Origin of the sequence: Streptomyces sp. NPDC060027, from assembly GCF_042737005.1 — a bacterium.
Lineage (GTDB): Bacteria > Actinomycetota > Actinomycetes > Streptomycetales > Streptomycetaceae > Streptomyces.
Map to the genome: position 1 here is coordinate 1 of NZ_JBHWVI010000004.1, position 115343 is coordinate 115343.

Below are 115343 nucleotides of genomic sequence, written 5' to 3' on the forward strand. Positions count from 1 at the left end.
GGACCGAAGTCCCGGGGCAGCCCCTTTTCAGGCGGACCCGGAGGTCACGCCTCCTTGCTCAGGTTGGGACCGGCACCGCCGGCGGCCTGCTCGATCGGCGGGACGTCGGGCAGCGCCGACTTCTCCTCACCGCGGAAGGTGAAGGCCTTGGTCTCGCCCTCGCCCTCCGTGTCGACGACCACGATGTGGCCGGGACGGAGCTCGCCGAAGAGGATCTTCTCGGAGAGGATGTCCTCGATCTCGCGCTGGATGGTCCGGCGCAGCGGCCGGGCGCCCAGGACGGGGTCGTAGCCCTTCTTCGCGAGGAGGGACTTGGCGCTCGGGCTCAGTTCGATGCCCATGTCCCGGTCCTTCAAACGCTCGTCCACCTTCGCGACCATGAGGTCGACGATCTGGATGATGTCTTCCTCGGTCAGCTGGTGGAAGACCACCGTGTCGTCGACACGGTTCAGGAACTCGGGGCGGAAGTGCTGCTTCAGCTCCTCGTTGACCTTGGCCTTCATCCGGTCGTAGTTGGACTTGACGTCGCCCACGGCCGCGAAGCCGAGGTTGAAGCCCTTGGAGATGTCCCGGGTGCCGAGGTTGGTCGTCATGATGATGACCGTGTTCTTGAAGTCCACGACCCGGCCCTGGGAGTCGGTCAGGCGACCGTCCTCCAGGATCTGCAGCAGCGAGTTGAAGATGTCCGGGTGGGCCTTCTCGACCTCGTCGAAGAGGACGACGGAGAACGGCTTGCGGCGGACCTTCTCGGTCAGCTGACCGCCCTCTTCGTAGCCCACGTAGCCGGGGGGCGAACCGAAGAGACGCGAGACCGTGTGCTTCTCGCTGAACTCCGACATGTCGAGGGAGATCAGCGCGTCCTCGTCACCGAAGAGGAACTCCGCGAGGGTCTTCGACAGCTCCGTCTTACCGACACCCGAGGGGCCGGCGAAGATGAAGGAACCACCGGGACGCTTCGGGTCCTTCAGACCCGCTCGCGTACGGCGGATCGCCTGCGAGAGCGCCTTGATGGCGTCCTTCTGGCCGATGACCCGCTTGTGGAGCTCGTCCTCCATGCGCAGCAGACGCGAGGACTCCTCCTCGGTCAGCTTGAAGACCGGGATGCCGGTGGCGGTGGCCAGGACCTCGGCGATGAGCTCGCCGTCGACCTCGGCCACGACGTCCATGTCGCCGGCCTTCCACTCCTTCTCGCGCTTGGCCTTCGCCGCCAGCAGCTGCTTCTCCTTGTCGCGGAGAGAGGCCGCCTTCTCGAAGTCCTGGGAGTCGATGGCCGACTCCTTGTCGCGGCGCACGCCCGCGATCTTCTCGTCGAACTCGCGGAGGTCCGGCGGTGCGGTCATCCGACGGATGCGCATCCGGGAGCCCGCCTCGTCGATCAGGTCGATCGCCTTGTCGGGGAGGAAGCGGTCCGAGATGTACCGGTCGGCGAGCGTCGCCGCCTGCACCAGGGCCTCGTCCGTGATGGAGACACGGTGGTGGGCCTCGTACCGGTCGCGCAGACCCTTGAGGATCTCGATCGTGTGGGGGAGGGAAGGCTCCGCCACCTGGATCGGCTGGAAGCGGCGCTCGAGGGCCGCGTCCTTCTCGAGGTGCTTGCGGTACTCGTCCAGCGTGGTGGCACCGATGGTCTGCAGCTCACCGCGGGCCAGCATCGGCTTCAGGATCGAAGCGGCGTCGATGGCGCCCTCGGCGGCACCCGCACCGACGAGCGTGTGGAGCTCGTCGATGAACAGGATGATGTCGCCGCGGGTGCGGATCTCCTTGAGGACCTTCTTCAGGCGCTCCTCGAAGTCACCGCGGTAGCGGGAGCCGGCGACCAGCGCGCCGAGGTCGAGGGTGTAGAGGTGCTTGTCCTTGAGGGTCTCGGGCACCTCGCCCTTGACGATGGCCTGGGCGAGGCCCTCGACGACGGCGGTCTTGCCGACGCCGGGCTCACCGATCAGCACCGGGTTGTTCTTCGTGCGGCGGGACAGCACCTGCATGACCCGCTCGATCTCCTTCTCGCGCCCGATGACCGGGTCGAGCTTGGACTCACGAGCGGCCTGGGTGAGGTTCCGGCCGAACTGGTCGAGGACCAGGGACGTGGAGGGAGTGCCCTCGGCAGGACCGCCACTGGCGCCGGCGGTCTCCTTGCCCTGGTAGCCGGAGAGCAGCTGGATCACCTGCTGCCGCACCCGGTTGAGGTCTGCGCCCAGCTTGACCAGGACCTGGGCGGCGACGCCCTCGCCCTCACGGATCAGGCCGAGCAGGATGTGCTCCGTGCCGATGTAGTTGTGGCCCAGCTGAAGGGCCTCGCGGAGCGACAGCTCCAGGACCTTCTTGGCACGGGGGGTGAAGGGGATGTGGCCGGACGGGGCCTGCTGGCCCTGACCGATGATCTCCTCCACCTGCTGGCGGACCGCCTCGAGCGAAATCCCGAGGCTCTCCAGGGCCTTAGCGGCGACACCCTCACCCTCGTGGATCAGGCCCAGGAGGATGTGCTCGGTGCCGATGTAGTTGTGGTTGAGCATCCGGGCTTCTTCCTGAGCCAGGACGACAACCCGCCGCGCGCGGTCGGTGAACCTCTCGAACATCGTTAATCGCTCCTCAGAGCGGTCAGGCAGTAAGGGGACGCTCCCCTCCCTGTCCTTCCGCAGCTTAGTCCCGCAAGCGGGGACCGCTCATTCCAACTGCCGACACCGTCCTTGGCCTCCAGACCCCGAACGCCGACATCTGCTCCAACCTGATGGTGCGAGACGATGTTCCCGCAGGCCAGGCAGATACCCTCTCCCGCTGTACGCCGATGGCGAACGTGAGATGCCCGAGCCGTGCGTGTCGCCCCTCCCACTAGGGATGTCTTACCCGTACGCACCGACAGTCCATGCCGCGCGCACCGGTTCCCTCCGCTACGGGCGAACACTCTTGCCCGGCCGAAGGCCCTCGCACGCCCATTTTCCAGGAACTCTGTGCGTTCACGGAAACGCCCAGCGTAACTCCGGGGCTCTTCCGGCGGTTGCTCCTTGCATGGTTCCCGCCCTCCCTCTCCCCCGCCGGCCGTTCGATCCGGGAGATCCGGTCGATCCGGTGCATCAGTGGTACGAGAACGAACTGGGCTGGGCGGCAGTGCCCGGGTCGCCGGTACGGCTCGTCACGGGGCTGCGCTTCGACGTCCTGGAGGCGCCGGCGGAGGCCGGATACGCGGCGCTGCGGCATCTGGGACCCGCGTCTCCGGTGGCGTTGCACGGGGAGCGGATGCTGTTGCTGGTGGCCGCGGGGAGCGCGGAGGAGCTGCCGGGGCTGCTCGACTGGCTGGAATGGGGCGCTCTCGCGCTGGATCTCACGGCGATCGGCGCGGGCGGAAGCATCGAGGCTCCCCCGCCGCCGGATCCCGGCGTCCCGGGCTTCGGGGCTCCGATGTCACCGGATCCCCGCGCTCCGCTGCCGACCGGACCGGAGGCCGGGACAGAGGCCGGGACAGAGGCCGGGACAGAGGCCGGGACAGAGGACCACCCGCAAGCCCGTCCCGGGGACCGGCCGGCGGCCGGTCCGGAAACACAGAGGGGCCCGCGAGGGGCCGCCCGCTGGCTGCGGCCCCCGGAGCCCGGCTGCGCGGTGGAGCCGGCATTGCCGACGCTGTCGGCGCTGGGCGGCGGGGCCGTCGGCGGGGGCGGTGGGGGCGCCCCCGATCTCGTACGACTCGTGCAGACGATGGCGACGCAGTGCCATCGGGTAAGGCTGCGGCGCGCCTGCGCTCAGCCGTTGGCCTTCTCGTAAGCCTCACGAATGGACGCGGGAACTCGGCCGCGGTCGTTGACCTCGTAGCCGTTCTCCTTCGCCCAGGCACGGATCTGCGCGGTGTCCTGGCTGCCGCCGGAAGCGACACGGGCCTTTCCGCGTCCGCCCGAAGCACGGCCTCCGGTACGACGACCACCCTTCACGTAGGGCTCGAGAAGGCCACGGAGCTTGTCCGCATTGGCGGTCGTGAGATCGATTTCGTACGTCTTGCCGTCCAACGCGAACGTCACGGTCTCGTCCGCCTCGCCACCGTCGAGGTCGTCGACAAGAAGGACCTGAACCTTCTGTGCCACCGGATTTCCTTTCATCGATAACTTCAGGGCAAGGAGGGCCCGCGGCGTCCGCCGTTTCGCCGTCCCTTGTTATATGCAGTACTGCAGTACGTCGGAAAGCAAACCGCTTTTGCTGGAAAAACACAAACCCCTGGCAGAGACTCAGTGACCACTGCCCGCCCGGAAACGTGCGCGTTTCGGACATAGGGAACGTGGGCAGCGCACTCCGACGGAATAGCCGGTGGCGATCACAGATGCAGAAGCATCCGGCTGTTGCCCAAGGTGTTCGGTTTCACTCGTTCGAGACCGAGGAACTCCGCCACGCCCTCGTCATAGGAACGCAGGAGCTCGGCGTAGACATCGGTGTCGACGGGTGTCTCGCCGATCTCCACGAAGCCGTGCTTCGCGAAGAAGCCGACTTCGAAGGTCAGACAGAAAACCCGCCGAACGCCGAGCCAGCGAGCGGTCTGCAGCAACTTCTCCAGCAACTGATGACCGACGCCGAGGCCCTTGACCACGGGGTTCACCGCGAGAGTGCGGACTTCCGCGAGGTCTTCCCACATCACGTGGAGCGCACCGCAGCCGACCACCTCGGCGTTGTCGTCGCGTTCCGCGACCCAGAACTCCTGGATGTCCTCGTAAAGGGTGACCGTGGCTTTGTCGAGCAGGATACGGCGGCGCACGTTCGCGTCGAGGAGTCCGCGTACGGCCGCGACATCGCTGGTCCTGGCCCGCCGGACGGTGATGGCTTTTGCGGTGACTTCGGGATGCTGTGCCGGAAGCTCTGCTGGAACCTCTGCGGGATGCTCTGCTGGCATGAGCGGACGCTATCGCTCTGAGCCGTCCCCGTCCCCGGCGGGGTTCTCCTCGGAGCGCTGGGGCTCCGGTGGCCTTTCGACGGGTTCGGAAGCCTGTGGTTCGGGCCCTTGCACCATGCGCACGGCATCCCTGAGCGCGACCCGCTGTTCCTCGCTCATCATCCCGAAGAAGGCGACGAGAGCGGCTGCCGGGTTGTCGCTCTGCGACCAGGCGTCGTTCATCAGCGCCGCCGAGTAGGCGGCACGAGTGGAGACCGCCTCATATCGATAGGCCCGGCCTTCCGCCTCGCGACGGACCCAGCCCTTCTGATGGAGATTGTCCAAAACGGTCATCACCGTGGTGTACGCGATGGACCGTTCCTGTTGAAGGTCTTCCAGGACTTCCCGAACGGTCACCGGGCGGTTCCACTTCCACACCCGCGTCATGACCGCGTCTTCGAGTTCTCCCAATGGGCGAGGCACAGCTCAGAACAATAGTGGGAGATGACCAACAAAAAGGGCGTACGACTCGAAGAACGTATGAAACGCATGAAACGTGTGAGTCGTACGCCGGTGGGAGCGCGGTCGGGCCGGGGCGACCGTACGCCCGAGAGTTCGGGGCGGCCGTACGCCGAAGGGGGCGCGGTCGGGACTCCGCGCGGGGCCGCCCTGGGCTCAGGCCCCGGCGTCCTTGGGGCCCGAGGCCTGGTGGGCGCCTTCCACGCGCGCGAGGGCGGCGTCGACGACCGCGTCCTCCTTGGCCTTGTTGGCGCCGCCCTGGCTCTTCACGATCGTCACGATGAGCCCGATGAAGAACACGGCCATCACGACGGGGGGCACGAGCGCGGAGACATAGTCCATGCCCCCAGGGTAGCTAGCCCGCCGCGAGCTGCTGCGGGGGGTTCGCCGGAGGCGGCCCGGGCTTGCGCCTCGGCGGGAAGACCTCGCCCGGGGTGGGGATGGGCCGGTCCGGGTGGGGCGGCTGGGACTGCGGCTTCGGCTCGGACTTCTTCTCGGGTTCGTCGGCGGCCCGGCCCCCGGGCAGGGCCAGCAGCCGGGTGCGGGACGACGGCACCAAGGGGGCCGAGGGGACCGAGCGTCCCGCGAGACGGGCGCGCACGTCCTGCTCGGCGAGGACCCGGCAGCGGTCCAGGAGGGCCGCCGCGGTGGGGTTGCCGCGCAGCGCGCGGAGCGCGGCGAGGTCGTCGGGGTTCGGCCGGTAGCCGGCCGCGAGGACCTCCTCCAGGAGGACGAGGTAGCCGGCAGCGGTGCCCGGCAGCGCGGCCCGGTAGCGGGCCAGGTCGGCCACCAGGAAGGCCCGGAGCCTGGCTCCCTCGCGGGCCGCGTCGTCGACGGACTCGGCGAGGCGGAGGCAGTCCTGGACGTCCTCGGCCGAGGCGGGACTGGGGTGCAGGGCGAGGGCGAGGGCACGGCGGAGCACACGCAGCTCCTCCGCACCGAACGCCATACCGCCGTGGGATCCGTAGGGCGTGGGCATGCGGCGACGATACGCGCTAATCAGACAAAATCCGCATAGCGGTCAAAATGTGGCGCGTCATGTTCTCGCGGACGCCGGAGCAGTTCGGAAGCGGATCGCGGAAGCGGAACCCGGGAGCGGATCCCGGAAGCGGATCGAGGCTCTCCCCGCCGGAGTCGGCGCGAAGAGCCTCGCGAACGTGCCGCTCACGACACGGGAAGCGCACCGGGCGAAGCGCTTCGGCCCCGGAAAGCGCACAGGGGCGAGACGCTTCGGCCCCGGTGCGCGGAACGCGTGTGGGTGCCGCACAGCGGGCGCACGGTCCGAGGGACGCGATACCGCGCCGCCCGTCGGGAAGCCGCGTGACGCCCGCCCGTCGGGAAGCGCTCACGCACCGCCCGTCGGCGCGCACTCCGAGGGGCGCGGACGGCGCCGGTCCTCGGGGTGCGCTCCGGGAGCTCACATCCGCGAGACGTTCCGCTCGTACACCAGGCGCAGCCCGATCAGCGTCAGCCACGGCTCGTGCTCGTCGATCACCGAGGACTCGCCGAGGACCATGGGAGCCAGCCCGCCCGTGGCGATCACGGTGACGTCCTCGGGGTCGTCGGCGAGCTCACGCGCCATACGGGTCACGACTCCGTCGACCTGGCCGGCGAACCCGTAGATGATGCCGGACTGCATCGCCTCGACGGTGTTCTTGCCGATCACCGCGCGCGGCCGGGCCACCTCGATCTTCCGCAGCTGCGCGCCCTTGACGCCGAGCGCCTCGACGGAGATCTCGATGCCGGGAGCGATGACACCGCCGACGTACTCGCCCCGCGCGCTGACCGCGTCGAAGGTGGTCGCGGTGCCGAAGTCGACGACGATCGCCGGTCCCCCGTAGAGCTCGACGGCCGCCACGGCGTTGATGATCCGGTCGGCGCCGACCTCCTTGGGGTTGTCCGTGAGGATCGGCACGCCCGTCTTGACGCCGGGCTCGACGAGGACGGCGGGGACATCGCCGTAGTAGCGCCGCGTCACCTCGCGCAGCTCGTGCAGCACGGACGGTACGGTCGCGCAGATCGCGATGCCGTCGATGCCGTCGCCGAGCTCCTCGCCGAGCAGCGGGTGCATGCCCATGAGTCCCTGGAGGAGCACGGCGAGCTCGTCGGCGGTGCGGCGCGCGTCGGTGGAGATGCGCCAGTGCTCGACGATCTCCTCCCCGTCGAAGAGGCCGAGGACCGTGTGGGTGTTGCCTACGTCGATGGTCAGCAGCATGGCCGGGGTTACTCCGCCGCTCGCAGGTCGAGGCCGATGTCCAGGATCGGTGCGGAGTGCGTGAGCGCGCCCACGGCCAGGAAGTCGACGCCCGTCCGCGCGTACGCCGCGGCGTTGTCGAGGACGAGCCGCCCGGACGCCTCCAGAAGGGCCCGGCCCTCGACGACGGCCACCGCCTCCTCGCACTCGACGGGCGTGAAGTTGTCCAGAAGGATCAGGTCGGCGCCCGCGTCGACGACCTCGCGCAGCTGGTGCAGGGTGTCGACCTCGACCTCGACCGGGACCTCCGGGAACATCTCCCGTACGGCCTTGAAGGCCTGTGCCACGCCGCCGGCGGCGACGACGTGGTTGTCCTTGACCAGCGCGGCGTCGGAGAGCGACATGCGGTGGTTGACGCCGCCGCCGCAGCGCACCGCGAACTTCTCCAGCGAGCGCAGGCCCGGCGTCGTCTTGCGGGTGTCCCGGACACGGGCCTCGGTGCCCTCCAGGGCGTCCGCCCACGCGCGCGTGGCCGTCGCGATGCCGGACAGCCGGCACAGGAGGTTCAGCGCGCTGCGCTCGGCGGTCAGCAGGTCGCGGGTGCGCGTGGTGACGCTCAGCAGCTTCTGGCCGGCCTCGACGCGGTCGCCGTCCTCCACGTGCCGCTCGACCTCGAACTCGTCGGTGCAGACCACGGAGAGGACGGCCTCGGCGACCCGCAGACCCGCGACGACGCCCGCGTCCCGGGCGGTGAAGTCGGCGGTGGAGACGGCGTCCTCGGGGATGGTCGCGACCGTCGTCACGTCCACACCGTGGTCGAGGTCCTCCTGGATCGCCACGTTCGCGATGTCCTCGACCTCGAGGGGGTCGAGACCGGCGTCGGCGAGGAGCTGGGCGAGAGCGGGATCGAGACCGCACTCCATGTACGCCTCGTCCGTGTCGGCGCCGCAGCCGCAGCCGTCGCCGCAGCCGCCGCTCTGGACGAGGGGAAGGTCGTGGGTGCTCACTTCGGTCACTGCTCCTGGGGACGGGACTGGGGCGCCGGGAGGGGCTGCCCGGACGTCGGGGGGAAGTCTGCGGTATCGGTGGTGCGCACGGCGAGGGTCCGGTCGGGATTCAGCCGTACGACGATGTGGCGGCGCCACTGCGCGTCGTCCCGGTCGGCGTGGTCCTCGCGCCAGTGGCAGCCCCGGGTCTCCTCGCGGAGGCGGGCGGCGGCGACCAGGACGCGGGCCACGCACAGCAGGTTGGTCGCCTCCCAGGTGTCGACGCCGGGTTCGGAGGTCTTGCCGTTCTCGTCCAGGGCGTCACGCGCGTCGGTGTGCAGCCGCTGGAGCTGGTCGGCGGCGGTCGCGAGGGACTCGGCGGAGCGCAGCACACCGGCGCCCGCGGTCATGATCCGCTGGATCGCGAAGCGGGCCTCGGGGGCGAGCAGCGGGTGCGCGGGCTTCTCGGGGTGCGGCACGGGTTCGGGCACGCGCGCGTGGAGACCGTCCTCGGCGTGGCTCGCCGCGATGTCGGCGGCGATGCGCTCGGCGTAGACCAGGCCCTCCAGCAGGGAGTTGGAGGCGAGCCGGTTGGCGCCGTGGACGCCGGTGCAGGCGACCTCGCCGCACGCGTACAGGCCGGGGACCGTGGTGCGGCCCCGCGCGTCGGTCCGTACGCCTCCGGAGGCGTAGTGCGCGGCCGGCGCGACCGGGACGGGCTCGGTCACCGGGTCGATGCCGTGGGCGCGGCAGGCGGCGAGGATCGTCGGGAAGCGGTGCTCCCACATGGCGGCGCCGAAGTGCCGGGCGTCGAGGAACATGTGCTCGGCGTCCTGCTCCTGCATGCGGCGCATGATGCCCTTGGCGACGATGTCCCGGGGCGCCAGCTCGGCCAGCTCGTGCTGGCCCACCATGAAGCGCACGCCGTCACCGTCGACCAGGTGGGCGCCCTCGCCGCGTACCGCCTCGGAGACCAGCGGCTGCTGGCCCTCCGCGTCCGGCCCGAGGAAGAGCACGGTCGGGTGGAACTGGACGAATTCGAGGTCGGAGACCTCGGCGCCCGCGCGCAGGGCGAGGGCCACGCCGTCGCCGGTGGAGACGGACGGGTTGGTGGTCGCGGAGTAGACCTGGCCCATGCCGCCGGTCGCGAGGACCACGGCGGGGGCGTGCACGGCGCCCACTCCGTCGTGCTGGCCCTCTCCCATGACGTGCAGGGTCACGCCCGCGGTGCGGCCGTCGGCGTCGGTGAGGAGGTCGAGGACGAGGGCGTTCTCGACCGTGCGCAGGCCACGCGCGCGGACCGCCTCGACGAGGGCCCGGGAGATCTCGGCGCCCGTCGCGTCGCCGCCCGCGTGCGCGATGCGGCGGCGGTGGTGGCCGCCCTCGCGGGTGAGTTCGAGCCGGCCCTCGGCGGACTCGTCGAAGTGCGCGCCGGTCGCGATGAGCCGGCGGACGGCGTCGGGGCCCTCGGTGACGAGGATGCGCACGGCCTCCTCGTCGCACAGGCCCGCGCCCGCGACCAGGGTGTCGTCCAGGTGCTGCTCGGGGGTGTCGCCCTCGCCGAGGGCCGCGGCGATGCCGCCCTGCGCCCAGCGGGTCGAGCCGTCGTCCAGGCGGGCCTTGGTGACGACGACGGTCCTCAGCCCGGCGGCCTCGCAGCGCAGGGCCGCGGTGAGTCCGGCGACGCCGGAGCCGACGACCACGACGTCCGCGGTGAGGGCCCAGCCGGGGGCGGGGGCGTGCAGTCGTATGCCGGTGCGAGTGGCAGTACCTGGACCTGTGCCTTTGCCGGTCACGAGGCGGCTCCGAAGGTGAGGGGGATGTTGTCGATCAGCCGGGTCGTCCCGACCCGGGCGGCGACGGCGAGGACCGCCTCGCCGGTGAAGTCGTCCGGGATCTCCGTGAAGTCGTCAGGGTCGACGAGGGCCAGATAGTCCAGGACCAGCGGCGGTCGCATGCGGGCCGCCTCGTCGAGGACCAGCCGCGCGGCCGCGCGGACCCCGGCGGGACCGCCGGGGACGGCCTTGGCGACGGCGTGCGCGTCGGCGGCGGCCCGGGACTCGCCTATGGCGCTGAGGGCTTCGGCACGCGCGCGTGTGGCGGGCACCTCACGGGCCCGCGCGCGCAGCGCCTCCTGTGCGGCGTGCCGGTCGCGGCCCGCGAACAGGGCCTGCGAGAGGGCGAGCGCGGTGTGCCGCTCCTCGGCCGAGAGGTAGCGGTTGCGGCTGGAGAGGGCGAGCCCGTCCTCCTCGCGCACGGTGGGGACCCCGGCGATCTCCACCCCGAAGTTCAGGTCGCGCGCCATGCGCCGGATCAGGGCCAGCTGCTGGGCGTCCTTCTGGCCGAAGAGCGCCACGTCGGGCCGGGTGAGGTGCAGCAGCTTGCCGACGACGGTGAGCATGCCGTCGAAGTGGCCGGGCCGCACGGAGCCTTCCAGGCGCCCGCCCATCGGTCCCGCGGAGATCCGGACCTGGGGCTCGCCGCCGGGGTAGACCTCGTCGACCGAGGGCGCGAACACGACGTCCGCTCCCGCCAGTTCGGCGATCTTCAGGTCGGCGTCGAGGGTGCGCGGGTAGCGGTCGAGGTCCTCGCCCTGGCCGAACTGGAGGGGGTTCACGAAGACGGTCACGACCACTTCGCCCCCGTCGCCCGCGATCTCGCGGGCGGTGCGGATCAAGGTGGCGTGGCCCTCGTGCAGGGCGCCCATGGTCATCACGACGGCGCGGCGGCCCGCGCGGGCCCGCGTGTGCAGTTCGTCGGCGGTGCGCAGCAGGGCGGTGGTCATCGGGTGTCTCCCTCGGTCCCCTGGGTCCCGTCCGTCCCGTTGGCGAGTACCCCCAGGAGGTCCTCGGCGAGTTCCGGCTTGAGCAGTCCGTGGGCGAGCGCGCGGTCGGCGGTCGCGCGGGCCATGGCCAGATAGCCGGCGACGGTCCCCGGGGCGTGCTCGCGCAGCTCGGCGATGTGCGCGGCGACCGTGCCCGCGTCCCCGCGCGCGACCGGTCCGGTCAGGGCCGCGTCGCCCGACCTGAGCGCGTTGTCCAGAGCGGCGCCGAGCAGCGGGCCCAGCATCCGGTCCGGGGCTTCCACGCCGGCGGTGCGCAGCAGCTCCATCGACTCGGCGACCAGGGTCACCAGGTGGTTGGCGCCGAGCGCGAGGGCCGCGTGGTAGAGCGGCCGGGACTCCTCGGCGATCCACTCGGGCTCGCCGCCCATCTCGATCACCAGGGCCTCGGCGGCCAGCCGCAGCTGTTCGGGCGCGGTGACCCCGAAGGAGCATCCGGCGAGCCGCTGGACGTCCACGGGGGTGCCCGTGAACGTCATCGCGGGGTGCAGGGCGAGCGGCAGCGCGCCGGCTCTGAGCGCCGGGTCGAGCACGCGCGTGCCGTACCGCCCGGAGGTGTGCACCAGCAGCTGGCCGGGCCGGACGGACCCCGTGTCGGCGAGCCCCTCGACGAGCCCGGGCAGGGCGTCGTCCGGGACGGTCAGCAGCACGAGGTCGGCGCGCTCCAGGACCTGTGCCGGGGACACCAGCGGCACATCGGGCAGGAGCTGCGCGGCACGCCGCCTGGAGGCGTCGGAGACGCCGGAGACGGCCACCGGGCGGTGTCCGGCGAGCTGGAGGGCCGCCGCGAGGGCGGGACCGACGCGGCCCGCGCCGACAACGCCGACGCTGAGGCGCGCGGGGCGGTCCTTCGGGTCCGGCTGTTGGAATGTACTCACTCGACGAGGGCCTTCCCGTTCCAGTCCGCGCGGGGTACCGGACGATTTCTCGTCATGTTAACGCGATTGGAGTCGAGGGCGTTTCGGGGAGGCCGGATCGTCGTTCAGGGTGAGGTGGTGAGAGCCCGGATCGTGGGGGTCCGGTAGAGGTCGCGCAGCGGCAGGGAGGGCAGGCCGCGGGCGCGCAGGGTGGCGCTGATGCGGACGGCGAACAGGGAGTTCCCGCCGAGTTCGAAGAAGTCGTCGTCGAGGCCCACCGGGGTGCCGAGGACCGTCTCCCAGATCTCCAGGAGGGCCGCGGTGAGACCGGTGTCGCCCCCGCCGTCCCCGCCCTCCCCGCCGTCCTTGCCGCCCGGTCCGGAGGACCCGGAAGACCCGGAAGGTCCCGGTCCGGACCGTACGGGTGCCGTCGAACGGAGCGGGGCGGGCAGCCGTGCGGCATCGAGTTTGCCGTTGGTGGTCAGCGGGAGGACGTCGAGGACCGTGACCGTGGCCGGGACCATGTGCTCGGGCAGGATGCCGGCGGCGCGCTTGCGGATGCCCTGCGGGTCGGCGGCGGAGATGCCGTCGGCCGGTACCACGTAGGCGTCGAGCCGGGCCGCGGCCGGGTCGACGGGGTCGTCGCGGCGCACCACGACGGCCGCCGCGGCGACGGCCGGGTCCTCCAGGAGCACGGAGCGGATCTCGTCGAGCTCGATGCGGAAGCCCCGGATCTTGACCTGGCTGTCGATCCTGCCGAGGTGTTCCAGTCTCCCGTCGGGGCGCAGCCGGCCGAGGTCGCCACTGCGGTACATCCGGGCCGAGGGGTCCTGGACGTACGGGTCCGGCACGAAGCGCTGGGCTGTCAGTTCGGGCCGGTTGAGGTAACCGGCGGCGACGCCGGCGCCACCCACGCAGATCTCGCCGGTGACGCCCGGGGGCACGAGACGGCCCTGGGCGTCGGTGACGTACAGATGCCAGCCCGGCAGGGCGGGACCTACGGAGCGGGAGCCGCCGAGGGCGAGTTCGCGGGTCACGGTCTGGGCGGTGACGTGCACGGTCGTCTCGGTGATGCCGAACATGTTGACCATGCGGCAGGCGCTCTCGGGGTGCCGGTCGAACCAGGGCAGCAGCATGCGGCTGTCCAGCGGCTCGCCGCCGAACACCACGAGCCGGACCGGCAGCGCCGCGTGGTCGATCTGGAGGAGCTGGGAGAACGCGGACGGGGTCTGGCTGAGCACGGTGACGTGCTCGGCGAGGAGCAGGTCCCGGAAGTCGTCCGGGTCGCGGGCGACGAAGTACGGCACGACGACGAGCCGTCCGCCGGTCAGCAGGCAGCCCCAGATCTCCCACACCGAGAAGTCGAAGGCGGCCGAGTGGAAGAGGGTCCAGGTGTCGTCGGCGCCGAGCCGGTACTCGCCGCGGGTGGCGGCGATCAGGGAGACGACGTTGCGGTGCGGTACGAGCACGCCCTTGGGGCGGCCCGTGGAACCGGAGGTGTAGATGACATAGGCCGGGTCGTCGGGAGCCGCGCCGGGAAGCTCGCCCGCGTCGGCGGAGGCGGCGGAGGCGGAGGCGGAGGCGGCGAGTTCGTCGGGGGTCAGCAGCGCGACCCTGCCCTCGCGCGGGAACTCGCCGAGCCGGGTCACCACGACGCGCAGCCCCGCGTCCGACACGGTGTGGGCGAGACGGTCGGCGGGGTAGGCCGGGTCGGTCGGGACGTACGCGGCTCCCGCCCTGACCACGGCGAGCAGGGTGACGACCAGTTCCGCGGTCCGCTCCAGGCAGACGCCCACGCGGTCACCGCGGCGCACTCCGCGGTCCCGCAGCCCCGCCGCGACGCGGGCGGAGCGCTCGTCCAACTCCCGGTAGGTGAGCTGCACTTCGCCCTCGCAGAGAGCCACGGCGTCGGGATGGGCGGCCGCCACCCGGCTGAACGCCTCAGGCAGGGTGTCCGGTTCGGACGCGAGGGCGGGGCCGGGCCGCCCGAGCCGGGCCACCCGGCCCCGCTCCTCGGCGTCCAGCAGCTCCACGTCCGCGACGGCGGTCCCCGGCGCGAGCGCCGACCGCCGGTACACCCGGCCGAGATGCCGGGTGAAGCCCTCGGCCACCGCCGACGAGACATGGCTGACCCGGAAGAAGCAGGAGAGGCGGGTACCGCCGTCGGGGAGGGGCGAGAAGGCGAAGGTGAGGGGGAAGGGCGGGGCGAGGCAGGGCAGCCATTCACGCGGCCCGACGTCGCCGGTGGCGGGCACGGGGCCCTCCGGCGGCGGTCCCGGCACGCCCTCCGTCTCCTCGAGTACGCCCGCGACCACGGCCCGTGTCACCTGTGCCGGATCCGCGGTGCTCAGGTCCAGCAGGGTGATCGACGGGGGCACCACGTACTCCAGCGCTCCCGCGCGGTCGGTCGCGGCCGTCGCCGAGGCGGTCGCGCCGTGACCGTCGTAACGGGAGAGGGTCACGGCCAGAGCGGGCAGGCGGAGGGACGGCGGTGTGGTGGCGTAGGGGAGAGGCAGGTCGAGGTGATACGCGCCCTGGGCCGTGGAGGACGGATCGCCGTGGCCCCACTCCGGCGCGGCGGCCACAGGCGGCAGGTCGGCGCGGAGCGCGACGGGTCGCGGGCAGGGCGAAGGCGGGCACTCCCCTGTCAGCACCTCCGTCAGATGGCGCAGGCCGGGCCCGTCCAGACGGGTCCGGTGTGCCACGACGACCAGGTCCGCCGTGCCGTCGGCATAGTTCAGCAGGACGCATCGCACACCCCCGGTCACCGCACGCCGCAGTTCGGCCTCGCGGCGGCGTACGGCGAGCGGCTGGGCCGGCTCGGCCGGAACGTCCTCCGACCACAGCCGCCAAGGGCCGGCGGCGGCCAGCCGGTCCTCCAGTTGCCGCGCGTCGAACCCGGTCACCCGGACGCGGACCGCATGGCACTGTGCACCCAGCACGGGTGTCCTCCCCTTTTCTAGTCCTGCCTGGTCCTGCCTGGTCCCGCCCGGTCGGCTTGCGTTCGCGTGCGCTTTCGCGTTCGCGTTCGCGGCAGTGCTCAGCGGGCCGTGAAGCCGCCGTCCACCGTCAGCGTCGATCCCGTCACCTGCCGGGCGTCGTCCGACAGCAGGTAGACCACCGCCGCCGCCACGTCCTCCGGCTCGATCAGGGCGTTCATCGGCTGCGCCGCGACGAACGTCTCCTCGTGCTCGCTCACCGGCACGTCGAGGGCCCGCGCGATCTCGGCGAGCATGCGGCCCTCGGCGGTCGGGGAGTCGCGGACCGAGCCGGGGCAGACGGCGTTGACCCGCACCTTCCTGGGGGCGTAGTCGAGCGCCGCCGCCTTGGTGAGTCCGATCAGGCCGTGCTTCGCGGCGACGTACCCGGCGAAGTGCCGGTAGCCGACCAGGCCCGCCGTGGAGGCGATGTTGACGATGCTGCCCGAGCGGCGGGCACTCATCGCCTTGCCGACGGTACGGATCATCCGCCACGCCCCGGAGAGGTCGACGTCGATCATCAGCGCCCACTCCTCCTCGCCGATCTCGTGCGCGGGCCGGCCCGAGGGTGCCGCGATCCCCGCGTTGTTGACCACACCGTCGAGCGGGCCGAACCGGTCCTCGGCGAGCGCGACGGCCTCTTCGACGGAACGCAGGTCGCGCACGTCGCAGCGGGCTGTGAGCACTGCCGCCCCGGATGTGCGGCACAGCGCCGCGGTGTGCTCCAACTGGCTCGTGGTGCCCAGTGGATACGGAACACCGGGCAGGTCTTCGCAGAGGTCGAACAGCGCCAGGTCGGCGCCCTCGGCCGCGCACGCCACCGCCGTGGCCCGGCCCAGACCGCGGGACGCCCCGGTGACGACGACGGTCTTCCCCGTCAAACGCATGACTCGCTCCCCTCTCCGGCTCGTTCCCGGCTCAACCGAGGCCGAGATCGACGCGGACGACGTCGAGCAGCGCCCCCGCGGACTCGGTCAGGTACATGTGGCCGCCGATCAGTTCGACGGAGCGGAAGTCACCGCCCGCGACCTTCGCCCAGGCCGCCGCCTCGTCGCGGCCGACGAGTTCGTCGTGGCTGCCGCGCAGCACGGTGAGCGGTACGGGCAGCGCCAGGTCGGTGGCGGGCACATAGCTCTCGTGCATCTCCACGTCGGCGCGCAACGTCGGCAGGATCAGCTCGCGCATCTCCGGGTCGTCGAGTGCCTCGTGCGTGTACCCGGCGAACTCGTTGACCTGGGCGAGGAACGCGTCGTCGGGCAGGCCCGTGGCGCGGCGGCTCCGCTGTTCGGCGGGGTGCGGGGAGCCGCTGACGAAGAGGCGTACGAGTTCGGTCTCGCCCGGCGCCCCGGCCAGGCGGTGCGCCAGTTCGTAGGCGAGGACGGCGCCCAGGCTGTGGCCGAACAGGGCGATCCTGCGCGGCAGTCGAGGATCGTCGGCGAGCGCGGTGAGCAGGTCGTCGAGCAGGCCGTCGGTCGCTGTGCGGGCGTCGGTGTACGGATCCTCGTCGATCCGGCGCTCGCGGCCGGGAAGCTGGAGCGGCAGGATCGTGAGGCGCTCGCCCGCCGCGCGCTGCCAGGGGCGGAAGAAGGAGGCGCCCGCGCCCGCGAAGGGCAGGCAGACCAGCGTCGTGGCGGTGGTGGTGGTCGTCACCTCGGTGCTCCCGTCCTGTGCGGTGGTCGTCGTCACCTCGGTGCTCCCGTCCTGTGCGGTGGTCGTCGTCATCTCAGCGCGCCTCCTCCGTGTCGGCGGCGAGCCGTGCCGCGTACCGCACCGGCAGCTTTTTCAGGCCCCGGCTGGTGGAGTTGTCGAAGACCCATTCCAACTGGTCGTGCGGGATGGCGAGTTCGAGTCCGCTCAGTCGGCGCAGCAGCGTCGGGAAGGCGACCTGGCCCTCGACGCGGGAGAGCGGAGCGCCGACGCAGAAGTGCGCGCCCTGGCCGAAGGCGAGGTGGCGGTTGGCGTTGCGGGTGATGTCGAGGCGGTCGGGGTTCTCGAATGCCTCCGGATCGCGGTTGGCGGAGTCCATGAGGATGTGGACGAAGCTCTCGCGGGGTATGGGGCAGCCGCCCAGCTCCATGTCCTCGGTGGCCACCCGGAGGGTGCCGCGGTAGACGGGCGGCTCGAAGCGCAGGAACTCCTCGATCGCCGACTCCGCCAACTCCGGCTTGGACGACAGGAGTTCGAGTTGGTCGGGGTGGCTGAACAGAGCCTGCAGGCCGTTGCCGATGAGGTTCGCGGTGGTCTTGTGACCGGCGATGATCAGCAGGACGAGGGTGGAGACCAGCTCGTCGTTGGTGAAGACGTCCTCCTCGTCGGCGGCCCGCAGCAGGATGGAGACCAGGTCGTCGCCGAGCCCTTCGGCCCGGCGCCGGTCGAGCAGCCCGACGAGGTAGTGCTCGATGCTGTCGCTGGCCTCCTTCAACCTGCGGTTCGACTCCTCGTCCGCGAAGGGCGCACCACTCAGCCAGTAGCCCCAGGCGTGGAGGTCGGGACGGTCCTCGATCGGAACGCCGAGGAATTCGCAGATGACCCGCATGGGCAGGGTGAAGGCGAACTCCATCAGATCGATCTCGCCCGACTCGGGGAGCGCGTCGATGAGTTCGTCGGTGATCTCCTGGATGCGGGGGCGCAGCACGGCCATCCGGCGCGGTACGAAGGCGCGGCTGACCAGGCGGCGCAGCCGGGTGTGGTCGGGCGCGTCCGCGGTGATCATGTTGCGGATGAGGACCGGGCTGCTGTCCTTGAGCAGGTCGCGGAACCAGGCGGGCGCGTTGTCGACGGACTTGGACAGCCGTGGGTCCGCGAACCCCTTGAGCGCGGTCTCGTAGTCGGAGACCACGTAGGCCTCGCCGCCGGGCGGGTAGTTGATGGGGTGTACGGGACAACCAGTCGCGCGCAGCTCGGCGTTGGCGGCGTGGGTGGCGCCGGCCGCCGGGTCGGGATCGGTGAAGAACTGCGGCGGCAACCGGTCGCCGTCCCCCGTCGCGGCGGCCAGGGCCGTGACGGCGGGAGCGGTCGCGGCGGCGGGGCGGGCTGTCGCGGAAGTCTGCCGTGTGGCGTCGGCGGCCATCACGTCTCCTTGGAGGTCGGGTCCCCGGACGGGTCCGCCGTGGTGACGGCGTACTCCTCCGGCGGGGCGAGCTTGCGGATGCGGGGGCTGAGGGTGGGCAGGGCGGCCAGGCCCGAGGCGATGGCCATGGCCGTGAACACCCAGGTGGACCCGGCCAGATCGAAGAGGGCGCCGACGCCGAACACGCCGATCGGGGCGGCGATCATCGACATGAACATCACGGCGCCGAGCACCCGGCCCTGCACCTTGTCCGGCGCCATGGCCGCCAGGTACGCGAGGAACAAGGCACTGGTGATCGGCCCGCGCAGAAAGACGCAGGCGACGATGATGCCGAGCGGGACGAGGCCGGAGACGTTCGCAAGCAGCACGGCGGCGACCGGGCCGATCCAGGCGGCGGTCAGGAACAGCACCGGCGGCTTCACCCGTTTGATGATCGGGCTCGCGAGGAGCGAGCCGACCACGCCGCCGACCCCGGCGATCGACAGGAGCAGGCCGGTGAAGGCGGGCGAGGCGCCCCGGCTCTCGGCGGTGGCGATCAGCGCGAGGAAGACGCCGGAATGGGTGAACGCCATGTTCGAGCCCATGATCCAGATGATCAGGAGCCGCAGCACGGGCTGCCGGGCCAGGAAGCGGAAACCCTCGGCGGCGTTGCGCTTCTCGCCGGGCGTCGCGTTCTCCACCTTCAGCGGCTTGCGGATGAACAGCAGCAGCGCGGTGGAGATCAGGAAGGCGATGGCCGAGCTCAGGAACGGGAAGGCGCGCGCGACGGCGAACAGCGAACCGCCGGCGGGCGGTCCACCCATCGTGGCCGCGAAGTAGCGGACCTGGTTCTGCGCGGTGGCCTGGGTCAGCTGCGAGGGCGGCACCAGCTGCTTGATGACCGCGAGGCCGGTCGGGTTGGAGATACCGAGACAGGCGGCCGAGCCGACGGCGACGGTGAAGATGACGGCGGGGTCGGTGTGCCCGGTGGAGATGAGCAGCGCGAACAGGCCGAGCAGGACGACGCGCACCATGTTGCAGACGATGAGCAGCAGCCGCCGGTCGACCCGGTCGGCGAGGGTGCCGCCGGGTATCGACATCAGGCTGGCGGTGACCAGTTGCGCGGAGCCGACGGCACCGGCGTAGAACGCGCTGCCGTGGGTGGCGAGGATCAGCAGCGGATACGCGACCTCGGCGGTCTCCTTGGCGAGCGCGGCGAACGCCTCACTGGTCCACAGTGCCTGGAAGTCGCCGTTGCGCAGAAGGGGTTTGGGCTCCTGCGCCGGTGGCGGCTGCGCCGCGTCGGGGGCCGTGGCGACCGCGTCGCTCACCAGAGCGGCGCCCGGCTCCGCCACCAGATCCGTGTCGGGTGGATTCTCCGCCATGGTCATTCCTTTCCTTGTCGAACAGCGCGGCGGTCGTCCCGGGTGGGGGACGCGTTCCCCGCGTCCAGCGCGCCGAGGATCCTGCTCGCGAGTGGTCGCGCGTGGGGGGAGGCGAGCATCGACCAGTGGTCGCCGGGGACCGGCTCGACCCGCAGCCCGCCCCCGTACAGGCCGGTCAGGCGGGCGCGCAGCCGGTCCGTGCCGTCCGGCCCGCCGGGAGCCGCCGGTTCACCGGACGCCTTGAACAGGACCGCGGGGCAGGGCAGCGGCGACGGCCGGTAGCGCAACAGCCCCGCCTGGCGGGCCGCGAACCGCCGCCGCAGTGCCGCGTCCCGGCGCAGCCGTCGCGCGAGCGGGCCGACGCCGAGGGCCGCCTCGGCCTGGGCCCGCAGACCCGCGCGCAGGAACTCCGGGGCGAAGCCGACGGGCAGTCCACCGGTGTCGGGCACGAAGCCGTCCAGGCACACGAGCAGATCGACGCGCTCGCCGCGCCCGGTCAGCAGCCGGGCCAGCTCATGGGCGACGACCGCGCCGTAGGACCAGCCGCCGATCGTGTAAGGGCCTTCGGGCTGCGCCAGCAGCAGGGTCGCGAGGTGTGCCGCGGCCACGGCACCGACCGTGCGCGGCGTGCCCCTGGCATCGTCGGTGTCCTCCAGTCCGAGCACCGGCCTGCCGCCGGCGGCGCCCAGTTCGTCGGCGAGTTCCCGGTAGGGCAGCGCGGTGCCGACGGCGTCGCTGACGAGGAACAGCGGCCGCTCCCCCGGCCGTCCATCGGCGAGGGTGGCCACGCCGGGGACCGGCGCCGGAGCACCGCCGGATTCCGGCAGCCGGCTCGTCACGGCTTCCACCAGGTCCCCGAAGGTGGGACGCCGTGAGAAGTCGGTGACGGACAGCGCGCACCCGGTGCGCTCCCTGACCCGGGACGTCAGGGTGACGGCCATGAGGGACTCGCCGCCTAGGGCGAAGAAGTCGTCGTCGTCGCGGGCGGCGGCCACACCGAGCGTGCGGCACCACAGCTCTTCGAGCACGGTCCGGACGCCCTCGCGCGCGGGGATGCCGCGGGGCGCGGTGCGTGCCGGTGCGGGCGGGCGGGTCCGTTCGCCGCGCGGGTCCTCGCCCAGGAACCGGTAGCCGGGCAGGGAGCAGCGCACCGTCCCCTCCTCGGCGGGCTCCAGTACGTCGGTGACGGCGCGGTCGGCGCCGAGTTCCCACAGGGTGCCGAGCGCCGAAAGGAGGGCGTCGTCGGCAGGCTCCCCGGGCCGTCCGGTCAGCCGTACGGCGGTGAACGCGGCGTCCCAGCCGGGGCTGCGGCGCAGTCCGCCGAGCATCGAACTGCCCGGGCCCAGTTCGACGTAGGTCGTGCAGCCCGAGGCGAGCAGCGTCTCCATGGCCCGGGCGAGCAGGACGGGGCTGCGCAACTGGGCGGCCCAGTAGTCGGGGCGGGCCACCTGCCGCGGGTCGGCCCAGTCGCCGGTGGCGTTGGAGACGAGCGGCAGCCGAGGCGGGCGGGCGGGCACCGACGACAGGGACGCGCGCACCGCCTCGGCTGCCCGTTCCATGGCCTTCGAGTGGAAGGCTCGCCGGGTGTGCACCGGCGTGATCGGCAGGCCCGCGAGCGCGTCGCCCGCCAGGAGGTCCGCGACGGCCGCCTCGGGGCCGGACAGGACGACCGAGCCCGCGCCCTCGACAGCGACGCCGACCTCGCCGTCCGCGGGCAGCCGGGCCGCGACCTCGCGGATGTCGGCGGCGACGCTCACCATGCGGCCGGGTTCGGTGTCCCACATGGCGCGGGCCCGGCGGCACACCAGGTCGGCGGCGTCCTGGGGCGACCAGACCCCGGCGAGGGCGGCGGCCACGTACTCGCCGACGCTGTTGCCGAGCAGCGCGGCGGGCCGTACGCGCCACTCCCGGAGCTGGCTGCCGAAGGCGTATCCGAGGGCGAACAGGGCGAGTTGCTGGTGCACGGTGTCGGCGAACCAGTCCTCGGACGTGCCGTCTCCCTCGGCGACGACGGGCGTCAGGTCGATTCCGTGGCCGTCGAGGACGGTCTTGCGTATCGCGTCGAACGCCGCCCTGAATCCGGGGAGCCGGCGGTGGGCCGCGGCGCCGGCGGCGTGCCGCAGGGTGCCCTGCCCCGGGAACACGAACGCGACCTTGCCGAGCTTGCGCGGCTTGGCGGGGGCCTCCCCGGCACCCTCCCGCTGGGCGATCCCGCGCAGCAACCGGGCGGCCTGCTCCGTGTCGTGCGCCACGACGGCCGCCCGGTGCCGGTGGACACGCCGCCCGGCGAGCGTGCGGGAGACCTCGGCGAGCGACGGCGCGGCCTGCTCCACGGTGAGGCGGTCGGCGAGCGCCTCGGCCATCCGGCCGAGCGCGTCGGGCGCGGCGGCGGACACCAGCAGCGGCCGTGGCCCGCCGCGGCCCGGGAGCGGGGCGCGGCGGGGCGCGGACTCCAGGACCACGTGGGCGTTGGTGCCGCCCACTCCGAAGGAGCTGACGGCGGCGACCCGGGCTCCGTCGCCCCGGCGGGGCTCCCACGGCTCGCACCGCTCGACGATCCGGAACGGCGAACTGTCCAGCTCCAGGAGGCTGTTGGGCCTGGTGAAGTGCGCCGTGGGCACGAGCAGGCCGCGCTCCAGCATCAGCGCGGTCTTGATCAGCCCGGCGACTCCGGAGGCGACACCGGTGTGCCCGATGTTCCCCTTCACAGCGCCGAGCGCGCAGCGGTCCCGGGCCGCGGCGGCGCCCCCGAAGACGTCGGCGAGGGCCTGCACCTCCACCGGGTCGCCGAGCCGGGTCGCGGTGCCGTGCGCCTCGACGTAGTCGACGTCGGCCGGGTCCACTCCGGCGACACCCTGCGCGGCGCGGATCACCTCGCTCTGCCCGGTCGGGGACGGAGCGGTGTACGCCATCTTGTCGGAGCCGTCGTTGTTGACGGCGGTGCCGGTGATCACGGCGGCGATCCGGTCGCCGTCGCGCAGCGCGTCCGCGAGCCGCTTGAGTACGACGACGGCGACGCCCTCGCTGGGCACGGTACCCGCCGCGTCCTCGTCGAAGGGCCGGCAGCGGCCGTCGGGCGACAGGATGCCGCCGGGCTCGTAGAGGTAGCCCCACTCTCCGTCGGGCATGACGGTGACGCCTCCGGCGAGGGCGGCGTCGCACTCGCCGCCGACGAGGGCGCGGACGGCGAGATGCGTGGCGGTCAGCGAGGTGGAGCAGGCGGTCTGGACGGTGAGCGCGGGGCCGCGCAGCCCCAGCTTGTAGGCCGCGCGGGTGGCGAGGAAGTCCTTCTCCTGCCCGATGTAGCGGGCGAGTTCACCCAGTTCGGCCTGTTCGGGATCGGAGCGGTCGCCGACCCGGTCGGCGCCCGCGTACACCCCGATCCGGCCCCGGAAGCGGGTCGGGTCGAGTCCCGCGTCGTCGAACGCGGTGACCGCGCACTCCAGGAACACCCGTTGCTGCGGGTCCATCGCCGCGGCCTCGGCCCGGCTGTAGGCGAAGTACGCCCGGTCGAAGCGGCGGGATCCGGTGATGACGCCCATGGCCGGGACGAAGTTCTCCCGGTGCACGTAGTCCGGGTCGGCACCCCGGGCGACGAGCTGCCCGGGGTCGAAGCGGCTGATGCCGTCCTTGCCGGCCGTCAGCGCCGCCCAGTACTGGTCCACGTCGTCGGCTCCGGGCAGCCGGCATGCCATGCCCACGACGGCCACGGCACCACCCCGGCGGTTCTCCGTGCTCGGCACGTCACACCCCCAGGTCGACGTAGAGGTGGTCGAGGCCCACGTACGAGAGGTTGGGGCCCCACACCGCGGCCTCGGCGGCGAGCCGGGCGTCCGGGAAGCGCGCGGCGAACCGGCGCAGCAGTACGGCCGCTTCCAGCCGGGCGAGCGGTGCGCCGACGCAGTAGTGCGGCCCGAACCCGAAGACGAGGTGCTGCTCGGACGCGCCGTCGTCGCCCGCCGCGCCGGTGACCGGGCAGCCCGGGGCCGGGCCGGCCGGTGCGGTGGCGTCGGCGAGCAGACTCTCGCCGGTGAGGCTGACGAGGACGAGGTCGCCCTGTCCCATCCGTTCCCCTGCGAGCTCTTGGTCATGGGCGACGACCCGCCCCAGGTGCCGCAGCGGCGGCCGGCGTTGCAGCACCTTCTCCACGAACTCCTCGGCGGCCCCGGGCTGTTGATCGCGCACGGCGTCCCACACCGGCGGCTCGCCCAGGACTTCGAGGACGGTCGAGGCGAGCAGCGACGAGGTCGTCTCCAGGCCCCCGAAGAGGTTCATCGCCCAGGTCGCGGTGGTGCGCGCCCGATCCTCGGGGGTCTCCTGAGGGAAGCTCTTCGGGGCGGTGGCCCGGGACAGCGCCTCGGTCATCTCCACCATCGTGCGGTGGGCCTGCTCGGCGTAGTCCCGGCGATACATCGCACCGATGAACAGCGACAGGGTGCGCGCCCAGCGGTGCAGCACCTCGGGCGGTTCGGCGACGCCGACGACGTGCGCCATCACCTTGCCGGAGATCCCGTCGGCGACGGCGGGCACGATGTCGTACGGCGCGGAGGCGGCCAGCGCGTCGAGGCACTCGTCGGTGAACTCCTCGACGCGCGGCGCGAGGGAGCGTACGTACGAGGCGGACATCATGCGCTGCACCGGGCGGCGCAGTGCCGTGTGTTCGGGGGCGTCGGCCTGCACGAACCACAGCCGCAGGAACGCGGTGAGCTCCTGGTACTCCTCACGGGCGGTCTCGGTCATGTAGAGCTGGAAGGAGCGCTCGAAGGTCCCGGATGTGAAGCCGGGGTGGTTGAGGACCTGCCGGGCAAGCCGCGGATCAGCGACGACCCAGCATTCGAGGCCCTCGTCCCACGCGAGCGGGGGCGAACCGTTCACGCGCCGCCGGCCTTCTCGACGAGAGCCGCGAGGCCCGCCGGGGTCGGGGAGAGCAGGAAGTCGCGCAGCCGCACGCTCACGCCGAGCTGCTCCTTCAGCTTGCGCATGAGGCGTACCGCGCCGAGGGAGTTGCCGCCCACCATGAAGAAGTCGGTGTCGGCGTCGATCGGGGTCTCCCGCGCCGTGCCCTCGGCGATCTCGGCGAACAGCTCGATGATGCGGGCGGCCGGATCGGCGCCGCCGGTCTGCACGGCCGGGGCCGGTGCGGCCGGGGCCGCCCGCTTCGCCTGCCCGGCGGGTACGGCGGCGGCCGCGAGGGCACGCCGATCGACCTTGCCGTTGGCGGTGACCGGGATGCGGTCCACGATCGTCCACAGGGTGGGGACCATGTAGGCGGGCAGCTTCTGCTGGAGCAGGGTGCGCAGTTCCGTGGCCGCGAGGGCGGCGCCCGGCGCCGGGACCACCGCGGCGATCAGCCGCTTGTCGGCGCTGTCTCCCTCGGTGACCTGCACGACGGCGCCCTGCACGGCCGGGTGGCCGGTCAGCACGTCGCCGATGGCGCTGAGTTCGACCCGGTAGCCGCGCAGTTTGACCTGGTCGTCGGCGCGGCCGAGGAAGCACAGCCGGCCGCGGGAGTCGATGCGCACGACGTCGCCGGTGCGGTAGAGCCGCTCGGGCACGTCGGGCGAGAACGCGCCGAAGGAGCGAGCCGTCTCGGCGGCGTTCCCGAGGTACCCGTCGGCGAGGCCGGCGCCCGCCGCGTACAGCTCACCGACCGCGCCGGGCGGCAGCAGCCTGCGCCGCGCGTCGAGGACGTACACCCGCGTGCCGGGTACGGGCCGGCCGATGGGCAGCGGGCCGTCGACCTCGTCGGGCGAGGAGACCGAGTGGGTGGTGGTGAACGTGGTGTTCTCGGTGGGGCCGTAGCCGTTGGTGATGACGATGCCGGGGTGGCGTGCCAGCACCCGGGCGGTGTGCTCGTGCGGCACCACGTCACCACCGGTCAGCAACTGCCGTACACCGGCCAGCGATTCCGGCGCGAACTCCTCCACGAGCCGGAACAGGCCCGCGGTGAGCCATGCGACGGTGATCTCGCGCTCGCGCAGGAACGCGCCGAGCTCGGTGGGCGAGGCGAGGCCCGCCGGGTGCACCTCCAGGGCCGCCCCGGTGAGCAGGGCGCCCCACACCTCCAGGGTCGAGGCGTCGAATGCCAGGGGGGACAGACGCAGCATCCGCTCGTCGGGCCCCAGACGCACGAACCCGGCCTCGTGCACGAGGCGGATCACGGCGCGGTGCGGCACGGCGACACCCTTGGGTTCGCCGGTGGAGCCGGAGGTGAAGGCGACGTAGGCGAGACGGGCGGGATCCTCGGGCGCGAGGTCGTCGCCTTCGGCGGCCGGAGCGGGCTGCCAGGTGGGCTCCCACACCGCGACCGGTTCGGTTCCCAGGGCGCGGAAGCGGCGTGCGGCGTCCCCGGCGAGGGGTCCGACGAGTGCGGCCGACGGCTCGGCGCGGGCCACGATCCCCGCCAACTGGGCATCCGTGGCGCTCTGCTCGACGCCCACGTACGCGGCGCCCGCCCACTGCACACCGAGGACGGCGACGGCCTCGGCGACCGAGCGTTCGACGCCGACCAGCACCCGGTCGCCGGGACCGACCCCGGCCGCGCGCAGCAGCCGCGCCTGTTCGCGTGCCGCGTCCGCCAGTTGCGCGTACGTGAGCCGCGCGGACTCGTCGCGTACGGCGACGGCGTCCGGGGTGCGGGCCGCTGCCGCGCGAAACAGCGCGTCGAGGGACGTGTCGGGGAACTCGCTTCGTGTGTCGTTGAGTTCGGCGAGCCGGGCGCGGCCGTCGGCGGATATGCAGCGCACGTCCTCAAGGCGCTCCGCCGCACCGGTGGCCAGTTCCCCTATGCCGGCCAGGAAGTCGCCGACGAAGGAGCGCGCCTCGGCCTCGGTCCACACGCTGGTGGCGTACTCGACATGGCCCGCGTAGGCCGGTTCGGCGTGCCCGATGAGCATGGTCAGGTCGAACTGCGAGCCGCCGCCGTGTCCCTCCTCGACCCGCAGCCGTGCGGTGCCCGCGTCGAGGAACTGCGGCACCAGCTGGTCGTGCATGCCGAAGCAGACCTGGACGAGCGGGTGGCAGCCGAGGCTGCGCTCGACGCCGAGCCTGGAGACCAGCTCCTCGAAGGGCAGGTCGCCCGCGTCGATGCTCTGCGCGAGCGAGGCGTGCACGGAGCGCAGGTAGTCGGCGGGGCTCGCCTCGTCGTCGATGTCGACGCGGACCGGGACGAGGTTGCCCGCGACGGCGATCAGCCGCTCCAGGTCGCCGCTGCCGCGCCCGAGCAGCGGAACCCCGACGAGCAGGGCCCGGGCCCCGGTGCGGCGGCCGACGGCCAGGCCGAAGGCGCCGAGCAGGAAGGCGTACGGGGTGATGCCGAGCGCACGGGCCCGCTCGGTGACGGCGGCCGACACGGCGGGCCCGAGGTCGAGGCCGGTGCGCTCGCCAGCGGCGTCCTGCAGGGCGGGGCGCTGCCGGTCGGCGGGGAGTTCCAGGGCCGAGGGCACCCCGTCGAGGTGGCCCTTCCAGAACTCGGCCTGGGCGTCCCACTCGCCGCGTGCGCGCAGCGCTTCCTGCCGGTCGCCGAGCGCGCGTGCCGGGACGCCCGGCTCGTCGCCCGGTGCGGGTCCGGTGCCGGTGAGCGCGGCGTGCCGGGCGAACAGCTCGCGCAGCAGCAGCCCGACCGCCCAGCCGTCGAGCACCATGTGGTGCGCGGCCAGGACGACGGCGTCGCGGCCCCGCGGGTGCGAGAAGTGCAGCAGGCGCCAGGCGGGCGCGTCCGACAGGTCGAAGGGGCGGCGGCCCTGCTCGGCGCCCTCGCGGCGCACGTACGCGTCGAAGTCCTCGACGGGCCCCTCGTGCACGATCTCCGTCAACTGCGGTGTGTGGGCGGGCAGTACCTCCCGTACGACCTCGTCCTCGGCGTCGCCCGAACTCTCACGGAAGACGGTGCGCAGCGTCTCGTGGCGGGCGGTGGTCTCGGCGAGCGCCTTGACGAGGGCGCCGCGGTCGATACGGCCGTCCTCGGCGTGGCAGGTGAAGACGAGGTTGTACGGGGATCCGCCGGCCACCCGCTCGATGAGCCACATGCCGCGCTGGGCGGGCGAAAGGGCCGTGTCGTCGGGGGAGCCGGCGTCGGCGGTCACCGTGGGAGTCGGCTCGGCCCGCGCGGCGGCGAGGACCTCGGAGAGCGGCCGGCCGCCGAGCAGTTCCTTCACGGGGACGCGCAGACCGAGCCGCTCCTGGGCGAGGGCGGTCAGGCGCATGGCCCGCAGCGAGTCACCGCCGAGGGCGAGGAACGTCTCCGTGGCGAAATCCGCCGGGTCCACCGCGTCGCCGAGGACGGAGGCGGCCAGTGCTTCGCGGGTCGGCGGCATCAGACGGACTCGGCGGGGCTCGCGAGCAGTTCGGCCTGGCCGCTGACGGTGGTGGAGCGGAACAGGTCGACGGTGCGCAGGGTGCGCCCGGAGGCCTGGCTGAGGCGCTCCACCAGGACCACGAGGAGCAGCGAGTCGCCGCCCGACTCGAAGAAGCTGACGTCGTCGTCGAGGTCGTCGTCGGTGCCGAGGACCTCGCGCCAGAGGGACCGTACGAGGTCGAGCCGCTCCTCGGGGTCGTCCAGGTCGATCGTCTCGACGGGCTGTTCGAGCACGGGTTCCTCCGGTGAAGTGGCAAGGTCCGCGGCACTGTGCCGCAGATCCGTCAGGAGTGCGGAGACGGCGGAGTGGTCGGTGACGTCCGTCGGGTAGTCGAGGGACAGCTCCAGTTGCGGTCCTTCGGCGGCGTCGGCGATCCGGACGAACACCGCGAGGTCGTACTTGACGTAGAGCGGGTCGAGCGGGCGCAGCCGACCGGTGATGCCGGGGGCGAGTTCGGGGGTGTGCGGCGCGTCGTCGAGGTTGAGCAGGACCGGGGTGAGGGGCGGCCAGAGCCGGGTCCGGTCGGGGTTGAGCTCGGCGGCGAGCGCGTCCAGCGGCACGTCGGCGTCCATGAACGCCTCCATGCTGCCGACCCGGGCATCGCGCAGCAGTTCCCGCCAGCTGGTGTCCGTCTCCAGGGAGACGCGCAGCACCACGGTGGTGATGAACATGCCGATGACGTCGGCGGCGTCCGGATGGTCGCGGCCCGGCCAGGCGAAGGCGATGAGGAAGTCCCGCTGTCCGCTGCGGCGGGCCAGCGTGCCGGCGAGCAGGGCGACGCCGAGCATGAACGTCGTACAGCCCTCCTCGGAGGCGACCGCCAGGGCCTTCGCGGTGTGCTCCGCGTCGAGCCGGCTGGTGACGGTGGCGCCCAGCCGGGCGGCCTCCAGGTCGTCACTGGCGCCGCGCTCGAAGGGCAGGTGTACGTCGACGGGGGCGCCGCGCAGGCGCTCGACGACCTCGGTGACCTGGGCGGTCACCTCTTCGGGCGAGCGGTCGGCGACGACCGAGGCGGGATGTGCCGGACTGCTCAGCTCCGGCCTCGTACCGGCGAGCCGGGCCCGGTAGACGGTGAACATCTCCTCCAGGAGCATCGTGCGCGACAGGCCGTCGACCACGATGTGGTGCGAGACGAGAACCAGCAGGGTGCGCCGGGCGTCGAGCCGGATGACGACGGCCCGCGCGGGCGCGTCGACGGCCAGGTCGAACGGGGTGCTGCATAAGTCCCGCACGAGCGCGTCGACCTCGGGCTCCCCCAGCCCCTCGGCCTCGGCGTCCCGCAGCACGGCCGCGCCGGGCTCGCCGTGGGTGGCGTACTCGACCCGGCGGCGCTTGGCGTTGAACCGGAAGCGGGCCCGGAGCGAGGGGTGCCTGGCGATGGTCAGGCCGGCGGCCTCGACGAGCCGCTCATGGTTCACCTCGCCGGTGAACTCGACGACGGACGGGACGAGTTGGGTGGGTCTCTGCAGTTCGTCACGGTCGAGGACCCACAGGCCCTGCTGCATCCGAGTGGCCGGGTACCAGAGAGGCTCTTCCAACGACGAATCGGACAACACGAGAGAATCCCCCGAATCTCACTTAAACAATGGAACCGCGAAAGATGAACGGCAGAACCGAGAAAACAAACTCCCCGCGCCGCGCATTCGCCGCAGCGCACAGGAGGGGTCGACAATCGGGGCCGGACGGTCACTATCGACAATGGCTGGATGACCCTAGGTCGCCGTCGATCAAGATGTCAAGGGTCGCTGGAGACCTGCTAAATTCACCTCCTGACCTGCGGATCGAACCCTGTGCATTGGTTTTGGCCATATGGCTCAAATCAATTCAGGCCAACGGAACATGTCCAATTCATTGCGTACTCGTGGTGGCGCGTCGGCGCATGGTCTAATCATTCGGATTCAGGCAGCATCGATCCTGTACGTTGTCTCGCGGTCTCCCCCGTCCCACCGAAATCGGGAGGACAGACCCCGCTCCCGGACGAAAGGACAACCGCCTTGAAAGTCCATGACGCCGCGACACCCGGCGCTGCGATTTCCGGATGCCCCGTGCACCAGGGAACGACGGCCGATCTCGTCGATCCCTGGCTCTACAGCGGCGGTGACGCACACGCCGTATGGCGGCAGATGCGGGAACAGGAGACCCTGACGCGCCAGGAGGTGGACGAGAAGCGCGGCTTCTGGAACATCGTCGGCTTCGACGACGCCGAACACGTCCTGCGCGACACCGAGACCTTCACCTCGGAACGCGGCACCATGCTCGACCTCCTCGGCACCGACGACCCGGCGGGCGGCAAGCAGCTCGCCGTCACCGACCCGCCGCGCCACACCGAGATGCAGACGCGCCTGAAGAAGGCCCTCGCGGTGAAGGCCGTCGAGCGGCAGAAGGACATGATCAGGCCACTGGTGCTCGACCTGATCGCACCGCTCGGCGACGGCGGCACCTTCGACTTCGCCGAGGCCATGCTGGCGATGCCGATGTCCGTGACCGGCACCATGATGGGCCTGCCCGCCGCCGACTGGCCCTGGCTCAGCCGCCTGACGACCATCTGCATCGCCGCGGACGACCCGGAGTACCAGGACCCGGGTGGCAAGGCCGCCACCCTGGAACGCGCCCACCGCGACCTGTTCGCCTACTTCCAGGACCTGATGCGCTTCCGCCGCCAGAACCTCGGCGACGACCTGCTGAGCGTGCTGATCTCCACGGAGTTCGAGGGCCGCCACATGGATCCCGGCGAGATCGTGGCGAACTGCTACAGCCTGCTGCTCGGCGCGAACGTCACCACCCCGCACTCACCCAACTACGTGATGGCGGAGTTCATCGACAAGGGCGTGCTGGAGGACTGGGCCGCGCACCCGGAGGTCAACACCACGGCCACCGAGGAGGCGCTGCGCTGGGCCTCGCCCGTCAACCACTTCCTGCGCTACGCGACCCGTGACGTGGAGGTCAGGAACACCAAGGTCAGCGCGGGTGACGCGGTGGTCGTCTGGCTCGGTTCGGCCAACCGCGACGAGGCCGCCTTCTCCGACGCGCAGACCTTCGACATCCGCCGCAAGCCCAACAAGCACGTGGCTTTCGGCATCGGCCCGCACTACTGCATCGGCCACAGCGTCGCCCGGATCACCCTGCGCATCCTCTTCGAGGAACTCCTCACCCGCTTCGAGGACTTCAGGCCGGCCGGCAAGCCCGAGCGCCTCGCCTCGAACTTCGTCTCCGGCTGGAAGCACGTACCCATCACGGCCCGGCCGCGTGCCGGCGCCCCCAAGGCCGGGTGACGGGGCGGTGCCCGCGAACGCGCCGTCCACCCCGTGGCTGCGCCGCTTCCACACCGCGGGGCCCGGCGCGGTCCGGCTGTTCTGCTTCCCGCACGCCGGCGGCAACGCCTCCTTCTTCCACCCGTTCTCGGCGCGGCTGACGCCGCGGGCCGAGGTGCTGGCCGTGCAGTACCCGGGGCGTCAGGAGCGGTTCGACGAACCCCGCGTCGAGGACCTGCACGAGCTGGCCGACATCCTCGCCGCCGAGCTCGCCGAGTGGGCCCAGGAGCCGTTCGCCCTGTTCGGACACAGCATGGGGGCCACGCTCGCCTTCGAGGTGGGCAGTCGGCTGCGCGCCTCCGGGGCCCGCCCGAGCGCCCTGTTCGTCTCCGGACGGCGCGCCCCCTCGGTGCCCGCGCCCGGCTCGGTGCACCTGGCGAGCGACGAGAAGCTGATCGCCGACATGAAGCTCCTGGGCGGCACGGACACGCGGATGCTGGACAACCCCGAACTGCTGGCGGTGATCCTGCCGGCGGTGCGCAGCGACTACGTCGCCACGGAGACCTACCGCTACCGGGGCGCGCCCCGGCTCGACTGCCCCGTCACCGCGTTCATCGGAGACGCCGATCCGCGCGTGGACGCGCCCATGGCCCGGGCCTGGGCCGCGCACACCACGGAAGGGTTCCTCCTGCACGTATTCGACGGGGGCCACTTCTTTCTTGTTCCGCATCTCGATGCCATTGTGGACACCTTGGCCGCGACCCTCAACGCGACAGAGGACCGGCAGACGTTCACCCGGAATTAATGATTCCGGCCTCAGCCATGCAGTTCCGAAGCCCTGAAGAGGACTCTCCATGAAATACCGCGTCATCGGCAGCGACCCGGCCACCCGCCGCGAGGTGAGTGTCCTGAGCCTTGGTTCGATGCTCTTCGGGTCGGTGACCGACGAAGCGACGTCCTTCGCCATTCTCGACCGTTTCGTCGAGGCGGGCGGAACCTTCATCGACTCGTCCAACAATTATGCGTTCTGGGTCAACGGGACACAGGGCGGAGAAAGCGAAGAACTGCTCGGCCGCTGGATCCGCAGCCGGGGCATCGGCGACGAGATCACCATCGCCACCAAACTCGGCGCCCGCCCGAACGCCCCGGCCACGGGATTCAGCCGCGACGTAGAGGGACTTTCGGCCAAGACGATCCGGGAATCCGCCGAGCGCAGCAGGGAAAGGCTCGGCATCGAGCGCATCCATCTCCTGTACGCGCACATCATGGACGACAAGACTCCCCTGGAGGAGACCGTCACCGGCTTCGCCGACGTCGTGGCCGACGGCGTCGCGGGCCTGCTCGGCGCGAGCAACCACTGGGCCTGGCGGGTGGAGGCCGCCCGCAACCTCGCCAAGACCGCCGGGCTGCCCGGCTACGAGGTCCTCCAGCACCACCACAGCTACCTGCGCCAGCGCACCGACATCCCGAGCCTGCGCTCGCCCGACGGCAACCAGGGTCTGGTCAGCGCCGACCTGCTCAGCTACGTACGGGCCAACCCGTCCCTCACCCAGGTCGCCTACTCCCCCCTGCTGTCCGGGGCGTACGTGCGCGACGACAAGCCGCTCGGCCCGGGCTTCGACCACGCGGCCACGCCCGCGCGCCTCCAGGCCGCGCGCGAAGTGGCCGGGGAGACCGGCGCGAGCGTCAACCAGGTCGTCCTGTCCTGGCTGATGGGCGGCGACATCCCGATCCTGCCGCTGGTCGGGGCGTCCTCGGTCGAGCAGCTCGACGACAGCCTGGCCGCCGTCGACCTCGTGCTGACCCAGGAGCAGCGCGCCAAGCTCGACGGCGTGAACTGAGCCCCGTCCCGGCGACGGCTCACCGGGCTGCGTCGCGCCGTCCGCGCCGCAGCCCGTGGGCCAGGAGGCCCCGGATCCGGCCGCGGGCCGGCCGCCCGGCCAGGACGGCCCGGAACCGCCGGTAGTCGCGCAGCTCCCGCGCGGTCTCCCAGTCGTGGCTGCCGGGTGCCGGAGGTGCCGCTTCCCCGTGCTGCGAGGCCCGGTAGGTGTCCAGGAGGTACTGCTGGGTGATGCTCATGACCGATCGCCTCTCGGGACGAGGGATGGGACCGAAGGACCCGCACGGAATACCTCGAATGTCCCAGAGTGCCCCTGATCGCCGCGACTGTCGCCTCGATTGACGGCCGCCGTCAATCGACGGCGGCCGTTGTCGGTGGCGAGGTGCACCATGGGGGCATGAGCGTGCACATCGACATCAGCGGGCTGCGGCCGGAGCGGATCGCCGTCGTGCCGTCGCCGCTGGCCGAGCTGGGGATGGCGCTGCACGCGCTGGCGGAGCCGGGGCACCACCCCGGGCTCCAGGGCTGGGTGACGGGGGTGACCGCCCGGCTCGATCCCCATCTCGCGGACCGGATGTGCGAGGCGGACTTCCTGTGGCGTACGACGTTCTCGGACCTGTTCCTGCCCTGCGCGGGCATCCCGGGCGGGGCCGCGCTGCCGGGGGCGACGCTCGCCGAGGACCTGGATCTGCTGGACAAGCTCACGGACGAGCAGTTCGTGGACGCGGCCCTGGAGTTCACCTGCGCGCTGGCCTACGGCTCCGAGGGGCCGCACGCTCTCTCCGACCCCGAGGTGCAGCGGCGTGCCGTGGATCTGGCCGCCTCGCGCGGGCCGCAGCAGACACGGTTCACGGAGCGGCTGCTGGTGGACCCGCCGGGCGTGCGGGCCTGGCTGAGGCAGTTCCTGGAGGACTGTGACGAGGCCTTCTTCGCCGAGACCTGGTCCCGGCTGCGTCACCCGCTCGCAGCGGAGGCCCGCCACAAGACGGATCTGCTCCGGCACAAGGGCCTCCCCGAGGCGCTGGCCTCCGTCTCCTCCGCCCTGTCCCTGGACGAGACGGCGCGGCGCATCACCGTCGACAAGCTGACCGAGGGGCTCACGGTCACGGCGGACGGCGGCCTGCTCCTCGTCCCCACCAGCCTCGGCCGCCCGCACCTGATGGTGCTGCACCGGTACCGGTGGCAGCCCGTGCTGCAGTACCCCGTCAGCTCCCCCGAGCTCGCCACCCCGCCCTCGGTCGAGCAGCTCACCCTGCGGATGGCGGCCCTGTCCCACCCGGTCCGGATGCGCATCTGCCGCCATCTGGCCAGGAGCGCGTACACCACCGGCGAGCTGGCCCAGGTGCACGGCATGACCGCGCCGGAGATATCCCGGCACCTGAGCGTGCTCAAGAAGGCGGGCCTGATCACCACACGGCGCCGCGGCCGATATGTGCTGCACCAGCTCGACGTCAGCGTGGTGGCCCGGCTGGGCAGCGATTTCCTCGAGGGCATCCTGCGCTAGGGCGTCTTGTGCTGGATCGGCTTGCGCTGGAGCGGCTTGCGCTAGGGGCGGCTTGCGCTGGAGCGGCTCGGCGAGTGCCGTGGTGGATGGCGCGGACCTGCGTGGTCCGGACGGCACCAGCCGGTTCAGTCGAAGCGGATGTGGCGCGCGCTCGTCCACGCCCGCCGCAGACGTCCGCGTACGGCCCCGTCGCGGTTCGGCGTGAGGGTCAACCCCGCGAGGACGGCGATGCGGTCGGCGGTCTTGGCGACCGTCGTGTGGTCGGTCCATAGATGCTCGGCGAACTCCGGCTCACGCAGCCGCTCCAGACAGTGGTCGAGCTGCCCCACGGCCCAGCTCTCGCGCCGCAACGGGGCGTCCTTTCCGGCGACGTACCGCAGGAGCCGCCCGAAGCCGCGCTCACGGAGCCGCCCCAGTACGGTCTCCCGCTGGGCCAGCAGCGTGAAGTGCCTTACGTCGTGGCCCAGTTCGCCCAGCCGGCCGACCGTCTCCACGAAGTACCGGGGGTCCGTGACCGTCATGGGAGCGATGACCACACCCCCGTGCTTGGCCAGCGCGAGGTCGAGCACCTCGACCACGCCCTGCCGCCAGGACACCAAGTCCTGGAAGTCGCCGCGGAGTTCGGGCGGCAACATGCGGCGCAGGCCGAAGCCGGCGTGTTCCGGATCGCAGATGACGCTGCCGGGCAGCCGTCGCTGGATCTCGTGTGCGGTCTGTGTCTTGCCGCCCCCGAAGGGGCCGTTGATCCACAGGAGCATGGGCAGACCCTAGTGGGCGCCGGTCACGCCCCGGTCACGCCCGGTCGGTCGGCCGCGCCGCGGAACGCGTCAGCCGTGGCCGCCCGCCCGGACGATTCCCGTCTCGTAGGCGAGCACGACCACCTGGACCCGGTCACGCAGCCCCAGCTTCGTGAGGATGCGCCCGACATGCGTCTTCACCGTGGCCTCGGAGAGGACCAGACGGGCCGCGATCTCGCCGTTGGACAGCCCCTGCGCGACGAGGATCATGACCTCGCGCTCGCGCTCGGTGAGCCGTTCCAGCCCCTTGTGCTGGGGCTCCTTTCCGGCGTTGGGCAGCAGCGGCGCGAACCGGTCGAGCAGGCGCCGGGTGGTGGACGGCGCGACGACGGCGTCGCCGCTGTGCACGGAACGGATGGCGGCGAGCAGCTCGCCCGGGGGCACGTCCTTGAGCATGAAGCCGGAGGCGCCCGCCTTGAGCCCGGAGAAGGCGTACTCGTCGAGGTCGAAGGTGGTGAGGATCAGCACCTTCGGCGGGTTCGGGTCCGAACAGATGCGGCGGGTGGTCTCCACGCCGTCCAGCTTCGGCATGCGTACGTCCATCAGGACCACGTCGACCGCGGTGGCGCGCAGCACCTGGAGGGCCTCGACGCCGTCGCCCGCCTCGGCCACGACCTCCATGTCCGGCTGGGCGGCGAGCACCATCCGGAAGCCGGTGCGCAGCAGCACCTGGTCGTCGACGAGCATCACGCGGATCGCCATCGGGGGCCTTTCACTTTGTAAGGATCATTCGTAGGAATCAGGTGTGTACAGGTGTCAGTGGGCCGGTTTGAGCGGCAGCAGGGCGCTGATGCGGAAGCCTCCACCCGGCCGCGGCCCCGCGTCCAGCGTGCCGCCGACCATGCCGACGCGCTCGCGCATGCCGATCAGGCCGTGGCCCTGCCCGTCGGCGCCGCCGTCCTCGTACAGCTCGTGGGGAGCGCCCTTGCCGTCGTCCTCGACGAGCAGTCCGAGGCCGTCGTCGAAGTAGACCAGGCGGACGCTCGCACCCGCGTTCGGGCCCCCGTGCTTGCGGGTGTTGGTGAGCGCCTCCTGCACGATGCGGTACGCCGTGAGCTCCACGCCGCTGGGCAGGGGACGCGGGGTGCCCTCCACCTTGAAGTCGACGGGGAGGCCGGAGGTACGGCACTGCGCGATGAGGTCGTCGAGCTGCTCGACGTCGGGCTGCGGCACGTACTCGCCGCCCTCCTGGTGCTCGCCGGTGCGCAGGACGCCGAGCAGGCGGCGCATCTCGGCGAGGGCCTGACGGCCGGTCCCCGAGATGGTCTCCAGGGCCTTCTTGGCCTGGTCCGGGGCGGTGTCCATGACGTACGCGGCACCGTCGGCCTGGACCACCATCACCGAGACGTTGTGCGCGACCACGTCGTGCAGCTCACGCGCGATCCGGGCGCGCTCGGCGGCGACCGCGACCTTGGCCTGTGCCTCGCGCTCCTTCTCCAGACGGGCGGCACGCTCCTCCAGCTGCGCGAGGTACGCGCGGCGGGTGCGGATCGAGTCACCGAGCACCCAGGCGAGCGCGAACGGAACCGTCTGGAAGATCGCTATGAGGACGCCGCCCAGCCCGCCCGACTCATTCGCGGGCCAGCGGAGCTGCGAGAGCGTGCCCGCGCACAGCCCGCCGATCAGCGCGAACCGGGAGGCCCAACGGGCGCCGTCCGCTGCGACGGTGTAGATGATCACCATCATCGCGAAGTCCGCGGGCATCACCTCCACGTCGAAGATCAGCTGGAGGAAGCCCAGGGCCGCGGCCAGGATCAGCATCTTCTCCGGCATGCGGCGGCGCAGCGCGACGACCAGGCACAGGAAGGAGGCGATCGTCAGGGACTCGGCGAACGACCCGTGGTGGTCCTCGGCCCCGTCGACCGTCGCGCTGCTCACGCCGGTGACGCCGAGCAGGGCGACGGCCCAGAAGCTGTCGACCCATGTCGGGTACCTGCGGAGAAAGTCATAGAGGCGCTGCACGTAACCCAGAGTAGGGAAGCGTGCAGTGTGCAGGGGTCAGCCGGAGGATCGATCCGGGACCGCCCCTCGTACTCCCCAAGGTGGATGCCCACCACTCCGCGACGCCCGGGGACGGTCGTCCGCACCCCGCCGCGGACGCCGGGTCCGGCCCGCACGCCCTCCGCGGATCCCCGCCGGCTCGGCACCGTCCGCACCCGACCTGACCGGGACGACAGCCCTTAGCCTGGCCCGGTGAGACGTGAGGCGGCAGGCGAGTGGCGAGGGTGGCGCGAGGCGACGGAGGAGGCGCTGTACGGCCCCTCCGGCTTCTATCGCAGGCCCGAGGGGCCCGCCGGGCACTTCCGGACCTCGGTGCACGCGTCCCCGCTGTTCGCCGCCGCCGTGGCGCGGCTGCTGTGCCGGGTCGACGCGGCGCTCGGCCGGCCGGACGTGCTGGACTTCGTCGACATGGCGGCGGGCCGCGGCGAGCTGGTGACCGGCGTCCTCGCCGCTCTCCCGGCCGAGGTGGCCTCCCGCGCGCGCGGGTACGCGGTCGAGCGCGCCGACCGCCCGGCCGGCCTGGATGACCGGATCGCCTGGCTCACCGAGCCTCCGGAGAAGATCACCGGGCTGCTGTTCGCCAACGAGTGGCTGGACAACGTGCCCGTGGACGTCGCCGAGGCCGGCCCGGACGGGGTGCCGCGTCTGGTCCTGGTCCGCGGCGACGGGGCCGAACGCCTCGGGGAGGCCGTCACCGGGGCGGAGGCGGAGTGGCTGGAGCGCTGGTGGTGGCCCGGCGCGCGGCTCGCCCGCACGCCCGCACCGGGAGCGCGGCAGGTCCCCACACCCCCACAAGAAGCTCCGTTTCCACAGGGAGCGCACGCGGCCCTCCGGGAGCCCCCCGCGCCCGCCGAAGGCGCCCGTGCCGAGATCGGGCTGCCCCGGGACATCGCCTGGGCCTCCACCGTGTCCGCGCTCGACCGGGGTCTCGCCGTGGCCGTCGACTACGCGCACTTCGCGGGCGGCCGGCCGCCCTTCGGGACGCTCACCGGTTTCCGGGAAGGGCGCGAGACGGTTCCGGTGCCGGACGGGTCCTGCGACATCACCGCGCACGTGGCACTCGACGCGTGCACGCTGCCCGGGGGGCGCGTGACGAGCCAGCGCGCGGCGCTGCACGCACTGGGCGTGAGCGGCGCGCGCCCGCCGCTCGCGCTGGCGTCCACGGACCCCGCCGCCTATGTGCGCGCCCTCACGGGCGCCGGCGCGGCCGCGGAGCTCACCGCGCCGGGCGGCCTGGGCGACTTCGGCTGGCTGCTCCAGCCCGTGGGCCTCCCGGAAGTGCGCCCGGACACCCCGGCCGGCGAGAGCGCGCTCCTTCGCGGCGCCCTACTTGTCGATGTCCCCGACGACGAAGAACAGTGACCCCAGGATCGCCACCATGTCCGCGACCAGCGTCCCCGGCAGCAGTTCGGCGAGCGCCTGGATGTTGTTGTACGACGCGGAGCGCAGCTTCAGCCGGTACGGGGTCTTCTCGCCCTTGCTGACGAGGTAGTAGCCGTTGATGCCGAGGGGGTTCTCGGTCCAGGCGTACGTGTGCCCCTCGGGCGCCTTCAGGACCTTGGGCAGGCGCTGGTTGATCGGCCCGGGCGGCAGCTCGGCGAGCCGGTCGAGGCAGGCGTCCGCGAGATCCAGGGAGACGTGCGTCTGCTCCAGGAGGCACTCGAAGCGGGCCAGGCAGTCGCCCTCCTGGCGGGTGACGACCTTCAGGGTGTCCCGGAGCTCGCCGTACGCGAGATAGGGCTCGTCACGGCGCAGGTCGAAGTCGACGCCGGAGGCACGCGCGATGGGGCCGCTCACGCCGTACGCGTGCACGGCCTCCGGCGCGAGGACGCCCACATCGCGCGTACGCCCGCGGAAGATCTCGTTGCCGAGCACCAGGTCGTCGTACACGCCCATGCGCGAGCGCAGCGCGGCGACGCAGGCACGCGCGCGGGTGGCCCATCCGGCCGGGAGGTCCTCCTTGAGGCCGCCGACGCGGTTGAACATGTAGTGCATGCGCCCGCCGGAGATCTCTTCCATGACGTGCTGGAGTTCCTCGCGCTCCGTGAAGGCGTAGAAGATCGGGGTGATCCCGCCCAGCTCCAGGGGATAGGAGCCGAGGAACATCAGGTGGTTGAGGACACGGTTGAGCTCCGCGAGGAGCGTGCGCGTCCACACCGCGCGCGCGGGGACCTCCATGCCGAGCATCCGCTCCACGGCGAGGACGACGCCCAGTTCGTTCGAGAACGCGGACAGCCAGTCGTGGCGGTTGGCGAGCATGATGATCTGGCGGTAGTCGCGCGCCTCGAAGAGCTTCTCCGCGCCGCGGTGCATATAGCCGATGACCGGCTCCGCGTGCTGGATCCGCTCGCCGTCGAGCACGAGCCGCAGCCTCAGCACTCCATGGGTCGAGGGGTGCTGGGGGCCGATGTTGAGCACCATGTCGGTGCTCTCGGCAGCGCCGCCGATGCCGACCATGGTCTCCGTCGTAGGAGTCATGGGCACAGTCTCTCGTACGTACGCTTGCCGCATGGAGACGGGGAGCACACGGACGGCCGGGAACGCGATGCCGGAGCCGGTCTGGAGAGGGCTGCCTCCGGGGCTGCTGCGCATGCGGCGGCTGCTGCTGGTGGTGTGGCTGGGACTTCTGACGATCGGCGTCGGGCTGCTCCTCGGGCTGTTCGCCGGTCCGGGCTGGGCGGCCTTCGCCCTGCTGCCGCTCGCCCTGATCGTGTGGGGCTGGCCCATGCTGGGGCGCAACTGGCGCTCCTGGCGGTACGCGGAACGCGCGGACGACCTGCTGATCAGCCGGGGTGTGCTGTGGCGTGAGGAGACCGTGGTGCCGTACGGGCGCATGCAGCTGGTCGAAGTGACCTCCGGGCCCCTCGAACGTCGCTTCGGGCTCGCCAGCGTGCAGTTGCACACGGCCGCCGCGGCGACCGACGCGTGCATCCCGGGTCTCGCCCCGGCCGAGGCCGAACGGCTGCGGGACCGGCTGACCGAACTGGGCGAGGCACGATCGGCGGGACTGTGAGCACGGCCTCGCCGGGCGATGCGGCCTCCTCGGACTCCCTGGGGGACACCCCTGCCGCGTCCCTCGTTCCGGCCGGAACGAGCGCCCTGCCGGGCGGCGACGGCTCCGTACGGGAGGAGAGGCCGCTGTCCGAGCGCCGGTTGCACCCCGTGACCCCGTTCCGGCGCGCCTGGGCGCCGGTCACCGTGATCGCCGGCTGGGCCGTCCACGACCCCAACCAGGCGCAGGAGCAGCTGACCAGACTCACCACGACCGCCCTGATCGTCGGACTCGTCGTGATCGTCCCGGGCGCCGCCCTCTACGGCTTTCTGAGCTGGTGGTTCACGCACTTCGCGGTGACCGACACCGAACTGCGCATCCGCACCGGCCTGTTGTTCCGCCGCACCGCGCACATCCGGCTCGACCGGCTCCAGGCCGTCGACGTCACCCAGCCGCTGCTGGCCCGCGTCGCGGGTGTCGCCAAGCTCAAGCTCGATGTCGTCGGGGCGGACAAGAAGGACGAGCTGGCGTACCTGGGCGAGGGCGAGGCCCGGATGCTGCGCGCCGAACTCCTCGCCCGGGCCGCCGGTTTCGCACCCGAGTCCGCCCACGAGGTCGGCGAGGCGCCGGTGCGCCGGCTGCTGCACGTCCCGCCCGGCGTCCTCGCCGTCTCCCTGGTGCTCACCGGCGCCACCTGGGGCTCCCTCCTCGCCGCTGTCGTCGTCCCCGCGTTCCTGTGGCTCCTCACGCACAGCGTGTGGACGGTCCTCGCGACCGGACTGCCGCTGCTCGGCGCGGCGGGCGCGAGCAGCGTGGGACGGTTCGTCGGCGAGTACGACTGGACGGTGGGCGAGTCGCCCGACGGACTCCGCATCGACCACGGGCTCCTGGACCGCACGCACGAGACGGTGCCGCCCGGCCGCGTGCAGACCGTGCGGATCGTCGAACCCCTGCTGTGGCGGCGCCGCGGGTGGGTGCGCGTCGAGCTGGACGTGGCCGGGTCCTCGAACTCGGTCCTCGTGCCCGTCGCTCCGCGCGAGGTCGCCGGGACCGTGATCGCCGCGGTGCTGCCCGGGGTGACCGTTCCGGTGTCCCTGGACCGGCCGCCGCGGCGGGCCGGCTGGTGCCTGCCGTTCTGGTGGCGCGGGTACGGACTCGCCGTCACCGACACCGTCTTCGCGGCGCGTCACGGGCTGCTGCGGCGCAGCCTCTCCCTCGTCCCGCACGCGAAGGCGCAGAGCGTACGGCTGACACAGGGGCCGTGGGAACGCCTCAAGGGACTCGCCGACGTCCACATCGACACCGGCGCCGACAAGACGGTGACGGCGCGGCTGCGGAACGCCGCGGAGGCGGCGGAGCTCCTCCAGGCCCAGGCCGACCGGTCCCGCACCGGGCGGCGGGAGGCCCGGCCGGACCGGTGGATGGCCTGAGGCCTCGCACGGCCGCGAAGCCGCCCACGGGCGGACCGAGGCGGCGGACCGAAGACTCACGCCCGAAACGGACCGATGACACGGACCGACGGCCTGCGCCCGCACGGGACCGATGACACGGACCGACGGCTTGCGCCCAAAAGGAGTGAGGGCAGTGGCGTGGTGCCACTGCCCTCACTCCGTCACGTCTGTCCGCCGGGACGCGGGCGGCTCAGGAAGCCGCGCTCCGCAGCCCTGACAGGTCGATGTGCTCCGTCTCGTCGTGCGCGGTCAGGTCGATGACCTGACGGCCGACATCGCGCGAACCCTCGCTCGCGGGCTTGAACCCGGACTCGGCCTCGGCCTTGTGCAGGGCGAGCGCCTCCTGACCGACCACGTCGGCCAGGTCCTCGTTCTGTACGGCTTCCATCGCGGCGGCGTCGGACGACTCCTTCTGCGTACCGAAGAAGTCGAACCCGCCCTCCACCGAGGGCCGTCGCACCGGTGCGGTGGCCGGGACGACGGCCACCGCCGTCGGCACGGTGAAGTGCCCGGACCGCTGGGCGGGCTTGGCGGAATGCGACGCCCGGGCCGGCTGCGCCGCCTCGGCCAGGGCCGGCGTGGCGGATTCGGCGGGCTGCGAAGGCTTGGCCTCGGCGACCGCGCGCTGATGCTCGCCGGCCGCCTCGGGCTTCCCCTGCGCCCCACCCGCTTCCGCGACGGCGTCCGGGGACGGACCCGTCTCGCCTGGCGCAGCACGCCTCGGGGGCTCGGCGCTCACGGCCGTGTCCTTCGCTGCGACCGCGTCCTTCGTCGCGACCGCACCCTTCCTCGCCGCCGCGTCCCTCTTCGCGGCCGCGTCCCTCTTGACGGCCGCGTCCAGCGCGGACTCGCCACGCGCGGGAGCCTCGATCAGGGGCTCGGCCGTCGCGGCGTCGGCGTCGGCGTCGGCGTCGGCGTCGGCGTCGGCGTCGGCGTCAGCATCGGAAACGGCTTCGGCATCCGCACCGGAGTCCCGCTCCGCGTCGGACAACGCCAGGGCCACGGACCCCGAGACCGTCGAGGCCTCGGTGCCTTCCGTCTCCCGAGTGCCGCCGGCTATCCGGCTCAGCGCCGCGCCCGCCCGCAGGAAGAGCGACGACCCGGCCGGAGAGAAGACCTCGGGAGACTCGTCGGCGTCGGCGTCGGCGTCGGCCTCGGCGTCGACCTCCGCCTCCGCCTCCGCGGAAGCCGTGTCGTCATCAGTCGTCGTGAAGGCCGCGATGGCCTCCGCCCCGCTCCCGGACGCGGACACCGCGCCCTCGGAGCCGCCCGACTCCTCGGACTCCTCCGGCTCCTCGGACGTCTCGACCGCCTCGGGCGCGTCCGGCGAATCCACCGCGTCGGCGGAGCCCTCGGCGCCAGGGGAATCCGGCGTCTCCGGGGAGTCCTGCGTCGGGGAGTCCGGCGTCTCGGCCGCATCCGGAGCCGTCCGCGCGGCCGGCAGGGCGCGCGTCGGCACCGCGGCCTCTATGGCGAGCTGCCTGCGGCCCTCCAGAGCGGTCGCCCGCTCCGTCTCCGCCGTGGCGTACCGCCGCAGCAGCGCCGCGTGTTCGTTGCGCAGGCCGGCCAGCTCGGTGCGCTTGGCGCGCAGCTTCTGCTCCAGCTTGACGCGCAGCTCCCGCGACTCGTCGAGGTCGGTCTCCAGTTCGGCGACCCGCTCCTCATGACGCCACTCGTCGCTCGCTCGCGCGCGCGTGAGGTCGGCGACGCGTTTGCCGGCCGAGGTGTCCCAGCGGCGCATGACGACCGCACCGGCGACCGCTGTCGCCGCGGCGCCCGCGGCCAGCACACGGAGCACGAACGCCTCCGTGAACAGCCAGGGCCCTACGGCGCAGACGAGCGACACGCCGGCGATCGCCGAAGGAGGCAGCACCCTGTGCAAGGGCGGGGAATGGCGGTGGCGTCCACGTGGCATGGCCAGAAACTTACCGCGCGTAGGCGAATCTTGGTGCCCCGCCCGGTAAAAACACAGTCACCCCGGAACGATTGTCCCGTACCAACCGTCGACAGGGCACACCGCTTGTCCCACAAGGCCCGTCACGCCCCTGTCGCTCCGGCTCCTCGATCAATTCCGCCGGCTCCGGACGGTTCACCGAATCGGAATCATCGGGGGCGCGACATTTCCCCGAGGGGCGACATTTCTCCGTGCCGGACGCCGAATTCGTCCGGTGGGCCCGGTCCGGCGGGGCACGCGTCAGCGGTCGCTCAGCCGCCCGCTGATCCACTGGAGCGCCGCGGGGATCTCCCGCCGCCAGGTGTTGAAGTTGTGGCCGCCGCTGTCGAGGATGATCGACGAGATCCTGGTACGCCCGTTGGACTTCACGAGGTCTATGAAGTCCAGCGTTTCCTTGTAGTTGGATTCGCCCGCCCTGCTGCTGCTGACGAGCAGTGAGGTGTCGGGCGCGGGCTTGTTCTTGAGATACCAGCGCAGGTCGGCGCTGTCGCGCAGCGCCTTGTCGCCGTGGAAGAGATCGCCCGTCGTCCGGTCGACCGCCGCCTTGTAGTACGGCGACAGGCCCGCACCGGCGGCGTACACCTCGGGGTGGTGGACGGCGAGCTTCAGCGCGCAGTACCCGCCCGTCGAGTCGCCGATGACGCCCCAGCTCCCGGGTTTCCGGCCCACCCTGTAGTGGGCCGATACGGCGTCGGGGAGGTCCTTGGCGAAGAAGGACTCGGTCTGCGGACCGCCGGGCACGTCCACGCACTCGGTGTCCCTCGGGGGCGCCACGGTCGGCCGCAGCATGACCAGGATCATCGGCTGGATCCGGCCGTTCTTGGCCAGCCGGTTCGCCGTCTGCGGGAAGTGGAGGCCCTTGATGAGCGCCTCGGCGGTGCCGGGATAGCCGGTCAGCACGGTGGTGACCGGGAACGTACGGGTGCCGGACCGCGGCTGGAAGTACTCCGGTGGCAGATAGACGTACGCCGATGTGGCGATCCGGGTCGTACGGCCGATGATGTCGATCTTCTGGATCTGGCCGCCGACCTGCGGCCGGGACCCGCCCGAGACGTTCACCCGCCGGGTGTCCACCACTCGGAGGGGGCCGCCGCCCGGACCGCCCGCCCCGTTCTGGTCGACGACCACGCCCTCACCGCGCTCCCTGCCGAGGAGGTCCCCCCAGCTGGCGTAGAACCCGAACGCCTGGTTGGCGCACAGCCCGACCGAGGCGAACAGCGCCACCTGGGTGGCCAGCAGCAGGCCCACACGTCCGCCGACGGACCGCCAGGTGCGCCGGGCCAGCCGGGGCCACCACCACACCGTGCCGACGAACAGCAGTACGGCGAGCAGGACCGCCAGAACCAGCACCTTGTTGCTCGTGAGACCCATCGCCTGTTCCCGCCTGCGCTTTCCGCCCGGGCCCGTCCCGCTCCTTCGCGAGTCCTTGCCCTGGACTTTCCTTGCCTTTTGAACCGGCTTTCCGGAGAGGAGTGAACCTGTCTCCCCAAGACACCGTCCTAGAGGGCGCAATGTCGCCGGATGCCGGATTGGCACCGGGTTCAAGGTCTCTCGCAGAACCACGGGATGCGATGTCTGTCAGGATAGATGGGGAATTGTCGGGCGAGGTTCCGAGCCGAACAGGCCGGACGCGGCGCATACTCCGCGGTCCGAGCCCCGAGGCCGTCCCCGCCCTGGTCGCCAGGGCCTGCACGCTCGTAGGTCTCCTGGACATCGCCGCGGGCGTCTTCCCGCGCTTCCGTCACAGCCGTATGCACGCCCTGGCGGAGGTGCTGCCCGGCTCGTTCGGCCCGTTCGCCGCGGCGCTCTCGCTCAGCGCCGGAGTGCTTCTGCTGCTGCTCGCCCACGGGCTGCGCCGCCGCAAACGGCGGGCCTGGCGCGCCGCGGTCGCGCTGCTCCCGGCAGGCGCCGCCGCGCAGTTCGCGTACCGCCACTCGTTGATCGGCGTCGTCATCTCGGCCGCGCTGCTCGCACCGCTGCTGCGCCACCGCGATGAGTTCGCGGCCCTGCCCGATCCACGCAGCCGCTGGCGCGCGCTCGCCAACTTCGTTCTCATGGGCGCCGGTTCCCTCGTCCTCGGACTCGTCATCGTCAGCGTCCACGAGAACCGCATGATCGGCGACCCGAGCCTGGCCGACCGCATCAGCCACGTCCTGTACGGCCTGGTCGGCTTCGAAGGCCCCGTCGACTACGCCGGACCCACCTCCTGGACGGTCGCCTTCTCCCTCGGCGCCCTCGGCTGGCTGACCGCCGTCACCACCGTCTACTTCGCCTTCCGCCCCGAACACCCCGCCGCCCGCCTCACGGAGGGCGACGAGACCCGGCTGCGCGTCCTCCTGGACAAGCACGGCGGCCGCGACTCCCTCGGCCACTTCGCTCTCCGCCGCGACAAGGCGGTCGTCTTCTCGCCCAGCGGCAAGGCGGCGGTGACCTATCGCGTCGTCTCCGGCGTGATGCTCGCCAGCGGCGACCCCATCGGCGACGTGGAGGCCTGGCCCGGTGCGATCGAACGCTTCATGGACGAGGCCAAGGCGCACTCCTGGACGCCCGCCGTCATGGGCTGCTCCGAGACGGGCGGCGAGGTGTGGACCCGCGAGACCGGCCTCGACGCCCTCGAACTGGGGGACGAGGCGGTGGTGGATGTCGCGGATTTCTCCCTCAGCGGACGCGCGATGCGAAACGTCCGCCAGATGGTGAAGCGCATCGAGCGGGCTGGTTACGAGACGCGGGTACGGCGCATCCGTGACCTCGGAGAGGGAGAACTGGACCGGATACGGCGCGCCGCGGAGGACTGGCGCGGCACCGACACCGAGCGCGGCTTCTCCATGGCGCTCGGCCGCGTCGGCGACCCGTCCGACGGGAACTGCCTGATCGCCACGGCGCACAAGACCGACGACCCGCCCGGCCCGTACGGAGACCTGAAGGCCGTCCTGCACTTCGTCCCGTGGGGCACGGACGGCGTGTCGCTCGACCTCATGCGCCGCGACCGCGCGGCCGACCCCGGCATGAACGAACTCCTCATCGTGGCGGCGCTCCAGGCGTCTCCCCGCCTCGGCATCAACCGGATCTCGCTCAACTTCGCGATGTTCCGCGCGGCGCTCGCCCGCGGCGAGAAGATCGGCGCCGGGCCCGTGCTGCGCGCCTGGCGCGGACTGCTGGTCTTCCTGTCCCGCTGGTTCCAGATCGAGTCGCTGTACAAGTTCAACGCCAAGTTCCGCCCGCGCTGGGAGCCGCGCTTCGTCGTCTACGGCTCCTCCCGCGACCTCCCCCGCATCGGCTTCGCCGCCATGCAGGCCGAGGGCTTCGTGAACCTCGCCCTGCCCCGGGTGCTGCGCCGCCGCGCAGCGGCTCCGCGTCCGTGCTCGCACGCGGTGGCGGAGCGGGAGGTGAGAGCGGCGTAGCCGGCATACCGGGCGGCGCCCCGCCGGGGGCCCGTTCCGCCGGCCGGGACAGGCGGTGGGGCGGGCGGTAGGGCGGGGAACGGACCGCGAAGCGACCGAAGGCCCCGGCGGGCGGGCCGCCCGCACCCACCAGGAACCGTTGAGACCGGCAGGGGGCGATTCCGCCCCTCGCGGGAGGCCTAGGCTGGACGTATGAGTATTGAGCGCGGGCGCGGCCGAGTCGCGGGACTGCCGACGTGGGACCGCTGCGCGGTCATGGGGGTCGTGAACGTCACCCCCGATTCCTTCTCCGACGGCGGCCACTGGTTCGACACGACGGCCGCGGTCAAGCACGGCCTGGAGCTCGTCGCCGAGGGCGCCGACCTCGTGGACGTGGGCGGCGAGTCCACCCGCCCCGGCGCCACCCGCGTCGACGAGGCGGAGGAGCTCAAGCGCGTCATCCCCGTCGTCCGCGGCCTCGCCTCCGAGGGCGTCACGGTCTCCGTGGACACCATGCGCGCCTCCGTCGCCGAGCGGTCCCTCGCCGCCGGCGCGGCCCTCGTGAACGACGTCAGCGGCGGCCTCGCCGACCCCGCGATGATCCCGGCCGTCGCGGCCGCGGGCGCCCCCTTCGTGGTCATGCACTGGCGCGGCTTCCTGGCGGGCGGGAACGTCCAGGGGACGTACGCGGACGTGGTCTCCGAAGTCCTCGACGAACTGCACGCACGCGTGGAGGCCGTTCTGGCGGGCGGTATCGCCCCCGACCGCGTCGTCGTCGACCCCGGGCTCGGCTTCTCCAAGGACCCGGAGCACGACCTGGCCCTCCTCGCCCACCTCGACCGCCTCCGCGCCCTCGGCCACCCCCTGCTGGTCGCCGCCTCCCGCAAGCGTTTCCTCGGCCGCGTGCTGGCCGGTCCCGAGGGCGCCCCGCCCCCCGCGCGCGAGCGCGACGCCGCCACGGCCGCCGTCTCGGCGATCGCCGCCCAGCAGGGCGCCTGGGCAGTCCGCGTGCACGAGGTACGCGCCACCGCCGACGCCGTACGGGTCGCGCGCGCCGTCGAGGGTGCCCGGGCCGGCGGGGCATCGGACGCCGCCGGTCCGGCCGCAGAGGGAGCCCGGTGAGCACACCGCGTACCGACGTCGAGCAGGTCGAACTCGCCAACACCGCGTTCTACGAGGCGATGGAACGCGGTGACTTCGAGGAACTGTCCTCGCTGTGGCTGGCCCCGCTGGACACGTCCGACGACGACTTCGAGGGCGAGGGCGCGGTCGTCTCCTGCGTCCACCCCGGCTGGCCCGTCCTCAACGGCCGCGGCGAGGTGCTCCGCTCGTACGCGCTGATCATGGCGAACACGGAGTACATCCAGTTCTTCCTCACCGATGTGCGCGTCTCCGTCTCCGGCGACACGGCCCTGGTCACCTGCACCGAGAACATCCTCAGCGGCGGACCGGCCCCCGACGACAGCGACGAGCTCGGACCGCTCGTCGGCCAGTTGGTCGTCGCCACGAACGTGTTCCGCCGTACCGCCGACGGTTGGAAACTCTGGTCCCACCACGCCTCCCCCGTGCTGGCCGAATCGGGCGAGGAAGAGGACGAGGACACCGCCGGTTGAGTGGGTGTACGGCCCGCAGGGACCAAAAGGTGGTTGGAATCACCCGCCCGGGGTAGGGGCGGCTACCAACCCGTGAGCCGCCGCGTTCCCCAGGGGAAACACCCGGTGAAGCCTCGTGGCCTTCGCCCGGCGCCCGCCTCCGTGGGCGAACGTTGTCAGTGCCCGCAGGTAGATTCGTTCGAGGCCGGTGTGCCGACCGCATTCGGCGCACGACGGCCGTCACCGACGATTGCAGGAGTGATTCGCGTGGATCGTGTCGCGCTGCGCGGCCTCAAGGCCCGCGGGCACCACGGCGTCTTCCAGAAGGAACGCGAGGAGGGCCAGACCTTCATCGTGGATCTGACGCTGGGCCTGGACACCCGGCCGGCCGCGGCCGACGACGACCTGGCGAAGACCGTGCACTACGGCATCGTCGCGGAAGAGGTCGTCGCCGTGGTCGAGGGCGAGCCCGTCGATCTCATCGAGACGCTCGCCGAGCGCATCGCCCAGACGTGTCTCAAGCACGACGGGGTCCAGGAGGTCGAGGTCTGCGTCCACAAACCGGACGCGCCGATCACCGTCCCCTTCGACGACGTGACCGTCACCATCATCCGGAGCCGAGTATGACCGCGTCCTTCACCGAGGGTCAGAGCGACCCGACCGTCCAGCCGGTGCCCGCCTCCGTGGTCGAGCAGGTGGACGCCGCGGACACGACCCTGTCCAACCCCAGGCGCGCGGTGATCTCCCTCGGTTCGAACCTGGGCAACCGCCTGGAGACGCTCCAGGGCGCCATCGACGCCCTGGAGGACACCCCGGGCGTCCGGGTCAAAGCCGTCTCCCCCGTCTACGAGACGGAGCCGTGGGGCGTCGACCCGGGCAGCCAGCCGTCGTACTTCAACGCGGTCGTGGTCCTCAGGACCACCCTCCCCCCGTCCTCGCTCCTGGAGCGGGCACACGCGGTCGAGGAGGCCTTCCACCGCGTACGGGACGAGCGCTGGGGCCCGCGCACGATCGACGTGGACATCGTCGCCTACGCCGATGTCGTCTCCGACGACCCGGTGCTGACCCTCCCTCACCCGCGCGCCCACGAGCGGGCCTTCGTGCTCGCCCCCTGGCACGACGTGGACCCCGAGGCACAGCTCCCCGGCCGCGGCGCCGTCGCCCAGCTCCTCGCCGCCGTCACCCGGGACGGGGTCGCGGCCCGCCCCGACCTGGAACTCCGGCTGCCCGAGTAGTCGTTAAGGTCAAGACGACCACACGCCGGGCGGCCCGACACAGGCCCCGGCCACAGGCGGGCTACCGAAGGGGCATCGTGAAAGAGCTGCGCATCAGGACACTGGCCGCCGTGTTCGTGGTGGCCGGAGTGCTGTCCTGGGCGGGCGCCCGCCTGTGGGCCGCGGTGGGCACACTGCCCCGGGTCCCGCTGGCCGCCCCCATCGTCCTGGCCCTGATCGCGATCGTCCTTCTCGCGACGGCACTCTCGCTGCGCGCCCGCCTCAAGGCCCAGCGCGAGCGCCGCCCCGGTGCCAAGGGCGTCGATCCGCTGATGGCCGCCCGCGCGGTCGTCTTCGGCCAGGCGAGCGCCCTGGTGGCCGCCCTGGTGGCGGGCATGTACGGCGGCACCGGCGTGTTCCTCCTGGAATCCCTGGAGGTCCCAGCCCGCCGCGACCAGGCCATCTACGCCGGCCTCTCCGTCGTCGCCGGAATCGGCGTGATAGCGGCGGCCTTCTTCCTTGAGCGCGTCTGCAAGCTCCCGGAGGACGACGACGAGCACCACGGCGGCGTCGCTCCGGTGGCCTAGGAGCCCCGACAGCAGGCCCGCGTCCGTGGGCCTGCCCGGCGTCCGTCGCGGCTAGCGGGCCATGATGAGGCTCATCGCCTCGTTGCGCGTCGCGGCGTCCCGGAGCTGTCCGCGCACCGCCGACGTGATGGTCTTCGCGCCCGGCTTGCGGATGCCGCGCATGGACATGCACATGTGCTCGCACTCGACGACCACGATCACACCGCGCGGCTCCAGGATCTCCATCAGGGAGTCGGCGATCTGTGTCGTCAGCCGTTCCTGCACCTGGGGGCGCCGGGCGTAGACGTCGACCAGGCGGGCCAGCTTGGACAGGCCGGTGATCTTGCCGCTGGTGGCCGGGATGTAGCCCACGTGCGCGACCCCCCTGAACGGCACCAGATGGTGTTCACAGGTGCTGAAGACTTCGATGTCCTTCACCAGGACCATCTCGTCGTGTCCGAGGTCGAACGTCGTCGTCAGCACGTCCTCCGGCTGCTGCCACAGGCCCGCGAATATCTCCTTGTACGCCCGCGCCACCCGCCCCGGCGTCTCCCTCAGGCCCTCGCGGTCCGGGTCCTCGCCGACAGCGATCAGGAGCTCCCGTACGGCGTTCTCGGCACGCTTCTCGTCGAACTCTCCGATCACTCCCTCGCCGTCCAGCGTCACGGGGTCGGTCATCTGGTCCTCGTTCCTGTGGATCCTGCGCGTGCCTCGACGCGTCCAAAAGGTGCGGGCACACGAAAATGCCGCGCCCCCCAGGCTAGAACCTGGGGGGCACGGCATCCATTCCGGGCCTGGTGAGGCCGCCGGGAGCCGAACGATGTCAGCTCTCGGAGCGGTCCTCCGGGGCCGCCTCCGCCGCCGGGACGGACCCCGTCGCGGTGGCGATGGCCGCCGCCGAGCCGTTCGCGCCGTTCGTCAGTGACAGCTCCTTGGGGGAGAGCACCGGCGGGCGGGTGGACGGCGTGCGACGGGAGGAGCCGGTCCACGCGGGGCGGGCCGGGCGCTTCACGATGGGAGCGAAGACCTCGGCGATCTGCTCCTTGCTCAGCGTCTCCTTCTCCAGCAGCTGGAGCACCAGCGCGTCGAGGACGTCACGGTTCTCGACCAGGATTTCCCAGGCCTCGTTGTGCGCGTTCTCGATGAGCTTCTTGACCTCTTCGTCGACGAGCGCGGCGACCTCTTCCGAGTAGTCGCGCGGGTGCGACATCTCCCGGCCCAGGAAGGGCTCGGTGTTGTCGCCGCCGAACTTGATCGCGCCCAGACGCTCGGTCATGCCGTACTGCGTGACCATCGCGCGAGCGGTGGCCGTGGCCTTCTCGATGTCGTTCGCGGCGCCGGTGGTCGGGTCGTGGAAGACAAGCTCCTCGGCCGCGCGCCCGCCCAGCATGTATGCCAGCTGGTCGAGCATTTCGTTGCGGGTCGTGGAGTACCTGTCCTCGTCCGGCAGGACCATCGTGTAGCCGAGGGCACGGCCGCGCGAGAGGATCGTGATCTTGTGGACCGGGTCGGAGTTCGGGGAAGCCGCCGCGACCAGGGCGTGGCCGCCCTCGTGGTACGCGGTGATCTTCTTCTCCTTGTCCGACATGATCCGGGTCCGCTTCTGCGGGCCCGCGACCACGCGGTCGATCGCCTCGTCCAGCATGTTGTTGTCGATCAGCTTCCCGTTGGCGCGCGCGGTGAGCAGCGCCGCTTCGTTCAGCACGTTCGACAGGTCGGCACCCGTGAAGCCGGGGGTCCGACGCGCCACCGCGGACAGGTCGACGTCCGGAGCGACCGGCTTGCCCTTCTGGTGGACCTTGAGGATCTCCAGACGGCCCTGCATGTCCGGGCGGTCGACCGCGATCTGGCGGTCGAAGCGGCCGGGGCGCAGGAGGGCCGGGTCGAGGATGTCGGGCCGGTTGGTGGCGGCGATCAGGATGACGCCGCCCTTCACGTCGAAGCCGTCCATCTCGACGAGCAGCTGGTTGAGGGTCTGCTCGCGCTCGTCGTGACCACCGCCGAGGCCGGCGCCGCGATGGCGGCCGACCGCGTCGATCTCGTCGACGAAGACGATCGCCGGAGCGTTCGCCTTGGCCTGCTCGAACAGGTCACGGACTCGGGAGGCACCGACACCGACGAACATCTCGACGAAGTCGGAACCGGAGATGGAGTAGAAGGGAACGCCGGCCTCACCCGCGACGGCGCGTGCGAGCAGCGTCTTGCCCGTACCAGGAGGCCCGTAGAGCAGGACGCCCTTGGGGATCTTCGCTCCGACGGCCTGGAACTTCGCCGGCTCCTGGAGGAACTCCTTGATCTCGTGGAGCTCTTCGACAGCCTCGTCCGAGCCCGCGACGTCCGCGAACGTCGTCTTCGGGGTGTCCTTGGTGATGAGCTTCGCCTTGGACTTCCCGAAGTTCATGACCCGGGAGCCGCCGCCCTGCATCTGATTCATCAGGAACAGGAAGACGACGACGATGAGGACGAAGGGAAGCAGAGACAGCAGGATGCCCACGAAGGGGTTCTGCTTGGACGGAGAGACGGTGTAGCCGTCCGGGATCTGCTTGTTCTCGAATTTGTTCTGGAGTGTGCTGGCCAGGGACACGCCCTGGTCGCCGATGTAGCTCGCCTGGATCTTCGAGCTGCCGTCAACCTTCTCGCCGTCCTTCAGCGAGACCTTGATGACCTGCTCGTCGCCAGTGGTGATCTTGGCTGACTCGACCTGGTTGTCGTTGATCGCCTGGACGACCTGGCCGGTGTCCACCGTCTTGTAGCCGCCGGACGAACCGACGACCTGCATCAACACGACCACGGCGAGGACGGCCAGCACGATCCACATGACCGGCCCACGGAAGTATCGCTTCACGTCCATCCATACGGAGCGGAGCCGCCCCGTCCCTCCTGCCATAGTGAGTTTGATAAAGACTGTTCTTCGGACGGTACCCCAGCATTGTCACCCGAAGCCGCAGGGGACTGCTGGCAATCCCGTCCACGCATGCTCCAACGGCGCGAGACCCGCTGGGGTTCCCGAACGTCGTGGAAGAGCTGAGCCGCCCTCAGAAAGGGGGCGCTCAGCCGCCGTAGACGTGAGGCGCGAGCGTACCGACGAACGGCAGGTTGCGGTACTTCTCGGCGTAGTCCAGGCCGTACCCGATGACGAACTCGTTCGGGATGTCGAAGCCGACCCACTCCACGTCGATCGCGACCTTGGCCGCGTCCGGCTTGCGCAGCAGCGTGCACACCTTGAGCGAGGCGGGCTCACGGGAGCCGAGGTTGGAGATCAGCCAGGAGAGGGTCAGTCCTGAGTCGATGATGTCCTCGACGATCAGGACGTGCTTGCCCTTGATGTCGGTGTCGAGGTCCTTGAGAATCCGCACCACGCCGGAGGACTGGGTGCCCGCGCCGTACGACGACACGGCCATCCAGTCCATGGTGACGGGGGTGGACAGCGCACGCGCGAGGTCCGCCATGACCATCACGGCGCCCTTGAGCACTCCGACGATCAGCAGGTCCTTGCCCGCGTACTCCGCGTCGATCTTCGCGGCCAGCTCGACCAGCTTCGCGTCGATCTCTTCCTTGGTGATGAGCACCGACTTGAGGTCGGTGCCCATGTCTTTCGCGTCCACCCGCATCACTTTCGGTCGTCCGTCCCACTTTTTTGGGCTCGTTCACCTACGGGGCGCCGGTGTTGGCGGCGGTCCCCTTCGGCTCACCCGCGCACGGCCGCTCGGACCGCCCGCGACCCGAGTGAAGGGGTCCCGGGGAGCCGCGTGAGCAGCCCCGGTGCAGGGTCCGGTTTCAGCCTTGCCGAATCACCAGTCTGCCACCCTGGCGCTGAGCGACGACTTTGCCCGGGAGATTGATGGCCCCCTGACCGCGCCATCCGGTGATCAGCCGGTCGATTTCCTCGATGTGGCGGGCGAACAGCGAACCGGCCGGAGCGCCCGCCTCGATGGCCGCGCGGCGCAGGATCCGGCGGCGTACGGCGGGCGGCAGGGCGTAGAGCTTGGCGCACTCCAGGAGGCCGGCGGCGTCGCGGACGGACGCCTCCGCCTGACTGGCCCACGCATCGAGGGCGTCGGCATCGTCCCGGGAGAGCTGGGCCGTACGGGCGAGTGCCTCGACGACTCCCTTGCCGAGCGCCTTCTCGAGGGCGGGCAGGCCCTCGTGGCGGAGCCGGGAGCGGGTGTAGGCCGGATCGGCGTTGTGCGGGTCGTCCCAGACGGGCAGCGACTGGACCATGCACGCCTTGCGGGCGGTCTGCCGGTCCAGGTGCAGGAAGGGGCGGCGGTAGCGGCCGTCGGCCCCCGAGACCGCGGCCATTCCGGACAGGGAGCGGATGCCGGAGCCGCGGGCGAGGCCGAGCAGGACCGTCTCCGCCTGGTCGTCGCGGGTGTGGCCGAGGAGGATCGCGGTGGCGCCATGGTGCTCGGCGGCGGAGTCCAGTGCGGCGTACCGGGCGTCGCGGGCGGCGGCCTCGGGGCCTCCGTCGCGGCCGACGGTGACGGCGATGGACTCGGCCGGGGCGAGCCCCAGCTCGGTGAGGCGCAGCACGACTTCGTCGGCGCGCAGGTCGGAGCCGGGCTGCAGACCGTGATCGACGGTGATGCCACCGGCGCGGATGCCGAGTTTGGGGGCTTCGAAGGCGAGGGCGGAGGCGAGCGCCATGGAGTCGGCGCCGCCGGAGCACGCGACGAGCACGAGTGGCGCGGGGGGCGCCTCTCCGCCCGGTCGCGGCAGGGAGCTCGTGGGATGCCCGTCGTTTGCGGCCCGGGCGGGCGCGGGCATGCTGCGTCGTGTTCCGGGCGCGGGTACGCGCTCCGCGTCGGGCGCGCAGGGGCGCGCGGCACCGCGTGCGGGCGTACGCCGGGTGTCGGGGGTGGGCGGTTGCTCGGTCAGGATGTCGTGGAGTACGCGGCGGACCGCCAGGCGTATCGCCGCGACCGCAGGATGGGGACCCATGTCCGGTTCCCTTCATGAAGTTTTCGGGGGGTTAGCCCGGGATCGGTCACTCAGAGTGTGTCGATGGTGACAGAACCGGGGCGTTCCCCGAGCATTGCACGCCTACCCATGCCCCACGGTCCCTCGGACGGGTGATTGGAGGGGCGTTTGCCTGCCATCGGCCGGATTCCTTTCACGACCGTCCCGTAGGGTTCACGACTCCGCCTTGCGGTGCACCCGCGCGACCCAGTCCGCCGGTTTGGCGATCTCCGTCTTGGTCGGGAGGGTGTTCGGAGAGGTCCACACACGGTTGAAGCCGTCCATGCCGACCTCGTCGACGACCGCCCGCACGAACCGCTCGCCGTCCCGGTACTGCCTGAGTTTGGCGTCCAGGCCGAGCAGCTTGCGCAGGGCGAGGTCCAGCCGGGAGGCGCCCCTGGCGCGGCGCTGCTGGAACTTCTCGCGGATCTCGGCGACGGAGGGGACCACGGCGGGTCCGACGCCGTCCATCACGAAGTCGGCGTGTCCCTCCAGGAGGGACATGACGGCGGTGAGCCTGCCGAGGATCTCCCGCTGAGCGGGCGTCTGGACGATTTCCACGAGGGAACGGCCGCCGTCGTCCTCCTCGGTGTCGGGGCGGGAGCCGGCGAGCGACTGGGCGGCTTCCCGGATGCGTTCCAGGACGGTCATGGGGTCGACTTCGGTCTCCCCCAAGAAAGACTGGATTTCGCCCTCCAGGTGGTCGCGCAGCCAGGGCACGGCCGTGAACTGGGTGCGATGCGTCTCCTCGTGGAGGCACACCCACAGGCGGAAGTCGTGGGGCTGGACGTCGAGTTCGCGCTCCACGTGCACGATGTTCGGGGCGACCAGCAGAAGCCTGCCGCCGCCGTTGCCCGAGCCGGTGGGGCCTCCGGCGGGGAGGTCCCGGGTCGCGGGGGCGAACGTCTCGTACTGCCCGAGGACCCTCGACGACAGGAACGACAGCAGCATGCCCAGCTCGACGCCGGTGACCTTGCCGCCGACGGCGCCGAGGACGGCTCCGCCCGGGGAGCCGCCGCGCCGTTCCTGCATCTTGTCCAGAAGGGGCTTGAGGATCTCCCGGAACCCGGCGACGTTCGCCCGTACCCAGCCGGGGCGGTCGACGACGAGGACGGGGGTGTCGTGCACGATGTCGTCACCCATACGGGTAAAGCCCCGGACGTGTTCCTCCGAGGCCTTGGCGTGCCGGCGCAGCTCCGCGACGATGGCGCGGGCCTCGTCGCGGCTCACCTCGGGACCCGGCCGCACGAGTCGGGTCGCGGTCGCCACCGCGAGATTCCAGTCGACCATCCCAGTAGATGCAGCACCACCGATGCTCGTCATGCGTCAACCGTACGTGAGCGGGTCCGGCTGCGGTTAGGGGTACGGCGCCGTATGCCCCCGGGCGCGGGGCCGGTGGTGCTCCTGGTGCTCGCGGGTCGGGCGGGTCGCACTTTCCCGGCGTGCGGCTACCGGCAGCCGCACGCCGCCAGTGCCGTCGCCGTGTGGTCCAACGCCGCCCGCGCCTCCAGGGGGTTCGGGGGGTGGGCCGCGTCGGAGGTCAGGAAGGCGAAGGCCAGGAGCCGGCCGTCCTTGTCGACGACGGTGCCGGCGAGGGTGTTGACGCCGGTCAGGGTGCCGGTCTTGGCGCGGACGACGCCGGTGGCGGTGGGGGCGTCGGCGTACCGGGTGCTGAGGGTGCCGGTGAAGCCGGCGACGGGCAGACCGGTGAGGACCGAACGGAGTTCGGGGTGGGCCGGGTCTCCGGCCTTGGCCAGCAGGGCGGCGAGCAGGTCGGCGGAGAGCTTGTCGGCACGGTTCAGACCGCTGCCGTCCGCGAACTGCGCACCGGACAGCGGGAGTCCCAGCTTCTTCAGCTGGGCACGGATCGCCTTCGCGTCGCCTTCGAAGCTGGGTTCCTCGCCGGTGGCGATGGCCACCTGGCGGGCCAGTGCCTCCGCGATGTCGTTGTCGCTGTTGGTCAGCATCCGCTCGACCAGGGCGGACAGCGGCGGCGAGGAGACGGAGGCGAGGGCCTGCGAGCGGCTCGTCGCCTTCGAGGGGCCGGGCGATGTCGTCCTGATGCCGACGTCGTGCAGCAGGTCCGCGAACTTCCGCGCGGCGTCCGCCGCCGGGTCCGGGGCGCGCCCGGCCGTCCCGCTGGTCGTGTCGTCCTGGCGGCCCTCGTCGACCATCAGGGCGGTGACCCTCGCGATGTTCTCGTTGAACCCGATGGGGTGAAGGTCGGGGCCGCTGTACAGCGAGGTGTCGTAGGAGAGCGTCACGTGGTCCATGTGACGGGCCTTCAGGGCGGTGGCCGTCTTCTCGGCGAGGGTGCGCAGGTCCGCCCAGCCGTCGGCGGGCTTGCGGGCGGTCAGCGTCGGGTCGCCGCCGCCGACGAGCACGAGCTCCTTGGTGTCGGGTTCGAGGACCGTACGCGTCCGGATGCGGTGGTCGGGGCCCGGTGCCGCGAGGGCGGCGACGGCCGTGGCGATCTTCGTGGTGGAGGCGGGTGTCTGGACCTCTTCGGCGCCCTTGCCGTAGAGCCGCTTGCCGGTCGCCACGTCGACCACGACGGCGGTGCGCAGCGAGCCGAGGGCGGGGTTGTCCAGGAGCGGGTCGAGGACGTCCTTGAGGGCCTTCTCGGCGGGCGCGGGCACGGCGCCCGTGGAGCCGCCGAGTCCGGCCAGGACGGAGGCGGCGCTGGGGGCGGGACGGGGTGACGTTCGGGGCGTACCGGATGTACGTGCGTGATCTGTGCCACCCTCCGGCTCCCGCGATGCGGCCCAGTCGCGCTCGGCCGTACGCTGACCGGTGGAGTCCCAGGGACCGGCCGCGGTCACCGCCCCGGCCGCGAGGGCCAGGCCCACGGTGGCGGCGACGGCCGTGAGCTGCGGTGTCGTGAACCGAACGGCACGCGGCCGCATGGCTCGGGTGACCCGCGCCACACGCGGTCTCACCGTCCGCGCGACCCGCACCACATGCGGTCTCGCGGCCCGCCAAGCCCTCAGCTCTGGCACGACCACCAGCCCCTTTCGCGATCACCCACCTGCGTGAGGGACACTTAACCACCAGAACTATGTGCTGATCATGGAGGAGCCACCGGTGGAGTTCGACGTCACGATCGAGATTCCGAAGGGTTCACGGAACAAGTACGAGGTGGACCACGAGACCGGTCGGATCCGTCTGGACCGTCGACTCTTCACCTCGACCAGCTACCCGGCCGACTACGGCTTCGTCGAGAACACCCTCGGCGAGGACGGCGACCCGCTGGACGCCCTGGTCATCCTGGACGAGCCGACCTTCCCGGGTTGCCTCATCCAGTGCCGCACGATCGGCATGTTCCGTATGACGGACGAGGCCGGCGGCGACGACAAGCTGCTGTGCGTCCCGGCGCACGACCCGCGTGTGGAGCACCTGCGCGACATCCACCACGTGTCGGAGTTCGACCGCCTGGAGATCCAGCACTTCTTCGAGGTCTACAAGGACCTGGAGCCGGGCAAGTCCGTCGAGGGCGCCAACTGGGTCGGCCGCACCGAGGCCGAGGCCGAGATCGAGCGTTCCTACAAGCGCCTCAAGGATCAGGGCGGTCACTGACCTCCCCCCTCGGGTGGTCAATGACCTCCCCCGCTTCCGAACGGGCCGCGTGATCCCCCTGGGGGTCGCGCGGCCCGTTCGTGTGTCCGTACGCATACTGAGGCATACGGAAGGCAAGTAGAAGAACCACACGGACGTGAAAGGCGAGGCTGGAGTTGGTGGCGGACCCGGAAGCGGAAGACCGCAAGCCGCAGTCGGACGAGGCGAGGAGTGCTTTCAGCCCGCCCGCCGGTGTGGCGGCGCCGGGACCGGCGGTGGCCGACGAGGAGTCGTCGACGACGTCGGAGTTCGCGCTCCCCGTCGGCCTCGACGCCCCGCAGCCGCCCGGGCCGGAGCAGGAGGGCTCGGCGTTCAGCACCCCGCGCACCTACAGCGCCCGGCAGGCGCCGCCCGCCTTCACGCCGGCGACCGGTATCCCTCTCGTCAGCCTGACCAAGGACGCGCCGTGGCAGGACCGGATGCGCACGATGCTGCGCATGCCCGTGACCGAGCGGCCCGCGCCCGAACCGGTACACAAGGAGGACGAGTCGGGGCCCGCCGTCCCGCGCGTGCTCGACCTGACCCTGCGCATCGGCGAGCTGCTGCTCGCGGGCGGTGAGGGCGCCGAGGACGTGGAGACGGCGATGTTCGCCGTCTGCCGCTCCTACGGGCTGGACCGCTGCGAGCCGACCGTCACCTTCACCCTGCTGTCGATCTCGCACCAGCCGTCCCTGGTGGACGACCCGGTGACGGCGTCACGGACCGTGCGCCGCCGGGGCACCGACTACACGCGCCTGGGGGCCGTCTACCGGCTCGTCGACGACCTGAGCGACCCGGAGACCACGATCTCCCTGGAGGAGGCCTACGGGCGCCTCGCGGAGATCCGGCGCAACCGGCACCCGTATCCCGGCTGGGTGCTGACCGCCTCCGGCGGGCTGCTCGCCGGCGCGGCCTCCGTCCTCGTCGGCGGCGACGCGATCGTGTTCGTCGCCGCGGCGCTCGGCGCGATGCTGGGCGACCGGCTCGCGTGGCTCTGCGCGGGGCGCGGGCTGCCGGAGTTCTACCAGTTCACGGTGGCCGCCATGCCGCCCGCCGCGATAGGGGTCGCGCTCACGCTGGCGCACGTCGACGTGAACGCCTCCGCGGTGATCACCGGTGGGCTCTTCGCGCTGCTGCCGGGGCGGGCACTCGTCGCGGGGGTGCAGGACGGGCTGACCGGCTTCTACATCACCGCGTCCGCGCGGCTGCTCGAAGTCATGTACTTCTTCGTGGGGATCGTCTCCGGCGTCCTGATGGTGCTCTATTTCGGCGTGAAGCTGGGTACGCAGCTCAACCCGGACGCGGGGCTGAGCCTCTCCGAGCGGCCGGTGCTCCAGATCGCCGCTTCCATGCTGCTGTCGCTCACCTTCGCGATCCTGCTCCAGCAGGAACGGTCGACCGTCCTCGCGGTGACCCTCAACGGCGGCGTGGCCTGGTCGGTGTACGGGGCGATGCACTACGCGGGCGGCATCTCGCCGGTGGCCTCCACGGCCGTCGCCGCGGGCCTGGTGGGTCTCTTCGGACAGCTGCTCTCGCGCTACCGGTTCGCCTCCGCGCTGCCGTACACGACGGCCGCGATCGGGCCCCTGCTGCCCGGTTCGGCGACCTACTTCGGTCTGCTGTCGATCGCCCAGAACGAGGTCGACAAGGGCCTGGTGTCGCTCACCAAGGCGGCGGCCCTCGCCATGGCCATCGCGATCGGCGTGAACCTGGGTTCGGAGATCTCGCGGCTGTTCCTGCGCCTGCCGGGCGGCTCCACCGGCGGGCGGCGGGCCGCCAAGCGGACACGCGGGTTCTGAGGACCGGTTGCCTGAGGGCGGGGCCTCAGTTCTGCGCGGGGCCCTGGCCGTAGCGGTACTGCTCCGAGCCGTACGGCTGCTGCGGGTGGCCCTGGGGGTGCTGCTGGGGCGGGTAGGTCCGGCCCTGGTCGTAGCCCTGCTGGTAACCCTGGTCGTCGTACTGCTGGTCGAAGCCGTAGCCCTGGTCCGAGCCGTACGGCTGCTGGTACGGCTCCTGCTGCTGCTGCGGGTAGCCGTGGCCCTGGCCCTGGTGGCCCTGGCCCTGGTGGTTGCCCTGGTGGCCCTGGCCCTGGTGGTTGCCCGGATGGCCGTAGCCCTGGCCCTGGTTCCCGTACGCGTCGTGCCCCTGGTTCCCGTACGACCCGTCGTGGTCCTGATGGCCGTACGACTGGCCGTGGCCCTGGTAGCCGTACGACGGGTCCTGGCCCTCCTGGACCGGCGGCACGCGCAGCGGCCTGGTCGCGTCGTCCATGACGGGTGCGGCGGGGCGGGTGCGGCCGGCCGCGGGCTGGGCCGCGACGGACTCCTGGGGCGGGTTCTTCTTGGCCTGGGAACGGGCGCGCAGGAACTCGATGATGATCGGGACCACCGAGACGAGGACGATCAGGATCAGGATCGCCTCGATGTTCTTGTTCACGAAGTCGATCCCGCCGAGCCAGGAACCGAGCAGCGTGACGCCCGCGCCCCACAGGACGCCGCCGATGATGTTGAAGATGAGGAAGGGCCGGTACTTCATGCCGCTGACGCCGGCGATGATCGGCGTGAACGTGCGCACGATGGGCACGAAGCGGGCCAGCACCAGGGACTTGGGCCCGTACTTCTCGAAGAACTCGTGGGCCTTGACCACGTTCTCCTGCTTGAACAGGCGGGAGTTCGGGCGGGTGAAGAGCGAGGGCCCGACCTTCTTGCCGAAGAGGTAGCCCGCCTGGTCGCCGAGGATCGCGGCGAGGCAGATCAGCGGGATCGCCGCCCACAGCGGGAAGTCCATGGTGCCGGCGGTGATCAGCAGACCGCAGGTGAACAGCAGCGAGTCGCCCGGCAGGAAGAAGCCGATGAGCAGGCCGGACTCGGCGAAGACGATGAGCAGCAGGCCCCAGATGCCGAAGTTGTCCAGGAGCGTGTTCGGATCCAGCCAGCTGGGACCGAGGGCAAGCGTCGTCACGGTTCCGGGCTCCTGAGGGGTGAAGGGAGGTACGGCGGGTCCTGTACGGCCGACCAAAGCTATCAACGCAATGCGTCCACGCCAGGTTCCACCCGTGACTCCAGGATGCACTGTGCGGCGACTGGGACAAAGCTGTGAGCCATGGGCATCGATGAATACGGCGGCGGCCAGGGTCCCCACTCGGACGTCCTGGTCGTGACGACGAACGACGTACCCGGCCATCGCGTCGAGCAGGTCATCGGAGAGGTCTTCGGCCTCACCGTGCGCTCGCGCCATCTGGGCAGCCAGATCGGCGCGGGTCTGAAGTCGATGATCGGCGGTGAGCTCAAGGGGCTCACCAAGACACTGGTGGAGACCCGCAACCAGGCCATGGAGCGGCTCGTGGAGCAGGCACGCGCGCGAGGCGCCAACGGCGTGCTCATGTTCCGCTTCGACGTGTCGGAGGCGGCGGACGTGGGCACGGAGGTGTGCGCCTACGGCACGGCCGTGGTCCTGGTGAAGGAGTAACGACAACGGGTAAGGGGCGCCCGCAATGGCGGACGCCCCTTACCGGCGCCGACGGCACCTGCCCCGCGCGGGCGGCGGGGCGGCACCTGCCTGGGTGAGCAGCGGGGCGGCACCCCGGGGAGAGCGGCACGCGGCACCTGCCTGGGTGAGCGGCGCTCGACCGGGCCGGCAGCCCGTCGCCACGGACGCGTCCCGGGTCAGGCTTCCCGGGGGTGCCGGGCGGCGTTCGCCGTGATCGCGTCCCTCAGGTGCTCGGCCAGCCCCGGCCGCATGGAGTCGTAGAACTCCTTGAACCGCTCGTCGGCGACGTACATGCCGCCGAGCCCCTGGTGGATCTCGTAGGTGCACGTGTAGAACCACCGGGTGATGTGCAGCCGGTGCTCCTCGGCCAGGTCCATGGCCCGCTCGCCGTCCGGCAGCTCGCCGGCCTCCATCAGTGCGTCGTACCGCTCTCCCCAGGAGGCCACCTCGGCCTGCATGCGCTTCCAGTCGTCCTTGGTGTAGCGGGCGGCGCGGCGCTGCGACTCGGCGTACGTCTCCGTGCCGCCCCAGCGGCGCTCGGCCTCCTCCGCGTGCGCCTCCGGGTCCTTGTCCCCGAAGACCTCGAACTTCTCCTCGGGCGTGAGGTTGATGCCCATCGTGCGTGCCTCCATGGCGTGCTCCACGGCCGCGGCCATCTTCTGCAGCTTCTCGATCCGGGCGGTCAGCAGGTCGTGCTGGCGGCGCAGGTGCGCGCGCGGGTCCGCTTCCGGGTCGTCGAGCAGGGCGGCGACCTCGTCGAGCGGGAAGCCGAGTTCTCGGTAGAACAGGATCTGCTGCAGCCGGTCGAGGTCGGCGTCGTTGTAGCGCCGGTGACCCGCATGGCTGCGTTCGCCGGGCGCGAGGAGACCGATCTCGTCGTAGTGGTGCAGGGTGCGCACCGTGACTCCGGCGAACCCGGCGACCTGGCCCACTGAGTAGCTCACTTCCGCTCCTTCCTCGGTACGCCCTTCACGATGAGGCCTGACGTGACGTGAGGCGCAAGCCCGTAATTCCGGGGTCCGGCGCGGACGCTCGGGATGTTATGTCCGTTTCGCGCGCTTAGGGTGAGCCCGTGACCGACGACGCGACTCCCCCGGGGCCGGCCCTCGCCCGGGCGACGCCCGCACGGACCCTGCTGCCGCTGTTTCTCCCGGCCGTGGTCGTCGGCGCGGTCGCGAGCCTCCTCTACGTGGGCGTGAGCAAGCTCGCCGACCAGCTCAAGGACGTGTTGTGGACGGACCTGCCGGACGCGCTCGGCATCGGCGGGTACTCCTCCCTCTGGATGATCGTCATGCTCACCAGCACCGGCATCCTGGTCGGTCTGGTGGTGTGGAAGGCGCCGGGGCACGCGGGACCCGACCCGGCCACCCTGGGGCTCCAGGCGGAGCCGATGGCGCCCTTCATCCTGCCCGGGCTGCTGGTGGCGACCGCGCTGATGCTGGCGGGCGGCCCGAGCCTCGGCCCCGAGAACCCGATCATCGCCGTCAACGTCGCGCTGGCGTTCTGGGCGGGCCGCAGGTTCGCGCCCGCGGCACCCGGCGCGCTGTGGGTGACGCTGGCCGAGGCGGGGACGATCGGCGCCCTGTTCGGTACACCGGTCGCGGCGGCGCTGGTCATCTCCGAGGCGCTCGCCGGACGGCAGATGAAGGGCCTGCTGTGGGACAACCTCTTCGCGCCGCTGACCGCGGCCGCGGTGGGCTCGATCACCACGTCGCTGATCGGCCATCCGAGCTTCGACCTGGATCTGCCCCCGCTCGGTGATCCCGGCTGGGCCGATGTGCTGGCCGCGCTGGTGATCGCCTCCGCCGCGGCGGTGCTCGGCATGGCCGCGGTCTACCTCTTCCCCTACGCCCACAAGGTCTTCTCGCTCCTGCGCCACCCCATGGTCGCCCTGCCCGTCGGCGGGCTCGTCCTCGGTCTGCTGGGTTGCCTGGGCGGCCCGCTGACGCTGTTCAAGGGCCTGGACCAGGTCGCCGAGATCGCCAAGAACCCGGACGGCTATTCGGCGGGCCGGTACGCGCTGATGGCCGTCGTGAAGCTGGCCGCGCTGGTCGTCGCGGCGTCCTGCGGGTTCCGGGGCGGCCGGATCTTCCCCGCCGTCTTCGCCGGTGCCGCGTTCGGCCTGTGCGCCCACGCGCTCGTGCCCTCGGTCCCGGCCTCACTCGGCCTGGCCGCGGGGGTGCTGGGCACGCTCCTCGCGATCACGCGGCAGGGCTGGGTCAGCCTCTTCACGGCCGCCGTCCTGGTGTCCTCGCCCACGATCATCGCCCTGCTCTGCATGGCCTCGCTGCCGGCCTGGCTGCTGGTGACCGGACGTCCGCAGATGCAGCTGCACGAGGACGGAAGCCCGATCCGATGAACCTCCGGAGAACCGCATCCCCGATGAACCACCGGGAACCCCCCATCCGATGAACCAAGGGGACGCCCCGTCCCGCTGAACCGTTGGGAGAAGTCCATGCCGCTCCACCAGGGCCACCAGACGCCCGATGAACGCCCGATGTCCGTCAACCCGTTCTACGGCGAGACCAATCCGGTCAGCGGCATGATCGAGGCACCGCCGAAGCACCGGCTCCCCGACGGCCCGCTGCCGCCCACGACGGCCCTCCAGATCGTCCACGACGAGCTCATGCTGGACGGGAACTCCCGGCTGAACCTGGCCACCTTCGTCACCACCTGGATGGAACCGCAGGCCGGGATCCTGATGGCGGAGTGCCGGGACAAGAACATGATCGACAAGGACGAGTACCCCCGCACGGCCGAGCTGGAGCGGCGCTGCGTGGCGATGCTCGCCGACCTGTGGAACGCGCCGGACCCGTCCGCCGCGGTGGGCTGTTCCACCACCGGTTCGAGCGAGGCGTGCATGCTCGCCGGCATGGCGCTCAAGCGGCGCTGGGCGCAGCGCAACGCGGACCGCTACCCGGGCGCGCGACCCAACCTGATCATGGGCGTGAACGTCCAGGTGTGCTGGGAGAAGTTCTGCAACTTCTGGGAGGTCGAGGCCCGCCAGATCCCCATGGAGGGCGACCGGTTCCACCTCGACCCCGAGGCGGCGGCCGAGCTGTGCGACGAGAACACCATCGGCGTCGTCGGCATCCTCGGCTCCACCTTCGACGGGTCGTACGAGCCGATCCAGGAGCTGTGCGCGGCGCTGGACCGGCTCCAGGAGCGCACGGGCCTGGACATCCCGGTCCATGTCGACGGCGCTTCCGGGGCGATGGTCGCGCCCTTCATCGACGAGGACCTGGTCTGGGACTTCCGGCTGCCCCGGGTGTCGTCGATCAACACCTCGGGGCACAAGTACGGCCTGGTCTACCCGGGTGTCGGCTGGGCGCTGTGGCGGACGGCCGCCGAACTGCCCGAGGAACTGGTCTTCCGGGTGAACTACCTGGGCGGCGACATGCCGACCTTCGCCCTCAACTTCTCGCGCCCGGGAGCCCAGGTCGTCGCGCAGTACTACACGTTCCTGCGACTGGGCCGGACGGGCTACCGGGCGGTGCAGCAGACGACCCGGGAGGTGGCGCGCGCGCTCGCCGAACGCGTCGACTGTCTGGGCGACTTCCGGCTCATCACCCGGGGCGACGAGCTGCCGGTGTTCGCCTTCACGACGGCGCCCGAGGTGACCGCGTACGACGTCTTCGACGTGTCCCGGAGAATGCGCGAGAGCGGCTGGCTGCTGCCCGCGTACACCTTCCCCGAGAACCGCGAGGACCTGTCCGTGCTGCGCGTGGTGTGCCGCAACGGATTCACCTCCGACCTCGCCGACCTCTTCATCGAGGACCTGACCCGGCTGCTGCCCGAACTGCGCCTCCAGCCGCATCCGATGACCCACGACAAGGGGGCGGCGACGAGCTTCCATCACTAGGGGCCACCGTCCAGCGGGGGCTGCCGTCCACCAGGGGCTGCCGCCGTGCCGCGGGCAACGCTCTGGAGAGCGGCGGGCGCCCGCCCGGTTCGCGGCGCCCGCCCGGTTCGCGGCGCCGGGCGGGCGAGGTGTTCCGCTAGCGGCTCAGGCGGGCGAATCGCCGTACCGCCAGCGGGAAGAAGACCGCGAGCAGGGCGAGGGGCCAGAGAACCGCCGCCCCGATGTGGCCCGGCTCCCCGCCCGGTCCGCCGAACAGGTCGCGTACGGCCGTCGCCGTCTGGGACATCGGGTTCCATGCGACGACCGTGCCCAGCCAGCCGGGCATGGAGTCGGGGACGGCGAAGGCGTTGGACAGGAAGCCGACGGGCCAGACCAGGATCTGCACGGCCTGCACCATCTCCGGCTTCCCGGCCACCATCGCCAGGTGGATGCCGATCCACAGCATCGCGAAGCGGAAGAGCAGGAGCAGGCCCATCGCCGCGAGGAACGCGCCGGGCGTGCTGTCGGCGCGCCAGCCGATCGCGTACCCGACCCCGGTCAGCACGGCCAGGCCCACGGCCGACTGGAGCATGTCGGCCGCCGAACGGCCCACCAGGACCGCACCGTTGGCCATCGGCATGGAGCGGAAGCGGTCGATGACGCCCTTGTTGAGGTCCTGGGTGACGGCCAGCATCGTGCCCTCCAGGCCGAAGGCCATGGTCAGGGCGAGCATTCCCGGCACCAGGTAGTCGACGTAGTCGCCCTCGACCCCCCGGCCGCCGCCGACGAGGTAGCCGAACATCAGAAGCAGCATCACGGGGAAGACCAGACCGACCGCGACCTGGACCGGTTGCCGTGCCCAGTGGGCGAGTTCGCGGCGGGTCATGGTCCAGCAGTCGGAGAGGAGCCGGCCGTCCTCACGCGGTCCCCGGGGTCCCCCGTGCCGCCAAGGTCCCCGGTTCCTTGCGCGGGTGGTGTCGTACGTCGTGCTCACACGGCCTCCTTCACTCGCTGCTCGCCCCCGGTGAGGTGCAGGAACACCTCGTCGAGTGTCGGCCGCCGCAGCGCGATGTCCTCCGCCTCGATCCCGGCCTCCTCCAGGGCGCGTACGACCGCGGCGAGGGCCGCCATGCGGTCGGTGACCGGGGCGCTCAGCAGCCGGCGGTCCGTGTCGACCGAGACGCCCTCCCCGGGGAACGGCAGCAGGGCCACGGCGGCGCCCAGCAGTCCCGCGTCGCGCAGCACCACGTCGATGCGGTCGCCGCCCGTCCGGGACTTCAGTTCGTCCGCCGTGCCGTCCGCGATGACCCGTCCGCGGTCGACGACCGAGATGCGGTCGGCGAGCTGGTCCGCCTCCTCCAGGTACTGCGTGGTGAGCAGTACCGTCGTGCCGCCGCCGACCAGGGAGCGCACCGCGGCCCACACCTCGGCCCGGCCGCGCGGGTCGAGCCCGGTCGTCGGCTCGTCCAGGAACAGCACCTCGGGGTCGGTGATGAGGGAGGCGGCCAGGTCCAGGCGGCGCCGCATGCCGCCGCTGTACGCGCGGACCGCCTTGCGGCCGGTGTCGGCGAGGCCGAAGCGCTCCAGGAGCTCGCCGGCCCGCACGCGCGCGGCGCGGGCGCCCAGGTGGTGGAGGCGCCCGAACATCTCCAGGTTCTGCCGGCCGCCGAGTTCCTCGTCGAGCGCGGCGTGCTGGCCGAGCAGTCCGATGCGTGACCGCACCCGGCGGGCCTCGCGCAGCACGTCGTGCCCGGCGATCTCCACCCGGCCGCCGTCCGGCCGCAGCAGCGTGGACAGGACCCGGACCAGGGTCGTCTTGCCCGCGCCGTTGGGGCCGAGCACCCCGTGCACCGTCCCGTACCCGACCCGCAGGTCCAGTCCGTCCAGCGCGTCCCTGTCCCCGTACCGCTTGCGTACCCCTTCGACGACGACGATCGCCTCGGTCATCCCGCTCCCTCCGCTCCGGCAGCCCGCTCCCGGCCCGCTGCCGGAAAGCAGTATTCAAACTTGACTACTGGCATGCCGCAGAAGGTATGCCCGGCCGAGGCATTAGTCAAACTTGATGAGTGCGGGGCCGTGCGCGGCTCAGCGCGCGTCCTCGGGGTGCCGCTCCCCCGTCGCGTACGGGTTCTCCTCGTCCTCCCCGAGGACTCCCACGAACGGCTCGCCCTCCCCGGCGAAGGTGTACGCACCGCCCTCGACGCGGGCGATCAGGCTACGCGTCCACGCGGCGTCCGCGTCGGCCGTGTGGACCCAGAGGTTCATGATCTCGCCGATGTGGCCGAGCTGCTCGGGGCCGTCCTCGGGCACGTAGTGCTCGGTGACGGCCGCCCGCCACTCCTCGATCCCGCGGATCCGCTCCTTCAGGAGGGCCACCGCCTCGCCCCTCGGCAGCTCGACGATGAAGCCGATGCCCGCCGACTGGACGTCCATCTTCTGGTCGTACGACGTCAGGGACTCGCGCAGCAGCGCCAGGAACTCCTCGGTGCCCCTGTCCGTGATCTCGTACTCGGTGCGCGGCGGTCCGCCGGCCGTGGACGGCGCGATCTCGTGGGCGTGCAGCAGTCCCTGCTTGGCCATCTGCTTGAGCGCGTGATAGATCGAGCCGGGCTTGGCGTTGGACCACTCGTGCGCGCCCCAGTACTCCAGGTCGTTGCGCACCTGGTAGCCGTGGGCCCGCCCGTGCTGGCGGACCGCGCCGAGCACGAGGAGACGGATCGCTGACATCCGTCCAGCCTAGGGGGTGTCCGCGAAGCCCCGTCGTCCGGTCAGCTCCAGGATGTGCCCTGTTCCATCGCCACCAGTTCGAAGGCGGTCCTGCCGTCCAGGGACTCACGGATGATGTCGGCGTGCCCGGCGTGGCGGGCCGTCTCGCGGATCAGGTGAAGGGCCAGCCAGCGCATCGAGACGCGGCCCTCCGGCGGGAACCAGGGGTCGTTCGGGAGCGCGAAGGTGTCGTCGAGACTCGGCACCGAGCGCAGGAACGCCTCCGTCTCGGCGGCGACCTTCTCCCAGTACGCGAGCTGGGAGGCGACCGTCTCGCCTTCCGTGAGGACGAAGCACTCGTGCCAGTTCGACTCGTCCCGCTTCACCGCGGGCTGCTCCCCCTTGGCCCGTGCGACCCAGCCCTGCTCGACCTCGGCGACATGCTTGAGCAGCCCGCCGAGCGAGAGTTCGCTGGCGCTCGGCCTGCTCGCCGCCTGCTCCTCGGTCAGCCCGAGCAGTGCCCGGCGGATGCCGCCGCGCTGCTCCTCCACGAAGGCGAGCAGCGCTCCGCGTTCGTCGCCCTGCTCCTCGGCTCGCACGTGCGTGACCATGACCGGCCGCCTTTCTTCGGGTCCTGTTGCCTGACACCGATGACGCTACGGACCCTTGCGGTCAGTTTCTGTCCGCAAGGGTCCGGGGCGCGAGCACATGTTCAGGAGGCCCGAGGAAGGCGCGTCAGAAGGGGAAGATGCTCCGCCCGTGCTGCACCGAGATCCACTTCGTCGTGGTGAAGGCGTCGACCGTCGTCTCTCCGTTCAGGCGGCCGATGCCGGAGTGCTTCTCGCCGCCGAAGGGGACGAGGGGCTCGTCGTGGACGGTGCCGTCGTTGACGTGGAACATGCCGGTGTCGATCTGCTTGGCGAAGTTCACGCCGCGCTCGATGTCGGCCGTGTGGACGGCGCCGGAGAGGCCGTACGGGGTGTCGTTGACGATCCTGACCGCCTCCTCCTCCCCGTCGAACGGGACGAGGAAGACGACCGGGCCGAAGATCTCCTGCTGGAGCAGGCCCGAGTCGGCGGGAATGCCGGTCAGGACGGAGGGCTCGACCAGGTTGTCGGTGGTCGAGCCGTGCAGCAGGGCGGTGGCACCCTCGGCGATCGCCTGCTCGACGGCACCCGAGAGCGCGTCCGCCTGCGAGGAGTTGATGACCGGGCCGATGACCGTCTGCGGGTCGCTCGGGTCGCCGGTCTTCAGCGTCCTGACCTTGGCGACGAACTTCTCGGTGAACTCGGCCTCGATCGACCGGTCCACGAGGACCCGGTTCGCGGCCATGCAGACCTGGCCCTGGTGGACGTAGCGGCTGAACACCGCCGCGTCGACCGCGTAGTCGATGTCCGCGTCCTCCAGGACCACCAGGGCGCTGTTGCCGCCCAGTTCGAGCACCGAGCGCTTGAAGTTCGCGGCGCAGACCGTGGCCACGTGCCGGCCGACCTTGTCGGAGCCGGTGAAGGAGATGACCTTCGGGACCGGGTGCTCGATGAAGGCGTCGCCGATCTCGGCGATGTCGGTGATGACGACGTTGAGGAGACCGCCGGGCAGGCCCGCGTCCTCGAAGATCTTCGCGACCAGGGAACCGCCGGCGATCGGGGTGTTCTGGTGCGGCTTCAGGACCACGCCGTTGCCGAGCGCGAGAGCCGGCGCGACGGACTTGACCGACAGCAGGAAAGGGAAGTTGAAGGGGCTGATGACACCCACGACGCCGACCGGGACGCGGTAGAGGCGGTTCTCCTTGCCGTCGACCGGCGAGGGGATGATCTTCCCCTCGGGGCGCAGCGCCAGCTGGACCGACTCGCGCAGGAACTCCCGGACGAGGTGCAGCTCGAAGGCCGCCTTGAGGCGGGTGCCGCCGAGCTCGGCGATGATCACCTCGGTGATCTCCGCCTCGCGCTCGTCGATGAGGGCGAGCGCCTTCTCGAAGACCGCACGCCGCGCGTACGCGTTCGTCGCGCCCCACTTCTTCTGGGCGCGCTCGGCGGCGCGGTAGGCGTCATCGACCTCTTCGACCGTGGCTATCGTGATCGACGCCAGCTTCTCGCCGTCGTACGGGTTGAAGTCGATGATGTCCCAGGAGCCCGTTCCCGGGCGCCACTCGCCGTCGATGTACTGCTGGGCCAGGTCGGTGAAGTAGGACGACATGTGCTCCCTCAATCCCTGTGCTGCCGAGGCAGTCCTTGGCCCGGGTCAGCAGACATCCGATCACGGTCTGATCACACGTCATCGTACTTGTGTTTCAAGGGAGTTGAAGGAGACCGGGGAAGTCTGTGGGCACTCTCAGGACAGCTGGAGCAGCCCCCGCAGCAGATCGCGGCTCTCGGACGGCCCCGGGCTGTCCTGCTGCAGCTGCTTGAGCGCGCTCTCGTACTGGATGACGTCCTCGCGCTTGTCCAGGTAGAGCGCGCTGGTGAGCTGCTCCAGATAGACGACGTCCGACAGGTCGGACTCCGGGAAGCTCAGGATGGTGAAGGAGCCGCTCTCGCCGGAGTGCCCGCCGAAGCTGAACGGCATGACCTGAAGCCGTACGTTGGGCCGCTCCGAGACCTCGATCAGATGCTGGAGCTGTCCGCGCATCACCTCGCGGTCGCCGTACGGGCGGCGCAGCGCGGCCTCGTCGAGGACGATGTGGAACTCGGGGGCGTTCCCCGAGACGAGGTACTTCTGGCGCTCCAGGCGCAGGGCCACACGCCGGTCGACGTCGGCGGCGGAGGCGCCCTTCATGCCGCGCCGGACGACCGCGTGGGCGTACGCCTCGGTCTGCAACAGGCCGTGCACGAACTGCACTTCGTACACCCGGATCAGGTGGGCCGCGCCTTCGAGGCCGACATAGGTGGGGAACCAGCTGGGCAGGACGTCGGAGTAACTGTGCCACCAGCCCGCGACGTTGGCCTCCTTGGCGAGCGAGACCAGGGAGGTGCGCTCGGCCTCGTCGTTGATGCCGTAGAGCGTCAGCAGGTCCTCGACGTCGCGCGTCTTGAAGCTCACCCTTCCCAACTCCATGCGGCTGATCTTCGATTCGGAGGCGCGGATCGAGTAACCGGCCGCTTCACGGGTGATGCCACGCGCCTCACGCAGGCGCCGCAGATGTGACCCCAGCAGCATGCGCCGCACCACCGAGCCGCTCGACTCACCAGCGCTCACGTTCGTCAGCCTCCCCAACCGTCTTCCAGACGCCGAAGTCTGCCACTAAAACACTTCAAGCTGTACTCGTTCGGTTACGGAAACGGAAAGTAGCCAAAGGCACCGCACAGGAAAAGATCAGTGCGGCGTCAACAACTGGGAATAAGGTGACAGAAGAAAAGAGTAGGAACTAGGAAAGTAAGGTCCAATTCGGGCGCGTGCACGTGCATCTGCCCTTGCATCTGCTGTACGCATTCGGAACCATGGTCCCCGCGCCACCGCTGCATCGCAACGACCGCGAACACCCGGGAGTGCCTCGCATGGGGACGAATGGATCGACCATGCTCGAACCCTTACGGCAGGGACTTCCGCCTCTCGATCCCGCGGCCGTGTCCAGCGCCGCCTCGTGCGCCTTGCCCGCCCGCTACGAAGCGGTGCGCGAGGCCCGGCAGTTCACCCGCGGCACGCTGGACCAGTGGGAGATAGGCGACCGTTTCGACGACGTCTGCCTGGTGGTCTCCGAACTCGTCACCAACGCCCTGCGGCACGCGCTGCCCTCGGACACGCCCCGCAAGGACGACCAAGGGCCGCCCGTACGGCTGCACTTGATGCAGTGGACCTCGCGTCTGGTGTGCGCGGTGCGCGACCCCAGCCACGACAGTCCGGTCGCCGGCGACTCGGACGACTTCTCGGCGGAGTCGGGGCGCGGCCTCTTCCTGGTCGACTCCTTCTCCGACAGCTGGGGCTGGCACCCGCTCGCCGGAACGCTCAGCGGCAAGGTCGTGTGGGCGTTGTTCCGGCTGGGACCGCGGCCCCCGGCCGCGCTCCCCTCCGAATGACGAACCGCGGCGCTTTTCGGCGCCGCGGTTCTACGCGCGTTACTGAACGGCGGGTGAGGATCACCCTCGGTTGACGCCGACGTGCCCGCCGGCACTCCCGCGGCCGGCACCGCCACAGCCGACGCTCCCGCGGCCGACTCGCTCCGAACGGCCCGTGACCACGGCCGTCAGCCCGCGATCAGATGATCGAACTCGCCGTCCTTGATGCCCAGCAGCATCGCCTCGATCTCGGCACGTGTGTAGACGAGCGCGGGCCCTTCGGGGAACCGCGAATTCCGCACGGCCACGTCACCGCCGGGCAACCGCGCGAACTCCACGCAGGAACCCTGTGAGTTGCTGTGCCGACTCTTCTGCCAGGCGACGCCGTCCAGCTCGGTCGCCGCCATGCCGTTGTACACGTCTTCAGCCATGCCGTCGTACACGTCATCCACGTCGAACACGTCGTGGTCCACAGGTCGCTCCCCGGTCGTGCAGTGGCTGAGGTGGCCATAGATGCAATAGTCAACTGACTCGGATCATAGCTCTGTTCATGTGCAGATGCATGGGCAGATGCACGTGCACGCGGGGTGGTCCTGCGGTTACAGCTTTTACCGGCACCTGACTACCGGCTGTCGTTCGCCCGACTACGGCCTGCAGCTCACCGGAGTGCGGAACGGACCACATCCGGTCCAGCGCATTCCCCGGAGCTCGCATCACATGCGAGCTCCAGCCCCCGTCCATGATCTTCCGCGCCATCATCTGTGCGGGATCGTCCGGATCGAATCCCTCGTGTACTAGGAACAGACGCGTACTGCGCCCTTCCTGTTCCAGTGTCCGGGTAATGGTCCACTCGGCGGGACGGGAGGGGTCCGCGTCCGCCCACCGGACGATCAGCATCCGCTCCCGCTCCTAGGCGAGAACGCGCGCGTCGACGGTGCCGGAGAAGTTCATGCCCGGGCGCGGGACCGCGGTCGGCGTGGACCGGGCGCGGAACCGCGATCGGTGTGGACCGGTGGCCGACCTCGAGCCGGAAGTTCTCGGACCCCGCCATCCGCCACTGCGCGAGCGGTGCGGGCTCGGTGAGGGCGCGCCGGACCTCGGCGGACGGATGCGGCAGGAACTGGTCGACGCGGATGGTCGTGAGGTCGCGAGCGCGGCGACGATCCGGTCCTCGCGGGCTCCGGCGGGGGCTCCGGCCGGGGACTCCGGCGGAAGCGACGGCAGGAACTCCGGCACCGAGGGAAGCCGCGTGAGCAAGCGCACGAGGGTTTTCCGCCGGAGGCTCATGGATCCTCCTGATAGCTTGCTGCGATCGTTCGGGCGACCCGCATCCATCCCACCCTTGGGGGCTTCAGTGACTACGGCGACCTTCCCGTCCCGCCAGGCGCGCACCGCGGTCGCGGCCGTGGGCCTGGCCGCGGCGCTCGCGCTGACCGGTTGCAGCAGCGGCGGCGACGACTCCGGGGACCCGTCGGCGAGCCCGAGCGTGTCCGCCACGGACGGCGCCGGTACGGGTGGCGGCTCCGGAAGCACGTCCTCGGCGAGCGGCAAGCTCCAGGGCAGCTGGCTCACCACGGCGGGCGGCAAGGCCGTGGTCCTGATGATCAACGGCAAGCAAGCGGGCCTCTTCGCGACCGGCGGCACCATGTGCAGCGGCACCTCGTCCGAGGAGGCGAAGATGCGGATGATCCGCCTCACCTGCACGGACGGCAGCAAGAAGCGCGCCGTCGGCATGGTCGACTCCGTCAGCGGTACGACCCTGAAGGTCACCTGGGAGGGCGACCTCGGCCAAGAGACCTACACCAAGAGCGAGGGCGGGGAACTGCCCACGGGGCTGCCCACGGCGAGCCTGGGCTCCTGATCCGGCTCCCGCTCAGGGTCAGGGTCAGGGTCGGACAATGGCCGACCCCCGAAAGCGCGATCCCCTTCGGCCCGGAGTCGGCTCATTCCGTCAGCGCGAGGAAGACCCTGGGACAAAAACGGGCGATATCGATCCGGGGCGGGTGAACGGCCAGGGGTGCGCAACCTCGGTGGACCCGCGTGCGTGATGATCCATGCACATCGTCACGACCCCCAGGGGAACCCATGCGCGCTCTGCCCATCGCCGTCACCGTCCTCGCGGCGGCCCTCGCCCTGACCTCCTGCGACGACGGCGGTTCCAGCGACTCCGGGAAATCCGGAGGCTCCTCCGCCCCCGCGAAGAAGCCCACCGTCGCGGCCTGCGGGATCGGGGACACCGGCATCCAGGTCGGTCCCGCGAACGCCGCCACGGCCGCCGGGGACACCGGCAACATCCCGGTCACCCTCACGAACAAGGGCGCCGCGTGCACCCTGAAGGGCTTCCCGAGCCTCTCCGTCCAGGCGGGCGGCACCTCCGCGGACATCGTCGCGGACGAGTCCGCGCAGCCGGCCGAGCTGACCCTCGCCAAGGGCGACACCGCGTCCTTCACCATCACCTACGTCCGGGGCGCGGAAGGCGACGCGAAGACCCTCGCCGCGAAGACCCTGAAGATCGCTCTGCCCGGCGCCGACACCACCCAGGACTTCCCGTGGTCGTACGGCCCGGTCGCCGGCAAGGGATCGGCGAGCGAGCCGAACGCCTCCGTGACGGCGTTCCAGCACGCGGGCGACTGACGGCGGACGAACGCCCGCCCCGCCGGGCTCCTACGGGAGCGGGCGCCGGTCCCTGACCTGCGCCCGGTCCGCCGCCGCGGCACCCGCGTGCCATCCGGCCTCGTCGGTGACCCCACGCATCCGGGTCGTCACGGTCTCGGGGAACATCCGGTCCAGGTGGTCCGCGACCGCCACGTCACGGGCCGCGAGCACCGGCAGCAACTCCCCCTCCGTGGCGGTCACCTGGCCCTCGGCGACCGACGCGAGCCGGTCGCCGATCCGGTGCGCGTAGGCGGCGAGGAACGACTGCCGGAAGCTCTTCGTACGCTTGCGGCCGCCCGCCCGCTGCGCCGCCTCAGCCTTCGTCATCGCCGCCGTGGCCTGCACGAGGAGCGAGGTGTAGAGCAACTCGACCGCCTCCAGATCGGGTTCGAAGCCGACCACGGTCGAGAAGCCGAGAGCCTCGTTCCACACGGCCCGGCAGCGGTTCGCACCGGCCACCGCGTCCAGGAGCACCGCCTTGGCCGTCTCGTACGGCGGCTCGACGCCGATCCGGCAGGCGCCGGGCGCGTCCTTCGCGTGGGTCCGGGCGGCGAGCAGTGCCTCGTCGATGCTGTGCCGCGCCATCAGCTCCTGCGCCTTGGCGCTGAGTGCCTCCGCCTCCTCCGGGAACCCGGTCGCCTCCGCCTTCGCCAGCAGGGCACGGATGCGGGTGAGCATGCGCGTCTCCTGCGGCGCGGCCGCCGTGGTCACCGCCCGCGGCGCGTCCAGCGGCTCGATGGCGGGCAGGCGCAGGAGCAGACGGTAGAGCTCCAGGACCGCGGTGGCGCGGGAGAAGCGGTCGGTGCGGACGTCGTGGGGCTCGGCCTCCAGCTCGTCGAGCTGGGCCGCCCAGCGCGGGCCCCTGGCCGAGCGGTCCCCTTCCCGCTCCTTGAGGATCGAGGACGTCACCAGGCGTACGTGCACGTCGTCCAGGTCGCGCCGCACGATCCGTACGACATCGGCGGGCTGCCAGCCGCGCCGCCAGGCCGCCGCGACGAACTCCTCACCGCGCCGGGCGAGTTCGGCGTCGGAAGCCGGATCGGCGGCGAGCAGGGAGGCGCCGGTGTCGAGGGCCGATTCGGAGTCGGCGTAGAGGGCGGCCGCGAAGGCGCGCTCCACGGTGCTGGACGTACTCATCCCCCGATCGTGTCACGGGCCGGCCGGGTCCCGAGGTAGGGCCTGCCCCACCCCCGGGACGCCCCCTGGTGGTCGTGTCCCGGCGGCCGGCGGACGGTTCGCTGGAGCCATGCAGAACACCGCCGCACACCCCCGATCCCCCGCGCATCCCGCATCCCCCGCGCATCTCCGATCCCCTGCGGACCTCCAGCCCTCCGTATGCCTCCGGGCCTCCGTACGGCTCGGGTCCGCGAGCCGGGATCTCCGGGGTGCCGTCCCGCCGGGCGGGGTGAGCGTGGATCGCCCGGCCGGGGAGACCGGAACGGACACGGAGGCCGGGGCGGAGTGGGTGGCGTGCTGAGCATCGCGTCGCTACGGTCGCGCTGGCCGTCCCTTCTGGGGTGTTTCGTCGCCGTCACGCTCGGGGTGGCGGTGATGACGGCCATGGGGCTGGGCCTCGCCGCCGCGCTCGATCCGCCCACGCGCCCGCCGACCCGGTTCGCGGCCTCGCCGGTCGTGGTGACGGGCCATGACACCCTCACGATGGAGGTCCGGCGGGGGCCGGACACCGCCCTGGCGTCGAAGCCGCTGGCGCATCCACACCCTGTGGACAGCGCGTTGATCGCCGAACTCGGGACCTTGGGACGCGTCCGTACGGACGGCGCGGCCCGGGACGCGGTCGGCGTCGACGCTCCCGTCGCGGCCGTACGACGACTCGTCGGCGACCGCGCCCGGGTGCTCACCGGCGACGAACGGTACCGGGCCGACCCCTCCGCCGCGCGGGACGCCGAGGCGCTGGTCGGAGTCGACGCGCTGCTGGGCACGGCGGCCGGAGTGACGGCCTTCGTCTCGGTCTTCGTGACGGCGTCGACCTTCGCGTTCGTAGTGGCCCTGCGGCGAAGGGAGTTCGGGCTGCTGCGCCTGGTCGGCGCCCTGCCGGGGCAGGTCCGGCGGACCGTGCTCGGGGAGGCGCTCGCGGTGGGGCTCACGGCCTCGGCGGCGGGCTGCGCGCTGGGCGGCCATGAAGCGCCCCTGCTCGTACGGTCGTTGGTGGACGGCGGGGTGGCACCGCCCTGGTTCGCGCTGCGGGACGGGACGTACTGGCCGTACGAACTCGCCTTCTGCACAGGGGTGTCGGTGGCCCTCGCGGGCGCCTGGGCCTCCGCGCGGCGGGCGGGTCGGACCGGCCCCCTGGAGGCGCTGCGTGAGGCGTCGGTGGACACGGGCGTGATGCCGCGCTCCCGGCGGGTGACCGGGGTGGTCCTGCTGACGGCCGGACTCGGGCTGACGGCCTGGACGCTGTACGCGGACCCGGCGGCGCTGCTGAAGCGCAAGACCTACGCAACGCAGCCGATGGTGCTGATCACGGCGGTGGCCGTGCTGGCGCCGATGCTGGTGGGTCCGGCCGTACGGCTGCTTCCGCTCCGCCGGCTCCCTCGCGCGTACGGGCTGCTGATCCGCGAGAACGCGGCGGCCTCCGTCCGGCGCACCGCCGCCGTGGCGGCTCCCGTCCTGGTGACGGTCGCGCTGGCCGGATCGCTCCTCGGTTCGGCGGCGACCGTGACGGAGGCGCGGGCGACGGAGGCACGGGAGCGGACCCGGGCTCAGTTCGTCGTCACCGGTGAGCATGTGAAGAAGGTGACGGTACCCGGCGCGACGGTGTCCGCGACCGCGTCGACCGCCGTCTTCGTGCGCGAGGAAGGGACCGCGCTCCTACGGTCGGACGCGCGGGCGGTGAGCGACGTGGCGGCGTTCGTGTCGGTGACCCGGCTGCCGGTGGTCGCGGGCGACGTACGCGATCTCGACGACCGCTCGATCGTCGTCGACGAGGAGTGGGAACACCACGAGGTGGGCTCCTGGGTCTCCGTCAGGCTGGGTGACGGGCGGCCCGCCCGGCTGCGGATCGCGGCCGTCCTGGCACGCGGCACGGGCGACAACGGGGCGTACGTGACGGCGGCCAACGCACCGGGTTCGACCGTCGACCGCCTCGACGCCCGGGTGCTGCGCGGGGCCGACCCGGCGACGGTCGCGCACGCGCTGCGGCTGTCCGGCGGCACGGTGCGCACCACCCCGGCCTGGCTGGCCGCGACCCACTCGCGCGGCGGCCCGCAGACCCGGCTCGGGTTCCTGGTGGTCCTGGGGATCGCCCTCGTCTACGCCGGGATCTCCCTCGCCGGCACCTGCCTGATGGCCACCTCCGCGCGGGGTGCGGAGCTCCGGTCCCTGCGCCGGGCGGGCGCCACCCGGGCGCAGGCGCTGGGCGTGGTCGCGGGCGAGGCGGCGCTCGCGGTCTGCGTGGGCGCGGCACTCGGGGCCGCCGTCGCCGGGGTGAATCTCGCGGGGCTGGCGGGAGCGCTGGGCCGGTTGTCGGCACCGGTGGGCGTGGTGGTGCCCTGGGGGCCGCTGTCGGGGTGCGTGGGGGTGTGCCTGGTGATCGGGGTGGGGGCGTCGGTGGCGGGAGCGTGGCGCCGGACGTGACGGAACGGTCCTGTCGACGGACGCGACTCCCCGGCCCGACGCGGCTCTCCAGGTCGGCGCGACTCCCCCGGCCCGTGCGCCCCCAGGCCGACGCAACCCTCCAGGCCGACCCGGGCCGACGCAAGCCCCGGGCCGGCGCAGCCCTCCCCGGGTGAGCGCAACTCGTCGGGGCGGCTCAGCTCTCACCCGGGTCGCCGGAGCGCTCAACCGGAGCCGCCGAAGCGCCCCCGACTCGCGGACGCCTCCACCAGGACAGGTGTCAACTTCGGGTTGACACCCATGGACTGTCAACCTACCGTTGACACATGACGACGAATCCACCCGGCAAGGCATCCGTGCGTCTCGACGACCTCATCGAGGCCATCAAGAAGGTGCACAGCGACGCGCTCGACCAGCTCCAGGACGCGGTGATCGCGGCGGATCACCTGGGCGACGTGGCCGACCACCTGATCGGGCACTTCGTGGACCAGGCGCGGCGCTCGGGGGCGTCGTGGACGGACATCGGCAGGAGCATGGGAGTCACCCGCCAGGCCGCGCAGAAGCGGTTCGTACCGAAGGCGGAGGCGGACCTCGATCCCAGCCAGGGGTTCGGCCGCTACACCGAGCGGGCCCGCAAGGTGGTCATGGTCGCGCACGACGAGTCCAAGGCCACGGGATGCACCGAAGGACTGCCCGCGCACCTCGTCCTCGGCCTGCTCAGCGAGCCCGACGCCTTCGCCGCCCGGGCGATCACCGCGCAGGGCGTATCCCTGGACGCGGTCCGCGAGGCGGCCACCGCGACGCTCCCGCCCGCCGTCGACGAGGTCCCCGAGCTGGTCCCGTACGGCCCCGCCGCCAAGAAGGTCCTGGAACTCACCTTCCGCGAGGCACTCCGCCTCGGCCACAACTACGTCGGCACCGAGCACATCCTGCTCGCCCTCCTGGAGTTCGAGAACGGCGAGGGCGCCCTCAGCTCCGCCGGCGTCGACAAGGCGGCGTCCGAGGCACACATCGGACGCATGATCGAGGAGCTCGTCCAGCAGAAGGCGGCGGAGGGAAACGGGTAGCCGAGGGCGACGATCGGCGGGAGGCCGCGGGTTCCGGCGCGTCACCCGCCGCGTCGCCGGAGGGCATTGTCAGACCCCCCTGCGAGACTCGGAAGCATGACCGAGCGCTGGGCTCTCGCGCCGGCCGAGGACGGCGGCGCGGAGATCGCCGCCCTCGGCCCGGACGGGCTGCCCACGGGGCCGGTCCGCCGGGAGGCGGACCTCGCCGAGGCCGTGCGCACCCGGCCGGACGTGAGCCGGTGGGTGTGGCGGTCGACGGCCGATGTCTATCCGAGACTGCTCGCCACGGGGGTGCGAGTGGAGCGGTGTTACGACATGGAGGCCGCCGAGACCCTGCTGCTCGGACACGAGGGGCGGCTCGGCGAGCCCCGGTCGGCGGCCGCCGCGCTGGCAAGACTGCGCGGCGGCCCCGTGCCGCCGGACCCGCCGCAGCGTTCCGCCGAGCCCGGTTCGCAGTCCTCCCTCTTCGAACCGCGCCCGGTCCACGTACCGCTGGCGGATCTCCTCACGGTGTACGCCGACCAGCAGCGCCGCCACGACACGGCCGCGCATCCGGGACGGATGCGGCTGCTCACGGCCTCCGAGTCCGCGGGGATGCTGGTCGCCGCCGAGATGAACCAGTCGGGGCTGCCGTGGAGCGCGGACGTCCACCGGGACGTGCTGCACGAACTGCTCGGCGAGCGGTACACCGGAGGCGGTGAACCCCGGCGCCTCGCCGAGCTCACCGACGAGGTCTCCGCCGCCTTCGGCAGACGGGTCAGACCCGATCTGCCCGCCGACGTCGTCAAGGCGTTCGCGCAGGCCGGGATCAAGGTCAAGTCCACCCGGCGGTGGGAGATCGAGTCGATCGACCATCCGGCCGTGAAGCCGCTCATCGAATACAAGAAGCTGTACCGCATCTGGGTCGCCCACGGCTGGTCCTGGCTCCAGGACTGGGTGCGCGACGGCCGGTTCCGGCCCGAATACCTGCCGGGCGGGACGGTCACCGGACGCTGGGTGACGAACGGCGGCGGCGCCCTCCAGATCCCCAAGGTGATCCGGCGCGCCGTCGTCGCCGACCCCGGCTGGCGGCTGGTCGTCGCCGACGCCGACCAGATGGAGCCCCGCATCCTCGCCGCCATCTCGCGCGACCCCGGCCTGATGGAGGTCGCGGGCCGCGAGAGCGACCTCTACCAGTCGGTGTCGGACCGGGCCTTCTCCGGCGACCGCGCGCAGGCCAAACTCGCCGTGCTCGGCGCCGTCTACGGCCAGACGTCCGGCGACGGGCTGAAGAACCTCGCACTGCTCCGCCGCCGTTTCCCCCAGGCCGTGGCCTACGTCGACGACGCGGCCCGCGCCGGCGAGGAGGGGCGCCTCGTGCGGACCTGGCTCGGGCGGACCTGCCCGCCGGCGGCCGGGGCGGGCGAGGACAGCGGGGAAGAGGCGGGCATCCCGCAGGACGATCCCGTGGACACCCCCGTCGACCAGGGCTGGGTGCCCGGTTACGCCTCCTCCGACTCCCGCGCCCGCGGACGGTTCGCCCGCAACTTCGTCGTGCAGGGCAGCGCCGCCGACTGGGCCCTGCTGGTGCTGGCGGCACTGCGCCGCACCTGCTCCCAGCTCGCCGCCGAGCTGGTCTTCTTCCAGCACGACGAGGTGATCGTGCACTGCCCCGAGGAGGAGACCGACACCGTGGTGGCCGCCATCCGCGACGCGGCCGAACTCGCGGGCCGCCTCACCTTCGGGGAGACACCGGTCCGTTTTCCGTTCACGACGGCCGTCGTGCGGTGCTACGCGGACGCCAAGTAGCCCGCCCGCGCGGCCTCCTGGTCTGTCGGCCTGGCCTCTCGGCCCCGGATTCCGTACGGGACGGCGAAGACGGTGGGGTCGGCAACGGCGACAGCGAGGGCGCCGGCGAACAGCGCCGACGTACGGCGAGAGCGTCGACGAACAGCACCGGCGAGCAGCGAGGGCGTCGGCGAACAGCGCTGGCAACGGCGTACGGCGAGGGCGGAAGCGTACGGCGAGGGCGTCGGCGTACGGCGAGCGCGGAAGCGTACGGCGAGCGCGGAAGCGTACGGCGAGGGTGGAGGGATCGGCGAGGGTGGAGGGATCGGCGGTGGTGGAGGGATCGGCGGTGGGCAGCGCTACGTCGCGAGCAGCTTCCGTAGTTCGCCCGCCACCGGGCTGTCCGTCTCCTCCAGCGCTTCCAGCGCCGATGCCCACTCCTGATACGCCGCTTCGGCGTCGCCCCTCTCCCGCAGCAGCAGCCCCTGCTGATGGCGGGCGAGGCCCCCGGTGTACCGGTCGGCGCGACGGTCGGCGCGGCACAGCAGCAGATCGCACTCGCGCGCGGCCCGTTCCCACTGGCCGACGCCCCGCAGGGCGCGCACCAGACCGAGCCGGGTCTGTGACTCGCCGTGCCAGTCGCCGTGGCCCCCCAGGATGCGCAGGCTCTCCTCGAAGTGCGGTACGGCGGCGGCCGGTTCGCCGAGCGTGAGATGGGCGTAGCCGATGTTGCAGTGCGCGGAGTGCCGGATGATCACGTCCTGCACGGCGTCACCGATGGCGAGGCTGCGCTTGTGGTGATCGATGGCGGCCCGTGGATCGGTGTGCTCGTACAGGTTGCCGAGGTGGCTGTAGGTGATGGCCTCCATCTGCGGGTCGCCCAACTCCCGCGAGAACTGGAGACTTTGGAGCAGGGCCTCACTGGACTCGGCGTAACGGCCGAGGCTTTCGAGCAGCATGCCCCGGTTGTTCAGCCCCCGCCGCATCCAGGACAGCACCCCGAGTCGGCGCCAGATCGCGAGCGCCTGGTCGTTCAGGGCCAGTGCCTCGCCCACCCGGCCCGTCACGAAGTGCAGACCTCCGAGATCCCCGAGCGCGTACGCCTCGGCGGCCTCGTCGCCGAGGCGCCGCGCCGCGTCGAGCGCGGCCCGCTGGAGGACTTCCAACTCGGCTACACGGCCACTGCGTTGGATGTACGGGTTGAGCATGCGGGCCAGCAGGGGGACGTACGGCGAGGTCTCCGCGTACCGCTCCGCCAGCGCGACCACGTTCGACAGTTCCGTGTCACCCCAGGCGAAGGCCTCTCGCGCCGAACAGAACGGGGGCGTGGCCGCGACGTCCGCCGCGTGCCCGGCCGGCTGCGAGGCGGTCGGCCGGCTGCGGTCCTCCCGGTCGAGACCGGGTTCGAGGATCGCCTCCAGGGAACGGGCGGCGACACCGGCGTACCAGCGCAGGGCGCGCTCCGCGACGACCGCGCCATGACCGAGGGGAACGGCACTTCCGTGACCGCCCGGGGCGGCAGGCCCGTGACCTCGGGAGGCGACGACCCCGCCGGGTATGCCGGAGGCCCCGCCGACCCCGGCGGCCCGAGCGCCCGCGCCCGCCGTCGCGACGACGCACTCCGCCGCGCCCGCGATCTCCCGGGCGAAATCTCGTACGAGGTCATGGGGCGCGTAGCGGCCGTAGGCCGTCTCCTCCAGGAGGGCGACGTCGACGAGGCGGTCGAGCGCGGCCTCGGCACGGCGTTCGTCGGTGCCGGTGAGGCGGGCGACGAGGGCGGCTCCGTAGACGGGCAGGTCGAGCGCGCCGATCCGGCACAGGGCGAGCGCCGCGTCCCGGTCGGCCTCACGCTCGGAGGCACGCAGAGCGTCGTGCGCGACGGCGAGCGAGCGGCGCACGCTCAGATCGTCGTACTCCAGATGATGCAACCGCCCTTCCGTGGCGGCCAGTTGACCGGCGAGAACGTCCGGGGTGAGCGCGCGACGGGCGGCCAGGCGGGCCGCGACGACACGGAGGGCGAGCGGCAGCCGGCCGGTGAGTTCGACGAGGGGGTGCCCGCCGTCGAGTCCGTCCCGGCGGCCGGAGACCGCGCGGAGCAGTGCCGCGCTGTCCTCCTTCGTCAGCGGCGCGAGCGGGAACCGGTCGGCGCCGTCGAGGGCGGTGAGCGGCGAGCGGCTCGTCACGATCACCGCGCAGCCGGCGCCCGCCGGCAGCAGCGGCCGCACCTGTGCGGCGTGCGCCGCGTCGTCCAGCACCATGAGGGTGCGGGTGGGCGCGAGCATCGAGCGGAGCAACGCCGCCGCCGCGTCGGGGTGTTCGGGGATGCGCCGGGGTTCCGCGCCCAGGTCGCGCAGGAGCGCGGCGAGCGCCTGACCGGCGGTGAGCGGGGCCATGCCGGGGGTGGCGCCGTGCAGGTTGACGTACAGCTGACCGTCGGGGAATCGTTCCCTCAGTCCGTGTGCGACGTACAGCGCGAGCGCGCTCTTGCCGACGCCGGCCATCCCGCTGATCACCGCGACAGGGGGCATCCCGGTGATCGCCCCCGCGAACCTCGCGTCGCCGCGCGCGCCTGTGAACGCGGTGCTGCCGGACGCGGCGCCGCCGAACCCGCCTTTGGGGCGCGCCGGACCTTCCGGATCCACCGGGAGGCCCGGGTCCAGAATCAGTCGCAGTCGATCGTAAATGTCCTCGCGACCTGTGAAGTACGCCGGGGGCGGAGGGAGTTGGGCGGGGCGAGGCGCCACATCCGCGTCCAGGCTGCCCCCCTCACCTTCCCGGACCGCATCCTCGAAACCGTCCCGGCGCCCGCCCACGTCACCGTCCCGGCCCCCTTCCGCGAAACCGTCCCCGCCCCCGCCCGCGTCGCCGTCCCGGCGCCCGTCCGGGCCCCGGTAGCTGTCCCGCAGGATCTCCAGGTGTGCCCTGCGCACGGCGGGTCCCGGCTCGACGCCGAGTTCCTCCACCAGGCGGGCCCGCAGGTCGCGGTGGACGGCGAGGGCCTCGGCCTGGCGTCCGGTGCGGTGCAGGACGAGCATCAGAAGCCGGTGGAAGGACTCGCGGAGCGGATGCTCGGCCGTGCGGGCGGCCAGCTCCGGTGCCAGCCGGTCGAGTCGGGAGGCCGTCGGGGCAAGGCACAGCTCCGCCTCGTACCGCCACTCCAGGACCAGCAGCCGGGCCTCCTCCAGACGCTGGACGAAGGCGTGTCCGCCGGTCTCGGGCGGCAGGCCGCTCAGCGGGGTGCCGCGCCACAGCGCGAGCGCGGCGGTGGACTCGCGCAGCGCCCGTTCCCAGTCCCGCTCGGCGTGCGCGTCGCGCGCGAAGGTGGCGTGCCGCTCGAAGACGCGGACGTCCAACTCGCCCTCGCCGACCCGCAGGACGTACCCCGGCGGTACGGCGCGCAGCCGTTCCGGATCGTCCAGGAGACGGCGCAGCCGGGTCACGTGGTTCTGCAGGGACGCCTGGGCGGAGGCGGGCGGCGCCCCGCCCCACAGCGCGTCCTTGAGGACGTCGACGGAGACGACCCGGCCCGGTTCGAGGAGGAGCGCGGCCAGCAGGGCACGCGTCTTGCCGCTGCCGATCGAGTCGACCCCGCCGTCGGCGTCGTACAGGACCGGCGGCCCCAGCAGCCCGAACCGCAGCCCGTTCCGCATCTCGCCGCCCACTGCCTCTCCGCCCGGCCGCTCCGGCCGCGCACCACGGCGAGTTCCCGCCTTCTCGAGACGATTTCACGCCGACCGACTGATCGTTCCCCAAGGAACCGTTGGCCTCATGTTAGCGATCCGTTGGCGGGGCCTGATCTGATCAATACATCGGATCTGGCCCGACGGTGCGCGCGTACTACGCGTAACTCGGGGGAGTGTCGCCGCCGTGGCCGGATCCGGGGACGTGAGAGGCCCCGTCGTCGAGGTGATCGACCGGGGCCTCCGTCCGTTCCAGGGCCTGCGAGCCGGGGCCCGCACCCGCCCGGCCTGAGGACCTGCCTAGATGACGGGCGGGCGCCCGAGGCGGGTGAGCCGCCACACCGTCCGCCACCGCATCGGGCGTCGCTCTCCGCCGGACTGCCGCAGCCCCTCGGCGAATCCGCCGAACCAGGCCTTCAGCCCGCCGGCCGACCGCGTCCGCAGGAGCGTGAGCACGATCCAGATCCCCAGGTGCACCGGTATCAGCGCCAGGGGCAGCCTGCGGCGGGTGAGCCAGACCCGGTTACGGGCGGTCACCCGGTAGTAGATGGCGTGCCGGGCGGGCGAGGTCTTGGGGTGCTGGAGGAGCAGTCCGGGCTCGTACAGGACGGTCCAGCCGGCGTCGATGGCCCGCCAGGCGAGGTCGGTCTCCTCGTGCGCGAAGAAGAACTCGGCGGGCCAGTCCCCGGTCTCGGCCAGCATCGGCATGGACAGCGCGTGGCCGCCCCCGAGGAAGCCGGTGACCGGACCGCCGCGCATCGGGTCCTTGGCCCCGACCCTCGGCACATGGCGGCGCTGCGTCTCACCGTGCTCGTCGGCGATGCGGAACCCGACGATGCCGAGCCGCGGCCCGGCGGCGTACAGGTCGCGCACCTTGCGCAGCACGTCGGCGTCGACGAGCAGCCCGTCGTCGTCGAGCTCGACGACGACGTCCACGTCCCCGAACTCACGGAGCCGGCTCAGCCCGACATTGCGGCCACCGGGGCAGCCGAGGTTGTCGTCCAGTTCGATGGCGGTCACCTCTCCCGGCAGGCCGAGGCGCTCGGCGAACTCGGGCAGCGGACAGCCGTTGCCGACGATCACGATCCGGGTGGGCGCCACGTCCTGCTTGGCCACGGAGGTGAGCAGTGCGTCGACCTCGACGGGCCGGTTGCCCATGGTGACCACGGCAACGGCGATCCGCGGCCCCTCCTCCGCCTGTGACACGACACCCACCCCATCCCGGCCGACAACTGTGCCGCGATGCTAGTCGTTCACCGGGACGACCCCTCACGTACGCCCTCACGTCCGCCGCGCGTACGTCCTGATCTACGCCCATACGTCCACCGTCAGGAGCGCCGGTTCTCCTTGCGCCGGACGAACTTCAGCCCCGACCAGTCCTCCCCCAGCGCCGCCACCTTCACGTCGACGACGCCGAGCGGCAGGAACAGGTCCCGCAGATCGTTCTCCGTGATGTCGCTGACGTGCCCGGCCGCCCGGCGGGGCCAGGCGATCCAGAGCATGGCCCTGTCGGACAGGTCCCGGACCAACTCGGCCGCCCCCGCCGCCAGTTCCGCGCGCTCCCGGAAGAAGGCGACGGTGACGTCCGCCCCCTTCGGGCCGCCGTCCTCGACCTCGCAGTCCTCGGGCAGTCCGGGGATCTCCCAGTCCCGCGGCCCATGGGTCAGCCGGACCCGCTGCCCCGCCTTGATGCCGATCTTCCGGGCGAGCGGAGTACCGGAGTACCCGCCGCCCGCCGCGCTGGATCCCGTCATTCCCGCAGGATGGCACCGCGCGGGCCCGGTCAGCCCGCGTACGCGCCCCGGGCTCGACTACCGGTTGTCGGCGAGCGGGTTCATGCTGGTGAGAGCGGCCCGGTGCCCCGGACTTCCCCGGCGCTCCCGAGGATCCCCGAGGTCTCCCGAGCCGGGAACAGCGGGCATCCCGTCCACCACCGGCGGGCGCCACAAGGTTCCGGAGGGCGCCATGAGCTCACCATCCGTCCCGCCGCCCGCACCACTGCCCCCGCCGCAGGGGCCGGGCACCACGGACAAGGGCCTCAAGGGTGGCGCCCTGGGCCTGTTCTCCAGCACGGTGATCGGGCTGGCCTCCACCGCTCCCGCCTACAGCCTCGCGGCGACCCTCGGCGTCATCGTCGGGATCGTGGGCTTCCAGTCACCGATCGTGATCGTCCTCGCCTTCATCCCGATGTTCCTGATCGCCTACGGCTACAAGGAACTGAACCGGGCCGACCCCGACTGCGGCACCACGTTCACGTGGGCGGCCCGCGCGTTCGGCCCCCGTACCGGATGGCTGGGCGGATGGGGCATCGTCGCGGCCGACATCATCGTGATGGCCAACCTGGCCCAGATCGCCGGCTCGTACGGCTTCCAGCTCGTGGGCGCGGACGGGCTGGCGGAGAACACGTTCTGGGTCACCGTGGTCGGCGTCCTGTGGATCGCCGTGATGACCCTGATCTGCTACATCGGCATCGAGCTCTCGGCCAGCCTGCAGAAGGTGCTGCTCACCATCGAGATCGTGGTGCTGTGCCTGCTGGCGGTCACCGCGCTGGTCAAGGTGTACGGCGGTACCGCGCCGAACGTCTCGTCGGAGATCTCGTGGTCGTGGTTCAACCCCTTCGAGATCAACTCGTTCGACGACCTGACCAAGAGCATCCTCGCCGGAGTCTTCATCTACTGGGGCTGGGACACCGCCGTGTCCGTGAACGAGGAGACCATGGACCGCGACCGCACCCCGGGCCGCGCCGCCGTCATCTCCACCGTCATCCTGCTGCTCGTCTACCTCATGGTCACCACGTCCGCGCAGGCGTTCGCCGGGGTGGGCGAGGACGGCATCGGCCTGGGCAACCCGGACAACTCCGGAGACGTCCTCTCCAGCCTCGGCGCCGAGGTCTTCGGCACCGGGGGCTGGGGCCAGGTCGCCACCAAGCTCCTGATCGTGATGGTCCTCACCTCGGCGGCTGCCTCCACCCAGACGACCATCCTCCCCACGGCCCGCACGACCCTGTCCATGGCGTCGTTCAAAGCCCTCCCGGCGCGCTTCGCCCGCATCCACCCCCGCTTCCTCACCCCGACCTGGTCCACCGTCGGCATGGGCCTGGCCTCGATCGCCTTCTACGTCATGCTGACCCAGGTGAGCGAAGACGTCCTGGCCGACTCCATCGGCTCGGTCGGCCTGATGATCGCCTTCTACTACGGCCTCACCGGCTTCGCCTGCGTCTGGTACTACCGCAAGGTCCTGACCCGCAGCCCACGCGACCTCTGGACACGCGGGATCATGCCGGGCCTCGGCGGCGCCCTGCTCCTCTACTTCTTCCTCAACGCCTGCGTGGTGTACGCCGCCGCGGACTACGGCAGCACCTCGTGGACCATGCCCTTCCCGCCGCACTGGCAACTCGGCGGCGTCTTCGTCACCGGCATCGGCGCGCTCCTGCTCGGCGCCGTCCTGATGCTCCTGTACGGCGCGTTCCGCCCGTCCTACTTCCGCAAGGAGACCATCCCGGTCTCGTCCCACCACCAGGACGGCCACTGACCGACCCGGAAGGCGAAGACGGAGCAACCGGCGACCTTGTGTGGTGCCGAGCGCCTTCTCAAGAGCCCGCCACAGGACTCCGCCGGCGTAAGCCCCTGATCCGTAGGTGGGTGCGCGCCGCCCACGGACTGCCTCCGATCGGCCTGGGCAGCGCTCCGTCCATCCTCCGCCGTCTCGGTGCACCGCGGAGTGGGGCCCGCCGGTGTGGGCCATCAGCGCTGCCGGTCCCACCCCCGGCCGAAGCCGGAAGCGGACCAGGCGGAGCGGCTGCCGTCTCAGCGGGCGCTCGTGGTGCGGATGTCGGTGACGTCGCCGAACACCGGCTCCAGCTCCACGACGAGGTTGGTCCCCACCGTCGGCGACTCCCCGCCGCCGAAGGTGTGGGTGACGACGATCTCGCGGCTGTCGGCACCCTCGCGCACCGTCCAGTCCACCGGAACGTTCTGGGCACGCAGGACACCGTCCACCTGGTTCTTCTTCTCCCAGGCCCCGAGCCGTTTGGCGAAGGCGGGCGTCAGATAGTGCGCGCGCAGCGCCTTGGCCAGCGCGGCGTCCGGGCCCACGGGGGCGTCCTTCGCGTCGACGTACGCGCCGTAGAAGTCGGCGACCCGGGTCACCGAGTCGCCCGTCCTGCCACTGACCGACCGCACCGCGGCGGACGCCTTCGCGGACGCCTTCTTGGGGGCGGTGCTCGTGGTGCGGATGTCGGTGATGTGGCCGGTCGGCTCCTGCTTCACGACGAACCTGTTCGTCGTCGTCGGCGACTCCCCGCCGCCGAAGGTCAGGGTGACGACGACCTCGAGGCCGTTGCCGCCCTCGCTCACCGTCCACCGCACCGGGACGTTCTGGGCACGCAGGACGCCGTCCGCCTTGTTCTTCTTCTCCCACGCCTCCAGCCGCTTGGCGAAGGCGGGCGTCAGATAGTGCGCGCGCAGCGCCTTGGCCAGCGCGGCGTCCGGGCCCACGGCGTCGTCCTTCGCGTCGATGTACGCGCCGTAGAAGTCGGCGACCTGGGTCACCACGTCACCGTTGGAGCCGCTGACCGACCGCAGAGCGGTGGACGCCTTCGCGGATGCCTTGGCGGGTGCGGGGACGGCGGCCTGCGCCGCCACCTGCGTCGACAGACCGAGCCCGACGGCCACGAGGAGGCCGGCGGCGACGGCCACGCGGCGGCCCGGACGACGGCGTGCGGGGGTGTTCCTGTTCATGTTGTGGCTTCCTTCTCTGGTCCGAACACGGGTGTTCTCTGCGTCGTGGGACGGCGGGTGGTGCGAGGCGCCGAACGCCGCCCGGGCACAGAGGTGTCCCGGTGCACTGGCGCTGGGTGGTTGTTGTCGTGCTGCCGGCGGGGCGGTCGTGCCGCCTCGGCCGGTGCGACGTCCACAGATTCCAGGACGCCGGGGACCCCCGACAACAGCTGCCGTCACACCCGGGACAGTGGGACCATCCCACCCCTGTTGACCTGCGGAAACAGGGAGCCCTGGGATGCCGTCCTGTGATGCGGAGACGACTCGCGCCTCGTCGGCCGACCATCGGATGGGGCCGCAGTCGCGCCTGGCGTGACCGTGGGAAGGACCGGAGGACGGCCGCAGGCATCCCACGGACCAGCCTCAAGCCGCGAACCGGAACCGCGCGGGCTGCGGCGTACCGAGAGAGATGTTCACGCGTTCTCGCTTCGGGGGGACAGCTCGCCGGCTTCGCAGTTCATGCGGACCTGCCCCTGGGCCCCCGACTGAGACTGAGACCGGGGACCGCCGCGCGACCCGTGCCCGGCGTCTCCACCGCGTCCGGGCAAAGCAAAAGCCCCAGGTCACGGCGAGTGAGTCCTGAGGCTTCTACAGAGCCGCCTTCGGGATTCGAACCCGAGACCTACGCATTACGAGTGCGTTGCTCTGGCCATCTGAGCTAAGGCGGCGCGCTGCCCACACCTATGGTGCGATCAGCAACGTCGGTAAGTCTACACAGTTTCCGAGGGTGCTCCGCACAGGCCCCGGGGCATGCACTCCAGGGGTGCGCGGCAGCGCTATGAGCAGCGCTTTCCCTTCTGTGGAGGGGTGCCCTGGAGGAGGTATCGGTTGATCGTGGAGTCGATGCAGGAGCTGCCGCGGCCGTAGGCGGTGTGGCCGTCCCCGACGTAGGTGAGGAGGGTCCCGGAGGAGAGCTGGGAGGCGAGGGACTGGGCCCACGGGTACGGGGTCGCCGGGTCGCGGGTCGTGCCGACGACAAGGATGGGCGCCGCGCCCTTCGCCTCGATGCGGTGGGGTTCGCCGGTGTTCTTCACGGGCCAGTACGCGCAGTTCAGGGAGGCCCAGGCCAGGCCCTCACCGAAGACGGGGGACGCCTTCTCGAACGCGGGCAGCGACTCCTGCACCTGGTCCGGGCCGGAGAAGGCGGCCGGCAGATCGAGGCAGTTCACGGCGGCGTTGGCGGACATCAGGTTCGCGTACTGGCCGTCGGCGTCCCGCTCGTAGTAGCTGTCGGAGAGGGCGAGCAGCCCCGCGCCGTCGTTCCGCTTCATCGCGGAGGTGAGCGCGTCCCGCAGCTGCGGCCACGCCGTCTCGTCGTACATCGCCGCGATCACCCCGGTCGTCGCGAGCGCCTCTCCGAGCTTGCGGCCGTCCGCGTCACCCGCCGGGATGGGCGTCTTGTCCAGCTGCTGGAAGAACGCCTTCAGGTTCCTGCCCACCTGGTCCGGGCTCGTGCCCGCGTCGCCCAGCGGGCAGTCGCTGTGCCGTACGCAGTCCTTCGCGAAGGACTGGAACGCCGTCTCGAACCCCGCCGTCTGCTCCTCGTTCAGCTTGCGCGCGGTCAGGGACGGGTCCAGCGCGCCGTCCAGCACCAGCCGGCCCGCCCGGTCGGGATAGAGGCCCGCGTACGTCGCCCCCAGGAACGTCCCGTACGACGCCCCCACGTAGTTCAGCTTCTTGTCCCCCAGCACGGCCCGCAGAATGTCCATGTCGCGGGCGGCCTCGACCGTGGAGACATGCCGGAGCAGCTCGGGCGAGCGCGCGCCGCAGCCCTCGGCGAACTTCTTGAACGCCCCGACGAGCTGATCCGTCTCCCGGCCGTCGTCCGGCGTGGTGTCCGTCTGCGTGTACGCGTCCATCTCACGGCCCGTGAGGCACTCGACCGGCTCGCTGCGGGCCACCCCGCGCGGGTCGACCGCGACCATGTCGTAGCGGGCACGGACCTCCGCCGGATATCCGATCCCGGCGTACGCCTGGAGGTAGCCGATCGCCGAACCGCCCGGCCCGCCCGGGTTGACCAGCAGCGAACCCAGCGGCTTGCCCGGCCCCGTGGCCTTCTTGCGGGAGACCGCCAACCGGACATCTCCCGCGCCCGGCTTCGCGTAGTCGAGCGGCGCCTTCATCGTGGCGCACTCGAAGCCGGGGACACCGCAGCTGCGCCAGTTCAGCTTCTGCTCGTAGTACGGCGAGAGCGCCGTCGGCGTGGCCCGCGGCAGCGCGGTGAGCACGGCACTCGTCGACGCGGCCGTCGTCGTGGAACTCCCGGAGGAGCAGGCGGAGATGAGCAGCGCCACGGAGGCCAGCAGTACGCCACTCCTGCGGAGGGGTCGGGACGGCCGGGAATTGCGCCTCATGTGCATCTCGCGAGCGTAACCTTGCGCGATCAATCGATCACCTTCAGTCGCCGAAGCGGCCCGTACGAGTGACTCGGTCAACCCGCCGCCGGTGGCGTCGCCTCCTGGCGGGACGGACCGGCCCGGCGAACGGCCTGCCGGGGCGCGCGCACGGGGCTCAGCCCGCTCTCAGCGCCATGGTCATCGCCTCCACCGCGAGCAGCGGGGCGACGTTGCGGTCGAGTGCTTCCCGGCACGCGGCGATCGCGTCGATCCGGCGCAGGGTCGACTCCGGCGAGCTGCCTCGAGCCAGCCGCTCCAGCGTGTCCCCCGCCTCCGCGTTGGCGATGGCCAGGCGGGAGCCGAACTGGACGGCGAGTACGTCGCGATAGAAGCCGGTGAGGTCGATCAGGGCCAGATCGAGGCTGTCGCGCTGCGTACGCGTTCTTCGGCGCTTCTGCCGGTCCTCGAGCTCCTTCATGACACCCGCCGTGCCGCGCGGCATCCGGCCGCCCTGAGCGGCGCCGAGCGCCGTCTTCAGGTCCTCGGTCTCCTTGACGTCGACTTCCTCGGCGAGCGTTTTCGCGTCCTCCGAAGCCGTGTCGATCAGCTCCTGCGCCGCCTTGAGGCAGCCACCGACGTCGTCGATCCGCAGCGGGAGCTTGAGGACGGCGGCGCGCCGCTGACGGGCGCTCGGGTCCGTGGCGAGGCGGCGGGCCCGCCCGATGTGGCCCTGCGTCGCGCGCGCGACGGCCGCGGCGACGTCGGGCTCGATGCCGTCACGTCGTACGAGGATGTCGGCCACCGCTTCCACCGGCGGCGTGCGCAGCGTGAGAAGCCGGCAACGGGAGCGGATGGTGGGCAGGACGTCCTCGATGGACGGCGCGCAGAGGAGCCAGACCGTTCGGGGAGCGGGCTCCTCGACGGCCTTCAGCAGGACATTGCCCGCGCCCTCCGTGAGACGGTCCGCGTCCTCCAGGACGATGACCTGCCAGCGGCCGACGGCCGGGGACAGCTGGGCGCGGCGGACCAGGTCGCGGGTCTCCTTGACGCCGATGGAGAGCAGGTCCGTGCGGACGACCTCCACATCGGCGTGGGTGCCGACCAGGCTCGTATGACAACCGTCGCAGAACCCGCAGCCGGGAATGCCGCCGAGCGCGCGGTCGGGGCTCACGCACTGCAGCGCGGCCGCGAACGCGCGCGCCGCCGTGGAACGGCCCGAGCCGGGCGGCCCCGTGAACAGCCAGGCGTGCGTCATCTTGGACGCCTCGGGGGGCGGGGCGCTCGCGGCGACGGCCGTGACGAGGGCGTCGGCGTCCCGGGCAGCGGCGGCGAGCTGCTCGCTCACCTTCTCCTGGCCCGCCAGGTCGTCCCACACAGGCATGGGCTCCGCCCTTCCGTCGCACTTTGTCTTGCGTCGTCCATTGTGCGGGTCGCCACTGACAATGGCCGCCACTGACGATCGGGCCCGACGGGCCACGGCGAGAGCTGCCCGCGGCAGCCCCCGTGACGACCGGCGACCGGCGACCAGGGTGATCCGGGTGCGGGCCCGGGCCCGCACCCGCACCAGTCCCAGGTCCGGGTACGCGCCCGCACCAGTTCCCAAGTCCGGGTGCGTGCTCTCACCAGTTCCCAGGTCCGGGTACGTGCCCGCACCCGTCCCGGGTCCGCTCCAGGCCCGCAGCGGCCTCGTCCGCCCCGCGACGGCCGGCACGTCCTAGCGGCGCCGCCCGCCGCGCCCCTGTCCCTCGTCCCAGTCCTCGTCGTCCTCGCGCGGGCCCAGCAGTTCGTCCGCCAGGGTCGGGAGGTCGTCGAGCGGGGTCTCCTCGGCCCAGTCGGGGCGGGGCCTGCGGCGCGGGGCACCCGTCTCGTCCACCTGCGGCAGTTCTCGCGTGCGGTCGACGGGACCCTCCGGCCCCGCCGCCGGCCGCGCTGCCGGCCGCTCGTCGCGGAAGTAGCCCCGGGGCATCCGGTCCGCGGGATCGTCGGACGGCCCGTCGGCCCCGGCACGTGGGTCCCGCACCGGAGGAAGGACCGCCGTCTCGTCGGCCGCGCGTGGCCCCGCGGAGACGGGCGGCAGCACCGCCGTCTCGTCGGCCGCCCCGCCCGGCACCGGCGGCTTCGGCAGCGTGGCCGTGTCCTCGACATCGGGGCGTGACGCCGAGCGCGCCCCCGGACGCGTACCCGCGCGGCCCGCACCCGGTCGTACCGGCGGCAGCACGGCGGTCTCGTCAGCCGGCCCGCCGGACGCCCGGTCGGTCACGACCGGTGTGGGCAGCGTCGACTCGTTGTCCGAGACGGAGGACGCCGCGGTCCGTGAAGCCGCGGAGGCAGACCCGGAAGCGGACGCGGACGGAGATGCCGAGGGGGTCGAAGCCTCAGCGGCGTCGCGCCGTGTCCCGGCACCGGCGCCCGAACCGGTCGGGGCACCAGTCCTCGGACCGGCCCCGGTACCCGCGCTCGACACCGCGGCCTCGGCCGAAGCCGCCGCGGCCGCCGAAGCGGCAGCCGCCTCCGCGGCGAGCCGTCGGGCCTCCTCGGCCCGCAGCAACGCCTCCTCGGCCTTCCGCTGCTTCTCCACGCGGCGCGCCTCGGCCTCGGCACGCAGCCGCGCCTCCTCCTCGGCCTGCCTGCGCACCCGCTCCGCCTCGGCGGCACGGGTCTGTTCCTCGGCGAGAAGCCGGACCCGCTCCTCCTCGGCGCGGCGGCGGGCCTCCTCGGCGCGCTGCCGGGCCTCCTCCGCCTGGCGCTCGGCCTCGCGCCGCTGAGCCTCTTCCAGCTCGCGCTGCTTGCGCTCCTCCTCCTCGGCGCGCAGTTTCGCGAGCTGTGCCTGGCGCTCGCGCTCCAGGCGCTCCTCCTCCGCCTTGCGGGCGGCCTCTTCCTCGGCCTTGCGCCGGGCTTCCTCCTCGGCCGCCCTGCGGGCCTCCTCCTGGGCCTTCACCTCGGCCTCGGAGAGGGGCAGCATCACGTCGAGCCGGTGCCGTACGACCGTGGTGACGGCCTCCGGCTCCTGCGCGGCGTCGACGACCAGATAGCGGCTCGGGTCGGCGGCGGCGAGCGTCAGGAAACCGGACCGCACGCGCGTGTGGAACTCGACCGGCTCCGACTCCAGCCGGTCGGGCGCCTCGGTGAACCGCTCGCGGGCGGCTTCCGGCGACACGTCCAGCAGAACCGTCAGATGCGGTACGAGCCCGTCCGTCGCCCAGCGGTTGATCCGGGCGATCTCCGTCGGGGACAGGTCACGGCCCGCGCCCTGGTAGGCCACGGAGGAGTCGATGTAACGGTCGGAGATGACGACGGCGCCCCGCTCCAGCGCGGGCCGCACCACCGTGTCGACGTGCTCCGCGCGGTCGGCGGCGTACAGCAGGGCCTCGGCGCGGTGCGAGAGACCCGCGGACGACACGTCCAGGAGGATCGAGCGCAGCCGCTTGCCGACCGGCGTGGCGCCCGGCTCGCGGGTCACCACGACCTCGTGGCCCTTGGCCCGGATCCAGTCGGCGAGCGCCTGCGCCTGGGTGGACTTGCCGGCGCCGTCGCCGCCCTCCAGGGCGATGAAGAATCCGCTCGTCGCGGGAATCTGCGCCGGGTCGTCGCCGCCGCGCAGCGCGTCCAGCAGGTCCTGGCGCAGCGGCACCCCGGACCGGTCGTCGACCTTGGCGAGCACCATGGCGGCGACGGGCAGCAGGAGCGCGCCCACCAGCATCAGCGTGAAGGCGGCGCCGCCGTGCGCGAACACGAACTTGCCGTTTTCCAGGCGGTGCGGGCCGATCCCGGCGGCCACCAGCGGCGCCACGATCGCGCCGACCGCCACGAAGACCCGAACGACCGCGTGCAGGTGCTCGGTCGTGCGGGCGCGCCGGTAGTCCTCGGCCTCCTGGTCGAGCAGCGCGTGCCCGGTGTTCGCGGCGACACCCGCGCCGACGCCGGCGAAGGCCACGATCAGCAGCACGGTGGTGACGTCGGGTACGAGTCCGGCGACCAGCAGCGCGACCCCGGTGAAGGCGATCGCGATGGCGAGCAGCCTGCGCCGCGACAGCGAGGGGAGCAGTGAGGGGGCTGTGCGGATACCGACGACGACACCGCCGGTCAGGGCCAGCACGAGCAGCCCGTACGTCACCGGTCCGCCGCCCAGGTCCTTGGCCTCCAGCACGGAGACGGCGACGGCGGCCGAGATCGCGCCGGCGACCGCGGCGCAGGCCGGCACCAGGAGCGGGATCGCGCCGGTGCGGCCCTTGTCGATGCCGGTGCCCGTCCTCGGGCGGCGCAGTCCCTCGAGCGGCGACCGCGCGCGCGGGGTGCGGGCGTCGAGCAGTTCGAGGAAGGTGACCACCGACAGGGAGGCCGCGAACAGTCCGGCCGCGACGTACGAGGCGAGCGCGGCCTGGTGCTGGTCGAACCAGTCGATCCCGGCGCCCAGCAGATTGCTGACGAGGGAGGCGGCGACCAGGGCGGCGGCCGCGATCGGCACCGAGATGAACGCCGTACGCAGGGACAGCCGCCGGAGCGCGTCCATGTGGTCCGGCAGCGGGCGCACTGTGGCGCCTTCCAGCGGCGGGGCGGGCAGCAGCGCGGGCGCCGCGCTCTCCCGGCACACCGTCCAGAACCGTTCGGCGACCCCGGTCACGAAGGCGATGACGAGGAGGACGGCGAGCGCGTTGTCCGGGGTCCAGTCGATGAACAGCGGCGCGACGATGAGGAGCACGGCCCGCAGGCCGTCGGCTCCGAGCATGGTCCAGCGCCGGTCGAGGAGCCCTTCCGGGGAGGTCAGCGACGTCAGGGGGCCGAGGAGCACGGCTCCGAAGAGCAGCGTCGCGAGGACGCGGACTCCGAAGACGGCCGCCACGGCGAGGGCGGCCCCGCGGTAGCCACCGCCGAAGGAACCCTCGGAGATCGCCGCCTGGAGGGCGAGGACGACCAGGACGAGCAGGGCCAGCGCGTCCGCGACACCTCCCACGAGGTGTGCGCTCCACAACCGCTTCAACTGCGGTTGGCGCAGCAGCGCGCGAACGGCACGCTCGCGTGAATCTGCGACCAGGGCGTCGTCGGGGGCCCGATTGTGGGCCGTTGGCTGCTCGGCTCGCGTCATCCTGCCAGCCTATCCGGACCCACTGACTCCCCGAAGGGGTGCCCGAACATACGGACGCCCCCACACCAAATGGTGTAGAGGCGTCCACTTCTCTGACGTGGGGAAAGTCAGCCTTCGGAGGCGGCCGTCTTCTTCGCGGCGGTCTTCTTGGCCGGCGCCTTCGTGGCGGCCGTCTTCGACGCCGTCGTCTTCTTGGCGGCGGTCTTCTTGGCCGGGGCCTTCTTGGCGGGCGCCTTCTTGGCGGCCGTCTTCTTCACGGTCTTCTTGGCCGGACCCTTGGCACGCTTCTCGGCGAGCAGCTCGTAGCCGCGCTCCGGCGTGATGTCCTCGACGCTGTCGCCGGAGCGCAGCGTCGCGTTGGTCTCGCCGTCGGTCACGTACGGACCGAAACGGCCGTCCTTGACCACGACGGGCTTCTGGCTGACCGGGTCCTCGCCCAGCTCCTTCAGCGGCGGCTTGGCGGCCGCACGGCCCCGCTGCTTGGGCTGGGAGTAGATCTCCAGCGCCTCTTCGAGCGTGATGGTGAAGAGCTGGTCCTCGGCGGTCAGCGACCGCGAGTCCGTGCCCTTCTTCAGGTAGGGCCCGTAGCGGCCGTTCTGCGCGGTGATCTCGACGCCTTCGGCGTCCTTGCCGACGACACGCGGCAGGGACATCAGCTTGAGGGCGTCGTCCAGGGTCACCGTGTCGAGCGCCATCGACTTGAACAGCGAGGCGGTACGCGGCTTGACGGCGTTCTTGCCCGTCTTCGGGGTGCCCTCGGGGAGCACCTCGGTGACGTACGGGCCGTAGCGGCCGTCCCTGGCGATGATCTGGTGACCCGACTGCGGGTCGGCGCCGAGTTCGAAGTCCCCGCTCGGCTTCGCGAGCAGTTCCTCGGCGAGGTCGACCGTCAGCTCGTCCGGGGCCAGGTCCTCGGGCACGTCTGCGCGCTGGTGGTTCTCGGAGTCCTTCTCGCCGCGCTCGACGTACGGGCCGTAGCGGCCGACGCGCAGCACGATGTCGTTGCCGACCGGGAACGAGGACACCTCGCGGGCGTCGATGGCGCCGAGGTCGGTGACGAGTTCCTTGAGGCCGCCCAGGTGGTCGCCGTCGCCGTTGCCGGCCTCGGCGGCACCGGTCGCCTCGCCCTCGCCGAAGTAGAAGCGCCTCAGCCACGGCACGGCCTGCGCCTCACCGCGGGCGATGCGGTCGAGGTCGTCCTCCATCTTGGCGGTGAAGTCGTAGTCGACGAGCCGCCCGAAGTGCTTCTCCAGGAGGTTGACCACGGCGAACGACAAGAAGGAGGGCACCAGGGCCGTCCCCTTCTTGAAGACGTAACCACGGTCGAGGATCGTGCCGATGATCGACGCGTACGTCGACGGGCGGCCGATCTCGCGCTCTTCGAGCTCCTTGACGAGGGACGCCTCGGTGTAGCGGGCCGGGGGCTTGGTGGCGTGCCCGTCGACGGTGATCTCCTCGACGGACAGCGGGTCGCCCTCACCCACCTGCGGGAGGCGGCGCTCGCGGTCGTCGAGTTCGGCGTTCGGGTCGTCCGCGCCCTCGACGTACGCCTTCAGGAAGCCGTGGAAGGTGATCGTCTTGCCGGACGCGCTGAACTCGGCGTCACGGCCGTCGGCCGCGCGGCCCGCGATCTTCACGGTGACGGAGTTGCCGACCGCGTCCTTCATCTGGGAGGCGACGGTCCGCTTCCAGATCAGCTCGTACAGCCTGAACTGGTCGCCGGTCAGTCCGGTCTCGGCCGGAGTGCGGAAACGATCACCCGAAGGACGGATCGCCTCGTGCGCCTCCTGCGCGTTCTTGACCTTCCCGGCGTACGTGCGCGGCTGCGCCGGCAGGTAGTCGGCGCCGTACAGCTGCGTGACCTGGGCACGGGCGGCGGTGATCGCCGTTTCCGACAGCGTCGTGGAGTCCGTACGCATGTAGGTGATGAAGCCGTTCTCGTACAGCTTCTGCGCCACCTGCATGGTCGCCTTCGCACCGAAGCCGAGCTTGCGCGAGGCCTCCTGCTGGAGCGTCGTCGTACGGAACGGCGCGTACGGCGAGCGGCGGTACGGCTTGGACTCGACCGAGCGGACCGCGAAGTTCGTGTCCTGGAGGGCGGCGGCGAGCGCACGCGCGTTCGTCTCGTCCAGGTGGAGGGTGTTCGCGCCCTTGATCTGGCCCAGCGAGTCGAAGTCGCGGCCCTGGGCGACGCGCTTGCCGTCGACCGAAGTGAGGCGGGCGACCAGGTTGGACGGGTCGCTCGCGTCACCGCTGCGGCCGGTGCCGAAGGTGCCGGTCAGGTCCCAGTACTCGGCGGAACGGAAGGCGATGCGCTCGCGCTCCCGCTCGACGACGAGCCGGGTCGCCACGGACTGGACGCGGCCCGCCGACAGCCTCGGCATGACCTTCTTCCACAGGACCGGCGAGACCTCGTAGCCGTAGAGGCGGTCGAGGATGCGGCGGGTCTCCTGGGCGTCGACCATGCGCTTGTTGAGCTCGCGCGGGTTGGCGACGGCGCTGCGGATCGCGTCCTTGGTGATCTCGTGGAAGACCATCCGGTGGACGGGAACCTTGGGCTTCAGGACCTCCAGGAGGTGCCACGCGATGGCTTCGCCCTCGCGGTCCTCATCGGTGGCGAGGAAGAGTTCGTCGGAATCCTTCAGCAGATCCTTGAGCTTCTTGACCTGGGCCTTTTTGTCGGCGTTGACCACATAGATCGGCTGGAAGTCGTTCTCGACGTCCACACCGAGGCGGCGGACCTCGCCGGTGTACTTCTCCGGCACCTCCGCGGCACCGTTCGGGAGGTCGCGGATGTGCCCGACGCTCGCTTCGACGACATAGCCGGGGCCGAGATAGCCCTTGATCGTCTTCGCCTTGGCAGGCGACTCGACGATGACGAGTCGGCGGCCGCCGTGTGCGGTGTCGCTGGTCGGGGACAACTTCGCTCTTCTCTCCGGTCGACGCGGAATCTCCTCGGGTCTTGACTCCCGAGGGATCGGGTCATGCTGACGCTGCGGAGTGTGACGGTACATCCCGCCCCCGTGTCAAACGGGAAAAGCCCGCAACGGCCACTCGAACGGTAACCCGACTACCGCCATTCCTGCCGCCCGGAGTGTCGACCAGCTCTTTCGGGCCTATCCGGAGGGTAACTTCCCAGTTACCGGAGCCCCGGCCCTCACGCGCGGTCTCACACGCGCGTGAAGCACCACATTCCCAGCGCCAGTGCCCCGCTTCCGGCGACGCTCGCGAGGGTCGCCGATGCGACGCGGTTCACACCGTGGGCGACGGACTCGCCCTGCCGCACCCGGACCACGGTCCAGGCCAGGAGCCCCCCTCCGAACAGGGCGAACACCGCCCCCGCGAAGATCGCCGGTCCGCTTTCCATGGCTCTGTCCTTCCGCCCCGAGTCTCAGGATCGGGAGGCTGACACGCCCCGGCAGCGGACGGGCGAACCCACGATGAACGCCGGGCGACCGGCGCCCCATGGGGCGCCCACACCGTACCCGGCGGCGCCGTGCGCCCGGTCGTCCTCTTCTCCTCGGCGCGGCTTGCCGCCCACCCGACTGTGGCGAATCCGTCGTCGCGTCCCCCTTCATCGCCCAGCCGGCCGAACGCCCCCGCCTCCGCCCGGTCACCCGACGCGACAGGAACCGACCACCGCGTAGCTTTCCCGCAACCCATCCCCTTCTTCTGGCCCTTTTCTTGCGGGCCATTTCCCCAAGCCATTTCCCAAGACCAAGCCCGCCCGATATCCACGCCGATGCGGATCTCCGTCCCTATGCCCCTGTCGATGTCCATGCCTGTACCCACGTCCGTCGCAGCGGCTCGGCGCGGCGCGGACGGGGCGGGGCGGCGCGGGCGGGGCGGGCGGGGCGGGGCGGCGCGGGCGGGATGCTGAGGATTCCGGCCGTGGTGACGGCCGAGCGGGAGGGCGCAGGCGATGCCGGAGCCGGAGGCGGAGGGCGAGGCTGTGACGGGGGAGACGGCGACAGAGGCAGAAGCGACGGGCAGAGGCTGTGGCGAATGGGGTGACCGCGGCGGCGCGGTGGCAGAGACGGTGATCGTGGCGGTGGCGGTGGCGGTGGCGGCGGTAGGCCAGGGTTCTCGGGACTCCAGCTGAAGCACGACGCCGAGGTCGCCACAGTCGCCAAGGTCGCCAAGGTCGCCAAGGTCGCCAAGGTCGCCAAGGTCGCCAAGGTGAACGGCACGCGCGGGAGAGATGGCCGGAAGCGTCTGCCATCGAACGGATGTTGGCCTGTTTCCCATCCCTGGGAAGAATGCCGGCCCGACCCTCGTGCAGGACGCCGATCCGGTCCTGCCGGAGCCCGTTCCCGAACGCCGAGCCAACACCCTGCCCTGGCCCAGCCTCCAACCCCGGCGAGCCGTGCGCCCCGGTCATGGGCGTCGATCAGCGCAGACTCAGCCCAGGCTCAACCCAGCCCCAGACCCAGGCTCAGCCCAGACCCAAGCTCAGCCCAGGGCCCGACTCAGCCCAGGGTTGGCGCAACTCAACCCAGGCCCAGGCTCAACCCAGAGCCCGGCTCAACCCAGGGCTGGCTCAACGCAGACGCAGCCTCAACCCAGGGCCCAGCTCAGCCCAGGACCGGTTCACCCCCACACCCCGCTCCCCGTCCCAGCTCCAACTCCAGCCCCCTACTCCACCGGCTCCAGGAACCCCTGCTCCACCAGCAGGCGGATCTGCGCGGGCGTCCGGTCGCGCAGCAGCACCGGGTCCTCGCCGACCAGTTGGGCGATGGCGTCGAGGATGCGCCCCGCGCTCAGCGTGCCGTCGCACACCCCGGCGAAGCCCGCGCCGACCGTGTCCACCTTGGTGGCCCGGCGCATTCCGCGGTGCTGACGCAGCACCACATGCTCCGGGTCCTCGGCGCCGGGCAGCCCGACCTGCTCCTGCACGACCTCCGCCACGAGCCTGAAGTGACCGGCGAGCAGACCCGCGTCGTCGTGGCGCCGCAGATAGTCGAGCCGGTCGAAGTGCGCGCGCACGGCCTCGCCGAGCGGCTGCTCGACCGAGTGCGGCCACTCCTCGACCGTGACCGAGGGCTCGGCTGCGGCTGTCCTGCGCAGCGTGATCCATCCGAAGCCGACGGACTTCACCTTGCGCGCCTCGAACTCGTCGAGCCATGCGTCGTAGCGCGCCTGATAGTCGGCCGGGTCGGCACGGTGGTCGCCCGCGTCGCGCAGCCACAACTCCGCGTACTGCGTGACGTCCTGCACCTCGCGCTGAACGATCCAGGCGTCGCAGCCGCGCGGTACCCAGGAGCGCAGCCGGTCTTGCCAGTCCTCGCCTTCCACGTGTTGCCAGTTGGCCAGGAACTGGGCGTACCCCCCTTCGTTCAGCCGGTCCCCCGACTCCTGAACGAGCGTGCGGCACAGATCGTCCCCGCCCATTCCGCCGTCGCGATACGTCAGCCGGGCACCCGGCGAGATCACGAAGGGCGGGTTCGAGACGATCAGGTCGTACGTCTCGTCGGCGCGGACGGGCTCGAAGAGGGAGCCCTGGCGCAGGTCGGCGGCCGGGGCGCCGGAGAGGGCGAGGGTGAGTGCGGTGATGTGCAGCGCGCGGGGGTTCAGGTCGGTCGCGGTCACACGCGTGGCGTGCTGCGCGACGTGCAGGGCCTGGATTCCGGAGCCGGTGCCGAGGTCGAGCGCGGAGTGGACGGGCGTACGCACGGTGATGCCGGCGAGGGTCGTGGAGGCGCCTCCCACGCCCAGGACGACACCTTCCTCCCGGCTGCCGATGCCGCCGGCTCCGCCGACGGCGCATCCGAGGTCGGACACGATGAACCAGTCCTCGCCGCCGGGCCCGCCGTAGGGCCGGATGTCGACGGTCGCCGCGACCTCGTCCCCGCCCGTCCGGGTCAGCCAGCCGCTCTCCAGGGCGTCCTCGACGGGCAGCACGTCCACCACACGCGCGTGCGGCACGGGCTGCTGCAGCAGGAACAGCCGTACGAGCGTCTCCAGCGGTGTGTCCCCACGGGTCGCCCGGAGGGCGGGCACGGTCTCGCTGCGCGCCAGCGCCGTGTACGCGGGGGCGCCGAGCAGGTCGAGCAGGCCGTCGGCGGTGAAGGAGGCGCCGAGCAGGGCGCTCCGCAGCCGAGCGGCGACATCGGCACGATCGGACGAGGGCAACGGTGACAGGCTGGTGTGACTCACGCCTCCCATTGTGTCCGCTATCGCCCACCGGCACCCACACCTGTGGACAGAGCCTCACATGTGGACAGCGCGTGCCGAGAGCCCGGCACGTACCCGCGCCGGGCTCTCATTCGGTCGAACAGACGATCACCGCCGAGGGGGCTCCTCTCCGGAGCTCCCTTCTCGGCAGCCGACGGGGAGTCCCTCGGCCACCGTCGCGGGCTCCTCCGGAGACTCAGCCCTTGGCGGTCGCCGGGGACCCGGAAGCCGACTTGCAGCTCTCCTGCTGGGCCATCGCCTGTCCCACCTCGCCCTCCTCCAGCTTCTTCAGGGCGTCGTTCCCGCTCTGGCTCAGCTTGTCGAGCTGGGTCGCGATGTCCTTGAGGCCGTCGGCGAACTTGGCCTGGTCCTTGGTGTCGAGCTTGTCGACCTGCGCCTTCAGCTTGGCGTACGACGCGGAGATGTCGTTGAGTTCCTTGACCGCGTTGGTCTGCTTCGTCTTCCCGCCGTCGACGTTCGGCGCTCCCGCGTTGTCGACGGCGCTGCCGATCGCCTTGTAGGCGTCGGACATGTCCTGGAAGGCCTGTGCGTCTGTGTTCTGAACGGCATCCGGCGTGCTGTTGTCCGAGGTCTGCTTCTGGATCGCGGCGTTCGCGGCCTCGATCTTCTGTGCCTGCGGCTTCACCGCGTCACAGACCTGCTTGGCCCAGGAGTCCAGCTTGTCGTTGCCGTTGTCGTCGCTGCTGCTGCATCCCGACAGCGCGAGTACCAGTACCGCACCGCCGGACAGTGCGGCCGCGAGCTTCTTGTTCACCGGTTTGGTCCCTTCCATGGCCCTCGGCCCCGGAACATACACGCCATGTGGGCGACACCCATATGTCGAATGTCCGCTAAGACACCTATTAAAGCCATTTGCACCAAGCGAGAGAAGGCTCACGACGAGGGTGTGAACACACACAGGGCGGGCGCACAGCGCGTCAACACGCGCCGCCCACCCGCCCGTTGGCCCCTTCCCTGACCAGGCACGGAAATTCCGTACCGCATCAGGCGCGGAACCTGTGAGCTAGGAAACCACCGCCGGATCGGCCGACTTGGCGACCCCTTCGTCGTTGCCTTCCTCATCTCCCATGACGATCCCGCGCCGCTTGGAGATGTACACGGAACCCACGATCACGACGATCGCGAAGATGGCGATGAACACCCGTACACCGACGCTCTTGTCGTCGCCGTACGAGAACTTGACGATCGCCGGAGCGATCAGCAGCGACACCAGGTTCATGACCTTCAGCAGCGGGTTGATCGCGGGGCCCGCCGTGTCCTTGAAGGGGTCACCGACCGTGTCGCCGATCACCGTCGCGGCGTGGGCCTCGCTGCCCTTGCCGCCGTGGTGGCCGTCCTCGACGAGTTTCTTTGCGTTGTCCCACGCGCCACCGGAGTTGGCGAGGAAGACGGCCATCAGCGTGCCGGTGCCGATGGCGCCCGCGAGGAACGAGCCCAGCGCGCCGACACCGAGCGTGAACCCGATGGCGATCGGCGTGAGCACCGCGAGCAGGCCTGGTGTGGCCAGTTCGCGCAGCGCGTCCTTGGTGCAGATGTCGACGACGCGCCCGTACTCGGGCTTCTCGGAGTAGTCCATGATCCCGGGGTGCTCGCGGAACTGCCGCCGCACCTCGTAGACCACCGCTCCGGCGGACCGCGCCACCGCGTTGATCGCCAGCCCCGAGAAGAGGAAGACAACCGCGGCACCCGCGATGAGACCCACCAGGTTGTTGGGCTGCGAGATGTCCATCATCAGGTTCATCGGCGCGCCGGGGCCGGAGACCTTCTCACCCACGTCGCTCGCCGCCGTCGTGATCGCGTCACGGTACGAGCCGAAGAGGGCCGAGGCCGCGAGGACGGCGGTGGCGATGGCGATGCCCTTGGTGATGGCCTTGGTGGTGTTCCCGACGGCGTCCAGGTCGGTAAGCACCTGCGCGCCCGCGCCCTCGACGTCGCCGGACATCTCGGCGATGCCCTGCGCGTTGTCGGAGACGGGACCGAAGGTGTCCATCGCGACGATGACACCGACCGTGGTGAGCAGGCCGGTTCCGGCGAGCGCCACCGCGAACAGCGCCAGCATGATCGACGTACCGCCCAGCAGGAACGCCCCGTACACGCCGAGGCCGATCAACAGAGCGGTGTAGACGGCCGATTCGAGACCGATGGAGATGCCGGCGAGGACGACGGTGGCCGCGCCGGTCAGTGAACTCTTGCCGATGTCCCGCACGGGACGGCGGGTTGTCTCGGTGAAGTAGCCGGTCAACTGCTGGATCAGAGCGGCCAGCAGGATGCCGATCGCGACGGCGACGACCGCGAGGATCCGCGGATCACCGCCCTTGGCCTTGATCGCCGCGTCCGTGACACCTTCCAGTTCGGCGTAGGTCCCCGGGAGGTAGATGTAGACGGCCAGGGCGACCAGCACGAGCGAGATCGCCGCGGAGATGAAGAAACCACGGTTGATCGCGGACATGCCGCTGCGGTCGGAGCGCCGGGGTGCCACCGCGAAGATGCCGATCATCGCGGTGAGTACGCCGATCGCGGGCACGATCAGCGGGAACGCGAGCCCGGAGTCGCCGAACGCCACCTTGCCGAGGATCAGCGCGGCGACGAGCGTGACGGCGTACGACTCGAAGAGGTCCGCGGCCATACCGGCACAGTCGCCGACGTTGTCGCCGACGTTGTCGGCGATGGTCGCGGCATTGCGCGGGTCGTCCTCCGGAATGCCCTGCTCGACCTTGCCGACCAGGTCGGCGCCGACGTCGGCGGCCTTGGTGAAGATGCCGCCGCCGACACGCATGAACATGGCGATCAGCGCCGCGCCGAGACCGAAGCCCTCCAGGACCTTCGGCGCGTCGGCCGCGTACACGAGCACCACACAGGAGGCGCCCAGCAGACCGAGCCCCACCGTGAACATGCCGACGACGCCGCCGGTGCGGAAAGCGATCTTCATGGCTTTGTGCGAGACAGCGGTGAGATCCTTTTCTGGCTCACCCTCCGCCGGAGTCGCTTCCCGTGCCGCGGCGGCCACGCGGACATTGCTCCGTACGGCGAGCCACATACCGATATAACCGGTGGTCGCCGAGAACACCGCGCCGATCAAGAAGAAGATCGACCGTCCGGCGCGCTGATTCCAGTCGTCCGCGGGCAGCAGCATGAGCAGGAAGAACACCACGGCGGCGAATACGCCGAGCGTGCGCATCTGACGTCCCAGGTAGGCATTCGCGCCTTCCTGGATCGCCGTCGCGATCTCCTTCATGCTGTCGGTGCCCTCGCCTGCCGCGAGAACCTGGCGGACCAGGATCCCGGCGACCACGAGCGCCGCCACGGCGACGACCGCGATGACCATCACGATGAGACGGTTGTCGTCCGTCAGAACCGCGGCCGCGAGGGTTGTGGGGTGGTCAAACTGATGAGGGGTAGAAAGCCCCGCCATTCGTCCTCCTTGACGCTTGGGCTGAGCTCAAGATGTGGACGGATTGTAGGTACCGGAACCTGATCAAAACAGTGCGCGGTAAGCGGAATTAATCTTCACATGCCCTTCGGCAAATGATCGACAGGCGTCCACGGAACCCAAAAGCAGTAATGCCCCAGAAGCGTTGACGCTTGATCCAATTATCGCGCGCCTGATCGTGAATGAATTCACGAAACGCCGTGCGCGATCAACTCGGGGACGCGCGCAAGAGCCCTGACATGCCAGCCCGGACATGCCGAAGGGCCCCACCGAGTAGGGCCCTTCGGGGCAAAAACAGGGGCGGCTGTCAGGAAAGAGCCACGGCCGGCGGCGTAGTGGGCCAGCTCATCCTGATCAGTCCGCCGTGTTCTCCGGCGGTGACTTCCACATCGTCGACGAGGCCGCTGATGACCGCGAGGCCCATCTCGTCCTCCTCGGTCTCCGCGTCCGAACCGCCGGAAGCGGCGCCGGGCGCCGCTCCTCCGGGCACCGAGCCCGGCGCCTCGTCGCCGACCTCGATGGAGAACAGCTTCTCCTCCTCGATCAGCGTCACCTGCACCGGCGCCGAGATGCCGTTGCTCTGGTGCAGTCCGACGGCACGAGTACAGGCCTCGCCCACGGCGAGCCTGACCTCGTCTAGTACGGCCTCGTCCACTCCGGCCCTGCGCGCCACCGCTGCCGCCACCAGTCGGGCGGTCCTGACGTGCTCGGGCAGCGCGCTGAAGCGGAGTTCAACGGTGGCCATGCATCCCCCTCTGAACTACGGGCGTGCTGTCAGGGGGCCGGGCCGTGGGCCCGGTCCCCCCACTTCTGCGAAGCCGGGCCCACGACCCGGGAGACCGGTGGTCAGTCGGTCGCGTTGACCGCCTCCTCCACCGAGGTGTGAATCGGGAACACCTTGGTGAGACCAGTAATACGGAAGATCTTCAGAATGCGCTCCTGGTTGCAGACCAGACGCAGCGAGCCCTCATGGGCCCGTACGCGCTTCAGGCCGCCCACGAGCACGCCCAGACCGGTGGAGTCGAGGAAGTCCACGCCCTCCATGTCGACGACGAGGTGGAAGCTGCCGTCGTTCACCAGCTCGACCAGCTGCTCCCGCAGCTTGGGCGCGGTATATACATCGATTTCGCCGCCGACCTCGACGACCGTACGGTCGCCATTAGGGCCGGACACATTGCGAGTCGACAGGGACAGGTCCACGGATCCTCCAGCACCTTGCTATCGAGCGGTCGCCCCATGGGACACCTCGGCAGAGCCCCCGGGACGGTTCGCCAGCCGCGATGGCATTCAATCACTTACCGGCAGGCGTGCACGACGCCTTGAGCCCATTGTCCGTCACGCCAGTGACACACTCGATGCCGATGGCCAAGAATCACCGATCCGATCGATCCTCGACGGACACAGTTTCCCGCCCCTCGCCGAGCACCGTCCTGGACCGGCTCGCCTCGGGGCCGAGCCGGGCTTCGCGCATCACTCATACGGAGCACTTGCCCCCGCGAGCGGGTCGCCATGCCGTCTGGCCCGACCGGATCCGTTCCGAGGTCATCGCCGCGGTGCAGGCCGCAGGCATCGAACACCCCTGGGCCCACCAGGCACAGGCCGCCGAGCACGCCCTCGACGGCGAGTCCGTGATCGTCGCCACCGGCACCGCCTCCGGCAAGTCCCTGGCCTACCTCGCCCCGGTCCTGACGGCCCTCCTGGACGGCTCCGAGGCCCCGAACGGCCGGGGTGCCACCGCCCTCTACCTGGCCCCCACCAAGGCCCTGGCGGCCGACCAGCGCCGCTCCGTGAAGGAACTTTCACAACCTCTGGGCAATGCCGTACGCCCAGCCGTGTATGACGGCGACACGCCCTTCGAGGAACGCGAATGGGTACGCCAGTACGCCAACTACGTCCTGACCAACCCCGACATGCTGCACCGCGGGATATTGCCCTCCCACCCCCGCTGGTCCTCCTTCCTGCGCGCCCTGCGCTACGTCGTCATCGACGAGTGCCACACCTACCGCGGCGTCTTCGGCTCCCACGTCGCCCAGGTGCTGCGCCGCCTGCGCCGCCTGTGTGCCCGCTACGGCGCCTCTCCCGTCTTCCTGCTGGCCTCCGCGACCGCCGCCGAGCCCTCGGTCGCGGCGCGCCGCCTGACCGGCCTCCCGGTGGTCGAGGTCTCCGACGACGCCTCCCCCCGAGGGGAACTGGTGTTCGCGCTGTGGGAGCCCCCGCTCACCGACCTGCACGGTGAGAAAGGTGCACCCGTCCGGCGTACCGCCACCGCCGAAACGGCCGATCTGCTGACCGACCTCACCGTCCAGGGCATGCGCTCGATCGCCTTCGTACGGTCCCGGCGCGGCGCCGAACTGATCGCGGTGATCGCCCAGGAACGCCTCGCCGAGATCGACCGCTCACTGGCCCGGCGCGTCGCCGCCTACCGAGGCGGCTACCTCCCCGAGGAACGCCGGGCCCTGGAGCGCGCACTGCACTCCGGCGAACTCCTCGGCCTCGCCGCCACCACCGCCCTCGAACTCGGCGTCGACGTCTCCGGCCTCGACGCCGTCGTCATCGCCGGCTACCCCGGCACCCGAGCCTCCCTCTGGCAGCAGGCGGGCCGCGCCGGCCGCTCCGGGCAGGGCGCGCTGGCGATCCTGGTCGCCCGCGACGACCCGCTGGACACGTTCCTCGTCCACCACCCCGAGGCCCTGTTCGACCAACCGGTGGAATCCACGGTCCTCGACCCCGACAACCCGTACGTCCTGGCCCCTCACCTGTGCGCCGCCGCCTCCGAGATCCCACTCACGGAGGACGACCTGGAGCTGTTCGGCCCCGCCACCGCCGATCTGCTGCCGCAACTGGAGGCCGCGAAACTGCTTCGTCGCCGGGCGACGGCCTGGCACTGGACGCGCCGGGAGCGGGCCGCCGACCTGACCGACATCCGCGGGGGCGGCGGCAGCCCGGTGCAGATCGTCGAGTCCGGAACCGGGCGCCTGCTCGGCACGGTCGACGAGGCCGCCGCGCACACGGCGGTCCACGAGGGGGCGGTCCATCTGCACCAGGGCCGTACGTACCTGGTGCGCAAGCTGGACCTGGAGGACTCCGTCGCACTGGTCGAGGAGGCCAGCCCGCCGTATTCGACGGTCGCCCGCGACACCACGTCCATCTCCGTGCTCGAGACCGACGTCGAAGTCCCCTGGGGCGAGGGCCGGTTGTGCTACGGCTCCGTCGAGGTCACCAACCAAGTCGTCTCCTTCCTGCGTCGACGCGTCATCACCGGCGAGGTTCTCGGCGAGACGAAACTCGACCTCCCTCCTCGGACGCTCCGCACACGTGCCGTCTGGTGGACGGTCACCGAGGACCAATTGGACGCGGCCCGGATCAACCCGGAGATCCTCGGAGGCGCCCTGCACGCCGCCGAGCACGCCTCGATCGGCATGCTGCCGCTCTTCGCCACCTGCGACCGCTGGGACATCGGCGGCGTCTCCGTCCCCCTCCACCCGGACACACGCCTGCCGACCGTCTTCGTGTACGACGGCCACCCGGGTGGCGCCGGATTCGCCGAGCGCGCCTTCCACACAGCCCGCTCCTGGCTCACGGCCACCCGCCAGGCCATCGCCTCCTGCGAGTGCGACGCCGGCTGCCCCTCCTGCATCCAGTCCCCCAAATGCGGCAACGGGAACGACCCCCTGCACAAACGAGGCGCCGTACGCCTGCTCACAGAGTTGCTGCGAGCGGCGCCGGAGGAGTCAGCACCGGAAGAGGGCCGTAGGAGTGAGAGCCGGGGCAGTGAGGGCACGGAGTCGGGGCTGGGTGCACCAGGGGCGAGAGCTCAGGACCGGAATGCCGAGGGCTCAGGGCCGGAAGAGTGAAATCCGGGCGGCACGAGGGCCGAGCACCGAGGGCGTGGGCCTAGATCCGAGGCAGTGAGGGCCTGGACCCGAGGTAAGCGGTTCGCAGGATCTCTGACCGCCGGGCTCCGGCCCCGCGGATCCCGCAGGCCCCACGGATCCTGAAGATCCCGGGCGCTCTGAAGACTCCGCAGCTCCTACAGATCCGCCAGGCCCCGCAGGTCCGCCCGCAGGTCCCGCCCTCGATCTGACCTCCGCCGTGAACGGCCCTTTTCCGGATGCCGCCGTCACGTCCGAGATCTCGCCCTCGACCGCGCACCGGACGAGCCGCGCGCTCTGCGCCCGGGCCACACGGTCGGCGCGGGCGCAGGCCCCCGCACCGCCGTCGCTCCAGTGGTCCGCCGCGGCGAGGGCCGCCAAGTCGGCCGCCCCCGCTGCCCGGTGCCGCACCACGACGGCCTGCCCCATCGCCAGCACCGCTCCGAAGACGGCGCACAGCACAGCGATCGCACCCACCGTCCAGACGGTCGCCGATCCTCTGTCCGAGGCCGCACGCCACCGCGCAGGCCAGCGGCTCACAACGGACGACCACACCCGTCGCCCGCTCCCCTTGCGGCTCCAGCGCCTCATCTCCCGACCACCCCCACCGACTCCTCCGCCAGGGCGACCGCCTCGTCGCTCAGTTCCAGGGACAGCGCGGCGGGCCCCGGCGTACTCGCACCGACCCTCACCCTGACCAGGTCCGCCTCCCGGCTCACCGTGACCCTCGCGCCGGGCGGGGCGGCCCGGCGGGTCGTCGCCAGGACCGCTTCCGGTGAGTCCTGGCGCGCCGCCGCCCGAGCTCCCGCCCTCGCCGCGTCCACGCACTGGATCTGCGCGGACGCGGCGAGCAGGGCCCAGACCAGCGCCATGCCGACGAGCACCAGCGAGGGCAGCACCACAGCGGCCTCAGCCGTTACGAATCCACCGTCGCGACGCCGGACCGGACCGGCCCTCAACAGGGCCGCCCGCAAGCCCCGTTCACATCTGGACATTGAGCGCCCGCCCCACGATGCCCTGCAGTTCCTCACCGACCTGCCCGCTCGTCGCGACCTTGTAGAGCGCGGCCGCGAAGGCCACCGCGGCGATGACACCCACCGCATACTCGGAAGTGACCATTCCCCTGTCCCTCCGCACTACCGACGCCAGCATCCGGACCCGAGTCCGTACACGCCCTCGCCCTTGCTCTCGCCCTCGTCCCTGCGTTCGTCCTTGTCCGAGAACTCGTACCGTCCTGCGCATTTCAACCCCCGTAAGGTCCAGGCCTGTCGGCCATTTCGTCCACTCGCCATTCACCGCTCGCCGCACCTGCCGCTCGTCACCCACCACCCCCTCGCAGCAACCCGCCGGCCAGCCCGATCACCACGGGCAGCACGCCGATCGCGAGGAAAGCGGGCAGAAAACACAGCCCCACAGGCGCGGTGACCATGACGGCCGCCCGGCGTGCCCGCGCCGTCGCGGTGCGTCCCCACTCGGCTCGGGCCTCCGCCGCGAGCCGGCCGACCGGCACAGCCGCCGGTACGCCCGACTCGCCCGCCCGCTCCAGCAGGCGCGCCAACCCGTGGGCACCCGGAATCGACGCCAAACTCCGCCACGCATCGACCGGCTCACCCCCGAGCCGCACCTCCGCCGCACCCCGAGCCAGCCGTTCGCCCACCGGCCCGCCCAGGGCCTCGCCGACGGCCTGTGCCGCCGTCACAGGGCTCGCCCCCGCCGCGATGCAGGCGGCCACCAAGTCGGCAGCGAGCGGTAGTTGGCGAGCGGCCCGCACCCTGTCGTACTCCTCCAGCGGCGCCGGATTCCGCCGCCGACGCCACCGCCGGACCCCGAATCCGGCCGCCAGCCCCACCAGAATCCCGGGAAGACCTCCGATCAGGACCCAGCCTGCGCACACCACGCCCAGCACGGGCAGCCATCGTCGGCCGTAGCCCCGTACGTCGTGGCGTCTCGGCGACGGCGCCGTCTTCAGGCACAGCAACTCGACCAGCCGCCTGCGTGCTCTCCTCTCGCGCCGCACCGACCCGAGCCAACGGGCCGACGAGCCGACCAGGAGCACTCCGCACACCACTACCCCCAGCCTGTGGACAACTTCCGCGCTCATACCGTCTCCGCCCCTCGGACGATCCTCAGGGCCCACCACAACCCCACGCCCTCCAGCACACCGCCGACCAGCAGACAGCCCAGCCCGGGAGCGGTGTGCAACAGCACGTGCAGCGGGTCCGCACCGAGCGCGGTGCCGAGCAGCAGGCCGAGGACCGGCAGGCCCGCGAGCATCGAGGCCGTCGAGCGCGACCCGGCCAACTGGGCACGCATGTCCGCTCTTTGATCGCGCTCGGCGCGCAGCGCGCCTTCCAGCCTGTCCAGTCCGGCCGCGAGTCCCGCACCCCGGTCCACGGCCACGCGCCAGCACGCGGCGAGCCCCACCAGACCGTCGGCGCCGGGTTGCCGTGCCGCCTCGGTGAGCGCACCCGGCACGTCCCCGCCGAACCGCGCCGCGGCCAGCACCACCGGCTGCGCGTCACCGAGTCCGTCCGAGTCACGCACGGCTCCGAGCAGCGCCTCGCCGGGCTGACGTCCGGCCCGCACCTCGCCGGCGATGGCACCGCACAGGGCGATCACCGTGTCGCCGCGCCGCTCCCTCTCCCGCCGGGCCTCTCCCGCCCGCCGTACCCTCCCCAGCAGTGGCACTCCGGCCGCCCCGAGGAGAAGCGGCAATACCGAGGCGCCCAGCACCGCGATCACCGATCCCGCCACCAGAGACCAGAGTTCGGGCCGCATCCGCCCGCGCAATCGCCGCCAGTCGGCAAGGACCCGTTCCCATCGCGGCGGCCCCGTCGTCACCCCGCCACAGGCGAGTAGCAGTCTCGCTCTGCGTGCCCCCGAGTCCCGCCCGCCGATCAGCCAGGCCGCGATCCCGGCACACGCCATGGCCGCCCCCGCGGGCGCGTCCGCCATCTCACCGATCCCCATTCCGCTCCCCGTTCGTATTCCGCCGCCCGAACCCCGTCACGTCCCTGGCGTCCTTCCATCCGAGGGACTCGTTGCACTCCGCCTGTGCCGAGGAACTTCCTCCGTCCCGGACCGAATCGGCCCGGGACCTCCGTCGCTCCCGTCCCGGAGCAGCCCCCGCAGCCGCTCCCATCCCCGCTCGTACGCGAAGGCGTCCTCGCCCCACCGCAGCGCCGGCACCGTCACCACCAGCCCCGACGTATCGCGTTCCAGCACGTGCACCTCGGCGATCCGGCGCCGTCCGGTCCGGTCCCGCACGAGATGCAGGACCACGGACAGCGCCGCCGCCAACTGGCTGTGCAGGGCCGCCCGGTCGAGCCCGGCCGCAGTGCCCAGGGCCTCCAGCCTGGCCGGGACCTGCGCCGCCGCGTTCGCGTGGACCGTGCCGGAGCCGCCCTCATGGCCGGTATTCAGAGCGGCCAGCAACGAGACGACCTCGGGACCGCGCACCTCGCCGACCACCAGCCGGTCCGGTCTCATCCGCAGGGCCTGCCGGACGAGATCGTGGAGCGCGACGAGTCCGACGCCCTCCTGGTTGGCCGGCCTCCCTTCCAGACGCACCACATGCGGATGGTCGGGCCGCAGCTCCGCCGAGTCCTCGGCGAGCACGATCCGCTCCCCGGGACCCACCAGCCCCAGCAACGCGCTCAGCAAGGTCGTCTTCCCGGAGCCCGTGCCCCCGCTGATGAGGAAGGACAACCGGGCGTCCAACAGCGCTCTGAGCACCCGGTCGCCGCCGGGCGGCACCGTCCCTGCCGCCACCAG

The 115343-nt window shown here is 71.7% G+C and carries 90 protein-coding genes, 1 tRNA gene and 1 pseudogene (1 of these 92 running past the window's edge); 27 read left to right on the forward strand and 65 right to left on the reverse strand.

Features of this window, described 5'->3' with window-relative positions; genetic code table 11:
* Positions 1-44: 44 nt before the first annotated feature.
* A complete protein-coding gene (locus ACFWBT_RS01830) occupies positions 45-2573 on the reverse strand; it encodes an ATP-dependent Clp protease ATP-binding subunit (RefSeq protein ID WP_385694580.1) in 2529 nt (842 codons plus the stop codon).
* 430 nt (positions 2574-3003) lie between these two features.
* On the opposite strand from ACFWBT_RS01830, the gene ACFWBT_RS01835 reads away from it, so the two are divergent.
* Positions 3004-3753: an SCO3374 family protein gene (locus ACFWBT_RS01835; protein ID WP_385694582.1), complete on the forward strand. Its 750-nt coding sequence runs from the start codon at positions 3004-3006 to the stop codon at positions 3751-3753.
* On the opposite strand, the gene ACFWBT_RS01840 is transcribed toward ACFWBT_RS01835, so the two are convergent.
* From ACFWBT_RS01840 to ACFWBT_RS01930, 19 genes are all read right to left on the reverse strand, one after another.
* The gene (locus ACFWBT_RS01840) at positions 3732-4067 is read right to left on the reverse strand and encodes an Lsr2 family protein (protein WP_010986119.1); all 336 of its coding nucleotides are present in this window, start codon (positions 4065-4067) and stop codon (positions 3732-3734) included. The genes ACFWBT_RS01835 and ACFWBT_RS01840 overlap by 22 nt on opposite strands.
* Before the next feature lie 227 nt (positions 4068-4294).
* A complete protein-coding gene (locus tag ACFWBT_RS01845; RefSeq protein WP_385694584.1) occupies positions 4295-4864 on the reverse strand; it encodes an amino-acid N-acetyltransferase in 570 nt (189 codons plus the stop codon).
* Positions 4865-4873: 9 nt separating this feature from the next.
* Positions 4874-5290: a BlaI/MecI/CopY family transcriptional regulator gene (locus ACFWBT_RS01850; protein ID WP_385694778.1), complete on the reverse strand. Its 417-nt coding sequence runs from the start codon at positions 5288-5290 to the stop codon at positions 4874-4876.
* Between the two features lie 228 nt (positions 5291-5518).
* Positions 5519-5704 carry a hypothetical protein gene (locus ACFWBT_RS01855; RefSeq protein ID WP_266761265.1) on the reverse strand — a complete coding sequence of 62 codons (186 nt, stop codon included), beginning with the start codon at positions 5702-5704 and terminating at the stop codon, positions 5519-5521.
* Positions 5705-5717: 13 nt separating this feature from the next.
* On the reverse strand, positions 5718-6311 hold the full coding sequence (locus ACFWBT_RS01860; protein WP_385694781.1) for a hypothetical protein: 594 nt from the start codon (positions 6309-6311) through the stop codon (positions 5718-5720).
* Between the two features lie 468 nt (positions 6312-6779).
* Positions 6780-7577: a type III pantothenate kinase gene (locus ACFWBT_RS01865; protein ID WP_385694586.1), complete on the reverse strand. Its 798-nt coding sequence runs from the start codon at positions 7575-7577 to the stop codon at positions 6780-6782.
* A gap of 8 nt (positions 7578-7585) precedes the next feature.
* On the reverse strand, positions 7586-8563 hold the full coding sequence (nadC, locus tag ACFWBT_RS01870; RefSeq protein WP_385694588.1) for a carboxylating nicotinate-nucleotide diphosphorylase: 978 nt from the start codon (positions 8561-8563) through the stop codon (positions 7586-7588).
* 5 nt (positions 8564-8568) lie between these two features.
* Complete coding sequence (locus ACFWBT_RS01875) at positions 8569-10338, reverse strand: L-aspartate oxidase (RefSeq protein WP_385694590.1); 1770 nt, start codon at positions 10336-10338, stop codon at positions 8569-8571.
* Positions 10335-11327 (reverse strand): pantoate--beta-alanine ligase, encoded by a 993-nt coding sequence (gene panC, locus ACFWBT_RS01880; RefSeq protein WP_385694593.1) that lies wholly within the window; start codon positions 11325-11327, stop codon positions 10335-10337. The genes ACFWBT_RS01875 and panC overlap by 4 nt, the downstream gene beginning before the upstream one ends.
* Entirely contained in the window at positions 11324-12262 is a 939-nt protein-coding gene (locus ACFWBT_RS01885) for a Rossmann-like and DUF2520 domain-containing protein (RefSeq protein ID WP_385694596.1), read from the reverse strand. The genes panC and ACFWBT_RS01885 overlap by 4 nt, the downstream gene beginning before the upstream one ends.
* Positions 12263-12366: 104 nt before the next feature.
* Positions 12367-15183, reverse strand: a complete 2817-nt coding sequence (locus tag ACFWBT_RS01890; RefSeq protein WP_385694599.1) for a non-ribosomal peptide synthetase — start codon at positions 15181-15183, stop codon at positions 12367-12369.
* A gap of 98 nt (positions 15184-15281) precedes the next feature.
* Positions 15282-16106 carry an SDR family oxidoreductase gene (locus tag ACFWBT_RS01895; protein WP_385694600.1) on the reverse strand — a complete coding sequence of 275 codons (825 nt, stop codon included), beginning with the start codon at positions 16104-16106 and terminating at the stop codon, positions 15282-15284.
* 31 nt (positions 16107-16137) lie between these two features.
* Positions 16138-16941 carry a thioesterase II family protein gene (locus ACFWBT_RS01900; RefSeq protein WP_385694602.1) on the reverse strand — a complete coding sequence of 268 codons (804 nt, stop codon included), beginning with the start codon at positions 16939-16941 and terminating at the stop codon, positions 16138-16140.
* Between the two features lies 1 nt (position 16942).
* A complete protein-coding gene (locus tag ACFWBT_RS01905; protein ID WP_385694603.1) occupies positions 16943-18289 on the reverse strand; it encodes a cytochrome P450 in 1347 nt (448 codons plus the stop codon).
* Positions 18289-19653 (reverse strand): MFS transporter, encoded by a 1365-nt coding sequence (locus ACFWBT_RS01910; protein WP_385694605.1) that lies wholly within the window; start codon positions 19651-19653, stop codon positions 18289-18291. Before ACFWBT_RS01910 ends, ACFWBT_RS01905 begins: the two co-directional genes overlap by 1 nt.
* Positions 19654-19655: 2 nt before the next feature.
* On the reverse strand, positions 19656-23396 hold the full coding sequence (locus tag ACFWBT_RS01915) for a type I polyketide synthase (protein ID WP_385694607.1): 3741 nt from the start codon (positions 23394-23396) through the stop codon (positions 19656-19658).
* A gap of 1 nt (position 23397) precedes the next feature.
* A complete protein-coding gene (locus ACFWBT_RS01920) occupies positions 23398-24528 on the reverse strand; it encodes a cytochrome P450 (RefSeq protein ID WP_385694609.1) in 1131 nt (376 codons plus the stop codon).
* Entirely contained in the window at positions 24525-27968 is a 3444-nt protein-coding gene (locus tag ACFWBT_RS01925; RefSeq protein ID WP_385694611.1) for an amino acid adenylation domain-containing protein, read from the reverse strand. The genes ACFWBT_RS01920 and ACFWBT_RS01925 overlap by 4 nt, the downstream gene beginning before the upstream one ends.
* Positions 27968-29548 carry a condensation domain-containing protein gene (locus tag ACFWBT_RS01930; RefSeq protein ID WP_385694613.1) on the reverse strand — a complete coding sequence of 527 codons (1581 nt, stop codon included), beginning with the start codon at positions 29546-29548 and terminating at the stop codon, positions 27968-27970. Before ACFWBT_RS01930 ends, ACFWBT_RS01925 begins: the two co-directional genes overlap by 1 nt.
* Before the next feature lie 507 nt (positions 29549-30055).
* Here ACFWBT_RS01930 and ACFWBT_RS01935 point away from each other — a divergent pair.
* The 3 genes from ACFWBT_RS01935 to ACFWBT_RS01945 are packed head-to-tail and all read left to right on the forward strand — an operon-like array spanning position 30056 to position 33102.
* Positions 30056-31282: a cytochrome P450 gene (locus ACFWBT_RS01935; protein ID WP_385694615.1), complete on the forward strand. Its 1227-nt coding sequence runs from the start codon at positions 30056-30058 to the stop codon at positions 31280-31282.
* Between the two features lie 7 nt (positions 31283-31289).
* Complete coding sequence (locus ACFWBT_RS01940) at positions 31290-32066, forward strand: thioesterase II family protein (RefSeq protein WP_385694618.1); 777 nt, start codon at positions 31290-31292, stop codon at positions 32064-32066.
* A 49-nt stretch (positions 32067-32115) separates the two neighbouring features.
* Complete coding sequence (locus ACFWBT_RS01945; protein ID WP_385694621.1) at positions 32116-33102, forward strand: aldo/keto reductase; 987 nt, start codon at positions 32116-32118, stop codon at positions 33100-33102.
* A gap of 19 nt (positions 33103-33121) precedes the next feature.
* Here ACFWBT_RS01945 and ACFWBT_RS01950 read toward each other — a convergent pair whose 3' ends face one another.
* Complete coding sequence (locus ACFWBT_RS01950) at positions 33122-33340, reverse strand: hypothetical protein (protein WP_385694623.1); 219 nt, start codon at positions 33338-33340, stop codon at positions 33122-33124.
* Positions 33341-33498: 158 nt separating this feature from the next.
* Between ACFWBT_RS01950 and ACFWBT_RS01955 the strand changes: the two genes are divergently transcribed.
* Positions 33499-34605 (forward strand): DUF5937 family protein, encoded by a 1107-nt coding sequence (locus ACFWBT_RS01955; RefSeq protein ID WP_385694625.1) that lies wholly within the window; start codon positions 33499-33501, stop codon positions 34603-34605.
* Between the two features lie 125 nt (positions 34606-34730).
* Here the strand turns inward: ACFWBT_RS01955 and ACFWBT_RS01960 are convergent, their stop codons facing one another.
* The 3 genes from ACFWBT_RS01960 to ACFWBT_RS01970 all read right to left on the reverse strand — a co-directional run bounded on the left by ACFWBT_RS01960 (position 34731) and on the right by ACFWBT_RS01970 (position 37364).
* Positions 34731-35363, reverse strand: coding sequence for an AAA family ATPase (locus ACFWBT_RS01960; RefSeq protein WP_385694628.1), 633 nt, complete (start codon positions 35361-35363; stop codon positions 34731-34733).
* Between the two features lie 69 nt (positions 35364-35432).
* Complete coding sequence (locus tag ACFWBT_RS01965) at positions 35433-36104, reverse strand: response regulator transcription factor (protein WP_356464796.1); 672 nt, start codon at positions 36102-36104, stop codon at positions 35433-35435.
* Between the two features lie 54 nt (positions 36105-36158).
* Entirely contained in the window at positions 36159-37364 is a 1206-nt protein-coding gene (locus ACFWBT_RS01970) for a sensor histidine kinase (protein ID WP_385694631.1), read from the reverse strand.
* A 231-nt stretch (positions 37365-37595) separates the two neighbouring features.
* Between ACFWBT_RS01970 and ACFWBT_RS01975 the strand changes: the two genes are divergently transcribed.
* On the forward strand, positions 37596-38765 hold the full coding sequence (locus tag ACFWBT_RS01975) for an SAM-dependent methyltransferase (RefSeq protein WP_385694633.1): 1170 nt from the start codon (positions 37596-37598) through the stop codon (positions 38763-38765).
* Here ACFWBT_RS01975 and ACFWBT_RS01980 read toward each other — a convergent pair.
* A complete protein-coding gene (locus ACFWBT_RS01980; protein ID WP_385694634.1) occupies positions 38730-39881 on the reverse strand; it encodes an NADH-quinone oxidoreductase subunit D in 1152 nt (383 codons plus the stop codon). The genes ACFWBT_RS01975 and ACFWBT_RS01980 overlap by 36 nt on opposite strands.
* 31 nt (positions 39882-39912) lie before the next feature.
* Here ACFWBT_RS01980 and ACFWBT_RS01985 point away from each other — a divergent pair, with 31 nt between their 5' ends.
* On the forward strand, positions 39913-40416 hold the full coding sequence (locus ACFWBT_RS01985; RefSeq protein WP_385694636.1) for a PH domain-containing protein: 504 nt from the start codon (positions 39913-39915) through the stop codon (positions 40414-40416).
* A gap of 86 nt (positions 40417-40502) precedes the next feature.
* Positions 40503-41825 (forward strand): PH domain-containing protein, encoded by a 1323-nt coding sequence (locus tag ACFWBT_RS01990; protein WP_385694784.1) that lies wholly within the window; start codon positions 40503-40505, stop codon positions 41823-41825.
* Positions 41826-42036: 211 nt separating this feature from the next.
* Here the strand turns inward: ACFWBT_RS01990 and ACFWBT_RS01995 are convergent, their stop codons facing one another.
* Together ACFWBT_RS01995 and ACFWBT_RS02000 are read right to left on the reverse strand one after the other, a co-directional pair.
* Positions 42037-43761 (reverse strand): hypothetical protein, encoded by a 1725-nt coding sequence (locus ACFWBT_RS01995; protein WP_385694639.1) that lies wholly within the window; start codon positions 43759-43761, stop codon positions 42037-42039.
* A 279-nt stretch (positions 43762-44040) separates the two neighbouring features.
* Positions 44041-45171, reverse strand: a complete 1131-nt coding sequence (locus tag ACFWBT_RS02000) for an alpha/beta hydrolase (protein ID WP_385694641.1) — start codon at positions 45169-45171, stop codon at positions 44041-44043.
* 224 nt (positions 45172-45395) lie between these two features.
* On the opposite strand from ACFWBT_RS02000, the gene ACFWBT_RS02005 reads away from it, so the two are divergent.
* The 6 genes from ACFWBT_RS02005 to ACFWBT_RS02030 all read left to right on the forward strand — a co-directional run bounded on the left by ACFWBT_RS02005 (position 45396) and on the right by ACFWBT_RS02030 (position 50573).
* Entirely contained in the window at positions 45396-47201 is a 1806-nt protein-coding gene (locus ACFWBT_RS02005) for a phosphatidylglycerol lysyltransferase domain-containing protein (RefSeq protein ID WP_385694645.1), read from the forward strand.
* A 192-nt stretch (positions 47202-47393) separates the two neighbouring features.
* Positions 47394-48302 carry a dihydropteroate synthase gene (gene folP / locus ACFWBT_RS02010; RefSeq protein ID WP_385694648.1) on the forward strand — a complete coding sequence of 303 codons (909 nt, stop codon included), beginning with the start codon at positions 47394-47396 and terminating at the stop codon, positions 48300-48302.
* Positions 48299-48793, forward strand: a complete 495-nt coding sequence (locus tag ACFWBT_RS02015) for a nuclear transport factor 2 family protein (protein WP_266761229.1) — start codon at positions 48299-48301, stop codon at positions 48791-48793. The genes folP and ACFWBT_RS02015 overlap by 4 nt, the downstream gene beginning before the upstream one ends.
* A gap of 246 nt (positions 48794-49039) precedes the next feature.
* On the forward strand, positions 49040-49399 hold the full coding sequence (gene folB, locus ACFWBT_RS02020; RefSeq protein WP_037625942.1) for a dihydroneopterin aldolase: 360 nt from the start codon (positions 49040-49042) through the stop codon (positions 49397-49399).
* Positions 49396-50007, forward strand: a complete 612-nt coding sequence (folK, locus tag ACFWBT_RS02025; protein ID WP_385694653.1) for a 2-amino-4-hydroxy-6-hydroxymethyldihydropteridine diphosphokinase — start codon at positions 49396-49398, stop codon at positions 50005-50007. Before folB ends, folK begins: the two co-directional genes overlap by 4 nt.
* Before the next feature lie 77 nt (positions 50008-50084).
* Complete coding sequence (locus tag ACFWBT_RS02030; RefSeq protein WP_266761223.1) at positions 50085-50573, forward strand: DUF3180 domain-containing protein; 489 nt, start codon at positions 50085-50087, stop codon at positions 50571-50573.
* Between the two features lie 51 nt (positions 50574-50624).
* Here the strand turns inward: ACFWBT_RS02030 and folE are convergent, their stop codons facing one another.
* From folE to dacB, 6 genes are all read right to left on the reverse strand, one after another.
* A complete protein-coding gene (gene folE, locus ACFWBT_RS02035) occupies positions 50625-51230 on the reverse strand; it encodes a GTP cyclohydrolase I FolE (RefSeq protein ID WP_266761221.1) in 606 nt (201 codons plus the stop codon).
* A 145-nt stretch (positions 51231-51375) separates the two neighbouring features.
* Positions 51376-53403: an ATP-dependent zinc metalloprotease FtsH gene (gene ftsH / locus ACFWBT_RS02040; RefSeq protein WP_385694657.1), complete on the reverse strand. Its 2028-nt coding sequence runs from the start codon at positions 53401-53403 to the stop codon at positions 51376-51378.
* Between the two features lie 199 nt (positions 53404-53602).
* Positions 53603-54163: a hypoxanthine phosphoribosyltransferase gene (gene hpt, locus ACFWBT_RS02045; RefSeq protein ID WP_261704688.1), complete on the reverse strand. Its 561-nt coding sequence runs from the start codon at positions 54161-54163 to the stop codon at positions 53603-53605.
* A 166-nt stretch (positions 54164-54329) separates the two neighbouring features.
* Positions 54330-55493 (reverse strand): tRNA lysidine(34) synthetase TilS, encoded by a 1164-nt coding sequence (gene tilS / locus ACFWBT_RS02050; RefSeq protein WP_385694661.1) that lies wholly within the window; start codon positions 55491-55493, stop codon positions 54330-54332.
* A 192-nt stretch (positions 55494-55685) separates the two neighbouring features.
* A complete protein-coding gene (locus ACFWBT_RS02055) occupies positions 55686-56834 on the reverse strand; it encodes a zinc-dependent metalloprotease (protein WP_385694664.1) in 1149 nt (382 codons plus the stop codon).
* Between the two features lie 125 nt (positions 56835-56959).
* Positions 56960-58516 (reverse strand): D-alanyl-D-alanine carboxypeptidase/D-alanyl-D-alanine-endopeptidase, encoded by a 1557-nt coding sequence (gene dacB, locus ACFWBT_RS02060; RefSeq protein ID WP_385694666.1) that lies wholly within the window; start codon positions 58514-58516, stop codon positions 56960-56962.
* Positions 58517-58595: 79 nt separating this feature from the next.
* Here dacB and ACFWBT_RS02065 point away from each other — a divergent pair, with 79 nt between their 5' ends.
* Both ACFWBT_RS02065 and ACFWBT_RS02070 read left to right on the forward strand, forming a co-directional pair.
* Positions 58596-59087 carry an inorganic diphosphatase gene (locus ACFWBT_RS02065; RefSeq protein WP_266761211.1) on the forward strand — a complete coding sequence of 164 codons (492 nt, stop codon included), beginning with the start codon at positions 58596-58598 and terminating at the stop codon, positions 59085-59087.
* Between the two features lie 158 nt (positions 59088-59245).
* Positions 59246-60904 carry a threonine/serine exporter family protein gene (locus ACFWBT_RS02070; protein ID WP_385694669.1) on the forward strand — a complete coding sequence of 553 codons (1659 nt, stop codon included), beginning with the start codon at positions 59246-59248 and terminating at the stop codon, positions 60902-60904.
* A gap of 25 nt (positions 60905-60929) precedes the next feature.
* Here ACFWBT_RS02070 and ACFWBT_RS02075 read toward each other — a convergent pair whose 3' ends face one another.
* On the reverse strand, positions 60930-62066 hold the full coding sequence (locus ACFWBT_RS02075) for a DedA family protein (protein WP_385694672.1): 1137 nt from the start codon (positions 62064-62066) through the stop codon (positions 60930-60932).
* A 141-nt stretch (positions 62067-62207) separates the two neighbouring features.
* Here ACFWBT_RS02075 and ACFWBT_RS02080 point away from each other — a divergent pair, with 141 nt between their 5' ends.
* On the forward strand, positions 62208-62573 hold the full coding sequence (locus ACFWBT_RS02080; RefSeq protein WP_385694675.1) for a YbjQ family protein: 366 nt from the start codon (positions 62208-62210) through the stop codon (positions 62571-62573).
* Between the two features lie 197 nt (positions 62574-62770).
* Here ACFWBT_RS02080 and ACFWBT_RS02085 read toward each other — a convergent pair whose 3' ends face one another.
* Positions 62771-63538 (reverse strand): MerR family transcriptional regulator, encoded by a 768-nt coding sequence (locus tag ACFWBT_RS02085; protein WP_385694677.1) that lies wholly within the window; start codon positions 63536-63538, stop codon positions 62771-62773.
* Positions 63539-63666: 128 nt separating this feature from the next.
* On the opposite strand from ACFWBT_RS02085, the gene ACFWBT_RS02090 reads away from it, so the two are divergent.
* Together ACFWBT_RS02090 and ACFWBT_RS02095 are read left to right on the forward strand one after the other, a co-directional pair.
* Positions 63667-64953, forward strand: coding sequence for an ion channel protein (locus tag ACFWBT_RS02090; RefSeq protein ID WP_385694680.1), 1287 nt, complete (start codon positions 63667-63669; stop codon positions 64951-64953).
* A 96-nt stretch (positions 64954-65049) separates the two neighbouring features.
* Positions 65050-66456 (forward strand): glutamate decarboxylase, encoded by a 1407-nt coding sequence (locus ACFWBT_RS02095; RefSeq protein ID WP_385694682.1) that lies wholly within the window; start codon positions 65050-65052, stop codon positions 66454-66456.
* 136 nt (positions 66457-66592) lie between these two features.
* Here ACFWBT_RS02095 and ACFWBT_RS02100 read toward each other — a convergent pair whose 3' ends face one another.
* The 6 genes from ACFWBT_RS02100 to ACFWBT_RS02125 all read right to left on the reverse strand — a co-directional run bounded on the left by ACFWBT_RS02100 (position 66593) and on the right by ACFWBT_RS02125 (position 72297).
* Positions 66593-67321, reverse strand: coding sequence for an ABC transporter permease (locus ACFWBT_RS02100; RefSeq protein ID WP_385694786.1), 729 nt, complete (start codon positions 67319-67321; stop codon positions 66593-66595).
* 104 nt (positions 67322-67425) lie between these two features.
* The gene (locus tag ACFWBT_RS02105) at positions 67426-68382 is read right to left on the reverse strand and encodes an ATP-binding cassette domain-containing protein (RefSeq protein WP_385694685.1); all 957 of its coding nucleotides are present in this window, start codon (positions 68380-68382) and stop codon (positions 67426-67428) included.
* A gap of 138 nt (positions 68383-68520) precedes the next feature.
* Entirely contained in the window at positions 68521-69162 is a 642-nt protein-coding gene (locus ACFWBT_RS02110; protein ID WP_385694688.1) for a PadR family transcriptional regulator, read from the reverse strand.
* A gap of 41 nt (positions 69163-69203) precedes the next feature.
* The gene (locus tag ACFWBT_RS02115) at positions 69204-69752 is read right to left on the reverse strand and encodes a DinB family protein (RefSeq protein WP_266761193.1); all 549 of its coding nucleotides are present in this window, start codon (positions 69750-69752) and stop codon (positions 69204-69206) included.
* Between the two features lie 124 nt (positions 69753-69876).
* A complete protein-coding gene (locus tag ACFWBT_RS02120) occupies positions 69877-71337 on the reverse strand; it encodes an aldehyde dehydrogenase family protein (protein WP_385694691.1) in 1461 nt (486 codons plus the stop codon).
* Positions 71338-71472: 135 nt separating this feature from the next.
* Complete coding sequence (locus ACFWBT_RS02125; RefSeq protein WP_385694788.1) at positions 71473-72297, reverse strand: helix-turn-helix domain-containing protein; 825 nt, start codon at positions 72295-72297, stop codon at positions 71473-71475.
* 338 nt (positions 72298-72635) lie between these two features.
* Here ACFWBT_RS02125 and ACFWBT_RS02130 point away from each other — a divergent pair, with 338 nt between their 5' ends.
* The gene (locus ACFWBT_RS02130; RefSeq protein ID WP_385694694.1) at positions 72636-73154 is read left to right on the forward strand and encodes an ATP-binding protein; all 519 of its coding nucleotides are present in this window, start codon (positions 72636-72638) and stop codon (positions 73152-73154) included.
* Between the two features lie 167 nt (positions 73155-73321).
* On the opposite strand, the gene ACFWBT_RS02135 is transcribed toward ACFWBT_RS02130, so the two are convergent.
* Together ACFWBT_RS02135 and ACFWBT_RS02140 are read right to left on the reverse strand one after the other, a co-directional pair.
* On the reverse strand, positions 73322-73606 hold the full coding sequence (locus ACFWBT_RS02135; protein WP_385694696.1) for a DUF397 domain-containing protein: 285 nt from the start codon (positions 73604-73606) through the stop codon (positions 73322-73324).
* Positions 73607-73655: 49 nt separating this feature from the next.
* Positions 73656-74030, reverse strand: coding sequence for an SRPBCC domain-containing protein (locus ACFWBT_RS02140; protein WP_385694699.1), 375 nt, complete (start codon positions 74028-74030; stop codon positions 73656-73658).
* Between the two features lie 457 nt (positions 74031-74487).
* Here ACFWBT_RS02140 and ACFWBT_RS02145 point away from each other — a divergent pair, with 457 nt between their 5' ends.
* A complete protein-coding gene (locus tag ACFWBT_RS02145) occupies positions 74488-74994 on the forward strand; it encodes a hypothetical protein (protein ID WP_385694702.1) in 507 nt (168 codons plus the stop codon).
* A gap of 224 nt (positions 74995-75218) precedes the next feature.
* Entirely contained in the window at positions 75219-75767 is a 549-nt protein-coding gene (locus ACFWBT_RS02150) for a DUF4232 domain-containing protein (protein WP_385694705.1), read from the forward strand.
* A gap of 30 nt (positions 75768-75797) precedes the next feature.
* Here the strand turns inward: ACFWBT_RS02150 and ACFWBT_RS02155 are convergent, their stop codons facing one another.
* Positions 75798-76925, reverse strand: coding sequence for a DUF2786 domain-containing protein (locus tag ACFWBT_RS02155; RefSeq protein ID WP_385694708.1), 1128 nt, complete (start codon positions 76923-76925; stop codon positions 75798-75800).
* A gap of 333 nt (positions 76926-77258) precedes the next feature.
* Here ACFWBT_RS02155 and ACFWBT_RS02160 point away from each other — a divergent pair, with 333 nt between their 5' ends.
* The 3 genes from ACFWBT_RS02160 to ACFWBT_RS02170 all read left to right on the forward strand — a co-directional run bounded on the left by ACFWBT_RS02160 (position 77259) and on the right by ACFWBT_RS02170 (position 82216).
* On the forward strand, positions 77259-79382 hold the full coding sequence (locus ACFWBT_RS02160) for an FtsX-like permease family protein (RefSeq protein WP_385694710.1): 2124 nt from the start codon (positions 77259-77261) through the stop codon (positions 79380-79382).
* A gap of 305 nt (positions 79383-79687) precedes the next feature.
* On the forward strand, positions 79688-80428 hold the full coding sequence (locus tag ACFWBT_RS02165) for a Clp protease N-terminal domain-containing protein (protein WP_385694712.1): 741 nt from the start codon (positions 79688-79690) through the stop codon (positions 80426-80428).
* 96 nt (positions 80429-80524) lie between these two features.
* A complete protein-coding gene (locus ACFWBT_RS02170) occupies positions 80525-82216 on the forward strand; it encodes a bifunctional 3'-5' exonuclease/DNA polymerase (protein WP_385694715.1) in 1692 nt (563 codons plus the stop codon).
* A gap of 338 nt (positions 82217-82554) precedes the next feature.
* On the opposite strand, the gene ACFWBT_RS02175 is transcribed toward ACFWBT_RS02170, so the two are convergent.
* The 3 genes from ACFWBT_RS02175 to ACFWBT_RS02185 all read right to left on the reverse strand — a co-directional run bounded on the left by ACFWBT_RS02175 (position 82555) and on the right by ACFWBT_RS02185 (position 87629).
* Positions 82555-85845: a BTAD domain-containing putative transcriptional regulator gene (locus ACFWBT_RS02175; protein ID WP_385694790.1), complete on the reverse strand. Its 3291-nt coding sequence runs from the start codon at positions 85843-85845 to the stop codon at positions 82555-82557.
* Positions 85846-86175: 330 nt separating this feature from the next.
* A complete protein-coding gene (locus ACFWBT_RS02180) occupies positions 86176-87090 on the reverse strand; it encodes a glycosyltransferase family 2 protein (protein ID WP_385694718.1) in 915 nt (304 codons plus the stop codon).
* A 113-nt stretch (positions 87091-87203) separates the two neighbouring features.
* Positions 87204-87629 carry a DUF3052 domain-containing protein gene (locus ACFWBT_RS02185; RefSeq protein WP_385694721.1) on the reverse strand — a complete coding sequence of 142 codons (426 nt, stop codon included), beginning with the start codon at positions 87627-87629 and terminating at the stop codon, positions 87204-87206.
* 211 nt (positions 87630-87840) lie between these two features.
* Here ACFWBT_RS02185 and ACFWBT_RS02190 point away from each other — a divergent pair, with 211 nt between their 5' ends.
* A complete protein-coding gene (locus ACFWBT_RS02190) occupies positions 87841-89406 on the forward strand; it encodes an APC family permease (RefSeq protein ID WP_385694723.1) in 1566 nt (521 codons plus the stop codon).
* Positions 89407-89681: 275 nt separating this feature from the next.
* Here ACFWBT_RS02190 and ACFWBT_RS02195 read toward each other — a convergent pair whose 3' ends face one another.
* The 12 genes from ACFWBT_RS02195 to bldG form a co-directional block, all read right to left on the reverse strand.
* Positions 89682-90614, reverse strand: coding sequence for a hypothetical protein (locus ACFWBT_RS02195; protein ID WP_385694725.1), 933 nt, complete (start codon positions 90612-90614; stop codon positions 89682-89684).
* Positions 90615-91247: 633 nt separating this feature from the next.
* Positions 91248-91321 (reverse strand) — tRNA-Thr (locus tag ACFWBT_RS02200).
* 108 nt (positions 91322-91429) lie between these two features.
* Positions 91430-93013, reverse strand: coding sequence for an alpha/beta hydrolase (locus ACFWBT_RS02205; protein WP_385694727.1), 1584 nt, complete (start codon positions 93011-93013; stop codon positions 91430-91432).
* Between the two features lie 151 nt (positions 93014-93164).
* Entirely contained in the window at positions 93165-94370 is a 1206-nt protein-coding gene (locus ACFWBT_RS02210; protein WP_385694730.1) for a DNA polymerase III subunit delta', read from the reverse strand.
* A gap of 333 nt (positions 94371-94703) precedes the next feature.
* Positions 94704-98072 (reverse strand): dTMP kinase, encoded by a 3369-nt coding sequence (tmk, locus tag ACFWBT_RS02215; protein WP_385694732.1) that lies wholly within the window; start codon positions 98070-98072, stop codon positions 94704-94706.
* Positions 98073-98179: 107 nt separating this feature from the next.
* On the reverse strand, positions 98180-100993 hold the full coding sequence (gene topA / locus ACFWBT_RS02220; RefSeq protein WP_385694734.1) for a type I DNA topoisomerase: 2814 nt from the start codon (positions 100991-100993) through the stop codon (positions 98180-98182).
* A gap of 248 nt (positions 100994-101241) precedes the next feature.
* Entirely contained in the window at positions 101242-101439 is a 198-nt protein-coding gene (locus tag ACFWBT_RS02225; RefSeq protein WP_385694737.1) for a hypothetical protein, read from the reverse strand.
* A gap of 1268 nt (positions 101440-102707) precedes the next feature.
* Positions 102708-104237, reverse strand: a complete 1530-nt coding sequence (locus ACFWBT_RS02230; protein ID WP_385694740.1) for a methyltransferase — start codon at positions 104235-104237, stop codon at positions 102708-102710.
* A gap of 205 nt (positions 104238-104442) precedes the next feature.
* The gene (locus tag ACFWBT_RS02235) at positions 104443-105039 is read right to left on the reverse strand and encodes a small secreted protein (RefSeq protein ID WP_385694743.1); all 597 of its coding nucleotides are present in this window, start codon (positions 105037-105039) and stop codon (positions 104443-104445) included.
* 231 nt (positions 105040-105270) lie between these two features.
* Positions 105271-107679, reverse strand: coding sequence for a sodium-translocating pyrophosphatase (locus tag ACFWBT_RS02240; protein WP_385694744.1), 2409 nt, complete (start codon positions 107677-107679; stop codon positions 105271-105273).
* 325 nt (positions 107680-108004) lie between these two features.
* The gene (locus tag ACFWBT_RS02245; protein ID WP_385694745.1) at positions 108005-108442 is read right to left on the reverse strand and encodes an ATP-binding protein; all 438 of its coding nucleotides are present in this window, start codon (positions 108440-108442) and stop codon (positions 108005-108007) included.
* A 101-nt stretch (positions 108443-108543) separates the two neighbouring features.
* Positions 108544-108897: an anti-sigma factor antagonist BldG gene (gene bldG, locus ACFWBT_RS02250; RefSeq protein ID WP_028799135.1), complete on the reverse strand. Its 354-nt coding sequence runs from the start codon at positions 108895-108897 to the stop codon at positions 108544-108546.
* A gap of 80 nt (positions 108898-108977) precedes the next feature.
* On the opposite strand from bldG, the gene ACFWBT_RS02255 reads away from it, so the two are divergent.
* Positions 108978-111551, forward strand: coding sequence for a DEAD/DEAH box helicase (locus ACFWBT_RS02255; RefSeq protein ID WP_385694748.1), 2574 nt, complete (start codon positions 108978-108980; stop codon positions 111549-111551).
* Positions 111552-111740: 189 nt separating this feature from the next.
* On the opposite strand, the pseudogene ACFWBT_RS02260 reads toward ACFWBT_RS02255, so the two are convergent.
* From ACFWBT_RS02260 to ACFWBT_RS02285, 6 genes and pseudogenes are all read right to left on the reverse strand, one after another.
* A pseudogene (locus ACFWBT_RS02260) lies at positions 111741-112160 on the reverse strand (Rv3654c family TadE-like protein); the annotation flags it as partial.
* On the reverse strand, positions 112157-112564 hold the full coding sequence (locus ACFWBT_RS02265; protein WP_385694750.1) for a TadE family type IV pilus minor pilin: 408 nt from the start codon (positions 112562-112564) through the stop codon (positions 112157-112159). The gene ACFWBT_RS02265 and the pseudogene ACFWBT_RS02260, both read right to left, overlap by 4 nt.
* Complete coding sequence (locus ACFWBT_RS02270) at positions 112551-112688, reverse strand: DUF4244 domain-containing protein (protein WP_385694751.1); 138 nt, start codon at positions 112686-112688, stop codon at positions 112551-112553. Before ACFWBT_RS02270 ends, ACFWBT_RS02265 begins: the two co-directional genes overlap by 14 nt.
* Positions 112689-112887: 199 nt before the next feature.
* Entirely contained in the window at positions 112888-113670 is a 783-nt protein-coding gene (locus ACFWBT_RS02275) for a type II secretion system F family protein (protein WP_385694754.1), read from the reverse strand.
* Positions 113667-114539 (reverse strand): type II secretion system F family protein, encoded by an 873-nt coding sequence (locus ACFWBT_RS02280; protein WP_385694757.1) that lies wholly within the window; start codon positions 114537-114539, stop codon positions 113667-113669. Before ACFWBT_RS02280 ends, ACFWBT_RS02275 begins: the two co-directional genes overlap by 4 nt.
* A 36-nt stretch (positions 114540-114575) precedes the next feature.
* Positions 114576-115343: the 3' portion of a TadA family conjugal transfer-associated ATPase gene (locus tag ACFWBT_RS02285; RefSeq protein WP_385694759.1), read on the reverse strand. The gene runs 525 nt beyond the window's last position; only the last 768 of its 1293 coding nucleotides appear in the window; its start codon lies off the right edge, out of view; it ends in the stop codon at positions 114576-114578.

What these genes read in the sequence shown, in the direction of transcription:
- ACFWBT_RS02185 (WP_385694721.1), bottom strand. Translation starts at nt 87,629, where the DNA reads ATGACGGGATCCAGCGCGGCGGGCGGCGGGTACTCCGGTACTCCGCTC.
- folK (WP_385694653.1), top strand. Translation starts at nt 49,396, where the DNA reads ATGACCGCGTCCTTCACCGAGGGTCAGAGCGACCCGACCGTCCAGCCG.
- ACFWBT_RS02175 (WP_385694790.1), bottom strand. Translation starts at nt 85,845, where the DNA reads ATGCGGAACGGGCTGCGGTTCGGGCTGCTGGGGCCGCCGGTCCTGTAC.
- ACFWBT_RS02100 (WP_385694786.1), bottom strand. Translation starts at nt 67,321, where the DNA reads ATGACCCGCCGCGAACTCGCCCACTGGGCACGGCAACCGGTCCAGGTC.
- ACFWBT_RS02190 (WP_385694723.1), top strand. Translation starts at nt 87,841, where the DNA reads ATGAGCTCACCATCCGTCCCGCCGCCCGCACCACTGCCCCCGCCGCAG.
- ACFWBT_RS02235 (WP_385694743.1), bottom strand. Translation starts at nt 105,039, where the DNA reads ATGGAAGGGACCAAACCGGTGAACAAGAAGCTCGCGGCCGCACTGTCC.
- ACFWBT_RS01960 (WP_385694628.1), bottom strand. Translation starts at nt 35,363, where the DNA reads ATGCTCCTGTGGATCAACGGCCCCTTCGGGGGCGGCAAGACACAGACC.
- ACFWBT_RS01895 (WP_385694600.1), bottom strand. Translation starts at nt 16,106, where the DNA reads ATGCGTTTGACGGGGAAGACCGTCGTCGTCACCGGGGCGTCCCGCGGT.
- ACFWBT_RS02195 (WP_385694725.1), bottom strand. Translation starts at nt 90,614, where the DNA reads ATGAACAGGAACACCCCCGCACGCCGTCGTCCGGGCCGCCGCGTGGCC.
- ACFWBT_RS02230 (WP_385694740.1), bottom strand. Translation starts at nt 104,237, where the DNA reads ATGGGAGGCGTGAGTCACACCAGCCTGTCACCGTTGCCCTCGTCCGAT.
- ACFWBT_RS02210 (WP_385694730.1), bottom strand. Translation starts at nt 94,370, where the DNA reads ATGCCTGTGTGGGACGACCTGGCGGGCCAGGAGAAGGTGAGCGAGCAG.
- ACFWBT_RS01845 (WP_385694584.1), bottom strand. Translation starts at nt 4,864, where the DNA reads ATGCCAGCAGAGCATCCCGCAGAGGTTCCAGCAGAGCTTCCGGCACAG.
- ACFWBT_RS02130 (WP_385694694.1), top strand. Translation starts at nt 72,636, where the DNA reads ATGGGGACGAATGGATCGACCATGCTCGAACCCTTACGGCAGGGACTT.
- ACFWBT_RS01950 (WP_385694623.1), bottom strand. Translation starts at nt 33,340, where the DNA reads ATGAGCATCACCCAGCAGTACCTCCTGGACACCTACCGGGCCTCGCAG.
- panC (WP_385694593.1), bottom strand. Translation starts at nt 11,327, where the DNA reads ATGACCACCGCCCTGCTGCGCACCGCCGACGAACTGCACACGCGGGCC.
- ACFWBT_RS01910 (WP_385694605.1), bottom strand. Translation starts at nt 19,653, where the DNA reads ATGGCGGAGAATCCACCCGACACGGATCTGGTGGCGGAGCCGGGCGCC.
- ACFWBT_RS02205 (WP_385694727.1), bottom strand. Translation starts at nt 93,013, where the DNA reads ATGCACATGAGGCGCAATTCCCGGCCGTCCCGACCCCTCCGCAGGAGT.
- ACFWBT_RS01925 (WP_385694611.1), bottom strand. Translation starts at nt 27,968, where the DNA reads ATGCCGCCGACCCGCGAAGCACTGGCCGCCTCCGTCCTCGGCGACGCG.
- ACFWBT_RS01835 (WP_385694582.1), top strand. Translation starts at nt 3,004, where the DNA reads ATGGTTCCCGCCCTCCCTCTCCCCCGCCGGCCGTTCGATCCGGGAGAT.
- folE (WP_266761221.1), bottom strand. Translation starts at nt 51,230, where the DNA reads ATGACCGACCCCGTGACGCTGGACGGCGAGGGAGTGATCGGAGAGTTC.
- ACFWBT_RS02000 (WP_385694641.1), bottom strand. Translation starts at nt 45,171, where the DNA reads ATGGGTCTCACGAGCAACAAGGTGCTGGTTCTGGCGGTCCTGCTCGCC.
- hpt (WP_261704688.1), bottom strand. Translation starts at nt 54,163, where the DNA reads ATGCGGGTGGACGCGAAAGACATGGGCACCGACCTCAAGTCGGTGCTC.
- ACFWBT_RS02120 (WP_385694691.1), bottom strand. Translation starts at nt 71,337, where the DNA reads ATGTCGTCCTACTTCACCGACCTGGCCCAGCAGTACATCGACGGCGAG.
- tmk (WP_385694732.1), bottom strand. Translation starts at nt 98,072, where the DNA reads ATGACGCGAGCCGAGCAGCCAACGGCCCACAATCGGGCCCCCGACGAC.
- ACFWBT_RS02095 (WP_385694682.1), top strand. Translation starts at nt 65,050, where the DNA reads ATGCCGCTCCACCAGGGCCACCAGACGCCCGATGAACGCCCGATGTCC.
- ACFWBT_RS01865 (WP_385694586.1), bottom strand. Translation starts at nt 7,577, where the DNA reads ATGCTGCTGACCATCGACGTAGGCAACACCCACACGGTCCTCGGCCTC.
- ACFWBT_RS01995 (WP_385694639.1), bottom strand. Translation starts at nt 43,761, where the DNA reads ATGCCACGTGGACGCCACCGCCATTCCCCGCCCTTGCACAGGGTGCTG.
- ACFWBT_RS01850 (WP_385694778.1), bottom strand. Translation starts at nt 5,290, where the DNA reads ATGACGCGGGTGTGGAAGTGGAACCGCCCGGTGACCGTTCGGGAAGTC.
- ACFWBT_RS01860 (WP_385694781.1), bottom strand. Translation starts at nt 6,311, where the DNA reads ATGGCGTTCGGTGCGGAGGAGCTGCGTGTGCTCCGCCGTGCCCTCGCC.
- ACFWBT_RS02105 (WP_385694685.1), bottom strand. Translation starts at nt 68,382, where the DNA reads ATGACCGAGGCGATCGTCGTCGTCGAAGGGGTACGCAAGCGGTACGGG.
- ftsH (WP_385694657.1), bottom strand. Translation starts at nt 53,403, where the DNA reads ATGGACGTGAAGCGATACTTCCGTGGGCCGGTCATGTGGATCGTGCTG.
- ACFWBT_RS02155 (WP_385694708.1), bottom strand. Translation starts at nt 76,925, where the DNA reads ATGAGTACGTCCAGCACCGTGGAGCGCGCCTTCGCGGCCGCCCTCTAC.
- ACFWBT_RS02165 (WP_385694712.1), top strand. Translation starts at nt 79,688, where the DNA reads ATGACGACGAATCCACCCGGCAAGGCATCCGTGCGTCTCGACGACCTC.
- ACFWBT_RS02255 (WP_385694748.1), top strand. Translation starts at nt 108,978, where the DNA reads ATGGCATTCAATCACTTACCGGCAGGCGTGCACGACGCCTTGAGCCCA.
- ACFWBT_RS02245 (WP_385694745.1), bottom strand. Translation starts at nt 108,442, where the DNA reads ATGGCCACCGTTGAACTCCGCTTCAGCGCGCTGCCCGAGCACGTCAGG.
- ACFWBT_RS02110 (WP_385694688.1), bottom strand. Translation starts at nt 69,162, where the DNA reads ATGTCAGCGATCCGTCTCCTCGTGCTCGGCGCGGTCCGCCAGCACGGG.
- ACFWBT_RS02270 (WP_385694751.1), bottom strand. Translation starts at nt 112,688, where the DNA reads ATGGTCACTTCCGAGTATGCGGTGGGTGTCATCGCCGCGGTGGCCTTC.
- ACFWBT_RS02125 (WP_385694788.1), bottom strand. Translation starts at nt 72,297, where the DNA reads ATGCTGCTGGGGTCACATCTGCGGCGCCTGCGTGAGGCGCGTGGCATC.
- ACFWBT_RS02115 (WP_266761193.1), bottom strand. Translation starts at nt 69,752, where the DNA reads ATGGTCACGCACGTGCGAGCCGAGGAGCAGGGCGACGAACGCGGAGCG.
- ACFWBT_RS01985 (WP_385694636.1), top strand. Translation starts at nt 39,913, where the DNA reads ATGGAGACGGGGAGCACACGGACGGCCGGGAACGCGATGCCGGAGCCG.
- ACFWBT_RS01905 (WP_385694603.1), bottom strand. Translation starts at nt 18,289, where the DNA reads ATGGCCGCCGACGCCACACGGCAGACTTCCGCGACAGCCCGCCCCGCC.
- ACFWBT_RS01855 (WP_266761265.1), bottom strand. Translation starts at nt 5,704, where the DNA reads ATGGACTATGTCTCCGCGCTCGTGCCCCCCGTCGTGATGGCCGTGTTC.
- ACFWBT_RS01980 (WP_385694634.1), bottom strand. Translation starts at nt 39,881, where the DNA reads ATGACTCCTACGACGGAGACCATGGTCGGCATCGGCGGCGCTGCCGAG.
- tilS (WP_385694661.1), bottom strand. Translation starts at nt 55,493, where the DNA reads ATGGGTCCCCATCCTGCGGTCGCGGCGATACGCCTGGCGGTCCGCCGC.
- ACFWBT_RS02140 (WP_385694699.1), bottom strand. Translation starts at nt 74,030, where the DNA reads ATGCTGATCGTCCGGTGGGCGGACGCGGACCCCTCCCGTCCCGCCGAG.
- ACFWBT_RS02225 (WP_385694737.1), bottom strand. Translation starts at nt 101,439, where the DNA reads ATGGAAAGCGGACCGGCGATCTTCGCGGGGGCGGTGTTCGCCCTGTTC.
- ACFWBT_RS02170 (WP_385694715.1), top strand. Translation starts at nt 80,525, where the DNA reads ATGACCGAGCGCTGGGCTCTCGCGCCGGCCGAGGACGGCGGCGCGGAG.
- ACFWBT_RS02080 (WP_385694675.1), top strand. Translation starts at nt 62,208, where the DNA reads ATGGGCATCGATGAATACGGCGGCGGCCAGGGTCCCCACTCGGACGTC.
- folP (WP_385694648.1), top strand. Translation starts at nt 47,394, where the DNA reads ATGAGTATTGAGCGCGGGCGCGGCCGAGTCGCGGGACTGCCGACGTGG.
- ACFWBT_RS02275 (WP_385694754.1), bottom strand. Translation starts at nt 113,670, where the DNA reads ATGAGCGCGGAAGTTGTCCACAGGCTGGGGGTAGTGGTGTGCGGAGTG.
- ACFWBT_RS01900 (WP_385694602.1), bottom strand. Translation starts at nt 16,941, where the DNA reads ATGACGACGACCACCGCACAGGACGGGAGCACCGAGGTGACGACGACC.
- ACFWBT_RS01965 (WP_356464796.1), bottom strand. Translation starts at nt 36,104, where the DNA reads ATGGCGATCCGCGTGATGCTCGTCGACGACCAGGTGCTGCTGCGCACC.
- ACFWBT_RS02265 (WP_385694750.1), bottom strand. Translation starts at nt 112,564, where the DNA reads ATGTCCAGATGTGAACGGGGCTTGCGGGCGGCCCTGTTGAGGGCCGGT.
- ACFWBT_RS02240 (WP_385694744.1), bottom strand. Translation starts at nt 107,679, where the DNA reads ATGGCGGGGCTTTCTACCCCTCATCAGTTTGACCACCCCACAACCCTC.
- ACFWBT_RS02280 (WP_385694757.1), bottom strand. Translation starts at nt 114,539, where the DNA reads ATGGGGATCGGTGAGATGGCGGACGCGCCCGCGGGGGCGGCCATGGCG.
- ACFWBT_RS01945 (WP_385694621.1), top strand. Translation starts at nt 32,116, where the DNA reads ATGAAATACCGCGTCATCGGCAGCGACCCGGCCACCCGCCGCGAGGTG.
- ACFWBT_RS01955 (WP_385694625.1), top strand. Translation starts at nt 33,499, where the DNA reads ATGAGCGTGCACATCGACATCAGCGGGCTGCGGCCGGAGCGGATCGCC.
- ACFWBT_RS01830 (WP_385694580.1), bottom strand. Translation starts at nt 2,573, where the DNA reads ATGTTCGAGAGGTTCACCGACCGCGCGCGGCGGGTTGTCGTCCTGGCT.
- ACFWBT_RS02055 (WP_385694664.1), bottom strand. Translation starts at nt 56,834, where the DNA reads ATGACGAGCATCGGTGGTGCTGCATCTACTGGGATGGTCGACTGGAAT.
- ACFWBT_RS02150 (WP_385694705.1), top strand. Translation starts at nt 75,219, where the DNA reads ATGCGCGCTCTGCCCATCGCCGTCACCGTCCTCGCGGCGGCCCTCGCC.